Annotated in this window: 90 protein-coding genes (2 of these 90 running past the window's edge); 55 read left to right on the top strand and 35 right to left on the bottom strand. The window is 52.2% G+C overall.

The annotated features are described in order from the left end of the window. A protein-coding gene (locus J3P34_RS21955; protein WP_210490766.1) for a D-glycero-alpha-D-manno-heptose-1,7-bisphosphate 7-phosphatase crosses the window boundary here: on the top strand, positions 1-308 show its 3' portion. It extends 229 nt beyond the left edge of the window; 308 of the gene's 537 nt are visible here — the last part of the coding sequence; its start codon lies off the left edge, out of view; it ends in the stop codon at positions 306-308. A 413-nt stretch (positions 309-721) separates the two neighbouring features. On the opposite strand, the gene J3P34_RS21950 is transcribed toward J3P34_RS21955, so the two are convergent. Further along, the gene (locus tag J3P34_RS21950) at positions 722-2122 is read right to left on the bottom strand and encodes a type III PLP-dependent enzyme domain-containing protein (protein WP_210490765.1); all 1401 of its coding nucleotides are present in this window, start codon (positions 2120-2122) and stop codon (positions 722-724) included. Between the two features lie 85 nt (positions 2123-2207). Between J3P34_RS21950 and J3P34_RS21945 the strand changes: the two genes are divergently transcribed. From J3P34_RS21945 to J3P34_RS21930, 4 genes are all read left to right on the top strand, one after another. After that, entirely contained in the window at positions 2208-3188 is a 981-nt protein-coding gene (locus J3P34_RS21945; RefSeq protein ID WP_210490764.1) for an arginase, read from the top strand. Positions 3189-3194: 6 nt separating this feature from the next. Beyond that, the gene (gene argS / locus J3P34_RS21940; protein ID WP_210490763.1) at positions 3195-4991 is read left to right on the top strand and encodes an arginine--tRNA ligase; all 1797 of its coding nucleotides are present in this window, start codon (positions 3195-3197) and stop codon (positions 4989-4991) included. 190 nt (positions 4992-5181) lie between these two features. Then, the gene (locus tag J3P34_RS21935; protein WP_210490762.1) at positions 5182-5769 is read left to right on the top strand and encodes a glutathione peroxidase; all 588 of its coding nucleotides are present in this window, start codon (positions 5182-5184) and stop codon (positions 5767-5769) included. A 9-nt stretch (positions 5770-5778) separates the two neighbouring features. Continuing rightward, complete coding sequence (locus J3P34_RS21930) at positions 5779-6717, top strand: 1,4-dihydroxy-2-naphthoate polyprenyltransferase (protein WP_345890394.1); 939 nt, start codon at positions 5779-5781, stop codon at positions 6715-6717. Positions 6718-6814: 97 nt separating this feature from the next. Here the strand turns inward: J3P34_RS21930 and J3P34_RS21925 are convergent, their stop codons facing one another. After that, the gene (locus J3P34_RS21925) at positions 6815-8314 is read right to left on the bottom strand and encodes a DEAD/DEAH box helicase (protein WP_246853852.1); all 1500 of its coding nucleotides are present in this window, start codon (positions 8312-8314) and stop codon (positions 6815-6817) included. A gap of 631 nt (positions 8315-8945) precedes the next feature. Here J3P34_RS21925 and J3P34_RS21920 point away from each other — a divergent pair. The 4 genes from J3P34_RS21920 to J3P34_RS21905 all read left to right on the top strand — a co-directional run bounded on the left by J3P34_RS21920 (position 8946) and on the right by J3P34_RS21905 (position 16753). After that, complete coding sequence (locus J3P34_RS21920) at positions 8946-11582, top strand: T9SS type A sorting domain-containing protein (protein WP_210490760.1); 2637 nt, start codon at positions 8946-8948, stop codon at positions 11580-11582. Positions 11583-12293: 711 nt separating this feature from the next. Further along, the gene (locus J3P34_RS21915; RefSeq protein WP_210490759.1) at positions 12294-14636 is read left to right on the top strand and encodes a T9SS type A sorting domain-containing protein; all 2343 of its coding nucleotides are present in this window, start codon (positions 12294-12296) and stop codon (positions 14634-14636) included. Positions 14637-14771: 135 nt separating this feature from the next. Beyond that, a complete protein-coding gene (locus tag J3P34_RS21910) occupies positions 14772-15992 on the top strand; it encodes a CaiB/BaiF CoA transferase family protein (protein WP_210490758.1) in 1221 nt (406 codons plus the stop codon). A gap of 80 nt (positions 15993-16072) precedes the next feature. Beyond that, complete coding sequence (locus J3P34_RS21905) at positions 16073-16753, top strand: hypothetical protein (RefSeq protein ID WP_210465531.1); 681 nt, start codon at positions 16073-16075, stop codon at positions 16751-16753. 276 nt (positions 16754-17029) lie between these two features. On the opposite strand, the gene J3P34_RS21900 is transcribed toward J3P34_RS21905, so the two are convergent. Then, positions 17030-18931, bottom strand: a complete 1902-nt coding sequence (locus tag J3P34_RS21900; RefSeq protein ID WP_210490757.1) for an ABC-F family ATP-binding cassette domain-containing protein — start codon at positions 18929-18931, stop codon at positions 17030-17032. A gap of 136 nt (positions 18932-19067) precedes the next feature. Next, entirely contained in the window at positions 19068-19460 is a 393-nt protein-coding gene (locus tag J3P34_RS21895; protein ID WP_210465529.1) for an SPW repeat domain-containing protein, read from the bottom strand. A gap of 155 nt (positions 19461-19615) precedes the next feature. On the opposite strand from J3P34_RS21895, the gene murI reads away from it, so the two are divergent. The 5 genes from murI (at position 19616) to J3P34_RS21870 (ending at position 23704) form a co-directional block, all read left to right on the top strand. Then, positions 19616-20434, top strand: coding sequence for a glutamate racemase (murI, locus tag J3P34_RS21890; RefSeq protein ID WP_210490756.1), 819 nt, complete (start codon positions 19616-19618; stop codon positions 20432-20434). A gap of 91 nt (positions 20435-20525) precedes the next feature. Then, positions 20526-21176, top strand: a complete 651-nt coding sequence (locus J3P34_RS21885; RefSeq protein WP_210490755.1) for a Cj0371 family chemotaxis-regulating polar lipoprotein — start codon at positions 20526-20528, stop codon at positions 21174-21176. A 131-nt stretch (positions 21177-21307) separates the two neighbouring features. After that, positions 21308-22489 (top strand): glutathionylspermidine synthase family protein, encoded by a 1182-nt coding sequence (locus J3P34_RS21880; protein WP_210490754.1) that lies wholly within the window; start codon positions 21308-21310, stop codon positions 22487-22489. A gap of 180 nt (positions 22490-22669) precedes the next feature. Then, positions 22670-23152 carry a hypothetical protein gene (locus tag J3P34_RS21875; RefSeq protein WP_210490753.1) on the top strand — a complete coding sequence of 161 codons (483 nt, stop codon included), beginning with the start codon at positions 22670-22672 and terminating at the stop codon, positions 23150-23152. Between the two features lie 21 nt (positions 23153-23173). Further along, on the top strand, positions 23174-23704 hold the full coding sequence (locus J3P34_RS21870) for a flavodoxin family protein (protein WP_210465524.1): 531 nt from the start codon (positions 23174-23176) through the stop codon (positions 23702-23704). Here J3P34_RS21870 and J3P34_RS21865 read toward each other — a convergent pair. Together J3P34_RS21865 and J3P34_RS21860 are read right to left on the bottom strand one after the other, a co-directional pair. Next, positions 23697-24299 (bottom strand): DUF1801 domain-containing protein, encoded by a 603-nt coding sequence (locus tag J3P34_RS21865; RefSeq protein WP_210490752.1) that lies wholly within the window; start codon positions 24297-24299, stop codon positions 23697-23699. The two genes, J3P34_RS21870 and J3P34_RS21865, sit on opposite strands and share 8 nt — an antisense overlap. An 86-nt stretch (positions 24300-24385) precedes the next feature. Continuing rightward, positions 24386-25123, bottom strand: a complete 738-nt coding sequence (locus J3P34_RS21860) for a hypothetical protein (protein ID WP_210490751.1) — start codon at positions 25121-25123, stop codon at positions 24386-24388. 118 nt (positions 25124-25241) lie between these two features. On the opposite strand from J3P34_RS21860, the gene J3P34_RS21855 reads away from it, so the two are divergent. The 5 genes from J3P34_RS21855 (at position 25242) to J3P34_RS21835 (ending at position 29694) form a co-directional block, all read left to right on the top strand. After that, a complete protein-coding gene (locus J3P34_RS21855) occupies positions 25242-25880 on the top strand; it encodes a Crp/Fnr family transcriptional regulator (RefSeq protein ID WP_210490750.1) in 639 nt (212 codons plus the stop codon). Positions 25881-26051: 171 nt separating this feature from the next. Then, positions 26052-26846 carry a sulfite exporter TauE/SafE family protein gene (locus tag J3P34_RS21850; RefSeq protein WP_210490748.1) on the top strand — a complete coding sequence of 265 codons (795 nt, stop codon included), beginning with the start codon at positions 26052-26054 and terminating at the stop codon, positions 26844-26846. 84 nt (positions 26847-26930) lie between these two features. Next, the gene (locus J3P34_RS21845; protein ID WP_210490747.1) at positions 26931-28340 is read left to right on the top strand and encodes an MBL fold metallo-hydrolase; all 1410 of its coding nucleotides are present in this window, start codon (positions 26931-26933) and stop codon (positions 28338-28340) included. A gap of 367 nt (positions 28341-28707) precedes the next feature. Next, entirely contained in the window at positions 28708-29268 is a 561-nt protein-coding gene (locus tag J3P34_RS21840; RefSeq protein WP_210490746.1) for a YeeE/YedE family protein, read from the top strand. A gap of 12 nt (positions 29269-29280) precedes the next feature. After that, on the top strand, positions 29281-29694 hold the full coding sequence (locus J3P34_RS21835) for a DUF6691 family protein (protein ID WP_210490745.1): 414 nt from the start codon (positions 29281-29283) through the stop codon (positions 29692-29694). A gap of 71 nt (positions 29695-29765) precedes the next feature. Here the strand turns inward: J3P34_RS21835 and J3P34_RS21830 are convergent, their stop codons facing one another. Further along, complete coding sequence (locus J3P34_RS21830; protein ID WP_210490744.1) at positions 29766-30191, bottom strand: DUF6640 family protein; 426 nt, start codon at positions 30189-30191, stop codon at positions 29766-29768. A 271-nt stretch (positions 30192-30462) separates the two neighbouring features. Beyond that, complete coding sequence (locus tag J3P34_RS21825; protein WP_210490743.1) at positions 30463-31590, bottom strand: acyltransferase family protein; 1128 nt, start codon at positions 31588-31590, stop codon at positions 30463-30465. Positions 31591-32456: 866 nt separating this feature from the next. On the opposite strand from J3P34_RS21825, the gene J3P34_RS21820 reads away from it, so the two are divergent. Further along, complete coding sequence (locus tag J3P34_RS21820; protein ID WP_210490742.1) at positions 32457-33731, top strand: replication-associated recombination protein A; 1275 nt, start codon at positions 32457-32459, stop codon at positions 33729-33731. Positions 33732-33874: 143 nt separating this feature from the next. Here J3P34_RS21820 and J3P34_RS21815 read toward each other — a convergent pair whose 3' ends face one another. The 4 genes from J3P34_RS21815 to J3P34_RS21800 form a co-directional block, all read right to left on the bottom strand. Then, a complete protein-coding gene (locus J3P34_RS21815; RefSeq protein ID WP_210490741.1) occupies positions 33875-34267 on the bottom strand; it encodes a response regulator in 393 nt (130 codons plus the stop codon). Between the two features lie 87 nt (positions 34268-34354). After that, complete coding sequence (locus J3P34_RS21810; RefSeq protein WP_210490740.1) at positions 34355-36670, bottom strand: PAS domain-containing sensor histidine kinase; 2316 nt, start codon at positions 36668-36670, stop codon at positions 34355-34357. A 169-nt stretch (positions 36671-36839) separates the two neighbouring features. Beyond that, positions 36840-37211, bottom strand: coding sequence for a response regulator (locus J3P34_RS21805; RefSeq protein WP_246853855.1), 372 nt, complete (start codon positions 37209-37211; stop codon positions 36840-36842). A gap of 106 nt (positions 37212-37317) precedes the next feature. Further along, entirely contained in the window at positions 37318-38454 is a 1137-nt protein-coding gene (locus tag J3P34_RS21800; protein WP_210490738.1) for a sensor histidine kinase, read from the bottom strand. 202 nt (positions 38455-38656) lie between these two features. Between J3P34_RS21800 and J3P34_RS21795 the strand changes: the two genes are divergently transcribed. Then, the gene (locus J3P34_RS21795; RefSeq protein ID WP_210490737.1) at positions 38657-39736 is read left to right on the top strand and encodes a PAS domain-containing sensor histidine kinase; all 1080 of its coding nucleotides are present in this window, start codon (positions 38657-38659) and stop codon (positions 39734-39736) included. Between the two features lie 650 nt (positions 39737-40386). Further along, positions 40387-42735 (top strand): family 1 glycosylhydrolase, encoded by a 2349-nt coding sequence (locus tag J3P34_RS21790; protein ID WP_210490736.1) that lies wholly within the window; start codon positions 40387-40389, stop codon positions 42733-42735. 200 nt (positions 42736-42935) lie between these two features. Here the strand turns inward: J3P34_RS21790 and J3P34_RS21785 are convergent, their stop codons facing one another. Then, on the bottom strand, positions 42936-43535 hold the full coding sequence (locus J3P34_RS21785; RefSeq protein WP_210490735.1) for a hypothetical protein: 600 nt from the start codon (positions 43533-43535) through the stop codon (positions 42936-42938). A 425-nt stretch (positions 43536-43960) separates the two neighbouring features. Here J3P34_RS21785 and sppA point away from each other — a divergent pair, with 425 nt between their 5' ends. Both sppA and J3P34_RS21775 read left to right on the top strand, forming a co-directional pair. Further along, complete coding sequence (gene sppA, locus J3P34_RS21780) at positions 43961-45730, top strand: signal peptide peptidase SppA (protein ID WP_210490734.1); 1770 nt, start codon at positions 43961-43963, stop codon at positions 45728-45730. 177 nt (positions 45731-45907) lie between these two features. Beyond that, positions 45908-46723 (top strand): purine-nucleoside phosphorylase, encoded by an 816-nt coding sequence (locus J3P34_RS21775; protein ID WP_210490733.1) that lies wholly within the window; start codon positions 45908-45910, stop codon positions 46721-46723. A 437-nt stretch (positions 46724-47160) separates the two neighbouring features. Here the strand turns inward: J3P34_RS21775 and J3P34_RS21770 are convergent, their stop codons facing one another. The 10 genes from J3P34_RS21770 to J3P34_RS21725 all read right to left on the bottom strand — a co-directional run bounded on the left by J3P34_RS21770 (position 47161) and on the right by J3P34_RS21725 (position 62242). Further along, a complete protein-coding gene (locus tag J3P34_RS21770; RefSeq protein ID WP_210490732.1) occupies positions 47161-47940 on the bottom strand; it encodes a DUF4249 domain-containing protein in 780 nt (259 codons plus the stop codon). Between the two features lie 56 nt (positions 47941-47996). Then, entirely contained in the window at positions 47997-50276 is a 2280-nt protein-coding gene (locus J3P34_RS21765) for a TonB-dependent receptor (RefSeq protein WP_246853851.1), read from the bottom strand. A gap of 225 nt (positions 50277-50501) precedes the next feature. Continuing rightward, positions 50502-50774 carry a Txe/YoeB family addiction module toxin gene (locus tag J3P34_RS21760; protein WP_210490731.1) on the bottom strand — a complete coding sequence of 91 codons (273 nt, stop codon included), beginning with the start codon at positions 50772-50774 and terminating at the stop codon, positions 50502-50504. Continuing rightward, the gene (locus tag J3P34_RS21755) at positions 50764-51051 is read right to left on the bottom strand and encodes a type II toxin-antitoxin system Phd/YefM family antitoxin (protein ID WP_149090584.1); all 288 of its coding nucleotides are present in this window, start codon (positions 51049-51051) and stop codon (positions 50764-50766) included. Before J3P34_RS21755 ends, J3P34_RS21760 begins: the two co-directional genes overlap by 11 nt. 166 nt (positions 51052-51217) lie before the next feature. Beyond that, positions 51218-53083: a M61 family metallopeptidase gene (locus J3P34_RS21750; protein WP_210490730.1), complete on the bottom strand. Its 1866-nt coding sequence runs from the start codon at positions 53081-53083 to the stop codon at positions 51218-51220. 186 nt (positions 53084-53269) lie between these two features. After that, positions 53270-55690, bottom strand: a complete 2421-nt coding sequence (locus J3P34_RS21745; protein ID WP_210490728.1) for an ABC transporter permease — start codon at positions 55688-55690, stop codon at positions 53270-53272. A 94-nt stretch (positions 55691-55784) separates the two neighbouring features. Then, positions 55785-58184 carry an ABC transporter permease gene (locus J3P34_RS21740; RefSeq protein WP_210490727.1) on the bottom strand — a complete coding sequence of 800 codons (2400 nt, stop codon included), beginning with the start codon at positions 58182-58184 and terminating at the stop codon, positions 55785-55787. Between the two features lie 33 nt (positions 58185-58217). Then, positions 58218-58685 (bottom strand): DoxX family protein, encoded by a 468-nt coding sequence (locus J3P34_RS21735; protein WP_210490726.1) that lies wholly within the window; start codon positions 58683-58685, stop codon positions 58218-58220. Positions 58686-58774: 89 nt separating this feature from the next. Further along, a complete protein-coding gene (locus tag J3P34_RS21730; RefSeq protein WP_210490725.1) occupies positions 58775-61204 on the bottom strand; it encodes an ABC transporter permease in 2430 nt (809 codons plus the stop codon). A gap of 327 nt (positions 61205-61531) precedes the next feature. Further along, on the bottom strand, positions 61532-62242 hold the full coding sequence (locus J3P34_RS21725; protein WP_210465496.1) for an ABC transporter ATP-binding protein: 711 nt from the start codon (positions 62240-62242) through the stop codon (positions 61532-61534). Between the two features lie 365 nt (positions 62243-62607). Between J3P34_RS21725 and J3P34_RS21720 the strand changes: the two genes are divergently transcribed. After that, positions 62608-63984 (top strand): sigma-54-dependent transcriptional regulator, encoded by a 1377-nt coding sequence (locus J3P34_RS21720; RefSeq protein ID WP_210490724.1) that lies wholly within the window; start codon positions 62608-62610, stop codon positions 63982-63984. Continuing rightward, complete coding sequence (locus tag J3P34_RS21715; protein ID WP_210490723.1) at positions 63974-65365, top strand: sensor histidine kinase; 1392 nt, start codon at positions 63974-63976, stop codon at positions 65363-65365. The genes J3P34_RS21720 and J3P34_RS21715 overlap by 11 nt, the downstream gene beginning before the upstream one ends. A 393-nt stretch (positions 65366-65758) precedes the next feature. Here J3P34_RS21715 and trxA read toward each other — a convergent pair whose 3' ends face one another. Further along, a complete protein-coding gene (gene trxA, locus J3P34_RS21710) occupies positions 65759-66067 on the bottom strand; it encodes a thioredoxin (RefSeq protein WP_149090592.1) in 309 nt (102 codons plus the stop codon). Positions 66068-66254: 187 nt separating this feature from the next. On the opposite strand from trxA, the gene J3P34_RS21705 reads away from it, so the two are divergent. The 10 genes from J3P34_RS21705 (at position 66255) to J3P34_RS21660 (ending at position 76487) form a co-directional block, all read left to right on the top strand. After that, positions 66255-67463, top strand: coding sequence for an alpha/beta hydrolase family protein (locus J3P34_RS21705; protein WP_246853850.1), 1209 nt, complete (start codon positions 66255-66257; stop codon positions 67461-67463). Between the two features lie 302 nt (positions 67464-67765). Continuing rightward, positions 67766-68578 (top strand): enoyl-CoA hydratase/isomerase family protein, encoded by an 813-nt coding sequence (locus J3P34_RS21700; RefSeq protein WP_210490722.1) that lies wholly within the window; start codon positions 67766-67768, stop codon positions 68576-68578. A gap of 116 nt (positions 68579-68694) precedes the next feature. Further along, a complete protein-coding gene (locus J3P34_RS21695) occupies positions 68695-69144 on the top strand; it encodes a sterol desaturase family protein (protein WP_210490721.1) in 450 nt (149 codons plus the stop codon). Positions 69145-69173: 29 nt separating this feature from the next. Continuing rightward, positions 69174-70070 carry a MerR family transcriptional regulator gene (locus J3P34_RS21690; protein ID WP_210490720.1) on the top strand — a complete coding sequence of 299 codons (897 nt, stop codon included), beginning with the start codon at positions 69174-69176 and terminating at the stop codon, positions 70068-70070. A 549-nt stretch (positions 70071-70619) separates the two neighbouring features. Beyond that, positions 70620-71135 (top strand): RNA polymerase sigma factor, encoded by a 516-nt coding sequence (locus J3P34_RS21685; RefSeq protein ID WP_210465490.1) that lies wholly within the window; start codon positions 70620-70622, stop codon positions 71133-71135. 155 nt (positions 71136-71290) lie between these two features. Beyond that, positions 71291-72799, top strand: a complete 1509-nt coding sequence (locus J3P34_RS21680) for a phytoene desaturase family protein (protein ID WP_210490719.1) — start codon at positions 71291-71293, stop codon at positions 72797-72799. Then, entirely contained in the window at positions 72796-73650 is an 855-nt protein-coding gene (locus J3P34_RS21675; RefSeq protein ID WP_428480486.1) for a phytoene/squalene synthase family protein, read from the top strand. The genes J3P34_RS21680 and J3P34_RS21675 overlap by 4 nt, the downstream gene beginning before the upstream one ends. Continuing rightward, complete coding sequence (locus J3P34_RS21670; protein ID WP_210490717.1) at positions 73650-74180, top strand: hypothetical protein; 531 nt, start codon at positions 73650-73652, stop codon at positions 74178-74180. Before J3P34_RS21675 ends, J3P34_RS21670 begins: the two co-directional genes overlap by 1 nt. 404 nt (positions 74181-74584) lie before the next feature. Continuing rightward, entirely contained in the window at positions 74585-75430 is an 846-nt protein-coding gene (locus J3P34_RS21665; protein ID WP_210490716.1) for a 4-hydroxy-3-methylbut-2-enyl diphosphate reductase, read from the top strand. 364 nt (positions 75431-75794) lie between these two features. Further along, complete coding sequence (locus J3P34_RS21660; protein ID WP_246853849.1) at positions 75795-76487, top strand: fatty acid desaturase; 693 nt, start codon at positions 75795-75797, stop codon at positions 76485-76487. A 282-nt stretch (positions 76488-76769) separates the two neighbouring features. Here the strand turns inward: J3P34_RS21660 and J3P34_RS21655 are convergent, their stop codons facing one another. The 4 genes from J3P34_RS21655 to J3P34_RS21640 form a co-directional block, all read right to left on the bottom strand. After that, positions 76770-78641, bottom strand: coding sequence for a M1 family metallopeptidase (locus tag J3P34_RS21655; RefSeq protein ID WP_210490714.1), 1872 nt, complete (start codon positions 78639-78641; stop codon positions 76770-76772). A 345-nt stretch (positions 78642-78986) separates the two neighbouring features. After that, entirely contained in the window at positions 78987-79337 is a 351-nt protein-coding gene (locus J3P34_RS21650) for a heavy-metal-associated domain-containing protein (RefSeq protein WP_210490713.1), read from the bottom strand. A gap of 155 nt (positions 79338-79492) precedes the next feature. After that, a complete protein-coding gene (locus tag J3P34_RS21645; RefSeq protein ID WP_210490712.1) occupies positions 79493-81715 on the bottom strand; it encodes a TonB-dependent receptor in 2223 nt (740 codons plus the stop codon). An 89-nt stretch (positions 81716-81804) separates the two neighbouring features. Beyond that, positions 81805-82239, bottom strand: a complete 435-nt coding sequence (locus tag J3P34_RS21640; protein WP_210490711.1) for a hypothetical protein — start codon at positions 82237-82239, stop codon at positions 81805-81807. Positions 82240-82569: 330 nt separating this feature from the next. Between J3P34_RS21640 and mraZ the strand changes: the two genes are divergently transcribed. The 13 genes from mraZ (at position 82570) to ftsZ (ending at position 97994) form a co-directional block, all read left to right on the top strand. Then, the gene (mraZ, locus tag J3P34_RS21635) at positions 82570-83037 is read left to right on the top strand and encodes a division/cell wall cluster transcriptional repressor MraZ (RefSeq protein ID WP_210465481.1); all 468 of its coding nucleotides are present in this window, start codon (positions 82570-82572) and stop codon (positions 83035-83037) included. A 6-nt stretch (positions 83038-83043) separates the two neighbouring features. Continuing rightward, on the top strand, positions 83044-83970 hold the full coding sequence (gene rsmH / locus J3P34_RS21630) for a 16S rRNA (cytosine(1402)-N(4))-methyltransferase RsmH (protein ID WP_210465480.1): 927 nt from the start codon (positions 83044-83046) through the stop codon (positions 83968-83970). Between the two features lie 39 nt (positions 83971-84009). Beyond that, positions 84010-84450, top strand: coding sequence for an FtsL-like putative cell division protein (locus J3P34_RS21625; protein WP_210490709.1), 441 nt, complete (start codon positions 84010-84012; stop codon positions 84448-84450). Further along, on the top strand, positions 84440-86593 hold the full coding sequence (locus J3P34_RS21620; RefSeq protein WP_210490708.1) for a penicillin-binding protein: 2154 nt from the start codon (positions 84440-84442) through the stop codon (positions 86591-86593). The genes J3P34_RS21625 and J3P34_RS21620 overlap by 11 nt, the downstream gene beginning before the upstream one ends. Beyond that, on the top strand, positions 86532-87995 hold the full coding sequence (locus J3P34_RS21615; RefSeq protein WP_210490707.1) for a UDP-N-acetylmuramoyl-L-alanyl-D-glutamate--2,6-diaminopimelate ligase: 1464 nt from the start codon (positions 86532-86534) through the stop codon (positions 87993-87995). Before J3P34_RS21620 ends, J3P34_RS21615 begins: the two co-directional genes overlap by 62 nt. A 79-nt stretch (positions 87996-88074) precedes the next feature. Then, entirely contained in the window at positions 88075-89292 is a 1218-nt protein-coding gene (gene mraY, locus J3P34_RS21610) for a phospho-N-acetylmuramoyl-pentapeptide-transferase (protein ID WP_210490706.1), read from the top strand. A gap of 61 nt (positions 89293-89353) precedes the next feature. Then, a complete protein-coding gene (gene murD / locus J3P34_RS21605; RefSeq protein ID WP_210490705.1) occupies positions 89354-90703 on the top strand; it encodes a UDP-N-acetylmuramoyl-L-alanine--D-glutamate ligase in 1350 nt (449 codons plus the stop codon). Then, positions 90700-91866, top strand: a complete 1167-nt coding sequence (locus tag J3P34_RS21600; RefSeq protein WP_210490704.1) for an FtsW/RodA/SpoVE family cell cycle protein — start codon at positions 90700-90702, stop codon at positions 91864-91866. Before murD ends, J3P34_RS21600 begins: the two co-directional genes overlap by 4 nt. Next, positions 91859-92962 (top strand): undecaprenyldiphospho-muramoylpentapeptide beta-N-acetylglucosaminyltransferase, encoded by a 1104-nt coding sequence (gene murG / locus J3P34_RS21595; protein WP_210490702.1) that lies wholly within the window; start codon positions 91859-91861, stop codon positions 92960-92962. Before J3P34_RS21600 ends, murG begins: the two co-directional genes overlap by 8 nt. Then, positions 92962-94368, top strand: a complete 1407-nt coding sequence (gene murC / locus J3P34_RS21590) for a UDP-N-acetylmuramate--L-alanine ligase (RefSeq protein WP_210490701.1) — start codon at positions 92962-92964, stop codon at positions 94366-94368. The genes murG and murC overlap by 1 nt, the downstream gene beginning before the upstream one ends. Positions 94369-94525: 157 nt before the next feature. Further along, positions 94526-95116: a cell division protein FtsQ/DivIB gene (locus tag J3P34_RS21585; protein ID WP_246850250.1), complete on the top strand. Its 591-nt coding sequence runs from the start codon at positions 94526-94528 to the stop codon at positions 95114-95116. A gap of 8 nt (positions 95117-95124) precedes the next feature. Beyond that, positions 95125-96462: a cell division protein FtsA gene (ftsA, locus tag J3P34_RS21580; RefSeq protein ID WP_210465470.1), complete on the top strand. Its 1338-nt coding sequence runs from the start codon at positions 95125-95127 to the stop codon at positions 96460-96462. Between the two features lie 23 nt (positions 96463-96485). Beyond that, complete coding sequence (ftsZ, locus tag J3P34_RS21575) at positions 96486-97994, top strand: cell division protein FtsZ (RefSeq protein WP_210490700.1); 1509 nt, start codon at positions 96486-96488, stop codon at positions 97992-97994. 304 nt (positions 97995-98298) lie between these two features. On the opposite strand, the gene J3P34_RS21570 is transcribed toward ftsZ, so the two are convergent. The 4 genes from J3P34_RS21570 to J3P34_RS21555 form a co-directional block, all read right to left on the bottom strand. Then, positions 98299-98823, bottom strand: coding sequence for an NADPH-dependent FMN reductase (locus tag J3P34_RS21570; RefSeq protein WP_210490699.1), 525 nt, complete (start codon positions 98821-98823; stop codon positions 98299-98301). Between the two features lie 183 nt (positions 98824-99006). After that, the gene (locus J3P34_RS21565; protein WP_210465467.1) at positions 99007-99759 is read right to left on the bottom strand and encodes a succinate dehydrogenase/fumarate reductase iron-sulfur subunit; all 753 of its coding nucleotides are present in this window, start codon (positions 99757-99759) and stop codon (positions 99007-99009) included. A 144-nt stretch (positions 99760-99903) separates the two neighbouring features. Further along, a complete protein-coding gene (locus tag J3P34_RS21560; RefSeq protein WP_210490698.1) occupies positions 99904-101817 on the bottom strand; it encodes a fumarate reductase/succinate dehydrogenase flavoprotein subunit in 1914 nt (637 codons plus the stop codon). A 10-nt stretch (positions 101818-101827) separates the two neighbouring features. Continuing rightward, entirely contained in the window at positions 101828-102520 is a 693-nt protein-coding gene (locus J3P34_RS21555) for a succinate dehydrogenase cytochrome b subunit (RefSeq protein WP_210465465.1), read from the bottom strand. A 358-nt stretch (positions 102521-102878) separates the two neighbouring features. Here J3P34_RS21555 and J3P34_RS21550 point away from each other — a divergent pair, with 358 nt between their 5' ends. From J3P34_RS21550 to J3P34_RS21540, 3 genes are all read left to right on the top strand, one after another. Further along, complete coding sequence (locus J3P34_RS21550; RefSeq protein ID WP_210490696.1) at positions 102879-105644, top strand: T9SS type B sorting domain-containing protein; 2766 nt, start codon at positions 102879-102881, stop codon at positions 105642-105644. A 148-nt stretch (positions 105645-105792) separates the two neighbouring features. After that, a complete protein-coding gene (gene fabD, locus J3P34_RS21545; protein WP_210490695.1) occupies positions 105793-106668 on the top strand; it encodes an ACP S-malonyltransferase in 876 nt (291 codons plus the stop codon). A gap of 51 nt (positions 106669-106719) precedes the next feature. Further along, complete coding sequence (locus tag J3P34_RS21540; protein ID WP_210490694.1) at positions 106720-108651, top strand: polysaccharide biosynthesis protein; 1932 nt, start codon at positions 106720-106722, stop codon at positions 108649-108651. A gap of 143 nt (positions 108652-108794) precedes the next feature. Here the strand turns inward: J3P34_RS21540 and folK are convergent, their stop codons facing one another. Beyond that, positions 108795-109364, bottom strand: a complete 570-nt coding sequence (folK, locus tag J3P34_RS21535; protein ID WP_210490693.1) for a 2-amino-4-hydroxy-6-hydroxymethyldihydropteridine diphosphokinase — start codon at positions 109362-109364, stop codon at positions 108795-108797. After that, positions 109364-110221, bottom strand: coding sequence for an alpha/beta hydrolase family protein (locus J3P34_RS21530; RefSeq protein WP_246853848.1), 858 nt, complete (start codon positions 110219-110221; stop codon positions 109364-109366). Before J3P34_RS21530 ends, folK begins: the two co-directional genes overlap by 1 nt. Before the next feature lie 106 nt (positions 110222-110327). On the opposite strand from J3P34_RS21530, the gene J3P34_RS21525 reads away from it, so the two are divergent. Together J3P34_RS21525 and J3P34_RS21520 are read left to right on the top strand one after the other, a co-directional pair. Further along, positions 110328-111305, top strand: a complete 978-nt coding sequence (locus J3P34_RS21525; protein WP_210490692.1) for a polyprenyl synthetase family protein — start codon at positions 110328-110330, stop codon at positions 111303-111305. A gap of 201 nt (positions 111306-111506) precedes the next feature. After that, a complete protein-coding gene (locus tag J3P34_RS21520; protein WP_210490691.1) occupies positions 111507-112055 on the top strand; it encodes a hypothetical protein in 549 nt (182 codons plus the stop codon). Between the two features lie 159 nt (positions 112056-112214). Here the strand turns inward: J3P34_RS21520 and J3P34_RS21515 are convergent, their stop codons facing one another. Then, positions 112215-113462 carry a peroxiredoxin family protein gene (locus J3P34_RS21515; protein ID WP_210490690.1) on the bottom strand — a complete coding sequence of 416 codons (1248 nt, stop codon included), beginning with the start codon at positions 113460-113462 and terminating at the stop codon, positions 112215-112217. 153 nt (positions 113463-113615) lie between these two features. Here J3P34_RS21515 and J3P34_RS21510 point away from each other — a divergent pair, with 153 nt between their 5' ends. Continuing rightward, positions 113616-115343: the 5' portion of an aconitate hydratase gene (locus J3P34_RS21510; RefSeq protein ID WP_210490689.1), read on the top strand. It continues 549 nt past the right edge of the window; the window shows 1728 of its 2277 coding nt (coding positions 1-1728); it begins with the start codon at positions 113616-113618; the stop codon falls past the right edge of the window.

Raw genomic sequence — 115343 nt, 5'->3', positions numbered from 1 at the left:
GCCATCAGAAACTGCAGGACGCCTGCGGACAGCTTCTGGATGATCTTTATATGGCACCCGGTCACCCATCCGTTTCTGAGTCCCTTTCCCGCAAGCCAGACAGCCTCATGCTGGAGCGGGCCATCGCTAAGTACAATTTAGATCCAATGGCTTGCTGGCTCGTGGGAGACCAGCCCCGGGATATTCAGGCCGCCGCGAAATGCGGGATCTCTGGGATACTGGTGGGGCCACATCCGGCAGGCACGCACGTGCAGCAGGAAAGAGATTTGCTGGCCGCTGCCCAGTGGATTGCAAGCCAGGCCAAATAGGAGAATAAGGGAATTCTGTTTACGAGTCATTTTCCTGAAAACAGGGCTAAAACGCCATGGGTAAACTGGCTGTTTATTTCCCATTTTCAGAAAGCACCATAAAAAGAAAGGCCCGGAAGCTGACTTCCGGGCCTTCAATAAGATTATATTAAATCAGAAGAACGTTATCCGTTCACTTTGTTCGTTTGCGGAGTCTTGGCAACAGCTTTCGCCATTACTTTTTGCTCCACCGAGCGATCAGATTTTTGTGAATAGGCGGGGCAAGTAGACGATTTGCAGGATGCAAAGCCCAACATACAGATTGAAGCGAATAAAAAGAGGTTCTTCATATTATTAATTATACAACATATAGGTATTCTACTTCAAATCTACAGTTTTTGTTTAGGATTATTATTCTTTTGAAGAAATATTTCTTAATCCTTATATCCAAGTATTTGAAGCATGGAATCCACGTCCTGCTCCTCGGCAAAAACCCATGACTTCAACTCGCCGTTTGCCTCGCGGTCAATGATGATATGCTTGGGCGAGGGAATCAAACAATGCTTGATTCCGCCGTACCCGCTCAGGCTTTCCTGGTAGGCGCCCGTGTGGAAGAATCCAATATACTGCGGCTCTGGTTGCTCCTTCTGGATCTTAGGCAAGAACACCTGGAAAGAGTGCATCTCTGAGTTGTAGTAGTCCTGGCTGTCGCAGGTAAGGCCACCAATGTTCAGGCGCTGGTAGTTTTTATCCCAGTTGTTCAAGGCCAGCAGAATGTAGCGTTGGTTCAGAGCCCAGGTATCCGGCAGGTTGGTGATGAACGAACCGTCAATCATGTACCACAACTCTTTGTCATTCTGTAGTTTGGTATCCAGGATGGAGTACACGTGCGCGCCGCTTTCCCCCACGGTGTAGATCCCGAACTCGGTGAAGATATTCGGTTCCTGCACCCCTTCTGCTTTGCAGATGTTCTGGATGGTGCGCAGAATCTCCTCAATCATGTACCGGTAGTTGTAATCAAACTGGATAGAGGTTTTAATTGGGAAACCGCCACCAATATCAATGGTGTCCAGCTCTGGGCACAGCTTCTTCATCTCGCAGTACTTGTGCACAAAACGGCTCAGTTCTGACCAGTAGTAAGAAGTATCCTTAATGCCTGTATTGATAAAATAGTGAAGCATCTTCAGTTTGAACTTAGGATTATTCGCTATCTTGGTTTTATACAGGTCTACTACGTCATTGTAGTTGATACCCAGGCGCGAGGTGTAGAACTGGAACTTAGGCTCTTCGTCAGAGGCCAGCCTGATGCCCACCTGGCACTCGCCGGTTACGTGTTGCTCATAGTGGTCAATCTCGCCCAGGTGGTCCAGCACCGGGGTTACGTTCTTGAAGCCGTCATTGAGCATAGAGGTGATGTGGTCACGGTAGAGCTCGCGCTTGAAGCCGTTGCACACCACAAATACGTCTTTGTTCACCTTGCCTTTTTCGTACAGGGCCCGGATGATGGGCATGTCAAAGGAAGACGAGGTCTCAATATGGATGTCATTCTTCAGGGCCTCTTCCAGTACAAAAGAGAAGTGCGATGACTTGGTGCAGTAGCAATAGGTGTAGGTACCCTGATAATTCAGCTTCTCCATGGACTCCCGGAAAAGGATTTTCGCCTTCTGTATCTGGGAGCTGATTTTAGGCAAATAGGTGAGGCGCAACGGGGTGCCGTATTGCTTCACCAGTTCCATCATAGGGATGCCGTTGAAATATAGTTCGTTATCGTGAACGGTGAATTCCTCAGTGGGGAAATCAAAGGTTTGGTGTATTAGGTCTGTGTATTTATCCATTATAATCTAAAGGGCTATCCCCAACGGATAGCGTGCGAAATTGCTTGTATTTTACCATCTTTGCAAAAACTAGTTTCCGTTTTGCATGAAAAAAATCAGACTGATAGAAGTGAAATCTGAGCTTGGGGCGGGCACTCGCGGAGCTAGTTTGGGCGTAGATGCCCTCAAGATCGCATGCCTGAACAAACAGTCAGATTATTTCAAACGGTTCACCGCCGTGGAGGTGCCCAACCTCAATGACGTGCTGTTTGAAAAAAACCTGTTCCCGTACGCCAAATACATTGACAGTGTGCTGCAGACGTACAAACGCATCAGTAACACTGTTGAACAAACATTGGAGCTGGGAATGTTCCCGCTGGTGCTAGCCGGAGACCATTCCAATGCGGGGGGCACTATTGCCGGCATCAAGGCCGCTTACCCAGATAAAACGCTGGGGGTGATCTGGGTAGACGCCCACGCCGATATACACTCGCCGTACACCACGCCCTCCGGTAACATGCACGGCATGCCGTTGGCGGTTTCCCTCTCTGAAGACAACCTGGAGCGCAAGGTGAACGACCCAGACCCTGAGACCATCTTCTTCTGGGAGGCCCTCAAGAAGGTAGGCACAGACCAGCCAAAGATCAAACACCAGCATATTGTCTATATTGTGACCCGCAGCTATGAGAAGCCCGAGGTCTACCTGTTTGACAAGCATAACATCAAAAACTTCACCTACCCCGAGGTGATGGCCAAAGGCATTGAGCAGGTGGCCGAGGAAGCCCTTGCTCGCCTGCGGGATTGTGATATCATCTACGTTTCTTTTGACGTGGACAGCCTGGACTCTAAGTTCTCCAAAGGTACCGGTACTCCGGTAGAGGTGGGCTTGAACGTGGCCCAGGCCAAAGAACTGTGTTACCTTTTGGTGAGCGACCCCAAGGTGGTTTGCTTTGAGATGGTGGAGATCAACCCAACCCTGGACGCAGAGAATACCATGGCGCAGAACGCCTTTGAAATTTTAGAACACACTACAGAAGCTATTCAGGACCGGTTGGCCAAAGAGGCGCAGTCAGTACCTATGGCTTAAAGACAGATGAAACAACTTGAAACCCAGATTGCCCAGGCGCTGAGCCAGGCTTTACAAGATACTTTCCAGCATACGCTGCCCGCAGAGCAGATTAATCTACAACCCACGCGCAAAGAGTTTGCCGGCACGTTCACGTTTGTGACCTTCCCGCTAACCAAAGCCCTGGGCAAAGGCCCTGAGCAGATTGGCCAGGCCTTGGGCGAGGCGCTGACGCAGGTTTCAGAGCAGGTGGCCGGCTACAACGTGGTCAAAGGCTTCCTGAACATTGAAATCAAAGACAGCGTGTGGCTACAGCAGTTCGCGGAGCAGGTTTCCGGTTTAGGGGCTAATTTGGCAGAAACAGGCCCTAAACAGAAAGTGATAGTAGAGTACTCCTCGCCTAACACAAACAAGCCGCTGCACCTGGGCCATTTGCGCAATAACTTCCTGGGGTACTCCGTAGCCGAGATCCTTAAGGCCGCTGGCCGCGAGGTAATTAAAGCCAATTTGGTGAATGACCGCGGCATCCACATCTGCAAGTCAATGATCGCCTACGAGAAATTCGGGCAGGGCGAGACGCCGCAGAGCGCCGGCATCAAAGGCGACCACCTGGTGGGCAAATACTACGTGGAGTTTGACAAAGCCTACAAGCAGGAGATTGACCAGTTGGTAGCCCAAGGCGTAGACAAGGAGCAGGCCAAAAAGCAAGCGCCGCTCATGCTGGAAACCCAGGAAATGCTACAGAAATGGGAACAGCATGACCCCGCCACTATCGCGCTATGGGAGAAGATGAACGGCTGGGTGTACGAGGGCTTCCATGAAACCTACCAGAACATCGGGGTTGATTTCGATAAGTTCTACTATGAGTCCGGCACTTACTTGCTGGGCAAAGACCGTGTGGAGGAAGGCCTGGAAAAAGGCGTTTTCTTCAAGAAACCCGATGGCTCTGTTTGGATTGACCTCACTGAGGAAGGCCTGGACGAGAAACTGGTGCTCCGCGCCGACGGAACCTCGGTGTACATCACGCAGGACCTCGGTACCGCCGAACTCAAATACCAGGATTTCCACTACGACCAGTCTGTGTACGTGGTGGCCGATGAGCAGAATTACCATTTCCAGGTTTTAAAGGCGATTCTGAAGAAATTGCAGAAACCCTACGCCGACGGCATTTATCATTTGTCTTACGGCATGGTGGACCTGCCCAGCGGCAAGATGAAGTCCCGCGAGGGAACCGTGGTAGACGCCGATGAGCTGGTGGAGGAGATGATTGACACCGCCCGCCAGAAAACCGATGAACTAGGCAAGATTGAGGGCTTCACCCCGGAGGAGGCGCAGAAACTCTACCACACCCTGGCCATGGGCGCGCTCAAGTACTTCCTGCTGAAGGTAGACCCCAAGAAGCGGATGCTGTTCAACCCCGAAGAGTCCATCGACTTCAAGGGCAATACCGGTCCGTTCATCCAGTACACCCACGCGCGTATTGCCGCCATCCAGCGAAAGGCGAACGAACTGGGCATCTCGGCCACGGCTGATGCTTTTGCCGGGGTGGAACAATTGCACGAGACCGAGCGCGAAGTCTTGGTGCTGCTGAACTACGCAGATTCTATCATTGACGAGGCGGCCCGCAATTACGCGCCGTCTATCATTGCCCAGTACGCTTTTGACGTGGCCAAGGCTTATAACCGCTTCTATACCGAGGTGCCTATCTTCCAGGAGGCCAATGCCCGGGTGCTGAGTTTCCGGATCGCCTTGTCTGCGCAGGTGGCCAAAACCCTGAAACTGGTGATGGGCTTGCTGGGGATTTCGGTACCGGAGCGTATGTAATTTGTCTAAGAGGCAAAGATCAGAGAATCGGAAGGGAAGCAGGAAACGTTAAAGGAGGAAGGCCGGGATTGCTTTAGGCCGGTTTTGGTGAAAACAGCTCTAAAACGGAGAAGCCTTCTTCCTTGGCTTGACAGAGAAGTAACAGAACATATTTTATACATAACGGTTAAGGAAATAAACCATTTGCATTATGCTACAGCTTGTAACCCTATTCTCGCTTTCTCTCATGATGGCCTGCTCTTCGCCGGCTGCCAAGACCCCGGAGACACCAACCGCAACCAACATGAATACAGCCACGGCCTCTTCCTCTATCTATGACATTCCGTTGAAGACCATTGACGGAAAAGACACCAGCCTGAAGAAATACAAAGGCAAGAAGGTACTCATTGTGAATGTCGCCTCTGAGTGTGGTTTCACGCCGCAGTACGCAGACCTGGAGAAACTCCACAAACTGCATGGCGACAAAGTGGTGGTGCTGGGTTTCCCGGCCAATGACTTTGGTGGTCAGGAGAAAGGCTCCAACGAGGAAATTGCCCAGTTCTGCCAGAAGAACTTCGGGGTGACCTTCCCCATGTTCCAGAAAGCCTCTGTGATAGGCGCCGAGCAGCAGCCGCTCTACAAGTGGCTCACCAGCAAAGAAGCCAACGGTAGCAACACCAGCGCCCCTTCCTGGAACTTCTGCAAGTACCTCATCAGCGAAGAAGGCCAAATCATTAAATTCTATCCTTCCAAAGTTTCTCCTCTGAGCGAGGAGTTGCTGCGTGACATCAATAGCTAACAGTTTTAAGTGGATTTAGAGATAACGGCCCCAAAACGGCCAACAGCGGGCACGTGGGTATCGGCTTTCCGGTTACGCACGCTGCCCCTTTCTTTGTCTTGTATTGGCATGGGTGGTTTCCTGGCTGCCGCCGACCATCTTTCCCGTTGGCCGGTATTGCTGCTTTGCGTCCTGACCACGCTTTTCCTGCAAATCCTGTCTAACCTGGCAAACGACTACGGAGACACCAAACACGGCGCCGATAGCCTACACCGCGAAGGGCCGAAACGGGCCGTGCAGGCCGGGCAGATCTCACCCGGGCAGATGCGAACCGCCATCATAGTATTCAGTCTTTTGTCCTTGGTTTCTGGTATAGGATTGCTGTGGGTAGCTTTGGGAACTTCGGGATTATACCTGTTCCTGTTCTTCCTGCTCTTGGGTATTGGCGCTATTTGGGCGGCCATTGGCTACACCAACGGCGGCAAACCTTACGGGTATGCCGGATTGGGCGATATCTCGGTTTTCTTCTTCTTCGGTTGGGTAGGGGTGCTGGGGACTTACTTTCTGCAGACTGAACGCATCTTCTCAGAACTGCTGCTGCCGGCCTCCAGCCTGGGTTTCTTCTCAGCAGCCGTACTGAACGTGAACAACATCCGCGATATTAAATCAGATGAGTTGGCGGGCAAACGGTCGGTGCCTGTACGTTTGGGCGCGTTGCGGGCCCGGAGGTACCATATGGTGTTGCTGCTGGCGGGCATCCTGTGCACGGTGGTGTTTGTCTGGGTGCGGGAGAACGCGACGTACTGGCCCTGGCTCTTTCTGGGTTCCCTGCCGCTGCTGATCTTCAACGGTCGCGAGGTGAAACGCCGGCAAACCCCCGCCCAACTGGATCCGCTCCTGAAACAAATGGCCCTTTCTACCCTTTGCTTTGTTTTGCTGCTGGGCATCGGGCTGCTGCTGGATAGATAATTACAGCTGATAGCTTAAAGAAACGCCCCTGTTCTAAGGCCGATTTCACAAAATCGGCCTTAGAACAGGGGCGTTAAACGTTATGGTGGGTTCTGATTTACTCTGCTGAAGCAGCGGGCGGAGCTTGGGTTACATGGCCTACTTCCGTAGCTCTTGAGCCGGCTGGCTTTTTACGGCGCTTTTTCTTACGCTTTATTGCTTCTCCTTCACCTCTGGGTTCCTGTGGTTGCCCTTCTGCCCGGGGCGGTCGGGGCGTAGTACCTTCAGCGGGAGCAGCACCGGCTGGTTTCTCGCCGCGGGGTTTGCCGTCTCTTCTCCGATTGTTGTCGCGGCTTCCGCCGCCCTCGCGACGTCTGCCTTCCGGACGACCGCCTTCTGGTTTGGCGCCTCTTCCTTCCGGTCTGCCTCCCCGGCCGCGGCTACCACCTCTTTTGCTGTTGCCTACCGGGTCAAAAGCCGGGCCTTCGCCTAGGCCTTCGGGTAAAGGCAGTTTAGGCAGCTCGCGCTCAATCAGTTTCTCTATCTTTACCAGACGCTCCTGGTCTTGCTCGTTTACAAACGTGATAGCAGTACCAGAAGTCTCGGCGCGGGCCGTCCGCCCGATGCGGTGCACATAATCCTCCGCGTCCTGGGGCACGTCAAAGTTCACCACGTGGCTAATGCCTTCCACGTCAATCCCGCGGGACATCACGTCAGTGGCCACCAACACCTGAAGTTGCTTGTTCCGGAAACGCTGGAGGGTGGCTTCGCGCTCATCCTGGGTACGGTCAGAACTGATACCTTCGGCCTCGAAGCCCATTTTCTGCAGAGAGCGCACAATGTCGTTTACGGCGTTCTTACGGGAAGTGAACAGGATCATGGTCTGGATCTGCTCGTCTTTGAGGATGTGCTGCAGCACCCGAAGTTTCTGGTTGTCATACACCAGGTAAATGCGCTGGTCTATGTTGGCCGCCGGCTTAGAAATGGAAAGGCTGATCTCCTCAGGGGTCTGCAGGATCTGCTTCGCGAAATTCCGGATTTTAGGCGGCATGGTAGCCGAGAACATCAACGTCTGGCGGTCTTTGGGCAGTTGGGAGATGATCTTCATAAGATCATCCATAAAGCCCATGTCCAGCATTTTATCGGCCTCGTCCAGGATCAGGTACTTCAGTTGGTCCAGTTTCACGTAGCCCATCTGCATGTGCGCGATCAGGCGCCCTGGCGTGGCCACTATGATGTCTGCGCCACTGGTGAGGGCCTTCTTCTGCTGGTCCCAGTTCTGGGCGTTGTTGCCCCCGTAAATGGCAATAGAGGTGGCACCTGTGAAATAGCTCAAGCCCTCTACCTGGTCATCTATCTGCTTGGCCAGCTCGCGGGTGGGTACCAACACCAGGGTGCTGGTGAAATCATATTTGGCCTCGGTGATCTTGCTGAGCGTAGGCACCAGAAAGGCGGCCGTTTTACCAGTACCTGTCTGGGCGCAGGCAATCAGATCCTTTGATTCTAATATGTGCGGGATGGCCTGAGCCTGGATAGGAGTTGCCTGTTTATAACCCATGGACCGAATACCTTCCAGTAAGTCGGGCTGTAGGTTGAAATCATCAAATGTAACACTCATTGTTCTGTATCTTCTTGTAAGCCAGCGGTGCAATTATGCTGGCCCTTGTATTAAGGTCTGTAAAGATAGTCTTTTCTGCCAATTGGTTTGGAGTTGTTTATGAACAAAGAGCCTCAAAACGGAAGTAATTTATCATTTATATATACTTGTTGAATTGTATACAAATTGCACTATATAGAATTTGTAGATAAGATTTTTAAAGGAAGGTTGTTGTAAATATACAATATGAAAAACCCACTGTTTTGGCTGAAAACCCCGTGAATATAAGTTTTTTGGCTTGAAAAAGGGTATTTAATATGATATTTTAAAGAACCTGTTTGTAACATTTTTTTAAAATGCAATTGCGTGAAACCGCAAGTTTAAGCCTCCGTTAAAGCGTGTATAGAAAGAAATTGAAAATAACTAAGTTAGCAAACCTTACATACACTATGAAACAAGCTTTACTTCCCTCCCTTTGCAAATCAGATTAAGTTTAGGTAGTAAATAGATTTATTACCAAGCAAGCTTAAAAATTTAATACCCGCCTAAACCGGAATTTAGGTTCACGGGACAACTACGTCTAATCTACATCCAATTTACCTTAAATACTCCTATCATGAAAAGAACTGTACTTTCATGGGCAAGCACCCTTATGCTTATACTTTTCGGGTTTATAAGTCAGGCGCAAGCCCAATGCTCTGGCTCCAATGAGTGCTTTGACTTTAAACTGGTGAGCGCCACCGCGGTAAATGCCACTACCACCCGCCTCACTTTCTCCGTTAAAACCAACTGCGACAAAGACCTGAGCAACGTGGCCTTTGAGCTGCCAGTTGGCATGAAAGCCGCTAACCCTAAGGGAACCAAATACAACTACACTGTTGAGAACCCTACTAACAATCCTTTCTACTCAGTGAAGTTTGAAGGCAAGGGCATTAGCGGGTACAAGAATGGGGTAGAGGATGTGTTCTCTTATGAGGTAAACACTGCAGCCTACAACCTGATGCCTTCTCTCCGCATCCAGGCCAAAGCCGGTCAGAACGTGGGTGCCGTAACTTTCAACCCTAAGAATTGCGGCTCTTCCAACAACGGGGGCGGTAACAATAACGGTGGTAACAACGGCGGAAATACCGGAGGTAACAACGGCGGTGGAAACTGTAGTGATTCTCAGCCAAGACCAATCATGGGCGACCAGCATCCTTGCCCTGGTGATGTGATCACTTATTGCATTGAGAATGACCGTAATTATACTTCTTTTGAGTGGGATGTGCCAAGAGCGCACGCCGGTGAGCCGCCAGTAGGCTGGGTGATCTTATCTGGACAGGGTACTAAATGCGTGACTGTAAGAGTAGGTCAGAAAAGCGGTACCATGAAAGTGAAAGTGAATGATCCTGTTTGCGGTATTAAAGTAGCCACCCTGCCTGTTAAACCAGGTAAAAGCTTTGAAGTAATTATTTCAGGCCCTGTTTCTATCTGCGTAAAACAACCACAAACTTATACAGCTTCTATCAAGAAAGCGCAAGGAAACGGCAACATCAAAAATAATGAGTTCATCTACAACTGGACTGTCCCTGCAGATTGGAAAATCCAAAGCGGACAAGGCACAGATAAAATCGTGGTAATCCCTGGATCTACTGACGGTGAAGTGAACCTGTATGTGAGTGACAACGCTAAAGTAAGCGGAAACGGCAACAACGGAAACGGAGTTGGGGGATACAAGAAAGGCTACTGCGGTACAGCTTCTGATGGAATCTACGTTGAAACGAAAGAGAATTGCGGTGTAACACCAACTTGCCCAACTATCAAAGTAGATATTACCGGTAAATCGCAGTTCTGCAAAGGAGATGTGCTTACTTTTGATGCAGTAGTTGATGGAGTCGCAAATGCAAAAACCAATGGCGGGGTAGGTACTTCTACCTGGAGTAAACAAAACAAGAAAAACTCTGAAGTTGAGTATGCCTATAACTGGACAGTGCCAACTGGCTGGGAAGTTGTGTCAGGTCAGGGTACTAGCCAGTTGGTTGTAAGAGCCGGAACAAATGCAGGAAACGTAGCAGTGTCAGTAGCTGCCAAGAAGAAGAAAGACCCTTCATATTGCGGAAATGGATCAGATAACCACCCGGTAACTGTAAGCCCAGTATGCGGTTCTTGCCCTAAACCAGAGCTTGAGGTAGACGGTCCTTCAGAAGTATGCCATGCCACTGATGACAGATATACATTCAGAGTAAAGAATCCTAAGCTTGGGGTGAAATATCACTTCTACCTGCCAGAAGAATTTACAGTAGTGGAAAGCGGCAATGGATTTGTAACGATAGATGTTAACTCAGCTAACAATGATACTACCTTGTATGTGACAGTTGTCGCTATCAACGCAAACAACTGTGGTGCCGAGGCAGTTTGCCTGAAAGTTGATGTGAAAGACTGCGGAACAACTCCTCCATGTGTGATGCCTAAAGTTGCCCTGGTTGCTCCAGACACTATCTGTAACTTAGCCGATGAGCCAACAACCATTAGAGTAGCTGAAATGCAGGAAGGCGTTACCTACACCTTCACCGTACCAGAAGGGTTCATCGTGCTGGATGAAGGCGCAGGATACGTAACCGTGGTAGCAGTGTTTGAAGAAGCCCAATTAGGTCAGGCACAAACCATCTCGGTAACCGCCACCAACGAGTGCGGCACCCAGACAGCCAACGCTTCAATTGTAGTAGCAGACTGCGGACTTGGTAACCCACTTCCTGTAGCACTTACCAGATTTGAAGGATCTTCTCGCAGCGGCGCCGTAGTATTGGCCTGGAGCACAGCTTCTGAGAAAAACAACGACCGCTTTGAGATTGAGCGTAGCATCAACGGCAAAGACTTCAAGAAAGTGGGTGAAGTGAAAGGAAACGGAAACTCAACTGCCACCGTGGACTATTCTTACACAGACCGCAGCGCAGCCTCCGGAACCGTATACTACCGCCTGAGACAAGTTGACTTTGACAATGCCTTTGAATACTCCAAAGTGATTGCAGTAAGTCACGCCGCCACTGCCAGCAGCAATGCCGCAGTAAGTGTATACCCTAACCCGGTAACCGATGGCAGAGTGAGCATCCGCTTCCAGGATCAAGTGAAAGGCAGTGCCACAGTTCGTCTGGTAGACTTGAGCGGCAGAGTGCTTCACGCCCAGGAGGTAGCCAGCGTGGAAGGCGAGATAGCCCTGAACCTGACCAACCTTAACCTGAAAGCCGGTATCTACCTGATCTCAGTAAACGCCAACGGCCAGAACACTACCCAGCGCGTGATGGTGAGATAAAAGAAAAGAGTGATAGGATGTTAAACAGGCAGCGACCAAAAGTCGCTGCCTGTTTCCGTTTTAGGGCTGTTTTTGCCAAACAATCGGTTTTGTAGAAAGGAAGCTGTTAAAGGGAAGGCGAGGGGTTGTGGCAGTGATGGGAGTAACCAATGAAGGCAGGGTGAAGAATATCTCCGGTGTTGGAATGAGAAGGGCAAATGCTGGATAACTCATTCATAATAAAAACAGCCTAGGTGCTCTGTTGTCTCTATTATAATTGTATTGAAATCATTCTGGGGTAGGAGGTTGTAGGTCTGCATTTGGGTGTTACATCTATTAGAAGCGTCATATATTGAATATTTAAGATTTAGGGGATTTTAGCCCAAAATCTTCTATAAATACAGTTAAGGCAGGGTGTGTGCTGTATTTTGTAAAGAAAATATTTGTGCTATAGACTGAAAGTGCAATTCTGGTGCAACCACAGTTTTTAGGTGTCGTTAAAGAAAATAGATTGTATTTAACCAAAATAGACTGAGTTTCAAACCAATAACGATTGAGGCGATGGCAAAAACTGTACTTTCCCCCTGATAACTTCTGATTAAGCCCAGTGCTATAGACAATTTATAGTTGATCTGGCTTTGCCCCTTTTTTCCTTCCCCTCCTCCCTGGCCGAGGATATTGAATACGTGTGTCTTAATCACATCCTTTTTACTATCCAATTATTCTCCTATCATGAAAAGAACTTTACTTTCATGGGCTGGTACCTTATTGTTTTTACTTTTTGGTCTAATTACCCAGGTGCAGGCCCAGTGCTCCGGATCCAAATCTGACGAATGCTTTGATTTCAATTTCAAAGGTGTTACCAAAAACACCAATGGAACGGTTACACTTTCCTTCGGGGTGAGAGTGAACTGCAACCGTGACCTTAGCCATGCCTCCTTTGAATTGCCCAGTGGCGCGAAGGCCATCTCTGCTACCGGTCCTTCCAATGGGTATGAGAACGGCACCAAAAATCCTTTCTATTCCATTAAGTTCAACACCGGTTCTGGTTACAAAAACGGCAGAACCGCTGATTTTTCTTACACCATCTCCGGGGCGGATTTCAGCCGGATGACTTCACTAAGAGCCGAGGCCAAAGCTTCTACCACTGTAGGGATGGTTTCCTTTGATCTGAAAGGTTGCACTAACAATAACGGAGGAAACAATGATGGTGGCAATGGCAACGGTGGAGGAAACGGCAACGGAAACGGCGGCAACAATGGCGGTGGAAACAACGGTGGTGGTAATGGAGGCGGCAATGGTGGCGGTAATAATGGAGGAGGTAACGGCGGCAACAACTGTAATGAGTCTCAGCCGAGACCAATAGAAGGTCCTGCCAGTCCTTGCCCAGGTGAAACCGTAGAGTACTCCATTGCAAATGAATATACTTCCTATGCATGGGATGTGCCCAGAGCGCAAGATAACACGCCTGTCAAGGGCTGGGAAATTGTAAGCGGCCAGGGTACCAATAAGGTGAAAGTGAAAGTGGGAATGAAAAACGGTACCATGAAGGTGACCGTGAACCATGCGGCCTGCGGTACTAAAGTGGCAACCCTGCCTGTGAAACCTGGCAAAGCAGTAGCAGTGTCCATTCAAGGTGATGCTAATTTCTGCCCCGGAGATGTGCTGGTCTACAAGGCATCTGCCGGTAAGGTGAATGGCAATGGTAACGGAAATGGAAACAACAAATCATATGACTTCTCCTGGTCTGTGCCAACCGGATGGACCATTGTGTCAGGCCAGAACACCAACACCCTGATTGTGAAAGCGGGGGCAGCGGCCGGCGATGTATCTGTGTCCATTGCCAGTAACCCTAAAAAGAACAAAGCAATCTGTGAGGCCGGTGATGCAACGGTGGCCGTTAAACTCAAGTCAAATTGTGGCTCCTGCGCCAAACCAGACCTTACCGTGACTTCTCCTTCTGTGGTGTGCTCTTCCGGTGAAAAAATCTATAAGATTGCGGTTGAAGATAGAGATCCGCTAGGCAAAGTAAAATACCAATTCTTCCTGCCAGAAGAATTCCAGATTGTGTCTCAGGGTTACGGCTACGTGAACATCATGGTGAACAACGCCAAGCCAGATTCAACCCTCTTTGTGACCGTGGTAGCCGTAAATGGAAATAACTGTGGCGCCGAGGCGGTCTGCAAGCCAGTGAACGTAGAAGATTGCGGCTCAACCGGTGGGTGCACCAAACCAACCGTGGCCCTGGTAGCCCCAGATTCTGTCTGCAACCTAGCCGATGAGCCAACTACCATCAGGGTAGCGCAGATGCAGAGCGGGGTAACCTACACCTTTGATGTACCGGAAGGCTTCATTGTCCTGGAAGAAGGACCTGGATACGTGACCGTGGTGGCCGTGTTTGAAGAATCGCAGTTAGGTCAGCCGTACACCTTTAGGGTAACCGCTACTAACGAATGTGCTAGCAGCGTGGCAGAAGAGTCTGTAGTGGTGAAAGACTGCGGTAACGGTAACCCGCTGCCAGTAACGCTCACCAGATTTGAAGGTGCCTCCCGTAACGGGGCGGTGGAACTGGCCTGGAGCACAGCCTCTGAGATCAACAACGACCGCTTTGAGATTGAGCGCAGCGCCAACGGCAAGGACTTCAGGAAAGTGGGCGAAGTGAAAGGTAACGGTAACTCCTCCGCGCTGGTTGACTATGCTTACACAGACCGTAGCGCAGCCTCCGGAACCATGTACTACCGCTTGAGACAAGTTGACTTTGACGGTGCCTTTGAGTTCTCCAAAGTGATTGCGGTGAGCCACAACGCCGGAGCGGCCAGTCAGGCAGCGGTGAGCGTGTTCCCTAACCCGGTAACAGACGGTAGAGTAGGTATCCGGTTCCAGGAAGTAGTGAATGGCGGCGCCATCATCAGGCTAGCCGATCTGAGCGGACGGGTGCTGCACAGTCAGCAACTTAGCAACGTGGCCTCAGACGTAGACTTGAACTTAACCGGATTGAACCTGAGGGCTGGTATCTACACCCTCTCCATCACCGCCAATGGAAGAAGCACCACCCAACGGATCGTGATCCGGTAAAAATAGAATTGGATTGATAGGATGCTAAGTAGGCAGCGATCTTTGGTCGCTGCCTACTTTTTTTATGGGCCTCAGGGGCAGGGTGGTTGCGTTTGTTCTTTTTTGCCCATTTTTGGAAAAACAGCATTAAAACGCATGGATTCAGACAAAGGGCTTTTTCAAGATCTGGTGGTAGTGGAGTTTGCGAGTGTATTGGCCGGGCCCAGCGTAGGCCAGTTCTTCGCGGAGTTGGGCGCCGAGGTGATAAAGATTGAAAGTCCCAAAACCCAGGGAGACGTGACCCGCCGCTGGAAACTGCCTTCAGAAAGTCCTTCCAGTTCCGTGTCGGCGTACTTTGCCTCCGCTAACTGGGGAAAGAAATCCGTGGTGCTGGACTTGTCCAGTGAAGAAGGGAAAGAATTGGTCTATAAGATCATTGCCCAGGCAGATGTGGCGCTGGTCAGTTTCAAACCCGGCGATGCCGAAAAGCTGCAGATGGATTATGCCACGCTGTCTCAGCTCAACTCCAGGCTACTGTATGGCCACATCACAGGGTACGGGAGCGAGGTGTCCCGGGCGGGATATGACGCCGTATTGCAGGCCGAGGCAGGTTTTATGTTCCTCAACGGTGAACCAGATGGTCCGCCCGTGAAAATGCCCGTGGCTTTGATTGACCTTTTGGCTGCCCATCAGCTAAAAGAAGGACTCTTAGCGGGGCTTTACCGAAGAGAGAAAACGGGACAAGGTCAATATATAGAGGTTTCTCTTCTCAAGGCGGCCATCTCCTCCCTGGCCAACCAAGCCACCAATTACCTGGTAGGAGGGGTAGATCCTGAGAGAATGGGCTCAGAACATCCTAACATCGTGCCCTACGGAACTGTTTATCGCACGGGAGACGGCAAAGAGGTGGTTTTGGCGGTTGGAGATGACCGGCAATTCCAGGCACTCTGCCGGGTTTTGGGCGAGCCTGAGTTGGCCCAGAATGGCCAATACCAGACCAACCGGCAGCGGGTCCTTCACCGGGATTCTCTCAACCATAAGCTTCGGGAGTTGGTCTCCAGGGTTCCGCAGAAAGAACTTCTGGAGGCTTTGGTAGCACAGCATGTTCCGGCCGGGGCGGTGCATTCCGTATCAGAGGCACTGGCTCAGCCATTGGTGCATTCTCAGTTGCTGGCAAACGGGGAAGGGAAGCCCCAAGGGGTGCGGCAGATTGCTTTTACAGGGCCAGCATCTACGCATTTTGCTATTTCTGAGCCGCCCCGCCTTGGGCAGCATACCTGGCAGGTGCTACAGGAAAAAACAGGTGTTTCTGGCTCAGAAATGCAGGAACTAGCCCAAAAGAAACTTATCTTCCCGGCTGAATCAGGAAATTTATAACCTAAAGTCCTTGCGGAAAGTACTATTAAAGATGCATTGCCTTTGCGGGCACAGCAATATGTCTTACGAAACGGTGTACCATGGAAGATAGAATTGAGACCATTTTTGAGGGATTGCGGCAGAAGTCAACAACCAAGCAAGCTATTTTCAGAAATACCCGCACCATTTTTGAGCAACTAAGAGCCTGTTCTATTGAGTTGGTGGATAATCTTAGGAAAAGAATAAACGAGGTAGATTCCAACGTGGTCATTGAATACCGCAGCATCAATGACTTTGAGTTCCATATTAAATTTTCCGGCGACCTGCTCATGTTTGTGATGCACTCCAACGTGATCACCCTGCCCGAGGACCATGAACTAATGAAGAGCCGCTACGTGGATGAAGACTTCCGCCGCCGATTCTTCGGGCACATCATGGCCTACAACTTTATGGCAGATTCCATCAAATACAACCGCCTGAACGATCCTGGCTATCTGCTGGGTCGGGTGCTCATCAACATAGAAAACCACTTCTACCTGGAAGGCGTGAAGCAGCTTGACCTCACCTACAATGACATGGCCAGAAACGTGATTACCGAGGAAACGCTTCGGCTCTTCATTGAAAGCGCCATGGTGGCCTCCGTGAACAATGACCTCATTGCCCCGGATGTAGAGGAAATCAGGAAAATCACTGTGAAGCAGAAACTGGAGGAACAGCAGGTGAGTACCCCGCAGAAAGTAGGTTTCTCCTTCAGTTACCAACGTAAACCCAATGTGTATTAGTAACAAGTAGCAAGACGAACGATAATAAAGCAGCCCGGCCCGGAGGGAATACAATCCTTCCGGGCCGGGCTGCTTTTGGCCCTATCAATTAAAGAATGATGTTTGTCTCTTGCTAAGTCAAGTTTCCCTGTTTAAAGGCCGATTTTAGAAAATTAGCCTGGAAATGGAAATGCCCAGAAAAGCCGAAGGTTTCAGTTTCAGGCTCGTTTTTTAGGAAACGAGCCTGAAACTGAAACCTTCATCGTGATACTTGATACGTGCTTCCTGATACTTATATCAAACAATCTCCGCCAGTTCCAGCCAGCGCTCGGTTTTGGTTTCTACCGCAGTGTTGATGTCTTTGATGCGTTGGGCCAGTTCTGCCAGGCGCTTATGATCGGCAGCGCCGGAGTTCATTTCTTCCGCTAAAGTGTCCTTTTCGGCTTCCAGGTTTTCAATCTCCTTTTCCAGGCGCTCATATTCCTGCTTCTCCTTAAAAGAAGCTTTCCGTTTAGGCGTGGCATCTGCTACGGGGGCAGCGGCTGGAGCTGGGGTTGAGGCTGGGGCAGTGGTTTCTTTTACAATTGGTTTCACCTCGTCCAGCTTCATGTTCTCGCGCTCCTTGGCCCACTCGCGGTAGTCTGTGTAGTTGCCGGGGAAGTCGCGGAGCTGGCCGTTTTCCTCAAACACAAACAAGTGCTCCACCAGGCGGTCCATGAAATAACGGTCGTGGGACACGATGAGCAGGGAACCCCCGAAGTTCAAGAGGAAGTCCTCCAGGATGTTCAGCGTCTGGATGTCCAGGTCGTTGGTGGGCTCATCCAGGATGAGGAAGTTCGGGTTCTTGATAAGCACGCGCAGCAACTGCAGGCGCCGCTTCTCGCCGCCGCTCAGTTTGCTCACAAAGGTGTATTGCTGGGCCGGCGGAAACTGGAAGTGCTGCAGGAACTGGCTGGCGGTGATCACCTCGCCGTTGCCGGTTTCCACTACCTCGGCTACTTCCTTCACTACGTCAATTACGCGCTGGTTCTCGTTGAAAGTTAGCTCAGATTGGGTGTAGTAACCGAAAACGGTGGTCTGTCCGGCAATGATTTCGCCGCTGTCCGGGGCCAGGCGGCCGGTGAGCATATTCAGGAAGGTGGTTTTGCCGGCGCCGTTGGGGCCCACAATGCCCACGCGGTCCTTCTTCCGGAAGATGTAGCTGAAGTCATCCAGTACCACTTTCTCCCCGAAGCTTTTGCTCAGGTGGTCAATTTCCAGGATCTGGTTTCCCTGCCGGGTGCTCTTCACAGACAGTTCCAGGGAAGTGCGCGTGTCTTTCTGCGAGGTCTTGTCTTTGAGGTCATAGAAAGCATCTACCCTTGATTTAGACTTGGTGCCCCGGGCTCGGGGCTGCTTGCGCATCCACTCCAGTTCTTTCTTCAGGAGCTGCTTGGCTTTGCCCATCTCGGCAGCGTTGGCTTCTTCTTGCTCGGCCTTTTTCTCTACGTAATAGCTGTAGTTGCCTTTGTAAGTATAGACCTGGCCACGGTCCAGTTCCGCGATCTCGTTGGCCACCTGGTCCAGGAAATAACGGTCGTGGGTCACCATCAGGAGGGTGGTCTGCTCAGTGGTCAAAAGGTTTTCAAACCACTCAATGGTTTCCAGGTCCAGGTGGTTCGTAGGCTCATCCAGGATGAGCAGGTCTGGTTCTTCAATCAGGACCCGGGCCATAGCCACGCGCTTCTTCTGTCCGCCGGATAGGTGCTCTACCTGTACGTCCAGGTTCTGGATGCCCAGTTTGCCCAGGATCTGCTTGGTGCGCACCTCGTATTCCCAGGCGTGGAGGGTTTCCATGCGCTCCATCACCTGCTGCATGCGTTTGTCAGAGGTATTAGGGTCTTCCAGGCAAGCCTCGTAGTCTCTGATGGCATCCAATACCTCGGTCTGACCCGAGAAAATGGCATCCTGCACGGTGGCGCCTGCCGGGAACTCAGGCTGTTGCCAGAGATAGCCCACTTTGATGCCTTTACGCACGCTTACGCTACCGCCGTCTGGCGGAATGGTGCCCGCCAGAATCTGGAGAAGGGTGGTTTTGCCGGCCCCGTTGGCGCCGATCAATGCAATGCGCTGCCCGCGGTTAAGGCCAAAAGTAAGGTTCTGGAAAAGCCAGCGGTCGCCGAAGCTTTTAGAGATAGAGTCTGCTGAAAGGTAATTCATGGCGCAAAGGTACGCAAACAGAAAAGCGTAAACCAGAGACAGTTCAGGGAAAAATGGAGGGCACAAAAAAGGCCGGGAAAATCCCGGCCCTTTCTGCTTTGTCTTTAACTCAATTAACTCAATCTAATCACTACCCTTAGTGGGTGTGGCCGTGGTGCATTCTAGCGTTGGTAACGGCCCCGTGGGCTGGCACTACACGAGTCATCATGGCTTGCAATAAAATCACGATACCTACAATCAGGTGTGGCAGGTATACATACTCGTCAAAATTGAAGATCCAGGGAGAGGCGGCTAAGAAAATACCAATCAGGTAGTCCATGTTCAAGTGCATGTTAGCAGACAAAGCTCTGAACACGCCTACTTCCCAGTTAGTCATGAGGTTCTGTAAAATAATCACGGCACCCACAATCACAGGCACCCAAGTCTCTGCTCCGCCACGGTCAAAATCAAGGACAAATGGAGCAGCAATTAATAATAGACCCACCAGATAATCCATGATCCCGTGGGCACGGGTTGACATTACTTTCATTTTTATTCCTCCTTTTTTAGTTTCAACTTGTATGGTCTTTTACGCCCATTGATTTAGGGTTGTTGCAGTAAAATGCATTTTAGATTTGCATTTTATAAATATGAGTGTTTTTACGGATGGTCTGTTTTTACCCCATCCCGCGTAATTTCTTACAGATGATAAAAGCTGAAAACTGGGCGCGCCCCTTAGGTGTTTTTGATAGCGGAATAGGCGGCTTAACCGTTGCTAAAGCGATTAAAGCGCATTTACCCGAGGAGCAACTGGTCTACTTCGGGGATACCGCCCACCTGCCTTACGGCGATAAATCAACGGCCGCCATCCAGGCGTACTCCGTCAAAATCTGCGACCTGCTTATAAGGCAGAATTGTAAAATAATTCTCATTGCGTGCAATTCTGCATCAGCGGCGGCCTATGAACTGGTGCGGGAATACGTTGGCAGTAAGGCCCATGTCCTGAATGTCATTGACCCTGTGGTGCAGTATGTGGGAGAAAGGTTCGCGGGCAAAACCGTGGGTCTCATAGGCACCAAACAGACCGTGAACTCCAACGTCTATAAAAAGAAGATTGATGACCTCAACGCCGGGGTACAACTCAAGTCTGTGGCCACGCCGCTGCTGGCGCCCATGATTGAGGAAGGCTTCTTCAACAACACCATCTCAGAGAGCGTGATCCAGACCTACCTGTCAGACCCGGCGCTGGCGAACATTGAGGCTTTGATTCTGGGCTGTACGCACTATCCGCTCATTAAAGAGCAGATCACTGAATTTTACCAGGGCCGGGTAGAGGTGCTGGACGCCTCAGAACTGGTGGCCAGGCACCTGGGCAAAGTGCTGGCAGAAACCGGTATCGCTTCTGAGCGGTTGCCTGGCGAGCCGCACTTCTATGTATCAGATTACACGGTTTCCTTTGAGGCCTCTACCCAGATCTTTTTTCAGCAGAAAGTACATTTGGAACATTATCCGCTGTGGGAGTAAGAAAACCGTTGAATCTGCGACTAATCCTTTGGTTTGCGTTTAAAGCTTACTTTTACAAAAACCAGCCCTAAACGGCTGCGTATCCTTAACCATGAAAAAGCGCTATTTCCTCATTGGTGATTTCTCACGCAACGTACTGTTGGTGAGTGCCGCCGCCTGCCTGGGGCTATCTTCCTGCTCAGATAACCGCTCGGCCCAGAACGAAGCCTCCACGGAGTGGAATGCCGGTGAGGCCGCCCCGCAGTACAGCCAGGGCGTGATCACCGAGATGACGGAGATCAGCCCGGACAACTGGCGCATCACCGACGAGCGCCCCGCCGGCCCCGGCCAGGTGATGGCTATTCTCAAGCATAACAACGGGCAGGTAGATACCTTAAAAGGTCTGGAGCTGGAGCGGCAGATGCAGCAATACACCCAGGCCAATCCGGTGAACGGTTCTGGCTTCGGACTGATGAACGTGTTGATGTGGAGCAGCATCGGGTACATGGCCGGCCGAATGATGAATCCTAACCCGGCGTATTATTCCAACCCGGCTACCATGCGCCGTAACGATGCCTGGCGCCAGCAAACCTACGCCGAGCGGAGCAGGGGAGCCCAGGCTTTCAGGGGAACTACCGGCGCGTATAGCCGTCCGTCTACCTCCTCCGGTACCGTGCGGTCCACCCGCCCCAGCAGCAGCCGGTCCGGCACCTTCGGGAGAAGCTCAGGAGGCTTCGGCGGAAGATCGGGTTTTGGTGGTTAATCAGCTGGCGCTGGTCTTTTCTCTTTCTTGATTTTAGTTTCGTTTCAGGGCTGTTTTTCGCAAAACGGCCTTGAATCGCCTTGTTGTAATTAACTTTTTGTATCCTTCATCCACTTAAGATATTTCCTGCTATGCCAGATACCGCGCTCCCTGTAAAACTGATGCCGCACCACGGCGATGTGACTAGAATGGTCCGCCAGATGGGGTGGGAGTGGGTAGTGGAGGAAGAATGCCAGACTTATCTGTCTGGCGAGGCAGTGGTCCTGACCCAGGCGGCCGCCGATGAGCTTCTGGAGGCCGCCTCCTCGGTTTACCAGATGATGGTGGAAGCCGTGCCCGAAGAGGTGCCCGATGATTTCTTGCGCAAGATCGGGATTCCGGAGAAACTGTGGCGGGCCGTGCGGCACTCCTGGAACGATGACCGGCATTGGCACATCTATGGCCGCTTTGACTTCGCGCAGACCCCAGAGGGTGTGAAGCTGCTGGAGTTCAACGCCGATACCGCCACCGCCATCCCCGAGACGGCAGTGGTGCAATGGGCCAGCCTGGCCGCCGCCGGCAAAAATGAAAGTCAGCAGGCCAACGGGCTGTATGAAGGTCTGGTAGAGCAGTTCCGCACCTGGCAGGGCCTGAATCCTGAGTTGGAGCCCGCCCTGCTGTTTATTTACATGCCTGATAGCAAGGAAGACTACACCAACTGCGAGGTGCTGGCGCAAGCCGCCCACGAGGCTGGTTATGATACCCACATCTGCGCCGCCCACGAGATGCAAGTCTCCACGTTAGGCGCCGAGCGCGGCATCTGGGCCCAGGTGGGCGCCGAGCAGTGGCGTAAGTTCCCGTTCCTGTTCAAACTGGTGCCCTGGGAATTGTTCCTGGAGCTGGAGCCAGGCCTCTGCTCAGACCTCATAGACCTGCAATATTCCCGCAGCGTGATGATCGCCAATCCGGCATACTCGCTCATTTTCCAAAGCAAAGGCATGCTGGCCTGGCTTTGGCAACAGTTTCCGTATCATCCGCTGTTACTGAGAACCGAGTTTACGTCCTTCTCTGGCAAAGCCGTGGAGAAACCTTTCTTCGGCCGCGAGGGTCAGAACATCCAGGTCCACGAGAACACCGATGTCTCCTCCACCACGGGTGATTATGGCTACCAACCGCACGTCTACCAGGCCTGGGCCGAACTGCCCCAGGATACCCAGGGTTACCGTTACCAGGCAGGCGTTTTCTGGGCCGGTGAAGGCAGCGCTATCGGGTTCCGCCGCGAGCGCGGTATCATTACGAACCTCTCTCAGTTCGTGGCCCACGTGGTGGAGTAAATCAAGGGTTCTTAGGACAACTTATTTCAAAAAGCAAGCATGACCGTGAGGCAATTATCTGGACTGCTACTAGTGCTGGTTTTAAGCGGGTGCGGGCATGCCGCTCAAGAGCCAAAAGAACAAACATCAGAACCACCTGTAGCATTGGTGAGTGCGGCTGCCCCGGCAAGACCAGATTCTGTGGCTGCAACTCCTGTAAAGAAAAAGGCTCTTCCCGCACAGTGGGCGCCTCAGTTTGCCGGTATGCAGTTAGACACCCTTTACCAATTGGCAGATTTTACCTCGCCCTCTTTCCTGGAAGGTGATTTCAACGGAGATAATCTGCAGGACATTGCCTTTCTGGTAAGTAATAAAAGAACCGCTGAAAAGGGGATTCTCATTCTTCATGGCCAGAAACCGAAAGAGTACTTTGTTTTTGGGGCTGGACGGGAAGTGAACGAAATGACCGATCTTAATTGGATTGAGGTTTTCAAGAAAATACCCAAAGGTGAAAGCGTCGCCCCAACCCTGGTAGATGAGGAAACAGGTGACATCATTGGGCCGGACTCTTTACATGCAGTTACCTTAAAAGGAGAAGGAATTTTTACCCACCTTCTGGAGGAATGCGGAGGCGGCATTATCTATTGGAAGAAGAACAAATATGCCTGGCTGCACCAGGAATAAAGCCACTGACCGGAAAAGGATATGAACCAGCTCCCGCTCATTCTCCTGGCCAGCGCCCGCAAGGAAAGCGACACGAGATTGTTCCTGGAGAAAGTCTTCCAGGATACGCCGCACCAGTTAGTGGACCTGCTGGATTACACCGTGGGTTACTACCGCTATGAGCATGACTATCCGGCCGAGGACGAGTTCAATCACCTCATCAACCTGATGTTGCCGCACCAGGTAATTGTGCTGGCCACCCCGGTGTATTGGTACGCCATGAGTGCGCAGCTCAAGACCTTCTTTGACCGCCTCACCGATCTGGTCACCGTACAGAAACCTTTGGGCCGCAAACTAAAAGGCAAGACCATTTTCCTGATGGCCGTAGGCGCCGATGATGCCCTCCCCGATGGTTTTGAGGTGCCGTTCAAACTCACCGCCAAGTACCTGGATATGAAGTACGGCGGCAGTCTCTACGCCTCTACCGAGGAGGTGGAAACGGACATTAACCACCTGGGGGACCAACGCGAGTTCCTGCGCGATATTGAGGAAGCCCAGAAGGAGACTAGCTGAATTTCTTCCCCTCCGTGATGCGTTCCACGGTTTTCTGGATGCGGGAGTCGCGGGTCTCAGTGCGTTTGGCTTCGTTTACCCAGCGCACGTATTCCTTGCGGTGCGTATAGGCCAATCCTTCAAATTTTTCAAGTTGCTGAGCCTCAGTTAAAGCCTGTTTCAGGTCCTCGGGGATTTCAACCACACTGCGCTCTGTTGATTTGGCGGCCGTGCCGGCTTTCAGTTGAGTGGCGGCCCGCACATAATCCACCAGTTGGTCTTCGTTTACCTGGGCGTCAGGGGTAAACCTGATGGTGCGCATGGCCTTGGCATCCTCGCTGCTGGAGAACAACCCATGCGGATCTGGCAGTAAAGCCCCCTGGAAGAACGAAAGGTTCACATGCTGTTTATGCGCGCTCACGGCACACACCATTCCCGGGCCGGATTTCTCGTACACCGGCGTATTCCATTTCCAGGTTGGAACCAAGGCCGGATCTGCGGTGGCAATGGCATTCCTTATTTTTTCAAAGATGGGTTGGGCAAACGCCGGAACCGTAACGAAGAAGGTTTCTATTTTCTGCTCAATCTGTTCCGGGGTCATTTTGGAAGTGGCCATGTGGTTGCGGGTGAAGGGTGTTTGTTTCTAGGAGTATTAATCTGATTTGTTTTAAGCTGATTTCTGAAAAGCAGGGCAAAAATGCCTTACCAGCGGGCTGCCTTGAAGCCGGCCACGGTAAACAGGTCAGCGGGTAAGGTTTTGGGGAATTTCATGTTGTAGTAGACCTCGTGCATGGTGGTTTTGCCGTTGAGCGAGAAGGTGAGGTCGGTGGCTACCCAGTTGCCTTTCACGCTTTGGTAGCCTTTCAGGTCCACCACGTTGCGGCGGTCGCCGGTTTGCCGCACGGTCTGCAGTACCCAAAGCTTTTCCTGGTCAATGATGAAATGGCTGGCTTTCTCGTCCAGGGAGCTGACGCCCACCACGTACACTTTGCGGCCCTGCCAGGCAGTGGAAAAAGCCTTGGAAAGATCTATACCGGCCTCCTGTAATTGCGCCGCGCTGCGTTCCACCGGCTGGTGGTACACATCAAAGCCCAGCACCAGAACCTCGTGCACCCGCCGGGCGCGGGTCTGCAGGGCGTTGTCCTTGAACACAAACTGGCTGTCTTGGGCGTAGATAGCGCCATTGCCTTTCTCAAAATCCTCGAACTTGATCACCAGCCTTCCCGGTAATGCCAGAGCCTCGTGCCAAACCTGCTCAGAAGAATCCTGAGTGCTTTTGTAGATAATGGCTTTCTGGTCGAAGGTGAAATAGGGGTTGAACTTGCCCTGGTACTTGCTATGCATCTTTCTAAGAACCTCCTGGCCGGTGAGCGCCGGCGCGCTGGGCGCGAAGAGGCCGGCAAAAGAAAGAAGGAAAGGCAGAAGCAAGTGCAACAGCATGGATCGTGGGCTTTAGTGGAACCCGAAAATAGAAAGATTATTCGGTTTCCGGAAAAGCGGTTCAGGGCCTGTTTCCGGGAAAATGTATCTAAGGCGGGGTGGGCTTCGTTCGTAGACCATGGATAACTTAGAAACCCTGATCCAGCAGCATTTCGCCAACCTGGAACCTGACCTGCGGGCAGAACTCCTGCAAGAAGCTACCGTGAAAGATCTGCCGGAAGGGGAGATGGTCATCAGGACGGGGCAGTACCTGAAATCATCGGTTTTGCTTTTGGAGGGGCTGCTAAAGGTTTCTCGCCAGGACGAGGAAGACCACGAGTTCCTGATGTATTTCTTGGAGCCGGGCCAGGCCTGTGCGCTTTCCATGCTGTGCGCCGCCCGGCAGGAGCAAAGCGAAATCTCAGCCCAGGCGGTCTCCGCGGCCAGGGTGCTGCTGGTGCCCATGCACGTGGCCGAGCGCTGGCTCACCAAGTACCCCAGCTGGCATATGTTTGTGATAGGCACCTACCGCGAGCGCTTTGAGGAACTGCTCCAGACCCTGGATGCCGTGGCCTTCAGAAGCCTGGACGAGCGGCTGCTGTTCTACCTGAGAAAAAACCAGCAGGTGAAAGGAAACCAACTCAGGATATCGCACCAACAGATTGCGGGGGAACTGAACAGCTCCCGCGAGGTCATTTCGCGGCTGCTGAAGAAGTTGGAACAGCGGGGCGTACTCACCCTGCACCGCAATTTCATAGAGTTGCATCAGACAGGTTAGCCTGAACCCATTTCCCTCACCTTAAATACCCCGCCGCCTCTTTTAACCTCTAAAATTCCTTCTGGTGTTTAGGGGATATTTTCCAAAAATCGGCTCTAAAACGGTTCTGTGACTTTTGTCACTGTGATGGCTCAAAGTATCTTCTACCTTTGCTCCCGCAAATATAGAGGCATGGAAATACTTGGGTACATTTCGGCGGTATTGATTGGGCTCTCCCTGGGGCTGACCGGGAGCGGGGGTTCTATCTTAACGGTGCCTATTCTGGTGTACCTCATCGGGCTGAACCCTGTCATGGCCACTTCTTACTCCTTGTTTGTGGTAGGCGCTACCAGCAGCGTAGGCGGCATCAGGTTTTATCGGCAGGGGCTGGTGCACCTGAAATCCCTGCTCACCTTTGGCTTACCCTCGCTTCTGACTATCTACCTGACGCGCCTGTACCTGGTGCCCGCGCTGCCAGACCAACTGTTGCAGGTAGGTAACCACGTAGTGACCAAAGGCGTGTTTGTGATGGTGCTGTTTGCGCTGCTCATGATACTGGCCGCGTACCGTATGATCCGGCACAAAGAAAACATCTGCCAGGATTCATATGGGGAAGAACGCGGTCAATACCCCAAGATTTTGACGCAGGCTGTGCTGGTGGGGCTGGTCTCGGGATTGGTGGGCGCAGGCGGCGGCTTCCTGATTATCCCAGCGCTGGTGCTGTTGCTGCGCCTGGACATGAAAACTGCCGTGGGCACCTCGCTGGTGCTCATCGCGGGGAACTCGCTCGTGGGCTTTCTGGGCGATATGTTTCACTACGCCATTGACTGGGTTTTCCTGCTCACGTTTTCGGCTTTGTCGGTGGTGGGCATCTATCTGGGCTCCGCCTTCGCGCATAAAGTCAACAGCCGGTCCCTGAAGAAAGGCTTCGGGTGGTTTGTGCTGGCCATGGGAGTATTAATATTGGGCAAAGAGATTTTCCTTTGATAGCCGTTGGTGACTAAAGTCACTGACCCGGGTCTGTTTTGGACCTAATTTTGTGAAAAGAAGTAAAAACAAGTTCATCTTGATATGAAAGTAGAACAGATTTATACAGGTTGCCTGGCGCAGGGAGCATATTATATTGAAAGCAACGGCGAGGCCGCCATTATTGACCCGCTGCGCGAGATTAAACCTTACCTGCTCAAAGCCGAGAAGGACGGAGCCCGGATCAGGTACGTGCTGGAAACCCATTTCCACGCCGATTTCGTCTCGGGGCACGTGGACCTGGCGCAGGCTACCGGGGCCAAAATTGTGTACGGAGCCGCTGCACAACCCACCTTTGAAGCCTACCTGGCCAAGGATGGCGAGGAACTGACCGTAGGCAAAGTCACTATCAAAGTACTGCACACGCCCGGCCATACGCTGGAGTCTGTTACTTACCTGCTCCGCGATGAAGCCGGAAAAGACTACGCCCTGTTCACCGGCGATACCCTGTTCATTGGCGATGTGGGCCGCCCGGACCTGGCCGCCAAATCAGATCTGAGCCAGGAAGAACTGGCCGGTATCCTGTTCCATTCCCTCCGCACCAAGATTATGCCTTTGGCGGATGACATTCTGGTGTACCCGGCCCACGGTGCCGGATCGGCCTGCGGCAAGAACATGAGCAAGGAGACCTTTGACACCCTGGGCAACCAGAAGAAAACGAACTACGCCCTGCGGCCGGATATGACCGAAGCGGAATTCATCAAAGAAGTCACCGATGGCCTGCTGGCGCCGCCCAGCTATTTCCCGTTGAACGTGCAGCTGAACAAGCAGGGCTACGCCAACATTGAAACCGTCCTTAACCAAGGCCTGCAGCCGCTTTCCCCGGAAGCGTTTGAAGCCGTGGTGAACGAGACCGGCGCCCTTGTGCTGGATACCCGCAAAGCCGCTGACTTTTCTCTTGGGCACATCCCCAACGCCATCAACATCGGGCTGGACGGCAGTTTCGCGCCTTGGGTTGGCGAGCTCATCCCTGATATCCAGCAGCCTATTGTGTTTCTCTCAGATGCCGGTCGTGAGGAAGAAGTAGTGACTCGCCTGGCCCGCGTAGGCTATGACAACACGTTGGGTTACCTGCAAGGGGGGATGTCAGCCTGGCAAGCCTCCGGAAAAGAAACGGAGACTCTGCCGTCTATCTCTGCAGCAGAGTTTGCCCAATGCCTTAAAGCCGGTGAAGCTGTGGTCATTGACGTGCGCAAACCCAGCGAGTACAGCGCCGAGCACGTGGAGGGCGCCCGCAATATTCCGTTAAGCTCCCTAAACGAGCATTTGTCTCAAATCCCCAAAGAGGAAACCGTATACGTGCACTGCGCAGGAGGTTACCGCTCCATGGTAGCCGCTTCCATTCTCAAAGCCCGCGGCTTCCACAACCTGGTAGACGTAGCCGGCGGTTTCAAAGCCATCGCCGAGACAGACGTTTCCAAAACTGCCTTCGTGTGTCCTTCTACTTTGGGGTAAGGAAAGAAGCAGCCTATTAGGTAAAGTGTCTGAATGTCCCCCTTAGAAGGCCCGGGATGACTACTGTTGCAGATCACACGCATTCACGAAGTGTAGGTGCAATCCCTTGTGGTTGCCCTTGCATGAGGAGCGCAAATGCAATATTGTAAAAGCTAATGGTGCTTGACGCGGCCTTGTCGTCCCGGGCCTTCAATGGGGGACGGAATGCGTATGACTTGTCGTGTGTGATCGGCAGCCATCCAAACTACAAGCGTAAGGGCAACCACAAGGGATTGCCCCTACATTTACCTGCAGGAGTAGTTATCGCCTATCCGGATTGTGACGCTTTGCTGGCGTTTTTACAAAATCGATCTAAAAACATAATTCAATGATAGAGTTTATTTCGCAGCCATGGCCTTGGTATGTGTCTGGGATGGTGATTGCCATGATCATGGTGCTGCTGCTGTTCTTCGGGAAGTCGTTTGGGTTCTCATCTAATTTCAGGGTGCTGTGTGCAGCGTGCGGGGCCGGCAGGCACGTGCCCTTTTTCCGGTTTAACTGGAAAGACCAAGTCTGGAACCTGCTGTTTCTGGTAGGCGCCGTGTTGGGCGGATGGCTCTCGCAGGAGTTTCTCCAGAATGGGGAAGCCGTACAGGTCTCGCAAGCCACTATCCAGGACCTGAAAGCACTGGGTTTCTCGGCCCCAAAGGGATTGCAGCCGCAGGAATTATTTAGCCTGGAAGTTCTAGGGAGTGTGAAGGGTTTCCTTATTCTGCTGGGGGGCGGACTGCTCATCGGGTTTGGGACACGCTATGCCGGGGGCTGTACCTCGGGGCACGCCATCAGCGGACTTTCCAATTTGCAGTGGCCTTCTTTGGTGGCGGTCATTGGGTTTTTCATTGGCGGTTTGGTGACCACGCACCTGCTGCTGCCACTACTGTTTTCCTAAGCCTAAGAAAAAATGAAAGGGTTGAAATTTATTATTACCGGCCTGCTGTTCGGGATTGTCATGAGCAAGTCTGAGGCTGTTTCCTGGTACCGCATCCAAGAGATGTTCCGGTTTCAGGCTTTCCACATGTTCGGCATCATGGGTACCGCGGTCACACTGGGCGTACTGGCAGTGTTCCTGATCAAGCGGTTCCAACTCCGCGATGTGCAGGGCGAGCGGATCACGTTCCAGCCGAAGGAAAAAGGCATCGTCCGTTACCTGGTGGGCGGCACTATCTTTGGGTTAGGCTGGGCCCTGGTGGGTTCCTGCCCGGGGCCGCTGTTCGTGAACCTGGGTCAGGGGTATTGGCCCATTCTTGTTGCCATTGCGGGCGGGGTGCTGGGGACATATTTCTATGGCGTTCTCCGGGATCGGTTGCCGCATTAAAATAAACACGCTCGTTTTATACCCTATTTCCCTAAAACAGCTTCAAAACAGATGGCTTGCGTTGGAAGGGTTTATTTAGCTTCTCCTTTAGCAAGAAGATATCCGGCGCCTAGAGCTGCCAGCATCACCAGGGAGAACGGTCCCTCGTTCAGTTTGATTTCTCCTACCATCGGGATTTTCTCCGGGAACTCCGCGTCCAGGCCTTTAGCACCCGGAAAGGTAAAGCTGCCGGCCTGCGCCAGGTAAAATACAGCCGGTAGAAAAGCCCCTATTTTCAGATTATTGGCTGGGTCGCCGTCCTTTTTATTCAGCAGATAAAGGCTACTGGCGCCCAGAAAAGTCCCCGATAGAATGGTCATGGCATCGTGGAACTTGGCGTGTGGGGTCCACCGGGGGTTGAAAAGGTGGGTTTTGTTCCAGTCCATCAGGAAGCCGCCAACGGTGGTGAAGGCCGCCACTGATTGAAGGATGGTGCGTCCGGCTACAGCAGTTTTCATCTTTGTCTGGTTTTGGTGGCAGGAACCTTGCTGTAGGAGATACGCAGGCCCGGCCTGGTAGTTCAAGGCAATGTTCCAAAGAGGGTTCGGGGCCTGTACCTCATACTCTGGAGAATGCCGAGGCAAGCGCCTAAACGTTCCCGGCGCACAAAGCCAACGGTAGCTTGCACAACAAGCCTTCTTACAATCTACCTAAAAGGGATTATGGAGAATAGCCACTTTCCTGAAGGTAAACTTCAAGGGATGTTTGTGGCAGCTTTCCGCCGATAGCTTATCTTGAGAGTACGGGCTCCTTTGCTGCTTCCTCTTTTTTGCTTCCCTTAGTGACCAGGCTGTAGAGCTGATTACCTATTTTAATGAATCTCAGCTCGACCACGCGGTAGCAGACGTAGCTCAGTGCAAAGAACATCAAAAACGATAGGGCGGACCCAACGAAGAGATAAGACTTGCTGCCAGATGGGGAGAAAAAATGGATGAACGCCTTCAGGAAAGGTTGGTGAAAGAGGTATATGCTGTAGGAGCAAAGTCCTATAAGGTTCACTACCTTCCCTATTTTTTCCCAGAAAGGACGCACCTTAAAATTGGTATGTAGACACCAGTCAATTAAATAGACAAAGTAAAGAGAGTAAAAGATCTTGCTGAACGCGTCAAACACAACGGTCAACCTTAAGGGTAATAAAACCAATAGAGCAACTGCAAACCAGATCGGATGAGCGGTGTACAACCTTTCTCCTTGTGAATAGCGCTCAGCTAGGTAGGCTCCCAGCACCCATACGATCCACTGCGAAAACACTAACTTGTGGTACACATAAGATTTGTTCCACCCTAAAGCAGATCCAAGGGCCAAGAGGGTTATCGAGACGACCGCAACCGCCAGAACCGACTTGTTGAGGCCAAGCTTTTGGCGCAGAACTAAATAGAGAGGATAGAGAAGGTAGAGTTGCATCTCCAGCGCCAATGACCAGAACGACGGGTTGATGGAATAGACACTTGACTCTATCAGGGTGTGGAATAGCCCCAAGTGGCTGAAGAGGTCCAAGGGGCCGTTGTGACCGACTGTGATTGCGAAAAGAACCAGCGCCAGTAGATAGGCCGGGTAGATGCGCCAGACCCGCTTGTTGTAAAACCTGAGGTACTCTATCCTTTGACCAGCCTTAAGGTATCCCAGGTGAATGAGGAAGCCTGAAAGGATCAAAAACAACTGCACGCCAAGGAACCCCATCCCAACCGGAGTCAGGTTTAGAAGTATCTGGCCAAGGGTGTACTCATCACTGAGCAGGAAGGATCCATAATGCTTAATTTCAAACCCTTCGAAAATAACCAGTAGGGAGTGATACCCGAATACGAGCAGGATCGCAATCCCTCTCAAAAAGTCTAATTTATCTATGTTCCCCTTCATATTTATACATGGTCTCTATGGACATGGTCAATCCCCGGCACTCGGCTAAGGCACGGCTAGTTGCTGCCAGACGGCCAGGAAAGCGTATTCAATTCCAGAACCGCCTCAACTTCTCTTGACTTAAGAGATATTGGAGTAGATTAAGGTAAAAATTACTTTATAAATTTATATTATTCTTTATAAAAATCTAGTCTTAGGCAGAAAAATAAATTTATTGGTACTCCTTATAGATCTTTCAGCTGTGGAGGGGGACTTTGTTATAATTTCCTAATAGCAAGGATATTTGAATTGCGTTGCAGAAAAGAGAGGGAAGAACCTCTTCTGCACTCGTGTTAGGGCTGATTTCGTCAGGTTCTTTAATGTAGAGTAGCTTCCGGAGCATGATACACCTCCTGTTTCATCCTGATTACTTCTTGGCTACCCAAGAGTATTTTCTCTGGTCCATCTTACAATATTCCATAATCAGGATTCTTTTGATAATTTGTCAGAAATCTAAGGTTCAACGGTTTATCAATCCAATACAGCCGTTAAGAGGTAATTCTCGGCCCCTTAGGTAGCATTGTCGCTGTACTTGATCACCACGAATAGGTATGTAGTGCAGTTCATAAGACCAGATACTTCCACCTATTGGCCAGCTCCGCAATAGATAGCCAAATTGCTGGTTCACATCTTTTGCCTTTCCCGAAGGTAGCGGCAATTGTGTAGGTGGTCGCATTCATGGGAGCCGCTTTCCAATAGGCAACCAACGTGCAATGCGCTTTTGAGCTGGTTTCTGAAAAACAGCCGGGGAACAGTGGCAGAAAGAAAGTAAATTGCCATTCGGTTTCCTGCGTATACAGCCAGGCCTAAAACCCAAACTGCTTTCCATGTTCCAAACCACCAAAGCCCCCCTGCCGGAGCGCATGCGCCCGCTCAACCTGGACCAATACGCCGGTCAGAAACACCTGGTAGGACCCAAAGGTGTGCTGCGCCGCTACATTGAGGCCGGTATGGTGCCATCCATGATTTTCTGGGGACCTCCGGGCGTAGGCAAAACCACCCTGGCCGGGATCATTGCCGGACAACTGAAAGTGCCGTTTGTGGCCATGAGCGCCATCAATGCGGGTGTGAAAGACATCAGGGACGTGATTGACCAGGCCCGAAGACGGCAAGGCACGGTTCTGTTCATTGACGAGATCCACCGGTTCAACAAATCACAGCAGGATGCCTTGCTGGGCGCCGTGGAAAAGGGTACGGTAACTTTAATTGGCGCCACCACGGAGAACCCATCGTTTGAGGTGATTCCCGCCTTGCTTTCCCGGTGTCAGGTGTACATTCTGAAGTCCTTGGAGAAGGATGAACTGGTGGATCTGGTGCAGAAAGCCCTTACTGAGGACGAAATCCTGAAGAAGCAGAACATAGAAGTGCAGGAATACGAGGCGCTGCTCACTATCTCGGGCGGCGATGCCCGCAAGCTGCTCAACCTGCTGGAGATTGTGATTGACGGCAGCGGGCAGTTGGAGAAACTGGAGATCACCAACGAGCTGGTAAAGCAGATTGCCCAGCAGAACCTGGCCTTGTATGACAAAGGCGGCGAGGCGCACTATGATATCATTTCGGCGTTCATCAAATCCATGCGCGGCTCTGATCCCAATGCCACGGTGTACTGGCTCGCGCGCATGATTGAAGGCGGTGAGGACCCCAAGTTTATTGCCCGGCGCATGCTCATTATGGCCAGCGAAGACATCGGGAACGCCAACCCCACGGCCATGATCATGGCCAACGAGTGTTTCCAGGCGGTGAACGTGATCGGCTACCCCGAGTGCGACATTATTCTGTCACAGTGCGCCATTTACCTGGCCACTTCGCCTAAGAGCAACGCTGCCTACAAAGCCATCAGGAGTGCGCGGGCCATGGTGCGGGAGCAGGGGAGTCCGCCGGTGCCGCTGCATCTGCGCAACGCGCCCACCAAACTCATGAAAGAGATAGGCTACGGAGACGAGTACAAATACGCCCATGACTACGAAGGCAACTTCGTGCCCCAGGATTTCCTGCCGGCCGACCTCAAAGGCACCATTTTCTTCAACCCCGGCAACAATGCCCGCGAGAACGAAATGCGCAAAAACCTGCGCAACCAGTGGGGCGAGTGGTATAGATATTAGTAAAGGCAATCTCTGGTGGTTGCCCTTTGCTGCAAAACCGGAAAGGGCAACCACCAGAGATTGCCCCTACATTGGCGTTCTTAAACAGAAGCGGGCAACCCTGAGGGGTGCCCGCTTCTGTTTTCAAGGTGTTTCTAAAAAAACTAGGCCAAAAGATTCAGTAGAACTTCTTTGGTGACAGGTTTAGTCAGGAAACCCGCAATGGGATACTGGGCTGAGCGCTCTTTGTCAGCGGGGTTAAGGGAGCTGCTGCACATGTACACCTTGCTTTGACCCAGGTCAAGTTTACTCTTTTGGGTTATCTGCTCCAGAAACTCAAAGCCGTCCATGACGGGCATTCTAATGTCTACAAAGATCAAGGCGGGGAGATTTTTCTCACCGCTGGCAGCGAGTTCCTCTAGTTTGTCTATGGCTTCGCGGCCGTTGCGGGCGGTGATGATCTCTTTTGCTAAGCCGGCTTTCTTCAGGTTTATCTTGGAGATAAAGATCCAGTTGTCGTCATCATCCACCACCATGACAGATTCAATTTGCTGCATAATTTCCGGGTTTACGTCCGTTGCTTTCTGTTCCTCCATCTTTTAGGGGGTAATGGTAGATTACTTTTTAAACAAAGATAGCAGGTTTTAGTCAGCTACCGGCAGGTACACCCTGAACTCGGTGCCTTGTCCTTCTTCGCTTTCCACCTCAATCTTGCCGTTGCTGTTCTCTACAATCCGCTTCACCATGAACAAACCTACGCCGGTGCCTTCTACGTGGTCATGGAAACGCCGGAACATGGTGAACAGCTGTTCCTGCTGCTGCTCGGTTAAGCCCAGTCCATTGTCTTTGACTTGTAAAACAACGTGTTGCTCTTCTAACCGGGTCTGGACCTGGATGCTGCATTCCCGGTCTGGCGCCTGGTATTTGAGGGCATTGCTGAGCAGGTTATAGAAGATGCTTCTAAAGTTCTTTTTAGAAAACCGGAGCTGCGGCACCTGAAAATTGGTGTGGATGTGGCAGGGCTGGATGTTGTAGGAAGAATCCAGGTCTGCCTTGATGTCTTCGTACACCTCCTGCACGTCTATGGATTCTTCCAGCAGGTTCTCAGGGTTGGTGTTCTGGAGTCTGCTGATGTTGGTGAGGTCCTGGATGGTGCGTTGCAGGCGGCTCACCGAGGTGATGATTCGGTTCATGATGTCCTCGGTTTCAGCATTCAAGCACGCGGATTCGGTGAGTTCTTCCTTCAGAAAGCTTATCAGGGCTTCAATGGTGGTGATAGGAGAGCGCAGGTCATGCGAGGCGGTGTAGATAAAGTTATCCAGGTCGGTATTGGTTCTGACCAGTTGGGTGTTTTTCTGGGCCAGGGCTTCTTCGGCTTGTTTCAGGTCAGTGATGTCAATGGAAGAACCAATGAAGCTGTAGATGTCACCATTGGGCAGATAGCTGGGAGCGCCTTGTGAAAGCAGCCACCGGTACACGCCGTCATGGCGCCGCATGCGGTGTTCAATGGTGAAAATGCTCCGATGCTTGATAGCCTCACCCAAGTTTTGGATGGCTTTGTTTACGTCATCTGGGTGCACATAAGGAATCCAGTTGTCCCGCAGGGCGGTCTCATACGCAATGCCCAGGAAAGACAGGAAGTAGGAATTGACGTACGTGAGTTCGGCCTCAGGGCTAATGGTCCACACCATGTTAGGCGCAGCGTCTGCCATGATCCGGAACCGTTCTTCGCTTTCTTTTACCGCCGCTTCCATTTCTTTGCGGGCCGTAATATCTCTGGTGATGGCCAATAAATGAGGCTCATCATCCAGCATCAGACCCACTACCCTGGTCTCTACTGGAAAAATGTGCCCGTCTTTTCTTCTGTGCAGGGTTTCAAACTGCGGAATGGTTTCATTCTGCGCTTTGGCAAAAAGCTGCCTGAACATCTCTTCCTGGTACAAAGGTTCTACCTCTTGCACCCGTAAACGGGGAGCTTCTTCTTCTGAGTAGCCCCAGGTTTCCAGCGCTTTTTTGTTCAGGTAGGCAAATGAACCGTCTTCCCGCATCAATGCAAAGGAATCCTGCGCTTGGTCGGCCATGAACTTGAACCGTTTTAGTTCTTCCTGGCTGGCTTCTACTTTCTGGCGGGCCAATACCTGCTCGGTTACATCCTGGGCTACATGGATTACCCCGGTTATTTTCCCGCCTTCTATGAGGGGAGTGTAAGAGACATTGATGTGATGCTTTTTCAGGTTTTCCCCGTCCAATAAATCTACCGGCACTTCATTGCCTTTGAAAGATTCGCCGGTTTGTACCACCTTTTTGACAATGGCCAGAACGGGTTGCTCTTCTAACTCTGGTAAGACTTCTATCATCTTCTTGCCGAGCACCTCTCCTGTTTTTTCTTTGTACATGAGGCGCACCATAGGAGCATTGACACTTTCAATGACCACATCGATGCCCCGGGTTAACGCGATGCCCACCGGTGCCTGTTCCACCATGTGCCGGAAACGCGATTCAGTTTCTTCTATTTTGTTTGCGGTGATTACCTGTTCGGTGACGTCTGAGGTGGAGTGTATAACGTAGCGTACTTCCCCTTGTTCATTTAGAACAGGCTTGTTGCTGGCAGCCCAGTACCGCTCTTCAAATTGGCCATCTGCATTGGGTACGTCATAGCGTATAATAGGCAACTGGTCTGCCTGTTTTGAAGCCAGGACTTTATGGAAAGATTCTCTTAGCGCAGAAGGTCCGGTGGCCGTAAGTGCCTGGGGATTCTCAGGAAAAGCCTCAAAAACACTTCTGCCTACCAGTTTATGCCTGGTAGTGCCAGCTATTTTGAGAAAATCATCACTCACTTCCAGAATGGTGAAATGGGGTGGATTTGGCTGCGCCACCAGGAAGCTACCCGGCAGGGCTTCAAACACCGCCTTAAAGTCCAGTGCATTTTCTGGCTGGGCATTTACATCATAATGGGGCATATATCTTTGTGAGCTGCAGTAAAATACGTGGTATTTAGGTTGCTTTCCTATTCTACGGGAGAGATAGAGACAAGGAATAGCCTACCCTCTACTGAAGAGCCCGCTTATGAACGGTACGGGCAAATAGAAAGCAATGATGCAGCAACGGGCAGGTAGCTGGATTCTGGGCTTAGCCCAGAATCCCTTGTAAGACTTCTTTGGTAAGGGGTTTGGTAAGGAAACCAGCAATAGGGTAAAGGGCGGCTTTCTCTTTGTCTCCGGGGTTAAGGGAGCTGCTGCAGATGTACACCTTGGTCTGGCTCAGGTCTATTGGGTCTGTTTTGGTAGTCTTTTCTAAAAAACCAAAGCCATCCATCACGGGCATGCGGATGTCCAGCAAGATAAGGTCAGGTAGCTTTTTATCTCCGGCAGAAGCTAAATCCTGTAGTTTGGTGAAAGCCTCCAGCCCGTTTTTAGCGGTGATGATCCCGTTTTGTAATCCGACTCTTTTCAGGAGAAGTTTAGACACGAAAATCCAGTTTTCGTCATCGTCTACTATCATCACAGAAGGTATGTTTTGTACGTTTTCCGGCTTCGTGTCTCCTGCGTGCTGCTCCTGCATTTTGGTTGGGTACTAAAAAATAAGTAAGTCTGTTATGTAGGAGGGGTTACATAGCTTCATGAAGGTACACTTTAAATTCGGTACCTTCTCCTTCTTTGCTTTCCACCTCAATTTTTCCGTCTGCGTTGTCTACTATCCGTTTCACCATGTAAAGCCCTACGCCAGTGCCTTCTACGTGGTCATGGAAGCGCCGGAACATGCCGTATAACTGCTCCTGCTGTTGAGGGCTCATGCCCAGGCCATTGTCTTTTACCCGTAAAACCACATAAGGCTCTTCTAACCGGGTAGTTACATGAATAATGCATTCCCGGTCTGGCGCCTGGTATTTGATGGCGTTGCTGAGCAGGTTGTACAAGATGCTCCGGAAGTTCTTCTTGGAGAAGTTAAGCTGATGCACCTTAAAATCAGTCTGGATGAAGCAGGCTTTCTGTTTGGAGGGGTAGTCCAGGTCTGCCATGATGTCTTCATACACGTCTTTTATGTTGGTGACTATGTCTGTAGCGTCCTGGGTGGTGTCTTTCTGCAGCCGGCTTATTTCAGCTAAATCTTCAATAGTATGCTTAAAACGGTCTACTGAATCCAGTACCCGCTGCAAAACCTCTTTAGTCTCCGGGGTGAGGGCGTTTTCTTCCGTGAGCTTTTCTTCCAGGTACATCATCAATGCCTCTATGTTGGTGATAGGGGAGCGCAGGTCATGTGAGGCCGTGTAAATGAAATTGTCCAGGTCATTGTTCGTTCTCTGGAGTTCATCGTTTTTGCGCTCCAGGGCATTTTGCTGCCGCTCGGCTAGTTTGTCCTGCAGTTCTTTCTGTTTGGTAAGGTCTCCGGTGATTTTGGTAAAGCCAATGTGCTGCCCTTCATCATCATAGATAGGAGTAAGGGTCACGGTAGCCCAGAACAGGGTGCCGTCTTTCTTTTTGCGCCAGTCTTCGTTTTCATAAGAGCCGTTTTCCAGGGCTTTCTGCATTTCCTTTTCGGGGTACCCGGCATGCTGGTACTCATCTGGGTGCAGGATGCCGTAATACTGGCCTACAATTTCCTCTTCGGTGTAGCCTTTCAGTCGCTCCGCCCCTTTGTTCCAGGCAGTGATGATGCCGTTGGTGTCTGTGGCGAAGATAGCATAGTCCTTTACCTGGTTTACAAAAAAGGAATTAATGCTGTCTGCGGAATAAATAGGAGCCATAAGGTAGGTAGTACAGGTAAAAACGCAGTATCATACACTTTTACTAAAACTCGTTTTATAGGTTTAATTGGCTTAATAAGATAGTAGAAACAGCAGGCTTTACAGAATAAATGCGGGCTTTTGAACGCTTGCCACTCTTTTATTGTACCTTTAGGTAAGCGAAACGGCCATTTTAGGATAACAGCGTTTCTAAGACGTTGTTATGATTAACTCCCACGAGTTCTGCAAAGCCCTATTGGAGCAGACCGGATTAAGTTTGTTCGCCTTTGACACTGACTCAGACCAATTTGTATACCTGAGCCCCGCCTTCAAAGAAATTTTCAAAATACAAGAAGACCAGTCAGACATTGCTGCCCTTCTGCAGCAGGTTCACCCAGATGACCAGGAGCATGTCCTATCAAAGCTGACCGAAGCCAACGAGCCAGGCATTTGCCCGGAAATTGAGTTCCGGATTAAGTTAACCGGGCAAGAAGAGCAGTGGGTCTGTCTACGCCCTACCGTGCTGGAGCAAAGCACCGGCGAGCGCCTGATTATTGGACAAGCAGAAGACATCTCGTTCCAACGCCAGTACAACGACAACCTCAAGAAATTCTCTAACAAGAAAAACTCCATCCTGAACATTCTTTCCCATGACCTGGCCGGGCCTATGGGCATGATTCATGGTTTATCAGAAATACTGTTAGAGCGATTGGGAGATAAAGCCGATGAAGATGCTTTGGAAATCATTCACCTGATTGACAAGAGCAGCCAGAACGGGACCCGCCTCATACAAGAGTTCATTAAAAAGGAGTTTCTGGAGGCTGCCAATACTGGGGTCATCACCCGGCGGGTAAATTTGGTAGAGAAGTTCAGAGAAGCCCTGGTGGAGTACAATCACTTTGAAGGAAAGATGTTGTCAGTGCATTTTGAGTTTACGCCTGCTCAGGAGGAAATCTACGCCCAGGTAGATGATAATAAATTCATGCAGGCCATCAATAACCTGATTTCTAACGCCCTTAAGTTCACACCAGACGGAGGACGCATCACGGTTGGCCTGGAGGAGAAAGAAAGCCAGGTTCTGATCACCGTAGCCGATACCGGAGTGGGTATTCCCGAGCAGTACCACGCCACGCTGTTTGAAGAGTTTACCAAGGCCCGCCGTCCGGGTCTTAAAGGAGAGCCCTCGGTGGGGTTGGGCATGTCCATTATCAAAACCATTGTAGAATGGCACCACGGTCATATCATGTTTGAAAGCGAAGAGGGCGAAGGCACCACCTTCTACATTACCCTTCCCAAAGCCTGATTCCTGCTTTTAAGGTACTTTCTGAAAATCAGGCTCAAAGCTGGTCTATCCTTTAGGTAAAGATTTGCGTTGGGTTTGATTTAGGCTACCTCTTGATTAAAATCCTGTAGTGGGTTTATACATTTTAAAGGCTATTATTTCCTTCTATTTATTTCTTTTCATTTGTTTTTGCTACTTAAGCATTGAGTATAATATTCTCTTATTTTGCCTAATATATAAGGTGAAAGAATGAATTTAGGGCTATTTAAAGTCTAGTTCAGAGTTTTTCCTTTCTTTTACTATTTTAATAATTATTTCTTGAATTTAGTCTTTTGATTTTGAAGTGTTTTTCAAAATAAAGGCAAGAAATACCACTGGGATAGCGTAATTACTTAGCTGATTTGCTGCAAATACGGTATTTTAAGTGCATACCCCTATATTTCAGCTGTTCTTCAACTCCCTCTTTCGCCCTCGCGTATTTTCTCCAAACCGGTAAATAAAGTATAACAATTACCGGAGCGTACTTTCTTGCAAATCACTGGACTTTATTGAGCAATGGTCATCCAATCTTTGGTAATCTACTAAAATATTGGTGCCAATTGGTAAATGCAAACTTGCCTAAATTAATGACAGACAAGACGTTGCCTGGCTCTGGTTCCAAATTTAAAAATATGGAGAAAAGCGAAAATCTGAACCCTTGTTTCCCGGAAGTTTGGGCAGGTTTGGAGTGTACCGTAAACCGGGTAGGAGATGAATACCTGGACCAGATGCAATTGAACGGCCATGCCCTGCGCGAAGAAGACATTGCCCTGTTTGGCTCCATCGGGGTGAAAAAGATGCGCTATCCGCTGCTGTGGGAACTTACCGCCCCCAACGGACCCGCCACCGCTGACTGGACCTGGGGCGACCGCCGCATGCAGTTACTGCAGGAACACAACATTACCCCCATTCTAGGACTTGTGCACCACGGCAGCGGCCCCATTCACACCAACCTGGCAGACCCGTCCTTCCCCGAGGGAGTAGCCGAATACGCCCGCGCCGTGGCAGAACGCTACCCCTGGGTAGAATACTTCACCCCAGTAAATGAACCACTCACCACCGCGCGCTTTAGCGGTTTGTACGGTCACTGGTACCCGCACGGCAGGGACGGCAAAACCTTCGGGTTAACCTTGCTGCACCAATGCAAAGCCACCGTGCTGGCCATGCGCGCCATCAGGGAAGTGAACCCCAACGCCAAACTGGTGCAAACCGAAGATTTAGGCAAAACCTACAGCACTCCGCTGCTGGCCTACCAGGCAAAGCTGGATAATGACCGCCGTTGGGTTAGCCTGGACCTGCTCACCGGTACCCTTACCCCAGAGCACTCCATGTGGCAGTACTTCGTGAACAACGGTATTCCTGAGGAAGACCTGCAATGGTTCCGTGACAATACCTGCCCACCAGACATCATCGGCATCAACCATTATCCGCCCAGCGAACGCTACCTGGACGAGAACCTGGCGGCCTTCCCGGAGTGGACCCACGGCGGCAACGGCATCCACCAATATGTAGACGTGGAAGCCCTGCGGGTGAGAACCGAGGACCCTGCTGGTTTCTACTCTGGCCATAAAGTTTTGCTGCGTGAGACCTGGGAGCGCTACGGCTTACCTATCTCGGTGACCGAGGTACACATCTGCGGTGCCCGCGAGGAGCAGGTACAGTGGTTCAAGCACGTGTGGGATTCCTGCACGGATTTGAAAAAACAGGGCGTAAACATAGTGGGCGTGGCCGCCTGGTCCTTGCTGGGCACCTTTGACTGGGTGAACCTGGTCACCCGCGCCGAGGGGTACTATGAGCCGGGGGTGTTTGATGTGCGCGGTCCGAAGCCTCGGCCCACAGCCCTGGCCAAGATGCTGACCAAATTGGCGAAGGGCGAAGAATACGAACACCCATTGTTTCACCTGCCTGGTTGGTGGCAGCGCCCGGATAGGTTTTTCTATCCGTTCACGGAAGAGGACAAACACGCCGAGCTTTTCCTGAACCGAGAGGAAAGCCGTTTCGGCCGCGGCACCAAATCGGTGTGGCGCAACAACTGGAACCCCATCTGCGAAACCGAAACCATCCCCGAGGGAGATGGCCTGACCGAGCAGGAAGTTCTGCACCTGGAAAACACGACCCGGCCCATTCTCATTACCGGGGCCACCGGAACCCTGGGCAGCGCTTTTGCCCGCCTCTGCGCAGACCGGCACATCCCTTACCGCCTGGTAGGTCGCAAACAGATGAACATCACCGATCCGTTTTCCATTGAGCGGGCCATGAACTACTACAACCCTTGGGCGGTGATCAACGCGGCCGGATACGTGAAGATTGACGAGGCCGAGGAAGACTGTGAGTCTTGCCACCTGGTCAATGCCCACGGGGCTATGCTGCTGGCGGCCACCTGTCAGAAGCGCGGCGTGCAGTACCTGACCTTCTCCTCAGACCTGGTGTTTGATGGTTTAAAACAGGCGCCTTACACTGAGAGCGATGCCGTGAACCCCCTCAACGTGTATGGACAAAGCAAAGCCCAGGCTGAGAAATATGTGCTGGACATGCACCCCGGCGCTTTGATCGTGCGCACCAGCTCGTTTTTCGGGCCCTGGGATGACGCCAATTTCCTCACGCTCATGGTGAAGCAACTGGCCCAGGGGAACACTTTCATGGCGCCGGAGGATATTGTGGTGTCGCCCACCTACGTGCCCGATCTGGTGAACGCCTGCCTGGATATGCTGGTAGACGAGGAATCGGGGATATGGCACCTGACCAATGAAGGCGAGATCACCTGGGCGGACCTGGCCCGCAAAGCCGCCGAGATCGCTGGCCTGGACCCTAACCTGGTTCAGGGATTCTCCGCGAATGAGTTGCAAGGTCATCAGGCCCCGAGGCCAAGGTATAGCGCCTTAAGCAGCGAGCGCGGCCAGATCCTGCCGCAACTGGAAGATGCTTTGGTGCGCTACGCCAACCGTATGAGATGGGCCAACCGCATAACCGTTTCCGCCTGATTTTGTAAAAAATAGGCAGAATACCAGAATGATGGATGTTTAGGTTTGTTGGTGTGTAGAGCAGAACACCCTTCTGTAGCAGGAGGGTGTTCTTGTGTTTTATCCAGGGCACCGCAGCTGACTCCAAGACAGGAAGGCCAACCCATTTTCTGTTTTTGGTCTGATTTAAAGAAAACGGATCTTAAACAGAGTAGGCTTTCTTAGGGAGCTACAGACTTGTCTTTCTCTTTAAGCCAGTAGCGCACGCCAAAAGAGAGGCTCATGATATTGGGGTAGCCGGGCACAAACGAGGTGGAGAAGTCCGTGCGCTCAGAGAGGCGGTAGTTGTACTCAAATTCGCCGGCGTACCAGACCATCTTGTACTGCCACTTGTCATCGGGGTCACCGCCAAAGAAAGAGGTGGAGAAATTGTACCCGGGTAGGTCAGACCAGTTGCGGCGGTAAACCAGGGTTGGTCCCAGGCCCCCGTTAAGCGAATGACGACCAATCTGGAACACCACCGCCCGCAGACCTAAGTGGGTAAAGCCCGCGAACTGCATCGCGCAATCGGCGTACAGGGCCTGAATGGCTTTGACGGACAATTTATCAGGAATAATGAATTGCTCATAGGCCACGCTGGCGCCCAGGTTTAGCACCAGATAGCCTTTGCCATCGGGGTTCAGGGGCATCAACTCGGCATTATCATCGCCTTTGGGGTGCACCGTGAGCCCGAAGTACTTGAAATTAAGGTTCCGCTTGTATTGCGCCTGGGCCAGGAAAGTGCCTAAGACCAGGAACGCAAGTAGTGTCCATCTTTTCATTGTAAGGCTATATACGGCAATTGGGGCAATTTGCTAAAATCAAGTGGAAAACACCGCCCGGTGGAAACAAAGGAAAGCCTTGCCGGTAGAAGAGAATAGCGCTGTACGAGACGCTAAGCCCTTGGGAAATCTGTTCAAGTGTGCTTATGAAGGCTAAGGTTCCCAAGGTTTTTTGCCTGGAACCCGCTAAGAGAAAAAAGAACCGGAAGCTGAAAAGAGGAAGGAATAGAATCAAGGAAGTGTTTGTTGATGAATGAATTATAGCGCAGTTGGGCTGGTGGCGTTCGCTTTGCCGGGTACTTACCGGTTCATCAGATTTTGTAAGATAAAGAAGACCATATCGTTTTTGTAAGTATTCTGCCTATTTTACGACTAATGTGGAGACATTGCAGGCCTGCCTTGGGTCCTGAATTGATAGATTTAATATGCGACAGTTTTTAAAGTTTGTGCTGGCCACCATGGTTGGCTTGTTTTTGTTTAGCGTGGTGAGTTTCCTCATCCTGTTGGGCATTGCTGCGGCGGCGTCCTCGGGGGATGAGGTGAGCATTGCTGAAGGCTCTGTGCTGGAGCTCAAGTTGGGCCAGCCGGTAGTGGAGCGGGCACCCCGCAGCCCCTTCGCTGACCTGGGCATGGAAGAGATGTTCGGGCAGGAGGGCATTGGGTTGGATGAGATCAAAGCCTCCATCAAGAAGGCCAAAGCTGATGACCACATCAAAGGTATTTTCCTGAACCTGGATCTGCTGCAGGCCGGCATGGCCTCGGTAGAGGAGATCCGCAACTCGCTGCTGGACTTCAAGAAATCCAAGAAGTTTGTGGTGGCCTACAGCGAGTTCTCCACCGAGAAAGCCTATTACCTGGCCTCCGTAGCCGATAGATTTTACCTGAACCCGCAGGGCACCATGGAACTGAACGGCCTCAGCTCTGAGGTGATGTTCTTTAAAGGCACCTTGGAGAAGCTGGACCTGCAGCCTTACATTTTCAAAGTAGGAGAGTACAAGAGCGCCGTGGAGCCTTTCATCCTGGACAAGATGAGTGATCCCAGCCGTGAGCAGACACAGTCTTTCCTGAACTCTCTGAATGACTTCATGCTGCAGAACATTGCCACCTCGCGCAAAAAATCCTTGGCAGAAATGAAGAACCTCTCAGATTCCATGCTGGTGCACAACGCCAAAGACGCCCTGCGCTACGGCCTGGTGACCCACTTGGGCTATTATGACGAGGCCACCGATTACATGAAATCCAGAACCGGCGTGAAGAAGGAAAAAGAGCTGAAGCTGGTAAATCTGGGCACCTACAAGAAAGCCGCTGATCCGGAGAAGAAATCGGGCTCATCTTCGAATAAGATTGCGGTGATCTACGCTTCCGGCGATATCGTGGGCGGCAAAGGTGATGATGAATCTATTGGCGGACAAGGCATGTCAGAAGCCATTCGGAAAGCGCGGCTGGATAAGAACGTAAAGGCGGTGGTGCTGCGCATCAACTCGCCGGGCGGTAGTTCCCTGGCCTCAGACGTGATCTGGCGCGAGGTGATGCTTACCAAAAAAGTAAAGCCTATCATTGCCTCCATGTCTGACGTGGCCGCCTCGGGCGGATATTACATTGCCATGGCCTGCGATACCATTGTGGCGCACCCCACCACCATTACCGGCAGCATCGGGGTGTTTGGCATGATGGTCAACTCAGAGAACTTCCTTAAAAACAAACTGGGCATTACCACAGACCGTGTGAAAACCGGTAAGTTCTCAGACGTTCCATCTGTGACCCGCGCCATGACGCCGTACGAGAAAATGCACATCCAGCGCGAGGTAGAGCGCATCTACGATGACTTCACCACCAAAGCCGCCCAATCAAGACACATGCCCGTTGCCGATCTGCGGAAAGTGGCCTCGGGCCGCGTGTGGTCGGGGATTGAAGCCAAGCAGCGAGGTCTGGTGGACGTGATGGGCGGTCTGGACCAGGCCATTGCCATTGCCGCCAGAAAAGCCAAACTGAAAGAAGGCGACTACCGTCTGCGCACTTTGCCAGCGCAGAAGTCTTTCATGGACAACCTGTTCTCAGACACCGAGTCACAGATGAAGGCCTACTTCCTGCGCAATGAACTGGGCGATATGCTGCCTTACTACCAACAGTACCAGCGCGTGATTCAGATGCAGGGCATCCAGGCGCGACTGCCGTTTGAGATTGAGATCAACTAAAAGACTACACTTTGTTTCTTGGAAAAGGCTGCCCATAGGGTGGCCTTTTTCGTTTTAAGAGAAAGTGAGCCCCTGCTTTTCCTGATTTTTTACGACCTTGCGCCACCCCTGAACGAACCCGTTTTATAGCCCATTTCTTTAAATAGGGCGTAAAACAGCTTACCAAAACCTAAGACAATGATTAAAACCCTGCAAGAAGCCGCTGATTACATCCGCCAGGAAACCTCCCAGTTCCAGCCCGATTTCGGGATTGTGCTGGGCACCGGCCTGGGCGCCCTGGTGCAAGACATTGACATGACCTTTAGCCTTGACTACGCAGACATCCCGCATTTTCCGGTTTCCACCGTAGAGAGCCACTCCGGTAAACTGATCTTCGGGGTGCTGGGCGGCCGCAACGTGGTGGTGATGCAAGGCCGGTTCCATTACTATGAGGGCTATACCATGGAGCAGGTGGTGTTCCCCATCAGGGTGATGAAGTTGCTGGGCATCCAGAAGCTGTTCGTGAGCAACGCCGCCGGCGGCCTGCACCCGGATTTCAACACCTCAGACCTGATGGTGATCACCGACCACATTAACCTGCTGCCTTCCAACCCGCTTATCGGCAAAAACCTGGATGACCTGGGCCCGCGCTTCCCCGATATGAGTGAGCCTTACAGTGAACACCTGATCCAGCAGGCGCTGGAGATCTCAGCAGTGCACGGTCTTGACGTGAGAACCGGTGTCTACGCCAGCGCTCCGGGCCCCATGCTGGAAACCAAAGCCGAGTACCACTTCATCAGAACCATCGGGGCCGATGCCGTGGGCATGAGTACCGTCCCCGAGGTGATTGCCGCCGTGCACATGGACCTCCCGGTTTTCGCCGTCTCCGTCATCACCGACCTCGGCGTGGGCAAAATCAAGAAAGTAGTCCTGCTGGACATCCTGGAAGCCGCCGCCAAAGCCGAGCCCAACATGACACTGCTTATCACCGAATTGATCAAGCGGCAGGAGTAAAAATAGTCCTGAGTTCTGAGTCTTGAGTCCTGAGTTAGTAAATCTATCCTCGGTTATAACTCAGAGCCTAGACTATGGGCATGTCCTCACCCTTTTGTCATCCTGAAAGGATCTTGTGGGCGGACTAGATGGGTTGTAGCAACACTCCAATTCTCGGTGTTCCTCTTAACAAGTAACCTTGTGTTGAGGCCTTTTTCAGGTAAATAGCCTCAAATCAGGATCGATCACAAAAGCAGAACCCGCCGGTTCTGCTTTTATTTTTAATGTGAGTTATGATGTAGTAGAACAGTCTCAGAAAAAAGATTCTCCCCTCAAGGGGAGAATCTTGGTAAGGAGCCGCTTTAGGTTTTAAGGAGAAGTGTTTGGCAACTCTACAGGTTCTTTTCCCAGCTCTATTTCTAACCCGATTTCCCAAAATCAGGCCCAAAACAACCTGCCTATTTGATGATAATTTCCTTGCTGTTATAATTCAAGTGGGTGAAGATACCGAAGCCGCCGGCTACAGTTGATTTGATGGTAACAGGTTGGGCAAATGGGTTGCCGTTGGCGCGGCGGGCGTCTTCCACGCTGCTGATGAAGTCATAGTAAGCTTCGTCCACGTGGAAGAGTTTGACGGTTAAGGTGTCATCGCGGTCAAAGCGATAGGTGGTGGTATAGGTTATCTTCTGGCCATTGCGCAGGCGGTCGTCCACTTCCGCGTCCAGTTGACTGTCTATGCCGGTAGAATCCTTTTTGTGGGCCAGCAGGCGGTAGAAGTTCTTGTGATTTGCGGGGTCCTGCCAGCGCGCCATGAGGTAGGCTTCCTGGCTTTGCTCTGGTTTGCTGTTGAATTTAAAGCCTACGCTGTCAAGGGGAACAGGATCCAACACCGTGGTGGTACCAGTGATACGGCGTCCTTTGGGATCGGTGATGAGGAGCTTGAACACATCGCCGGGCACGGCGGTAATCTTTCTGGGGTTGTAGTGGGTGTAGACTTTTTCGTTTTCTTCGTCAACGATCAGGGTGTCTTTCAGGACGATGGGCGCCTCGTTGTTCTTGGTGATGGTCACGCTGGCTCCGGTCACAATCAAGGCTTCAGGGGCATCAAAATACCCTGAGGACTCCGACAAAGCCAGCTTAATGGGCTCACCGTTCTCCAGGTAACATTCCACTACCATCTGGGGCGGCAGTTTAGGCAATTCCACCACAATCTCCTGCTCCATGTCACAGGAAGTCATAACTCCCGCAAGCAAAAGCAAGGACAACAAAGGGCGTATATAAAAGGGAGTACCCATTAGAATTTAAAGTTATAGGTCACAGACGGGATAACAGGGAACAAGGAAACCTGTTTGGCCACAAAGCCCGTGATTTGGTTGTTCTCCTCGTCTTTGATGGTCTCAAAATACACGAAGTACGGGTTGCGGCGGTTGTAGGCGTTGTACACACTGAAGGTAAGGTCAGAGCTTCCGCGCTTAGGCCGCAGTCTCCAGACTAACCCCAAATCCAGGCGGTGGTAAGCGGCCAGCCGGAACGAGTTGCGCTCTGGGTACACCGGAATCACGGTGTAGTCTTCGCCGTTCACATCCTGGAAAACGAAGCGTTGCACGGGCAGCGAATAAGCATTACCGGTTCCGTACACAAAGGTGGCCGTGGCGCTGAGGCGTTTGTTCAATTCATGGATAGCCACTACCGAGAGATCGTGCCGGCGGTCAAAGCGGGTAGGGAAGGTCTTGCCGTTGTTCAGATCGGGGAAGGTACGGTTGCTCCAGGAAAGGGTGTAGCCGATCCAGCCCGTGGTTTTACCTTCCTTTTTCTCCACGTAGAACTCCTGTCCGTAGCTGTCACCGGTCCCGAAGACAAACTCCTGCTCCAGTTCCGTGTTCCCGAAGATCTGCGCCCCGTCGCGGAGGTCCAGCTGGCGGTTCATCTTCTTGTAATAGGCCTCGGTGCTGAACAGGTATTTGTCTTTGTAGAGCTTGGTAAGACCTATGGTGAACTGGTCTGAACGCTGCGGCTTCACGCCCGGGCTGGACGGGTACCAGATATCGGTGGGGAGCGAGGCGCCGGTATTGGAGATAAGGTGCACGTATTGGAACATGCGCGTGTAGTTGGCCTTTAGGGTGAGCGTTTCTGAGAAGCGGTAACTGGCCGCGGCCCGTGGCTCCAGCCCCAGGAAGTTCTTGCCGTTGTTCAGGAAACCAGACAAACGCAGGCCGTAGCTCAGGGTAAACACCGGGCTCAAAGCCCAGTCATCTGAGGCGTACACGCCGTATTCCTGCCCGCGATAATTGTTGCCCGCGCCCACATTCACCGTGCCGTCTTGGCTGTTGGCCTCCAGCCGGCCCACAGTAAAGCGATGGTCAATCGCTGAGCCCCCGAACCGCAGGTGGTGATGCTCCGAGGAAATGTACTCAAAGTCAGACTTCAGGGTGAGGTCTGTGATGTGAGAGGTGAGGCTGAAGGAGTAGATGTCCAGCTGGTTTTTGATCTGGTACTGGTAGTTGGAGGCTGAAAAAGTGGTGTTTACGAAAAAACGGGGCGAAAACTGGTGCGCCCATCGGGCGGAGCCCACGCGGTTTCCCCAGTTGAAATTGAAATCGAAATCCTCATCGTTGAACTTGAAGAAATCGCGGCCGTAGTAGCCGCTCAGGAAAAGGCGGTCATTGGGACCCAGCTCAAACGTGGCCTTGGCGTTGAAATCATAGAAATAATAATCTGGGATGGGGCTCCACTCTGGGTCGCTCTCTTTGGCTTTATTGATCATGCGGGTAAAGACATCCACGTAGGTGCGCCGCCCCGAGACCAGGAACGAGGACTTGTCTTTCTGGATGGGGCCTTCCACCGTGAGCCTGGAGGCAATCAAGCCAATTCCGCCGGAAACGTCATTCTCTTTGCGGTTGCCCTCGCGTAGTTTCACGTCCAGCACGCTGGAAAGCCTTCCCCCGAACTGTGCCGGGAACCCGCCTTTGTACAGTTCCACACCACGCACCGCATCTGGGTTGAACACACTGAAGAATCCGAACAAGTGGCTGGGGTTGTACACCAGGGCATCATCCAGGAGCACCAGGTTCTGGTCAGAGCTGCCGCCCCGCACAAACAGACCGCTGCTGCCCTCGCCGCCGCTCTGGATGCCCGGTTTCAGCTGCAGGGTTTTGATGATGTCCACCTCGCCAAACAGGGCTGGCAAGAGCTTCGCCTCACGGGACGAAAGTGTTTCCATGCTCATTTGCGGCGTGGTCAGGCGCTCCTGGAAAGTATTGCGCTCAGATTCCACCACCACTTCGCCCAGTTGGTTTGAGTTCTCCAGCAACTCCACGTTCAGGCGGGTGTTTTTGGTCAGGACCACCTCTTCGGTCAAGGTCTGGAACCCAATGTAAGAGAACTGGATCTGGTACGTTCCCGGGTTCAGCGGCAAAGCATAAGTGCCGTTGGTGTTGGTTTCCACGCCCGTGGTGGTGCCTGCCACCGAAACGCTGGCCCCAATCAATACCTCGCCGGTAGCCGCCGAGCGGAGCGTGCCATTCAGCGTGACCCGGTCCTGCGCCTTTACGACAGAAAAGGGCAGAAAAAGCAAAAGGAATAGGAAAATACCAAAGAGCCCTTGAGCGGACCTCGGGAACGGAATATGTCTGGAGGGTGGAAACACGCTTGCGGTGGTCAGATTTAAAACATAACGCCTAAACCCCTGATATGTTTTCAGGAGGTGGTGGCTACGCTTCCTTAAAGATAGTATTTAATTCAACTTTAGGAATAGACAAGGTTGATGAAGAAGGCCACCAGTAGGGTGCCCTATGGGTGTTTAATAGTGTAGGCGGCATTGGACGATGAGGCAGGTCTGATCCAAGCCTTTGGTACCTATTATCTTGTAGACCAACCTGTGCTCATGGGTGATGCGCCTTGACCAATAGCCCTTTAGGTCATACTTTAGCGGCTCCGGCTTTCCCAGCCCTCCAAAGGGTTCTTTCCGGATCGCTTCCAGTAACTCATAGATGCGCTTAACGGTGTTGAAGTCGCCTTTCTGTATAAAGTAAAAGATGTCCTCGTGCGCATGTTGGGTGTAGTTAAATTGCATTTTCGCCTTTCGCTATCTCCTTTTGCAGATCCTCCAGGGAGAAAGAAATGGTTTGGCCTTTTTCCGCCTGCGTGATGGACTCATCAAGGCGTTGGCGGTTGGCAGGAGTAGAGAGAAGGTGGGCCGTTTCCATAATGGAGTTATACTCGCTCAAGGGCATAAGGACGACTGCCTCTTCATTTTCCCTTGGAATCACTAACGTGTCCAGGGATTTGGTAACCATGTCAAGGTATTTTTTGATGTTGCCTCTGAAAGCGCTAACGGTCAATGATAACATAACAGTAGAGTTTATTCCTTGACGAATGTACATAATTATGTACAACATAGTTGCATGAAGTGTAAAAATGCTACTTACCCTATGTTAGGAACGAAAAGTGGCGCCCGTTTTGGGGTTGTTTCAAAGAAAACAACCCCAAAACGGGCGCCACAGAAATCAGAATAGCTTACAGGCTGGAATACAACCAGGCTTCCCTTAAGGCTAGCTGTGCCGGGGTGGCATTGGGGTCTGGGGTAAGCAGGTGCGATACGTTTTCCTCAGCGGCTACTAGTTTGCCTTTCAGTTCCACCGGCTTCACCGTACCGGAGGCGTCTTTGCGGCCCACAGTGATGGAGATAGGCGTGCCTTCCTTCGCATTGATCACGTGCTTGTTGATAAGATCCGTGGCGTTGCGCAGGTTCAGGTCCTCACCGTTGATCTGCCACAACTGGTCGCCGGCTTTGTAGCCCATCTGCTTCCCGAAGGAAGTCAGGTTCTCGGTACTGGCTACCATCAGATGCCCGGAGGCCTGGTCATAGCCAATGGTGGGTCTACCCAACGAGATGCGTTTCTGCGTGCCGGTAGGCTGGTAGGTAATGCCTACTTTCCTGAAAAGCTCAGAATAGGGCAAAGGCTCGTTGCCTTCCACATAGCGCTTGAAGAAGTCCCGGATCTCGGGGTAAGTCAAAGCCGTGATCTTGTCAAACAACTCCTCGTCTTTGAACGACTGGTTTTTGCCGTAAGTCTGGCTCAGGTCTTTCATCAGGTTCCGGATGCCGTATTTGCCGCCCGAAAGCTCGCGCAGCCTGATGTCTAGGGCCATGCCAATGAGGGCGCCTTTCTGGTACACGTTGCCGTACTCTTTCTCGTGCTTGTCCAGGGCGCCCAGGCTCAGCTCGGTGAAGGCCAGTGCGTCATTGTACTCCTGCTGAGAGGCAATGATCTTGTTGCGCATCTCCGTGAGGAAATCAGGCAGCTCTTCCAGGCGCTGGTTTATCTGCACGTGGTGGGCGAAATACTCCGTCACACCTTCGTACATCCAGAGGTGCTTAGACATCTTGGGATTGCTGAAATCAAAGTTCCCGATCTCCTCTGAGTGGATATTCAGTGGGGTCACGATGTGGAAGAACTCGTGCGCCGCGATATTCCGGACCTGTTCAGCCAGCATGGTAGGCGGCATCTCTGGGAAATAGTACACCGAGGAGTAGGAGTGCTCCAGCGCCCCGTACGCGCCCGTGCGGTTAGGCTTGTCGTCTATGTACACCAGGAAAGCGTATTTGTCTACCGGCAGCGTGCCGCCCAGGTAATTTTTCTGCGCTTCCAGAATGGTTCTGATGTTCTCGGCCAGGTTTTTAGAGCGGGCCCCACCACCAGCGGCGAAAGTAGAGATCAGAACCTCGGCGTTGCCTACTTTGAGCATAGCCGTGTCTGGGCGGCTGTACAGCATAGGCGAGTCTACCAGGTCATTGTAGTTCTGCAGCAGGTAGGTGTCTGAGGTGGGCGTGGAACTGGTGGTGCGCAGCGGGGTAGCGCCGTAGAAGTCCTGCGGCTTGTTTACCGTAATCTGGTAAGGCACCTTGGTCATGTTGGCGAAGTACCCAAAGAACCCGTGCGTGTTGAGCAGGAAAACCTTGCCTGCCTCAATATCAGTGGCGGCGGGTTCAAACACGATGTCTTCTTTCTTGGGCGTGTCCCAGGTGTCATCCACCAGGTAGGTGAGGCGGGCCAGTTTCTTGGCTTTCTTTATTTTCCAGGTGTTCTGGTCCAGGCGCTCCACGCTCAGTTTTTTGCCTTTTTTGTCAAAGGCGTTGAAGTCAGAGACAAACTTCCCGAAATTATACACTGCGTAGGTGCCGGGCACCATTTTAGGCATGTGGTAGAGGACTTCGTCTTCTTTGATTTCTGGGGTGATCAGGGTCACCTGCAGTTTATCGTCTTTGGCCTGGGCCAGGTCCACAGAAAACTTGTAGGCAGGGGTGGCGTTGTTTTGCGCCAGCAGGGGGGAGTGCAGGAGAGCGGCAAACGCCAGCGCCGCCAATGATTTTTTCAACATAGAATTTTAGATGTCTTGGAATGCTAAGAAAACGAAAGTTATCGGGTTTAGGTGTCTGTACCGGAAGAATCCTGTGCCGTCTTCTCAGGAGGAGACCGTTTCTCCTCTACGTTTTAGTCGCTGGGAGAGCCTAAAACTTACAGAAGGCGTTCCTGGGCCGTTTTCAGGAAAGAAGCCCAAAGCAGATTACTCACTCCTGAGCGATTTCACCGGGTCCAGCAAAGCCGCCTTGGCCGCCTGGATACCCACGGTGGCCACCGCAATGAGCAGCGAAGCCAACCCTGCAGTGAAGAATAACCAAGGACTCAGGTTCACCTGATAGGCGAAATCCTGGAGCCAGTTCTTCATCCCGTACCAGGCCACCGGCGAGGCGATAAGAATGGCCAGCAGCACCAGCAGCGCGAAATCTTTAGACAGCAACAGTACAATCTCCACCACCGTAGACCCCAGCACCTTCCGGATGCCAATTTCTTTCGTGCGCTGCTCGGCGGTAAAAGAAGCCAGCCCGAACAAACCCAGACAGGCAATGAGAATGGTGAGCGCCGCGAAGTACCCAAACACGGTAAGCATCTTTTCTTCGGCCTGATACTGCCGGTTGAAATGGTCATCCATAAAGAAGTAATCCATGGGGTGCCGGGGTGCGAAGGCTTTCCATTTCTGCTCTAGGAAAGTGAGGGAGGCTTCCAGGTCCTGGGGCCGTACTTTGGCCAGCAGATAGCCCGTGTTTTCTTTGATGGGGATGATCATGAGCGGCTCAATGGGATTGTGCAGTGAGGCGTAATTGAAGTTGCGGGCCACCCCAATGACTTTGGCATCATAGTCGGTGACCTGCACGCGCTTGCCCATGGGGTTCTTCCAGCCCAGCCATTTCACGCCTGCCTCGTTGATGATGACCGCGCCTTTTTCATCTGTGGGAATATCCTTCTGAAAGGTGCGGCCTTCTTTCAACTCAATGCCCATCAGTTCCAGGAAATTGTAACTCACAAACATCACGTTCATGGTCTGGTCTTTCTCCGTGCCGTCTTCTTCCTCCACCAACATCAGCAGGCGGGCCAGCCTTTCGCCCGGAATATTGCCCGTGGTAGCCGTCTGCAGAAAGTTGGGGTTCTGAGTGAGCTCCTGCTGGAAAACCATCAGCCTTTTCTGGAAAAGAGAGTCGCCCTTGGGCAGGTTAAGGGCCAGAACCTGTTCTTTGTTGAACCCCAAGTTCTTGTTTTTGAGAAACTGCAACTGGCTGTATACCACGGCCGTGCCGATGATCAAAACCAGCGAAATGGTGAACTGTACCACCACCAGACTCCGCCGCAGCCACGCATTGCTGCCCCTGGGGTTTTTATCCGATTTTAGAACTTCCACCGGTTTAAACCCCGACAGGAAGAAGGCCGGGTAACTACCCGCCACCAAACCCACAAACAGCAGAATAGCCAGGATGAGCAAAACAAAATTCGTGTTCAGCAGAGAAGAAAGGGCGAATTGTTTTTCGGTGAGTTCGTTGAAAACGGGCAGGGAAAGCTCCACCATGGCCAATGCCAGCACCAGCGCCAGCAGCGTGATCAGGATGGATTCACCCAGGAACTGCCCGATGATCTGGCTCCGGTGCGCGCCCACCACCTTCCGCAAGCCCACCTCCCGTGACCGCTTGGCCGAGCGGGCCGTGGCCAGGTTCATGTAATTTATGCAGGCAATAAGCAAGATAAACACCGCCACCACCGAGAAAATGTACACGTAAGACCGGCTCCCCGAGGGGCTGATATCGGTCTGGAAGTCATTGCTGAGGTGGATTTCGGGGATAGGCTGTACCATGAGTTCCATAGACGCGGAAATCTCGTTTTCCTTGAGCCAGGGAACGGCCCGCCGTTGTACCAGGTCCGCCAGTTTTTGCTTGAAGGCAGGCAGCGAAGCGGGGTGGTGGAGGGTGAAATAGGTGTAATACCCAAACAGAATCCATTCGTTTTCTTGTGCCGCTATCGTCTCGGCGTCTTTCCCGGCCCGTTCTGCTTCGTCTTTGGTCACCATGGAGAAAAAAGCGCTGGCCTGAAGATGCGAGTGTTTTTCGGCTTTGAACACCCCGGTGACCAGGTGCTGATTTCTGCTGAACTGTAGCGGCTGGCCCAGGGCTTTCTCCACGCTGCCAAAGTATTTGCGGGCCAACTCGTCAGAGATGACAATGGTTCTGGGCGCCCGAAGGGCCGTCACCGGATCACCGGCCAAAAAGGTGTAAGGCACCACCTGGAAGAAAGTGCTGTCGGCGAAGAAAAGGTTGTCCTCCAGAAAGGGTTGCTGGTCTTTCCAGACGGTCTGTTTTTTGGAGGCGGCCAGGCGGGCCACTTTCTTCACCTCGGGGATCTCGCGCCGCATGTGGTCGGCCAGGGGCTTAGGGGAAAGGGAAAACCGGTCATCCTCTCCGTGGAAGTTCACCCGGCTCACCACCCGGTAAATGTGCTGGGCATCGGCGAAGCCACTTTCATAGGTCAGCTCGTGGCCCACGTACAAAAAGATGAGCAGGCACGCCGAGATCCCGGTCGCCAGCCCGATGATGTTGATGGCCGAGTACGCCTTGTGCCGCAGCAGATTCCGCCACGCTATCTTGAGGTAATTCCTGAGCATCGGGTTGTAAAATGTTGCCCCGCCATGGGCCGTACTAAGTTCCGAAATAGTTTTTGTTTAGGGACCGTTTTCCTCAAACCGGCCCCTAAACGGCTTATTCGCTTCTGAGGGCTTTGATGGGGTCCAGCAACGCCGCCTTGGCCGCCTGCACGCTCACGGTAGCCACTGCAATAATCAAAGCCACCATGCCCGCGCTCACAAACAACCAGGGGCTCAGGGGCACCCGGTAGGCGAATTCCTGCAGCCATTGTTGCATGCCGTACCAGGCCAGCGGCGAGGCCAGCACAATGGCAATGACCACCAGCACCGCAAAGTCTTTGGTCAAGAGCATCACAATGCCCAGCACCGAAGAGCCCAGCACCTTCCGGATACCGATCTCGCGGGTGCGCTGCTCGGCCATGAACGAGGTGAGCCCGAACAAACCCATGCAGGCAATGATAATAGTCAAGATGGAGAAGTACCCGAAAACCTTCAGCATTTTCTCTTCGCTTTGGTATTGCGCGTTGAAACTCTCGTCCAGGAAGGTGAGGTCAATGGGGCGGTTAGGGTCAAAGCGGGCCCAGGTGGTTTTCACGTGCGCCAGGGCTTCCTCAAAGTTGTCGCCGGAGAGCCGTGCCAGCAAATAACCCGAGGTTCTGGGCCGCACGCGCAGCACCACGGGCGCAATCTTGTCGTGCAAAGAGGTGTAGTTGAAGTCCTTGACCACGCCAATGACCTTGCCGCTGGTGGTGTCACTGAACCCGATGCGCTTGCCCACGGCCTCCTTCCAGCCCAGCAGGTTGGCGGCCGCCTCGTTGATGATGAAGCCAGAGCTTTGGTCGGTGCCCATGTCCCGAGAGAAGTTGCGGCCGGCTTTGAGTTTGATGCCCATCAGGTCCAGGAAGTCATAGTCCACGGTCATCATGTTCATGGTTTTCTCCACCATGGCGTTGTTGCGCTCCACCATGAAAATGAGCACCCCAGAACCTTGACCCGGAATCTGGGCCGAGGCCGAGACCTGCGTCACGTTGGGGTTGGCCAGCATCTCACTCTTGATCAAAGGCAGTTTGGCGGTGAGCGTGGTGTCTCCGCTGGGGATGTCAATCACGGCCACCTGTTCTTTGTTGAAACCCAGATCGGCTTTCTTCAGGAAATCCATCTGGCTGTACACCACCACCGTCCCGATGATGAGCACCAGCGAAATAGTGAACTGCAGAATCACCAGCCCTTTGCGCAGGGTAGCGCCGCTGCCCCGGGGCGCCTTGTCTGATTTAAGCACATCCACCGGCTTAAAGCCCGAGAGGAAAAACGCCGGGTAACTGCCCGCTACCAACCCAATCAACAGGATAATGCCCAGCAACGTGAGCCCGAAAACCGGGTTGAGCAGGTAAGCAGACCCTATATTTTTATTCGTGAGGCCGTTGAAGGTAGGCAACAGCAGCTCCACCAAAGCCAGCGCCAGCAAAACCGCCAGCAGGGTAATCACCAAAGATTCGCCCAAGAACTGACTTACCAGCTGCGAGCGGTGCGCGCCCACCACTTTGCGCAAGCCCACTTCCTTAGCGCGTTTCGCCGAGCGGGCCGTGGCCAGGTTCATGTAGTTGATGGAGGCAATGAGCAGCACAAAAATGGCCACCGCCGAGAAAATGAAGATGTAGGACCGGTTGCCCGAAGGAGACAGTTCATACAGCCAGTCATTAGTAAGGTGAATGTCTGTCAACGGCTGAATTTTGTAGTCAACCCGGCCGGTGGACTGCATCTGGTCATAGGCTGGTTTTACCCGTTTCAGGAAAAAATCGCCCATTTTCGCCTGAAGGGAAGCTGCCTGCGAGGGGTTGCGCAGCACCACGTAGGTGTAGGTGTTGGTATTGCCCCATTCCCCTTCCATCATCTGCATGAACTCGGTGCCCATGGAACTCATAGAGGCAAAGAAATCTGGGGTGAGGTGCGAGGGGCCGGACGGCGCCAGCACGCCCGTCACCTTGAACGACTCGCCCTGGATCTTCACCAACTGCCCCTGCGCCGCAGCCGCGCTCCCGAAGAGTTTCTCGGCGGTAGCCTGGGTGAGTACCATGGATAAGGGAGCCGCCAACGCCGTGGCCGGATCGCCGCTTTGGAACTGGTAATCAAAAACGGAGAAGAAATTGCTGTCTACAAAGTAGGAGTTGGTGAGGTAGAAAACCTTGTCATCAGAAACACTCACGGCCTGCTTGTCGCCGTTAACTAGGCGCACGGCGGTTTCCACCTCGGGGTAATCGGCTTTAAGGGCCGGGGCCAGGCCGCCGGTAGTAAGGGAGGCTTTCTCAATCTCGTCGTCCACAATCAGGTCGTTCACCACCCGGTAGGTGCGGTCGGCTTTGGCGAAATGATTCTCGTAACTCAGTTCGTGCTGAACAAACAGGAAAATGAGCAGACACGCCGAGATACCCGTGGCCAGACCGATGATGTTGATGGCCGAGTATGCTTTCTGCCGCAGCAGATTCCGCCAGGCTATTTTGAGGTAGTTTTTGATCATGGAGGAAAGGTCTGTTTTGAGGAAGGAGGTTTGTTAGAATGTTGTTTGCCGGTGGGGTGTCGCAGGTGTTCGTTCTGTTCGCCGCTCGTGCAGGTAGCGGTCCAACGACAGGGCACCGGCGCCGTGCAGCAGGAAAAACAAACCCACCGCCATCAGCTGCACCGGCTGGAAAAACTGCTCATAGCTTTGTCCGCGGTGGGCGATGATGTAAGCCAGGATAAAATTCATCAGGATAAAGAAGCCCGCCACCCGCACCTGCCAGCCCACGATCAGGAAAATCCCGCACAGGAACTGCACCGCCACTGAGACAATGGCGCCCAACAACGGAAACGGCACGTGCCGCACCTCCAGAAAATCCCGGAACTCCAACATCCGCTCATAGCTGAACACATTGTCTTGGGTGAAATAAATGAGGTGAAACCCGAACGCCAGGCGCAGGAACACCGCCGCGTACGGTTTGTACCGGTCCAGAAAAGCGGAAAGTGCCAGTTGGTCTGCCATACAGATGCGAGAGAACGGGTTGGTTTGGGCAAAGCCTTTCCGTTTGAGGGCCGTTTTTAGAAAACCAGCCTCAAACGGAAAGGCAAAGGTTATTCGGTTCTAAGCGCTTTCACCGGGTTGAGGAAAGCGGCTTTAGCGGCGTGGAAACTGACGGTGAGCATGGCAATGGTCATGGCAATGAGTCCGGTCAGAATGAAGGTGCTCCAGTTCAGCGGCACGCGGTAGGCGAAATCCTCCAGCCAGCGGTCCATGCTGTACCAGGCAATCGGCGAAGCCAGCGCAATGGCGATAATCACCAGCAGGGCGAAGTCTTTGGACAACAGCATGATGATCTCCCGCACCGAGGAACCCAGCACTTTCCGGATGCCGATCTCTTTGGTGCGCTGCTCGGCGGTGTAAGACGCCAACCCGAACAGCCCCAGACAGGCGATGAAAATAGCGATGGCCGCGAAAATGGTGAAAATCTGCTGTTTCAGGACCTCGGCCTCGTAGAGTTTGCCAAACATGTCATCCATGAACTGGTACTCAAAAGGGGTGCTGGGCAGGAACTTCTTCCAGGTGGCCTGGATGTGGGCCAGCGCCTCCTGCGGGTCTCCCTTGAACTTCACCGTGATGTTGCTGTAGTTTCTATTGTTGGGCGGCAAAAGGTACACCATGGGCGAAATAGCCTCGTGCATGGACTCAAAGTGGAAGTCGCGCACCACGCCAATGACGTGGCCTTTGGTATCACCGTACTTGAAAACCTGGCCAATAGCTTCCTGCGGACTCTTCCACCCAATCATCCGCACCGAGGATTCATTCAGGATAAAGGAGGCGGTATCGGTGGGGTGGTCTTTGAGGAAGTTGCGGCCAGCCACCAGTTTCACGCCGTAGGTCTGGAACAGGTCATGGTCCACGTTCACGAACCTGATGGCCAGATTGGTGCCCTGCAAAGAATCGCCGCGCAGCACCGAGGCGCCCATGGAGTTGAGCAACCGGTTGGAGGGTACCAAGAGCGAGCGGCCCACGTTCTGGATATTGGCCGAGGCCACCAGATCGTTCCGGAACGCGTCGTATTTGTCGGTGAGCCCGTTGTCAAAGTTGAACACCACCAGCCGCTCTTTGTCAAAGCCCAGCGCCTTGTTCTGCATGTAGTTGAGTTGCTGGGAAATAACGCCCGTGGCAATAATGAGCACAATAGAGATAGAGAATTGCGCCACCACCAGTGTCTTGCGCAGGAAGGGGTTGCGGGCACCGCTGCTCAAAGAGCCTTTCAACACCAGCACCGGCCTGAACTTGGAGAGGTAAACCGCCGGGTACAAGCCCGCCATGCCCCCAATCACCAACGGAAGCAGCACGATGATGCCCAGCAGGTAAGGCCTAGAGAATAAATCCAGTTCCAGCGTTTTACCCGTGAAATTGTTCAACCAGGGCAAAAGCGCCTCGGCCAGGCCCAGGGCCAGAATAGTTGACAAAATGGCCACCAAAATAGACTCCATCAGGAACTGTCCCACCAGGGTCTGCTGGTGCGCACCCACCACTTTTCTAATGCCGATTTCCTTCGCCCGGCTGGTAGAGCGGGCGGTACAAAGGTTGATGTAGTTGATGCAGGCGATGAGCAGAATGAACAACGCTACCGCGCTCAGGATCATGACCGTTTTGATGTCGCCGTTGGGTTCTTCCTCAGAGTCCAGGTGCGAGCGCAGGTGCACATCGGTGACTTTCTGCAGGTGCAGGGTGGTGAACTCAGAAGGTTTGCGAGCGCGGGCGTGGTCTGAGCCGCCCAGGTGTTTGTCCAGGAAAGCCGGGAAAGCAGCCTGCAGGTTCTGGGCCGGATAGTTCTTAGGCAGCAAAAGGTACGTCCCGAAGGAGTTGTTCCCGAAGTTGGTAGCCAGCTGTTTGGCGCCGTAAATGGCAGTATCCGCTAAGGTGTTGAAAGAAACCAGGAAATCTGGGTGCATGTGCGAGTTGGCCGGAAACGCTTTGTACACGCCGCCTACCTTCACCGAGTATTTACTGAAGACCTGCAAAACCTTCCCCACCGGATCAGCGCCGGGGTAGTATTTCTCGGCCATGGCATCGCTCATGAGCAGGGTGTAGGGCTCCGTGAGGGCCTTCTTGCCATCACCCTTGAGCATGGGAATGGTGAAGATGTCCAGCAAGTTAGGCTCCGCGAAGTAAACGCGCTTCTCATTGAACGCTTTCTGCTGCTCTTTGTCCTCCACCAAAACCTGGGTGTTCAGCACGCGCGCGACCTTCTCAATATCGGGGAAATCCTGCTCGATCAAGGGCCCGAACGGCGGCGCCACGTGCCCCAGCGCCAGACTCACGCTTCCGTCATCGCTCTTGAAGTCGCGGGTAACGCGGTAGATGCGGTCAGCGTTGACATGGTAGCGGTCATAGCTGAACTCGTCCAGCACGTACAGCGAGATCAAAATACAAGCCGTGATCCCGATGGTGAGCCCGGCGATGTTGATGGTGGAGTAGATCTTCTGGCGCACCAAATTGCGCCAGGCTACTTTCAGATAGTTTTTGAACATTGCGGTAGTAGTTCTGAGTCTATAGTTCTGAGTCTTGAGTCAAGGAAAACGCGGGAAAAAGGAAGTCCTGAGTTCTGAGTCTTGAGTTCTGAGTCAAAGAAAGCAGGTGGTGGTTATAAGCCTGTTTTTCTAAAAAGAAGCCCTAAACGGAAGGCTTCCATCGTTGCAATCGCTGGCGCGAGCGTCCCTGTCCGCACGCATTGTTGAATGTTTTATTTTCCGAATCATCAATCAATCAATCAATATGTGTGAGATCAGGAATGCTTGAGGACACGAGCGGGACGCTCGGGCCAGCAGTACAGCAATCTTTGTTTTTCAACTCATGACTCAGAACTCCGGACTCAGAACTCTCGCCGCATGCCGCTCGGTGATGCTTTCGGTTACAATCTGGCCGTCCAGCAGGCGGATGATGCGGTGGGCGTAGTCGGCGTCGGAAGGGGAGTGGGTGACCATCACCACGGTGGTGCCGGCCTCGTTCAGGGCGCTGAGCAGTTCCATGACCTCGCGGCCGTGGGCTGAGTCCAGGTTCCCGGTGGGCTCATCGGCGAGGAGCAGGGCGGGTTTGCTGACCACCGCCCGCGCGATGGCCACCCGTTGCTGCTGTCCGCCCGAGAGCTGTTGCGGGAAGTGGTTGCGACGGTGCGCGATCTGCATCTGTTCCATGGCCTCGTTCACGCGCTCTTTGATCTCCTGGCCGGAAAGCTTCTGGTAGATGAGCGGTAATTCAATGTTTTCCTGCACGGTGAGCTCGTCAATGAGGTTGAAGCTCTGGAACACAAACCCGATGTGGTGCTTCCGCAGATCGGCGCGCTGGCGCTCAGAACTCCGGGAAACCTCCTTGTCCAAAAACCAGAACTCGCCGCTGTTGGGATTGTCCAGCAACCCGATGATGTTGAGCAACGTGGATTTTCCGCAGCCCGAGGGGCCCATCATGGCCACAAACTCGCCCGGTTTTATTTCAAAGGAAATGCCGTTGAGGGCCGTGGTCTCCACTTCATCGGTGGTGTACTTTTTCTGGAGATTGACAATTTTTAGCATAGGTCTGGTATAGGCGAGTTTTAGGTGGCGGCTGTTTTAGCCCTGATTTCCGGAAAACAGCCCCTAAACAGAAGCGGCTAGACCGGAGGCAGGTGCCAACACAGGCATCCCAAATGCAATGCCAAATTAGCTAAGTTGCAGACAGTGAGTTGATTTGCCGGATTTGGCTTTTAGCGCTTGCCTCAAAGTGCACGGTTTCGTACATTTATTCGTCTGTAAGCGTACACCCCTTCCGCCGCAGGCTCCCCAGAGGCAGGAGAAAGCCCTTGAGGACCAGCGTTTAAGCCCCTGGTGACCGTAGGTTGGCTCTTGTGGCACCCTACTTGTATTGGCCCGGCATTCACCCTAGAACTTTCCTTTGCCCTATGAGCAAAATGACCTGCCGCATCTTGATTGTGGATGACCAGGAAGATATCCTCACCGCCGGACGCATCTTCCTGAAACAACACTTCTCCCTAGTGCGCACCGAGATAAACCCCCAGCGCCTCCCCGATTTGCTCCAGAAAGAGCCCTATGACGTGATTTTGCTGGACATGAACTACACCGCCGGAGCCACCTCCAGCCGCGAGGGGCTTGATTTGCTGCAGAGAATCCTGGAAGTAGACCCACAGGCTGTGGTAGTCATGATGACCGCCTACGGCGACATTGACCTTGCCGTGCAGGCCCTAAAGCTGGGCGCCACTGATTTTGTGGTGAAACCCTGGCATAACGAGAAACTGCTGGCCACCATGATCTCAGCGTGCAAACTGCGCCAGTCCACCTCAGAAGTACAGCATCTCCGCACCAAGCAACAACACCTGAACCAGACCCTTAACGAGCTGGGCGTAGAACTGGTAGGCTCGTCGCCGGCCATGCAGCGCGTGTACCAGACCCTGGAGAAAGTAGCCACCACCGATGCCAACGTGCTCATCCTGGGCGAAAACGGCACCGGAAAGGAAGTAGCGGCCCGGCTGCTGCACCGCCTCTCGCACCGCGCCAAAGAGGTTTTCATCCCTGTTGATTTAGGAGCCGTCACGGAGAGTTTGTTTGAAAGCGAGCTGTTCGGGCACGTGAAAGGCTCCTTCACCGATGCCAAGGAAGACCGCGCCGGCCGCTTCGAGGTCGCCTCCGGCGGAACCCTGTTCCTGGACGAGATCGGGAATTTGAATCTGCCGCTGCAGGCCAAGCTGTTGACGGCGCTGCAAAGCCGGGTGATCACGCCAGTGGGCTCCAATAGGCCGCGGCCGGTGAACATCCGGTTGGTGAGCGCTACCAACATGCCGCTGTACGAGATGGTGAAGCAGGGCCGCTTCCGGCAGGATTTACTTTACCGCATCAATACCGTGGAGATCCATCTGCCGCCGTTGCGCGAGCGCAAAGAAGACATCCAGCCGCTGGCTGAGCATTTCTTGGCCTCTTTTTCCAAAAAGTACCAAAAACCAAACCTTCGGCTGGAGAAGGCGGTGCTGCAGAAACTGCTGGGTTACTCCTGGCCGGGCAACATCCGGGAACTGGAGCACACCATGGAGCGCGCCGTGATCATGAGCGAACCCGGGCATCTTCATCCATCGGATGTGTACCTGGCGGAGCCTTCCACCCATACCGCGGTGACGCTTGATACCGAGGCAACTTTGGGGAACGTGGAGAAAACGCTGGTGCAGCAGGCGCTTCTCAAGCACAACGGCAACATCACGCATGCCTCCAAAGAGTTGGGGATTACGCGCACCGCTTTGTACCGTCGCATAGAGAAGCATGGTCTATAACTACAACTATTTCACGGTGCGGGTGCTGGCGCGGGTGGTGTTTCTGGCGCTCACGCTGCTGGTGGCAGTGTACGTAGGTTCCGTGCACGGCTGGTACATCTCACTGTTCTGTTTGCTGGTCTTGGCGGCGGGACAGGTGCTGGAACTCACCGAGTACGTGCAGCGCACGAACCGCGACCTCATCCGCTTCCTGCTGGCCATCCGGCACTCAGATTTCACCCAACGTTTTGCGGTGGAGGGCGCCCCGCCGCAGTACCGCGAGCTGCACACCATGTTCAATGACATCACCGGGGCTTTCGCCCGCATCAAGGCCGAGAAAGAAGTGCATCACCAGTACCTGCAGGGCGTGGTGGAGCATTTGCGCATCGGGCTCATCACGTTTGACGCCGAGGGGCACGTGCAGCTCATGAACAAAGCCGCGCACCGCCTCCTGGATTTGCCTTTCCTGCAGAACATCCATTCCATTGACCGCATGTATCCGGCCCTGGCCGAGGTGGCCTTTGCCGAGCCCCGGAACGATGCGCGCCTCATCAGGCTACGCCAGCTCACCGAGGAAGTCCTGCTTACGGTGCATATAACCTCCATCAGGCTCCAGAACGAGGAAGTCAGGATCATGTCTTTCCAGAACATCCGCTCAGAGATGGAGGCGCAGGAACTGGAATCCTGGAAGAAACTCATCAGTGTGCTCACCCACGAGATCATGAACTCGGTGACGCCCATTATCTCGCTTACCTCGTCCATCAGCGACCTGGTGCAGTCTGAGCTTTCGCCCCTCATGGAGGCGGGCCACATGGAGGAAGATACCATGGAAGATCTGCAACTGGGTTTGCGCACCATTGAGAAACGGACCCGCGGCATGCAGCACTTCGTGGAGAATTACCGCCGCCTCACGCGCGTGCCGCCGCCGCACCTGGAGGAACTGTCTTTGCAGGCGCTCTGCGGCCACGTGAGCCGCCTGGTGGAGCCGCAGATGAAGAGTCGCAACATCGCTTTCGTGCTGCAACTACCCGAGGAGCAACTTTGGCTTTCGGCGGATGCCGAGCAATTAGAACAGGTTTTGCTGAATTTATTGAAAAACGCCATGGAAGCTTGCAGTGTGGTGGCACATCCGGCTGTGATCCTGCGGGCGGTGCTGGACCACAAGCAACCCCACATGGTGCGTATTGAGGTGATTGACAACGGCCCCGGCATTGAGGCAGATTCGCAGGAGCAGATCTTCATTCCGTTCTACACCACCAAACCCGAAGGCTCCGGCATTGGCTTGAGTCTGTCGCGCCAGATCGTGCGCCAGCACGGCGGCGTATTGCACGCCACCTCGGCCCCGCATGTGCAAACCACTTTCCACCTGACCTTGCCACTGAAGGAAAAACTGGACCACTAAATCCTAAATCAGGATGGGAATTTCCGCATGCCTCGGCTATAGCGCTTGCTCAAAAGACCTCGTAGCGTCCGGAGGTCCTGCGAGCGTCTGTGTCAACTGCTTCTCCCAGCCAAATCCTGATAATCTTACCTATTCCGAGAATCCTGCTTCTGACAGGGAAGGCCAATCAGGAGATTGGCTGTCCGGGAGGTGCGAAGAGCGCTGTCGCTAACTCTACGCACAACGGTGTGGTGTTTTAGCCTTGATTTTCTGAAAACAAGCCGGAAACGTTTACCCACCCCTAAACCCCTCGAGGAGGGGAAGTCCCGGTTTTGCCGTTGATCCTGCGGCTGACGGCAGAGTTCGCCCGTTTTTAGCCTGATTTACGGAAAACAAGCCCAAACCAGTTCCTGTCTACTTCAGGTGCTGCTGCACTACCTGGCTTAACTGGTGGGCGGGCACCACGCCGGACTGGCGCCAGAGTTGTTTGCCCTGGTGGAAGAGCAGGAGCGTGGGGATGCCCTGCACGCGGTACTGCTGGGCGACGGCTGGGTTCTTGTCTACGTCAATTTTAATCACCTTCAGTTTCCCTTCGTACTGGCGGGCTACCTGCTGCAGAATAGGCGCCATGGTCTTGCAGGGTCCGCACCAATCGGCGTAAAAGTCTACCAGCACCGGCATGCCCGGGCTACTGATGATTTCCTGGAATGATTTTTTAGGCATGGTTTTTACTGTAAGGTTCTAGGTTGTTTATACGGAAAAGGACAATTTCGGATGAATCCTGTCGTTGGGTAAACAAAAGCATTTTCTGCCTGTTTTACTAAAATTAGGCCCAAAGCAGACCGTTAAAAAGGAACTTTAGGTAAGCCCTAATCCTTTATAAATCATACAAACTTAAAAGGGAAATACTTTGAAAACGATAATATTATCAGCCTTGTTGGCTATTACCTCCTGGTTCTCCTCCTGCAAGGAAACCGAGGTGATGGAGCAGCCGCCAGTGGTACAAGCCGAGAAGGACCTTCTGGTCTCGGCGGAGAAACTGACCACTATTCCGGCCGCCGGCTTGAAGGAGATTGCCGTCTCTAATGGACGGTCAGAGTTGGCTACCCTCATCAAATACGACGTGGATGTGTACCGCCTCACTTACCTCACCCAATACAACGGGCAGGAAATACAGGCCTCAGGCTTGATGGTGGTTCCGTTGAACATGACGGCGCCGGCTCCCATCTTGAGTGCGCACCATGGTACTACCTTTGACCAGAAATATGCCCCAAGCAATTTCCAGGTGACTTCTTTAACGGGCTTTGAGCCCTTTGGCGCCGCTGGTTACCTCACCCTGGTTCCAGACTTTATTGGCTATGGTGCCTCTAAGCAGATTCTGCACCCGTACTATGATTTGAAACACTCCGGCACCGCCGTGGTGGACATGATCAAAGCAGGTAAGTCCTTCTTCAAGAAGAACAATGTGAAAACTTCTGACCAGCTGTTTCTGGCGGGTTACTCAGAAGGGGGTTACGTGACTTTGGCGGCCCAGAAAGAGATTGAAGAGCATCCGGACCATGGGTTAACGGTAACTGCCTCTGGCGCTGGTGCCGGCGGATATGACTTGGAGCACATGCTGGCGATGGTGTTAAGCGGGAAGCCCTATGAGTACCCTGCGAACCTAGCCTTTATCCTGCAGGCCTACAACAAGACCTACGACTGGAACCGGCCTCTGACCGATTTCTTCCAGGAACCTTACGCCACCCGTATCCAGGAGTTGATAGACGGTACCCGCACCAGTTCCTCCATTAACAGTGCTTTGGCCAAAGATCCGGCGAAACTATTCAACCCTACCTTTATGGCGGCGTTGCGCGGCAACGGGGAACAAGCCTTGAAAGATGCCCTGAAGCGGAACAGCTTGACCAACTGGGTGCCTAAGAGCCCTACCCGGTTATATCACGGTACGGCAGATATAATGGTGCCTTACAGCAATACGGTATCCACCTACAATGCCATGAAAGCGGCCAACGTGCCTGACCTCAAGTTTGTCTCCATACCCGGCGGTGGGCACGGCAGCAGCCTGGAACCCATGATCAAAGACCTCATTCCCTGGATGGAAGGCATGCGCAACATGTAATCAGGATTGATATTTAAAAAGCCCGGTATCTCTTGAGACCGGGCTTTTTTTATGCACCTAAGCAGCCTTTTCCCGGGAAAAGGCGTCTTGAATATGAAGATCCGACCTAGGAGAGAGCCACCAACTCAAGTGTGAGTGCCAGGCGAATTGCTTTCAAGTTAAGTGCATTTCTATCCAGGATAGGAAGGTTTTACGGCGGCCGGAGGCAGAATCAAGTGGTCAGGGTGCTTGCCCCCGCAGGTTTCATGACAGTCAGGGTGCAATTTTCTTACCTTTCAAACCAATGCTTCGTAAAGAGAGATATGGAACAATCGCATAACCCCGCTACGGAAACCTTTGCGCTTCAATATGTGAATTACCACTGCACAGACCGGGTGGCTTCTATTACTTTGAACCGTCCTGAGAAACGTAATGCCCTCAATTACCAAATGGTAACCGAGTTGAAGCATGCCTTTGACACCGCAGAGAATGATGACGAATGCAAAGTGGTCATACTCAAAGCATCGGGGCAGGCTTTCTGCGCGGGTGCTGACCTGGAGTACCTGCAGCAACTGAAGAACAACTCCTACGCTGAGAACCTGGAGGATTCTTCACACCTCATGCAGCTTTTCTACCAGATCTATACCTTGAAGAAAGTGGTCATTGCGCAGGTGAGCGGACCAGCCATTGCCAGCGGTTGCGGGCTGGCCACCGTCTGCGATTTCACCTATACCGTACCATCGGCCAGGTTTGGGTACACCGAGGTCAAAATAGGGTTTCTGCCTGCCATTGTCAAAGTGTTCCTGCTCAGGAAAATAGGAGAGGCCCGGGCCAAGGAATTGCTCCTCACCGGTGACCTGATCTCAGCGGAGAAAGCCAAAACCTTTGGCCTGGTGAATGAAGTAGTGCCCGAAGAAGAGCTGGACCAGACCGTGCGGGATCTGGCTAAACGGTTGTGCGTGCAGAACTCAGGGCAGGCCATGGAAGTCACAAAGGAAATGATTGCCCGGGTGCAGGAACTTCCGTTAAGAGACGCTTTGGAATACGCCGCTGAGCGTAACGCTCTGGCCCGTGCCACCGATGATTGCCACCTGGGTATCCAGGCTTTCCTTGACAAGCAATCCATGACCTGGTAAGCCCAAGGGGAGCGGGTTTCCTGTTTCATCAACTGCATTTTTTCCCGGGGTAATCGCGTATTCACTACCTTTAAAACTTATTTTAAACAATTGACCAAACTGCTGGTTGAGAGAGTATGCTGACGAACGCGGCGATAGTTTTAGGAACCTTTGTTACGATGGAATTGGTGGCATGGGCGGTGCACAAATACGTGCTGCACGGCTTTCTGTGGAGCATCCACAAATCGCACCACACCAAACACAACCATCTTTTTGAGCTGAACGATGTCTCGTTTGTGTTCTACGGGGTCATTGCCATGCTGTGCTTTATCTACGGCTCAGAAAAGCATGACTACCGGTTCTGGATTGGGGTAGGCATCTCACTGTACGGTGCGGCCTATTTCCTGGTGCATGATTTGTTTATCCATAGACGGCTCAGGCTGTTTGGCAAAACAAAGAGCACTTACCTCCGGGCCCTGGACATTGCGCACAAAGTGCACCACAAAGCCAAAGACAAAGACAACTCAGAGTCATTTGGTATGCTCTGGGTGCATCCTAAATTCTTTCGTATCGCCCGGAAGCGTTAACTTTACGTTCCGTTTCTAACCTCTCTCCTGTGGCGAATTACTCTATTAAAGAGTTAGAGCATCTGTCGGGCATTAAGGCCCATACCCTTCGTATTTGGGAGCAGCGTTACCAGCTGCTGGCCCCAAAGCGCACGGCTACCAATATCCGGTACTATGATGACGCCGACCTGAAGAACCTGCTAAATGTGGCATTGCTTTACCAGGAAGGATACAAGATCTCCCGCATTGCCAAACTACCGCCAGACCAGGTAGCCAGCGAGGTCTTGAAAGTCACCGAAGCTGAGCTGGGCCAGGACCAGTTCATGAGCCAACTCATCATTGCCATGGTGGAGCTGGACGAGGGTCTGTTTGAACGGGTGCTCAGCCGGGCGGTGCTGCAACTGGGTTTCCCGGCATCTGTCAAGCAAGTCGTTTATCCGTTTCTCAACAAAATTGGCTTACTGTGGCAAACGGGCAACATCACCCCCGCCCATGAGCACTTCATCAGCCAACTCATCAGGCAGAAAATGCTGGTGGCCATTGACGGGCAGCGGCTCAGCAGAAGCGCCGAGGCCCCCAAAGTGCTCCTGTACCTCCCCGAGGGCGAGCTGCACGAGCTTTCTTTGCTTTATAGCCACTTCCAGTTCAGGGCCATGGGATTCAGGACATTGTACCTGGGCCAGCACTTACCGCTAACTGATCTGGTGGTGGCCGCCCAGCAGTTTGGGGCGCAGTACATCTGTTCTTCCTTCATTACGGCGCCCATCAGAGATGAGGTAGAAACATACCTGCAGCAGTTGCTGGCACAACTGCCAGATGTTCACCTATTGCTGAGCGGTTACATTTTGCAGCCGTTTAAGGAAAATCTGCCTCAAAACGTGACGTACTTTGAGACGCTGGAAAGTTTTGAAAAGTGGCTTTCCCAGTACAACATGGTGTCTGCCTGATTTGCTGGCGGAAGTTCATTTTATGCTTTTCTTCATGGCCTTAGGTTTTCCTTTTCTAGAAAGTTTGGTTTAAGCAGAGAGACGCTCCATGTCTTCCGCTTTATGACTTAGTCTGTGTTTGCAGAGTAAAAGGGATTGGCTTTTTACTTTGTCTTAAATTTATTTCCTGATACTTTCTGTTGGCGTTTGCCTTTAGAGCACGTCTATTTCCTGTTTTTGGCAAAACAGGCAGAAAGAACGCACCTTATTTCCAACCACCTCCCGCAGATTTTTTCAAGTTTTTTCTCCCAGGTGAAATCCGGTGGGCTATCCTTTCTAGTATGTATTGCCATTGTGCAATACAAGAGCCTTTTAACTGAACAATAACACCTGGGTGAAGTGCCCCCAATCTTCCGCTAAACCAGAGCTATTTCCTTCCTGAACCATCAGCTTTCGGCTGGGTTAATTCTCGTTGGTTTAAAATAATTAAAAAATTCTTCCACAAAGGCTGGCTTTATTCCTTCATCTCTCGTATTATTGTTTAACGTTTGATTTTAAACATTAAACAAAATGACTGCACTAGAATTTACTTCCGTCGTAGAGCGCATGGCGCCAACCCTCCGTCCCGCCGCGTACAACCTGACCCGTGATAGTGATGATGCGAAAGATTTAGTGCAGGAAACGCTTTTAAAAGCCTTCGTGAACCGCGATAGGTTTAAGGCGGGCACCAACCTGAAGGCTTGGTTGTACACCATCATGCGCAACACCTTCATCAACCATTACAACAAGGTCACCAAACGGTCCAGCAACGTGGACACTAACGACTACATCCAGACCCATCCCGCTGATGACCGCATGATTGCCGTGAACCGGGCCACCGGCGATTTTGCCCTCAATGACATCTATGCCGCCATTGATCATCTGCCCGAGGAGCTGCGTACCCCCTTCATGATGTACTATGTGGGATATAAGTACCTGGAGATAGCCGATAAGCTGAAGCTGCCCATTGGGACCGTTAAAAACCGGATTCACCTGGCCCGCAAAGAACTGAAGCAAGAACTGAAAGGGTACGCCTACGCAGACTGATCTTTCTAGTCATTTGAGTACCAATCCAGTTTCTGCCTGAAAGCGGCAAAACTGGATTATGCCCGAAAAAGAATGTAACTTGTTTCAGCAAAAAATCTGGTATTTCAGTATAAGTACCAGATTTTGGGTTGTCCTTTCACATTGATGCTTCACACATGCACGATCTCTCCAGGAAAAAAGTAATTGTCATTGGGGCCGGCTTTGCCGGTTTGGCGGCGGCCGCCAGTATGGCGCAGGCCGGTTATAAGGTTACTTTGCTGGAGAAGAACGAGGTGGCCGGTGGTCGCGCCCGCGTGTTTTCCGCCGATGGCTTCACCTTTGACATGGGACCCAGCTGGTACTGGATGCCCGACGTTTTTGAGCAGTTTTTTCAAAAGTTCGGGAAAACCACCGCTGACTACTACCGCCTGGAGCGCCTGGACCCATCTTACCAGGTTTTGTACGGGCCCCAGGATACCATGGAACTGCCCGCTAGCATGCCCCAATTAGAGGCGCTGTTCGAGTCTTTAGAGCCCGGATCTGCTGGCAGGCTGCGTACTTTCCTGAAACAGGCCGCTTACAAATACGAGGTGGGCATCAACAACCTGGTCTACAAACCCAGCCGATCCCTGACTGAGTTTCTTGACGTGAAGCTGCTAGTGGATGTGCTGCGCCTGGATGTTTTCCAGTCCATGCACAAACACGTGCACAAGTACTTCAAGCACCCGCGGCTCATCCAGCTGATGGAGTTTCCCATCCTGTTCCTCGGGGCTTTGCCCCAGAACACCCCCGCCCTGTATAGCCTCATGAACTACGCCGATATGGCGCTGGGTACCTGGTACCCCATGGGTGGCATGCACAAGATTGTGAAAGGCATGGTAGCACTGGCGCAGGAGCAGGGCGTGGAGATCAGGCTAGGGGAGGAAGTGAAAAGGCTAGAACTGGATAACGGCACTATCACCAAAGTCATCACCGCGCAGGGCGAGTACGAGGCAGACGTGGTGATTGGTGGTTCTGATTACCACCACCTGGAAACCAAACTGCTGCCCCCCGAAGCCCGCAGCTATACCCAGAAATACTGGGACACCCGCGTTATGGCACCTTCCTCGCTCATCTTCTACCTGGGCGTGGATAGGAAATTGGAAGGCCTCAGACACCACAACCTGTTCTTCGATGAGGATTTCGGGCCGCACGCGCATGAGATTTACACAGAACCGGCCTGGCCTAAGAAGCCACTCTTTTATGTGTCTGTGCCCTCCAAAACCGATGCCTCTGTAGCACCTGAAGGTAAGGAGAACCTGTTCATCCTGATCCCCGTGGCCCCCGATCTGCAGGATACGGAGGAAACCCGGGAGCATTACTACCAGTTGGTGATGAACCGCCTGGAGCAGATTACGGGCCAGGAGGTAAAGCGCCACGTCATCTATAAGCGAAGTTACGCGCACAAAGATTTCATAAAGGATTACCACGCCTTCAAAGGCAATGCTTACGGGCTGGCCAACACGCTGCTGCAGACAGCGGTGCTCAAGCCCAGCCTTAAAAGCAAGAAAGTTCGAAACCTGTTTTACACCGGGCAATTGACCGTTCCTGGCCCCGGCGTACCGCCGTCCCTTATCTCGGGACAAGTAGTGGCCTCCGAGGTTATGAAGGATTTTGCCCCACAGGAAACCACCTTAACCCTATGAAGATGATCCCGGCGCCCATGACCCTTTTTGACAACACCACGCTGGAATGTAGCAAGCTCATCACCCAGCGCTACAGCACGTCCTTCACCTTGGGCATTAAAACACTGCATCCAAGGTTCCATGATCCCATCTATGCCATCTATGGTTTCGTGCGTTTCGCTGATGAGATCGTGGACACGTTCCATTCCCATGACCGCGCTGGTTTGCTGGAGCGGTTCAAACAGGAAACCTACCAGGCCCTTGAAGAGAAAATCAGCCTGAACCCCGTGCTCCACGCCTTCCAGATGGTGGTGAACAAGTACAAAATTGACCAGGAGTTCATTGACGCCTTTCTGCGCAGCATGGAAATGGACCTGTCTGATCAGAAGTATGACTGTGACCTTTACGATGAATACATCTACGGCTCTGCCGAAGTGGTGGGCCTGATGTGCCTGCGCGTGTTCTGCGAAGGAGACAGCGAGATGTTTGACCGACTGAAGGCCTCGGCCTGTGCCCTGGGAGCGGCTTTCCAGAAAGTGAATTTCCTGCGCGACATCCGCAGCGATTACCAGGACCGCGGCCGGGTGTACTTCCCCAAAGTGGATTTCCGGTCGTTCTGCAACAAAGACAAAGAGGAGATAGAGCAGGACATTCAGCAGGACTTTGACGATGCCTACGAGGGTATTCTGGCCTTGCCAAGAGGTGCCCAACTAGGTGTTTACCTGGCCTATATTTATTATTTAAAGCTTTTCAAGAAAATTAAGCAGCTTCCTGCCGCCCAAATTTTGGCAGAACGCGTAAGAGTGCCTGATAATACGAAGTTCGCTTTATTGTTAAGTTCGTATATTAGGTTCCAGCTCAATACTATCTGATGCAATTACTCAGTACGCTTCTTTTCCTTTGCTTTGTTCTGGTGTTTCCTCAGCAGAAACCAGATCCGTATGCACACGCCTCCCTGTTGAATTATTACCAGACAGCCGCCAAGGACGAAGAGATTGCCCAGAAGTTTGTGAACCTCATGAACAAGTATCAGGGCAAAGACCCGCTTAAACTGGGTTACAAAGCTGTATCGCACGCCATTATGGCCAAACACGTCTGGAGCCCGTACGCCAAGATTAAATACCTGCGGCAGTCTTCCCAGTTTTTTGAAGACGCCGTGGCCATTGACAATCAAGACCCCGAGGTGCGTTTTCTGCGTTTCTCCATTGAGAACTCCATTCCACGGTACCTGAACATGAGTAGCCACCTGGAAGACGATAAAAAGGTATTCATGTCGGCCATTCTCAAGCATCCAAAGTCAGGCATTTCCAGCGAGACCGTCAAGATCATGCGTGATTACCTTTTGCGCAAAGATTTACTTACAGAACAGGAACAGCAGCAAGTAGCTAAACTCAACCTTTAAACAGTTTATTGGCGTTTTCACCAATGGCGATTATTTGTAAGGTATTTTTCTAGGTCTACTTCTAAATAAGCACTACAATATTTCTTACCATTTAGCGGCTCTTTGCTGAAACATGTCACAGGAATAGTACAGACGTTAACTTTTTAATTTGCAGGTTTTTGCCTGTAAAGAGCCATAAACAATCAGCTGAATTTACGTTTAAACAGTGATCTTCCGGCGCACGTTTGTTGCGTAACCCGTGCCTTGAAAAGTAAACACCATTTTGCCAGTTTTCTCTGAGAAATTTAGAGTGCAGCATTTTGGAGGATCCAGCTTGATAAGCTTGGCCAGGGAATCTGCCTGAAATTTTGGGTGAAAACCTGGAAACCGAGCAAACAATCCTGAAAAGAATCTGTTAAGGGTATATGCGTCAGCTACAGGTACATATTGATTCAAATTCTGGCTTTTGCTTTGGGGTAATCTATGCCATTCAGATGGCCGAGGACCTGCTGGAGGAACAGGGCTACCTATATTGTTTGGGTGACATCGTGCACAATGATGTGGAGGTGGAGCGTTTGCAGCAAAAAGGCCTGCGGATCATCAACTATGATATTCTGCAAACCCTGCGGGACGAATGCGTGCTCATCAGGGCCCACGGCGAGCCGCCCTCTACTTACCAATTGGCGCTCCAGAATAACCTCACGCTGGTAGATGCCTCCTGCCCGGTAGTGCTTAAGCTGCAGAACCGCATCAAGAGCTCTTTCGACAAAAAAGACCAGATTTTCATCTACGGTAAGCACGGCCACGCCGAGGTACTTGGCTTGCTTGGCCAGACAAACAACGAAGCCGTAGTTTTTGAAAATTTGGACGAACTGCTCCGGCACGAGCTGCCCCAGAACATCACGCTCTACAGCCAAACCACCAAAAGCACCGATAACTTCTACCGCATCAAGAGTGAGCTGGAAACCCGCGGCTACTCTGTAGATGCCAATGACACCATCTGTCGCCAGGTCTCTAACCGCGACAAAGAATTGCGCCGATTTGCCCAGCAGTACGCCAAGGTAATCTTCGTATCCGGTACCAAATCATCCAACGGCCGGGTGCTCTACCAGGTCTGTAAAGACACCAATCCCAACACGTACTTCGTCTCAAAGGTAGAAGAACTGAACCCGGATTGGTTTGAGCCCGGCGATACCATTGGCGTGTGCGGAGCCACGTCCACGCCTATGTGGCTAATGGAGGAAGTGCGCAATGCCCTGGTGACTTTCTAGGTTAGTAGTAGGTATCTTGTATCAAGTAGCACGACGAAAAAGGAGGGAAGGTTAGTTTGTTTACGGCTTCTTTTTAGGAAAATAAGCTTAAAGCAAACCGAAGACATTCCGCCATGCCGCAGCTACTTACCCCATTCCTTGTTAACTCCTGATTTATAGAAGTAAATCTGAAACATTGGAATTTTAGCTATCATAATTCCTCTGCTTCAAGTTTTCAACTTAGAGCCATCATGTTGCAAGTTTGTAACTTGCATCAGAGTTAAAGGGTAAACAAGTGAGATGTAAACTCTCTTTAGGAAAGACACAGGGTTTAATTAGGCGCCAGCAAAATCAATTAAAGTGTAAATCTGTTTTGAGGCTATTCTTGCAGAAACATACCGGAATCATCATCGCGGCGGCTATTTTGCTGGCGTGGGGGAGCGTGCTGTGGTTTCTGCTGCACTGGCAGGTAAATTTCTGGTCGCCTTTGACTTACCTGGCCGTGCTGGTGATGACGCATTTGTACACCGGTCTGTTCATCACGGCCCATGACGCCATGCACGGCGTGGTAGCTCCCGGTAATAAGAAGCTGAATACGGTTGTGGGCACCATAACCGCCGGGCTGTTCGCCTTCAATTACTACGGCCGTCTGTACCCCAAACACCACCTGCACCACCGCCACGTAGCCACTGACCAGGACCCCGATTACCACGGTGGAAACTTCTTTCTGTGGTTTTTCAGCTTTGCCCTGCAGTACATCACCATTGTGCAGATGGTCCTGATGGGTGTGGCCTACAACCTGTTGCAGCTATGGTTCCCAAAAGAGAATATCATCCTGTTCTGGATGGTGCCTGCGGTACTGGCCACGTTCCAGCTTTTTTACTTCGGGACGTACCTGCCGCACCGCGGCGAGCACGAGCCTGATAATCGGCACAAATCATCTACCCAGCGCCGGAACCACCTGTGGGCCTTCATCAGCTGCTATTTCTTTGGGTACCACTATGAGCACCATGACAAACCTTACCTGCCTTGGTGGAAACTGTACCAGGAGAAAGACCGGTTGGTAAAAGGGAGATAGCAAGTCTTAGCCCTGTTTCTTAAAAAGGAGACTCAAAATGAAAAGCCTCGGAAGGAGAATAGAACTTCTCCTTCCGAGGCTTTTCATTTTGACCGGATGGCCATTGGCTCTTCTTTTTCTCCTTCTCCTTTTTTGTCAACTTGGAAGAATCTTGTGTGCGAACTAGTTGGACTTTGAATGAGAGCTACTACCGTTTGCTCACAAGATCCTTTCAGGAGACAATGTGGTGTGTAGGTAATATGAAGTATATAGGTGTGAGAAAAAGGCAAGGAAATAAAAACCTTACTTCACCTCATACACATTATCCCGGGGGTAAGAATCCGGAACGTAGGTGCCTTTCAGTTCCAGTTTCTTCACGGCTTTGGCGGGTTTGAAGTCTACCTGCACAGTGGTGTTGCCGCTTTCCCACACAGACACGTTTCTACTGAATTTTGCAGTGCTATTATCTGCGTAGGTGACCACCAGTTCCACCGGTACGGGTTTGGTGCCTTTGGATTGTACCGTTACCTGATACTGACCGGCCTGTTGTTGCACATTGGCGATGGCCAGGTCTGGGTAGCCTTCGTCAAAGAACCAGCGTTTCCAGAACCAGTTGAGGTTGCGGCCGGCGCCGGCGTTCATGGCATTGAAGAAATCCCAGGGCAGGGGGTGCTTGCCGTTCCATTGCGAGATGTAGTGGTGCAATGCTTTGGTGAAGAGTTCATCGCCCAGCATCTGTTTCACATACAGGTAGCCCAGGGCCGGTTTGGGGTAGGAGTTCAGGAAGAAGGGAGCTCCGTTCTGTTGATTGGTCAGGGTCATGATGGGCATGTCTGCCTCAGTGGCGGCCATCTGGGCGTAGGGCATCACCCCATAATCGTCTTCAAGTTTGGGCTCGATGATGGAGGAAATAATCCATTCGCCAATGGTGGCCCAGCCTTCGTCCATCCACCCGTACTTGGTTTCGTTCGTGCCCATGTAGAACGGGAACATGGTGTGAAAGATCTCGTGATCGGTGAGGGTAATGGCGTCTTCGCGGGTTTTCACGGGGTTGTCATTCACCATCATGGGGTATTCCATCTGGTCCAGACCATCAAAGACGGTTTCGTGGGAGTAAGGGAAAGGCCACTTGGGGAAGGTGTAGCTCATCGCCTCCACGGTTTTGCGGGAGAAATGGATGACTTCCTCAAAATCATGGTGCTCTGGATTGTAAGCCACATCCACGCGGGTGCGGCGTTTGGTTTTGGGGTCCACCACCAAGCTGGTAGAATTCCAGAGGTAATGGTCTGAGGTCGCGAACACAAAATCCACTACGTTATCGGCGGTGAACTTCCAGGTATTACGGGCATTGGGGGCAGTGATGTCGCGGCGCTGCAGGTCACTTTTGTCAATCACGGCCGTGATGGCGTCCTTCTTTTCGGCGTCCTGAAGGCGCTTGGCGTACTTTTTCGTGAACACGGCATCGGCGTTCTTCAGGTCGCCGGTGGCCCACACCACAAAGTCCTTGGGCACGGTAATCTCAGCGTTGAACGAGCAGAAGTCGTTGTAGAACTCGGCCGGGCCTAGGTACGGGATGCGGTTCCAGCCGTCCACATCATCGTACACCGCGATACGCGGGAAGAAGTATGCCACGAAGGCCGCGCCCTGCGGGTCTACCTGTCCGGTGCGCATGTGCGAGCCCGCGTTTAGGGTGTAGTGGTAGGCAATGGAAAAACTGGCCTTCTGTTTGGGTGCCAACGGCTTGATGGGCAAAGTTAGGTTGGTGCCGTCAATGCGCAGTTTCTGCACGTTCTGCGGTTCCTGGTTTACCTGCAGGCGCTCAATCTGCACGCCCTCGTGGATGTCTTCGGGGTCTATGGTGTTGGCCCGGGGCGCTCCTTTCTGGTAATAGTTAGGGTACAGCTTGAAGACGATCACCTTGAGGGTATCGGGGCTGTTATTCGTGTAGGCAATGTCTACGGTTCCGGCCAGTTTCCGGGAAGACGGGTCAAAATCAACCTTGATGGTATAATCGGCGGTGTTCTGCCAGTAGCTTTTACCCGGCGTGCCGTCCAGGCTGCGAGTACCTTTCTGGTACGCTGCCGCGATGTTTCGGGGCATGGGCAGTTGTTGGGCAAAGGCGCTGGTGCTCAACGTGAGCAAAGCACAGAAGAGAAGTTGTTTAGGCGTTCGCATTCAATAAGGCCAGGTTTAGATGATGGCACACTAAAGGTAAGCGCTTTCTCTTTCCGGTCAGTAACCTTCGTCCAAATTTCCTGGGTGAAAAGCCTAAGCGCTGGATTAGGACTGTTTTTGTGAAATCAGGCCTGAATCACTTGTTAAAAGACTTAGCTGTGTGCCAGTGGTTAAATGGATAGTTTTGGAGCCAGCGGTGGATGTAAGAGGCGATCTCTTTCCAGCCGGGTTTTCCGCAGATAAAGTGCCTCCGCCCAGGGATTCCTGGTGCTCCGAAATGAGGCTGTAAAACAAGAAAGCCTGCTCTTAGGGAACAGGCTTTCTTGTTAGTGAATTTGGTTGCGCTTAGTGAACGGCGTCTTTCTTGCAGCAGCCATCCAGGCGGTCATAGGCGCGGGGAGTGGCCTTGGTATCATCGGCGTCATAGCCTAAGTCATTCACCGCTTTTCTTATTTTCTCTAATGATGTTTTCTGGCCGTTGTAAGATACGGTAAGTACTTTGGAGTCAACATCCAGGATGGCTTTGTTTACGCCTTTCTCGTAGGCCAGGCCTTTTTCAATGGTGGCTTTGCACATATCGCACACCGCCGAGGTCTTGATTTTTACCTCTTCGGCTTTGCCGCCGCCCTGGGCAAAAGAGAAAGAAGCCAGACCAGTGAGCATTAGGGAAAGCATCCAGATTTTAAGGGTTTTCATTTGTTTTAGGTTATGGTTGATTTATTCGTTTATGTTCTGTCTTCTGTTTTAAGCCTGTTTTGCCATAGTTAGGCCAAAACGGTTAATTGTTGATTGCTCATTGCTGATTGTTGTCTGGTTATTTGAAAAAACAATGAACAATCAACAATAAGCAATTATTTTAAAGTAAAGCGCATGCCGGCGTAGATTACCCGACCAACAATTGGGGCCCACACCATGCTGGCATCAAACTCCTGCCCGAAGGGATTGTCAGCGCCCACAATCGGTTTTCGCTGTTTGTAGTCCAGCAGGTTTTCGCCGCCCAGGTACACTTCCCAACGCTTGAACGCCCGCGTGATCTGACTATTAAACACCGCGTACGGGCTAACAGTTCTGGTCATGATGGAGGTTTCGTGGTGGTTCATGTCATGGTCCATGGATGGAACCAGCCTCTTCCCGAACCACTGGGCCGTTACATCGGCGCGCCATTTGTCAAAGGGGGTCGCGAAGCCCAGGTTCAGGAACGCCCGGTGGTTGGGGATGAAAGGCCGCCGCAACAACTCGCCGTTGTAGGTGGTGCGTACGTCAAAATACTTGTAAGCCGCTTTCACGTCCAGCATGGAAGTGAGTTCATACTGCACCTCCGCCTGGAAGCTTTTGGAGAATGACCTTCCGTTCAGGTTCGTGAACGCCACCTGGAACGGACTGCTGTACATATCAGGCACAATCTGGTTCTGGAAGGTGGTATAGTAGTAGTCGGTGATGAAGGCGCCTTTGCGCTCACCCACCTCAAAGTACTGCGTGAAGCTTCCGCCCAGGTTCCAGGCTTTCTCGGGCTGCAGATCGTTCTGGAAATAGAAAGCGCGGTTGCTGATGAGCGAGGCCACGTTCTCGGCAATGGGGTTGGCTACCCTGAAGCCTTTCCCGGCCGCCAGGCGCAGGATGGAATTGGGGGTGAAATCGTACTTCACGTTGAAGCGGGGCGTATACACCCAACCGTACAGGTTGTGGTGATCGGCGCGCACACCGCCCACCAAAGTCAGATTGGTGCTGTTTTGGTAAATATACTCGAAAAACGCCCCTGGTACCCGCTCCCGGCGCTTCAGACGCCTACCGGCCAGATTCTCCTGATAGTCCTCGTACTGGTAGCTCAGACCGGTTTTGTACGTGTGCGCTGTGTTCCCAAACGCAGACTGGAAAATCAGGTTGGCCAAACCGCTGTTCTGGAAGCCTTTGTAAGGCCTGGTGCCGTAATGCGAGTCAAAGTCGTGCCGGGCTCCGGACAGAATCAATCCGATGCTCTGATAGGGCTTGTCTTTGAAGGTGTAAGAAGTCTTAGAGAAGCCACTCACGCGGGCAGTCTCTGACTGGGTGCCGTAGAAACTGCCTTCCTCCTGTGGCATGCCGGGGCGGTAGCCCACCTGGCCTCCAGTTCTGGTTTCACGCAACGCCTGCACACCTATCTCAGCTACCCATTGCTTGCCTGTGTTGTACTTCCACTTGTTGAACACGTTGTAGTGCTTGCCCAGAGGCAGGTCCAGGAAACCGTCGTGGTTGTTGTCCACGCGGTTGCTGAGTTGGTCGGTGTGGAGCATGAGCACGGTGCTCAGTTTGGGCGTAAGCGTAAACGAGGTGTTCACGTTGGCGTCCCACTTGGCCAGGCTGTTGCCATAGAGGTTCACAAACACCCGGTCAGACTTCTCCGGATCTTTCAACCGCACGTTCACCTGCCCTGAAATAGACTCATAGCCATTCAACACCGAGCCGGTGCCTTTGATGATGTCAATGGCCTCTATATAAGTCCCAGACAGGTAGTTCAGACGGTAGGGGGTTGCCAGGCCGCGCAGGGCAGGCACGTTATCGGTGGTCATGAGGGTGTAGGCCCCGTCCAGGCCTAGCATCTGGATCTGTTTGGCCCCGGACACCGCGTCTGAGGTGGAAACCTCCACCGAGGCGTTTGTCTCAAAGCTCTCGGCCAGGTTACAGCACGCCGATTTGGTCAGGTCTTTTGCCGTGATCACTTGGGAGTTGGTAGGCGTAAGCGCTGAGTAGCGGTCCTGTTTGCCTGTAATGGTCACTTCCTTGATGGAGGTAACAGATTTCAGTTGCACCACAATATGGGCGCGGCCCTGCACCTGCACGGTGTCTGGTTTGTAGCCGATGTAGCTGACCAAAATGGCTGTTTGCGCTGCAGGGGCAGGAGCCAGCGTAAAGTGGCCGTTGGAATCGGTGCTGGTGGCCTGGTTTGTGCCCAGCCAGATCACCGAGGCCCCAATTAGCGGGGTGGCGTTGGCGGCATCTACCACGCGGCCCGCCAGGTTCTGGGCTTGCCCAGCCAACGGCAGCAGTAGCCCGATAAGTGTCATTCCCTGAAAAGCACGACGTATATTAGATAACATGGATTGGATTTCATTTAGATTCAACATCTTTTCTGAAGGGCAGAAGCACCGGTTAAGATGTATTCTGCCTTAAAAGCGAAAAGTAGGACCTAAACGATGAGGGTGTGCAGCCGGTGCAGGAGTTCTCTGCCCGCCAGCGGTGGGGAGCTGTCTGAATAAAAAGCCCAGGAACCAATGGCCGGCGCGGTGCTTACCGGCGGCATCAAAAAAGAGGTGGTAAGCACCGGCATGAGCGCCAGTAATTCCACCTTGCTGAATTTCAAGGTGGAAGGAATGTCCAGTTTGTGGTAGGTCACGGAGGAGCTGCAGCAAGACTGCTGTTCCACCTTGGTGACCTCGTCCTGGCAAGAAGACTTTTTCTCCGCCGCGCAGCATTCCATACCCCCAGATTGAAGGCCTATTTCCTCTATCGGCGACATGCCCAGCATGGCACAAAACCTATGGGTTGCCGCCACGCCAATAGAGCCCGTCAGGAGGCAAAAAGCCACCGCCAGAAGCACAATATGTCGGAGTTTCCCACGCATACCACAAAGATATGGAATTTTGCTCCACTTTCCTCCACCTTCCTTCCACCGGCGCTTTTCAGCGGTTCCCAAAGCTTGTTAAATGAACTAAACTCCTGATTGTTAATTGTTTGAGTAAGTATTCACGTGTTATTTAGCAAATAATTCAGAAACGTTTTCCAAAACTTATCCCGAAGTGCTAGAGGAAAAATGTGGATAATGTGCATAAGTGGGGTGGATAACCATGATTTATCCACAAAGTGGGAAAAAGTGGGAGACCGTGGTTGACTTTGCTTCGCCCTTTAGTACTTTTGCTTTGTACCAAAGACTGTCGTCACTGCCTAAGCTACCATGAACTTCCTCTCCGGCGAATACGAATGTAAGCTAGACCCGAAGGGAAGATTGGTGCTGCCTGCCAAAATCAAATCCAACCTGCCCGAGGAGTGCGGAAACCAGGTGGTTTTAACCCGTGGGTTTGAGCCTTGCCTGGTGTTGTACCCCAGAACAGAGTGGAAAACGATCTATGACCGGGTAGCGGGGCTGAACGAGTTCAATGAGGAGTACCGGCATTTCCAGCGGAATTTCTTCCGGGGGAATACTGAGATTGAGCTTGACAATGCCGGACGTTTCATCTTGCCGCGCACCATGGTGCGATACGCCGAGATTGAGAAGGAGGCCATTGTGGTAGGGCTGGGGAACCGGGTGGAAATCTGGAACCCAGACAAATACGACGCATTTTTAATTAAAGACCAACAGAACTTCTCGCAGTTAGCGCAGAAGTTCCTCGGGGAGCACCCGAGCGTACCACCAACTGAATAAACGCCTATGCAGTACCACCAGCCCGTTTTGTTGCAGGAATCGGTAGATGCGTTGGCTATTAAACCCGGCGGCATTTACGTAGACGTCACCTTTGGCGGGGGCGGACACTCTGCGCACATCTTAGAGCAGATGCAGGGTGGGCAACTCTACTCCTTTGACCAGGATACCGATGCCGAGAAGCAGGCCGAACGGCTGATCTCAGACAAATTCACGTTTGTCAAAGCCAACTTCCGCTACCTCAAGAAATACCTGCGTCTCTACGGCGTGCGTCAGGTAGACGGTATTCTAGCTGACCTGGGGGTTTCCTCCCATCAGTTCAACACCGCTGAGCGCGGTTTCTCCACCCGGTTTGACGGTCCCCTGGACATGCGCATGGACAATGAAAGTCCGCTCACGGCGCGTGAGGTGGTGAATACCTACGAAGAAGAACAACTGCACAAAATATTCGGGTTGTACGGCGAGGTGAAGAATGCCAAAACCCTAGCCCGTGAACTGGTCTCGGCCAGAAACGTGCAGCCCATTGAAACCATCGCAGATTTTAAGAAGGCCATTGCCGGCATTACGCCCCGCGGGAAAGAAAATAAATACTTGGCCCAGGTTTTCCAGGCGCTTCGCATAGAGGTGAACGATGAACTCAAAGCCCTGGAGGAAATGCTGGAACAGGCCGTGGAGGTCTTGAAGCCCGGTGGGAGGTTATCGGTGATTTCCTACCATTCCCTGGAAGACCGGCTGGTGAAGAACTACATCGCCAAGGGTAAGTTCTTCGGGGAGGTGGAGAAGGATTTCTTCGGGAATGAGATCAAACCCCTGGATTCAGTGACCCGCAAGCCCATTGTGCCGGGTGATTTGGAATTACAGGAAAACAACCGCTCCCGCAGCGCCAAGTTGCGGGTAGCGCAGAAAAGAGAGACACCTGAATCGTTGAAGAAGTAGGGAGAAAGAAGGGAAAGCAAAACATTTTACGATTTGATTATGGCAGTCAACACCGTACGTCCACAAGTGAATCGGCCTAAGGCAAACACCGTAAGGGAAGTGCCCAAGGTAGAGAAGCCGCGTTCTGCGCGCCCAAAGCGCCAGAAGGGGACCAGTTTGTTTGAACTGTTGGACCGCTACACCAAGGTAGACTGGTTTTTTGCCGAGGGCCTGCCCGTGCGGTATCTGCCCAAGGTGCTGTTCCTGATGGGCGTGACCTTGTTCTACATTGGCAACACCCACTACGCTGACCGTACCCTTCGCCGCATTGACAAAACCAAAGCCGAAACCGAGGATTTGCGCGCGGATTACACCACTTTGAAATCTGAGTACATGGAGGCGAGTAAGCAGTCTGAGGTGGCCCGAAACGTGGCACCCCTTGGTCTTATGGAAAGCTCCACTCCACCCATCCAAGTAGTTCTGAAGAAAGATGAATATTAAGAGGTCCATCGTTACGCGCGTGCGGGTGGCCTTTTTGGCTATCTGCCTTTTCGCGTTCGCGATTATCTACAAAGTTGGTTACATCCAGATCAAGGACGGCGACCGCTGGCGCGAGATCGCCAACGAGAAGCGTTTCCATTACCAGCCGGTGTTTGCCACCCGCGGGAACATCTACTCCAACGATGACCGCATCATGGCCACCTCGCTGCCTTTCTACCGCGTGGCGTTTGACCCTACCATCTCGCCCAGCGACATCTTCTCCAAAGGCATTGACTCTTTGGCTATTCAACTGTCGCGCTTCTACGGGGACCGTTCTCCGTCTTATTACAAGCAGAAAATCAAAAACGCCCGCAGCGCCGGCCGCAAATACGTGCGCCTCAACGGCCGCCTCATCAATTACCAGGACAAGAAGATGATGGCCAAATGGCCTATTTTTAGGGCCGGCAAGAACAAAGGAGGGGTGATCTTCGAGAAACTGGACCGCCGGTTCCTGCCGTTCGGGTCCCTGGCCAAGCGTACCATCGGTTTCATCAACGAAGACCGCAAAGGCGCGGGTCTGGAGTTCTCCTTTAACCGCCACCTGGCCGGAAAAGACGGCGAGGCCCTGTACGAGCGCATGGCCGGCGGGAACAAGCCCATCAACGACGGTACCGAGGTAAAGCCCATGCCCGGCTTCGATATCCAGACCACTATTGACATTAACCTGCAGGACGTGGCTGAAAACGCCCTGAACCGTGCCCTTACCCTCAATGACGCCGCCCACGGCTGTGTGATCTTGATGGAAGTGAAGACTGGTCACATCAAAGCCATTGCCAACTTGGGTCGCCAAGCCGAGGGTGTGTACGCCGAGGACTATAACTACGCGGTGGGTAACCAGGGCCGTACCGAGCCGGGCTCTACCTTCAAGCTGGCTTCCATGATGGCCCTGCTGGAGGAAACCGACATGAAACTGACCGATACCGTTGATACCGGCAACGGTTCTGAGCGCATTGGGGGAGCGGTGAAGACTGATACCCACGGCAACGGCAGAATCAGTTTACAGCAGGTTTTTGAAAAATCGTCCAATATCGGGGTAGCCAAACTCATCCAGCAGACCTTTGAGAAGGACCCGCAGAAGTACGTTGATTACCTGCACAAATTCGGGTTGCACCAGCCGCTGGGCTTCCAGATGAACGGCGAGGCCATTCCTTACATCAAATCGCCCAAAGACCGCAGCTGGAGCCGTCCGTCGCTGTCTACCATGGCCATTGGGTATGAGCTGAAGATCTCTCCGTTGCAGACCCTGGCGTTTTACAATGCGGTGGCTAACAACGGCGTGAAAGTGCAGCCCATGATTGTGAAGAGCATCAAGCGCGCCGATCAGATCCTAGAGTCTTACGAAGCCAAGGTCCTGAACCCTAAAATCTGTTCTGACGAGACCCTGGCGCAGCTGCGGCAGATGATGGAAGGCGTGGTGGAGAACGGAACGGCCAAAAACCTGAAGAGCAAAGACTACAAGGTGGCCGGTAAAACCGGTACCGCCCGAAAGGTGATCAACGGCCAGTACACCAGAAAATACTCCACTTCTTTTGTAGGCTACTTCCCGGCAGACCGCCCGAAGTATAGCTGTATTGTGATTATTGACTCTCCGCAGAAAAACGCCCAGTACGGCGGAGACGTGGCCGCCCCGGTTTTCCGGGAATTGGCTGACAAAGCCTACGCCCAGGACCTCGCCATCCATGCTCCTATGGTGCGCCGCCCGGTAGGGGTACAGCCCAAATTGCCCGTGCTGCACGCCGGAAACCAGGAAGAACTGACCATCCTTTGCAACAAACTAGGCGTAAGTGCCCACCCGCTGAGCCCCGAGGAAGATTGGGTACGGGTAGACACCCAGAAACAGTCGGTGTCGCTTAAACCGGTGCCGGTGAAAATGGGCCAGGTGCCCGATGTCACCGACATGACCTTAAAAGATGCGCTTTACCTGCTGGGGAACCACGGCATCAAAGTACGGGCCATCGGGCTGGGGCGGGTAGAGAGCCAAAGCATTCCGCCGGGGCAACCCGTGGCGAAAGGTACAATTATCACCATTACACTAACTACACATGGCGCAACTAGAAAACCTGCTTCAGGTACTCCAGTCAACGCAATTGCTCGGGCCTTCTAACCCCGAGCTTTCTGCGTTAACAATGGATTCTCGCCAGGCTGGGCCGGGCGTGGCTTTCTTTGCTATCAAAGGGACGCTCCGCGATGGCCATGATTTTATAGAGACGGCGGTGGCGAAGGGCGTTTCTGTGGTGTTTTGCGAAAAACTGCCCCAAAACGCTCCGGACAATGTCACCTTCGTACAGGTACCCAGCGTGGCCGAGGCCATGGGGCTGGTAGCCGCCGAGTTCTACGGCAATCCTTCCCGCAAACTGAAACTGGTGGGCGTGACCGGCACCAACGGCAAAACCACCTGCGTGACTTTGCTGCACAAACTCTACCGTGACCTGGGCTACAACGCCGGCTTGCTGTCAACGGTGCAGAACCAGATCAACGAGACCGTGATCCCCGCTTCGCATACTACCCCTGATGCCATCACGCTGCAGGGTTTGCTGGCCCAGATGGTGAAAGCCGGCTGTACGCACGCCTTCATGGAAGTGAGCTCGCACGCCTTGGTGCAGCACCGCGTTACCGGCGTGCAGTTCACCGGGGCGGTTTTCACCAACATCACCCACGACCACCTGGACTACCACGGCACCTTTGACGAGTATATCCGGGCTAAAAAGCTGTTTTTCGACAACCTGAGCCGTAAAGCTTTCGCGCTGGTAAACGCTGACGACAAGCGCAGCATGGTCATGCTGCAGAACACCAAAGCCGCCAAATACACCTACGCCCTCCGCAAAGAAGCCGACTTCAAAGCCCGCCTGCTGGACAACTCCATCCAGGGATTGCAGCTGGAGCTAGAAGGGCAGGAAGTGTGGTTCAGATTGATAGGCACCTTCAACGCCTATAACCTGCTGGCAGTGTATGGCGCCGCCACCCTGCTGGGCGAAGATCCGAAGGAAGTGCTGGCCAGTCTTTCTAATCTTACCTCTGCCGCGGGCCGATTCGATTATGTGGTGTCACCGGGTCAGATCACCGGCATTGTGGATTATGCCCACACGCCCGATGCGCTGGAGAATGTGCTGCAGACCATTCAGCAGATCAGGAAACCAGAGCAGAAAGTCATCACCATTGTGGGCTGCGGTGGTAACCGCGATGCCGCCAAGCGTCCGGTCATGGCCGATATCGCCGCCAAGATGAGTGACCGCGTGATTCTAACCTCAGACAACCCGCGGGACGAGGATCCGCAGGAAATCCTGAACCAGATGCAGGCTGGCGTGAAAAGCACCGATCTGAAGAAAGCAATATCGGTGGTGGACCGCCGCGAGGCGATTAAAACCGCCGTGCTGCTGGCCGAGGCCGATGACATTATCCTGGTGGCGGGCAAGGGCCACGAGACCTATCAGGAAGTGAAAGGCGTGCGGTCGCCGTTTGATGACAAGCAGGTGCTGCAGGAGTCATTTGCCTTGCTCCAGAAGTAAGGCAGATACTGAAAAACTAAAATGACTTAGGTGAGAAGAGTCCCCAACCAGACGCTTCTCTCACGATAAAAAGAAACGGATGCTTTATTACCTTTTTGATTTTCTGGATAGGCAGTTTGACTTCTACGGGGCGGGCGTAATGCGCTACATCTCGTTCAGGGCCGGACTGGCTGCCCTTTTCTCGCTTCTGATTGCCATGATTTTCGGTGGACGCCTTATCAGGGTCCTGCACCGCCGACAGGTAGGAGAGTCTATCCGGGATTTGGGTCTGGAAGGGCAGTTGGAGAAAAGAGGCACCCCCACCATGGGCGGGCTTATCATCCTGCTGGCCATTGTGCTGCCCACCCTGCTGTTGGCGCGCCTGGATAATGTTTATATTCTGCTCATGCTTGTGTCTACCGTGTGGTTGGGCGCCATCGGCTTCCTGGATGACTACATCAAGGTTTTCCGCAAAAACAAGGAAGGTCTGGCCGGTCGCTTTAAGGTGATGGGCCAGGTGGGCCTTGGCCTGATTGTGGGCCTGACGCTGTTTTTCTCCGAGGACGTGGTAGTGCGCCAGTACCTTACCACCAAAGGCCTCTCCGCCATTGACGTCTCCAGCACTTTCACCGATGTCCGGAAGATGATCACCACGGTGCCTTTCACCAAGAACAATGAGCTGGACTATTACCAGTTTTTCAGCTTCGCGAGTCCGTTGCTGGGTTCCTATGCCCGTTTCCTCTACATCCCGCTGGTGATCATCATCATCACAGCCGTATCAAACGGCGCCAACATCACCGACGGAATCGACGGTCTGGCGGCCGGGACTTCGGCCATCATCGGGACCACGCTGGCGGTTTTCGCCTGGGTATCGGGTAACTCCATCTTCGCCGATTACTTTGACATTATGTACATCCCTAACACCGGGGAGCTGGTGATTTTCTGTACCGCTTTTGTGGGTGCCTGCGTGGGTTTCCTGTGGTACAACTCCTATCCGGCCCAAGTGTTCATGGGCGATACCGGTTCCTTGTCTATTGGCGGGATCATCGCCGTTTTAGCCCTGATTTTGAGAAAAGAGCTCTTAATTCCCATCCTGTGCGGGATTTTCCTGGTGGAGAATCTCTCGGTGATGCTGCAGGTGAGCTACTTCAAATACACCAAGAAGAAATACGGCGAGGGTCGGCGCATCTTCAAGATGTCTCCGTTGCACCACCACTACCAGAAGCTGGGCTACCATGAATCCAAGATCGTTTCCCGTTTCTGGACAGTGGGCATCATGCTAGCGATTTTGACCTTGGTGACCCTGAAATTAAGATAATCTGTTTGGAGCCTCTTTTAAGGAAAACAGGCCCTAAACGAAGAACATAAAAGCAAAAGCAATGCAGAAAATAGCCATACTAGGAGCAGGGGAGAGCGGCGTGGGAGCAGCCTTGTTGGCGCAGGCCAAAGGCTTTGACGTGTTCGTCTCAGACCGTGGGTCCATTTCTGAAAAGTACCGGCAGCAATTGGCCCAGGCGCAGATTCCATTTGAGGAGGGTACCCACTCGCTAGAGCAAATCTATGCCGCCACTGAAATCATCAAAAGCCCGGGTGTTCCGGATACTGCGCCGGTGATCCAAGGTGCGGTGGAGCGCAACATTCCGGTGATCTCGGAGATTGAGTTTGCGGGGCGCTACGCCTCCGGTAAGTGCATCTGCATCACGGGCACCAACGGCAAAACCACAACTACGCTGCTGACTTACCATCTCCTGAAAAGCGCTGGTCTGAAAGTGGCCCTGGCCGGGAACGTGGGCGAGAGCCTGGCCGGAAAGGTGCTGGAAGGCGGCTACGACTTCTACGTGGTGGAACTGAGCAGTTTCCAGCTGGACAACATGTACAGCTTCAAAGCGCATATCAGCATCCTGCTCAACATCACCCCAGACCACTTGGACCGCTACGGGTACCAGATGGAAAACTACGCGGCCGCCAAATTCCGGATTGCCCAAAACATGACTTCTTCAGATTTCTTCCTGTTCAACCAGGATGATGCCGAGATCCAGAAATACATGGCATCGCACGAAGTGCCGGGCACGCAGGTGCCGTTTGGCCTGAAAGCATCGGAAGGCTTGGCGATCCAGTTCCAGGGTCAGGAGATTTCAGCCTCTTTTTCGCAAATCAGCGCCAAAGTAGATACCTCCAAGTCGCCTTTGATTGGGCAGCACAACCAATACAACACCATGGCCGCAGTAGGCGCCGCGCTGCTGGTGGGCATCGAGCCAACCCAGATTGAAGAAGCCCTGGGTACTTTCCAGAATGCCGAGCACCGTTTGCAGCCGGTAGGGGAGATAGAGGGTGTGCGCTTCATCAATGATTCCAAAGCCACGAACGTGGAAGCCGTTTGGTACGCACTGGACGGTATTCAGCAACCAATAGTGTGGGTGGTGGGCGGCACTGATAAGGGCAATGACTACACGCCGCTGTTGCCGCTGGTGCAGGAGAAGGTGAAAGCCATAGTGTGCCTGGGCCTGGATAACAGCAAGATTCTGGCTGCTTTTTCCCAAATAGGCCTGAAAATGGTGGAGACCCGCGACGTGAATGAGGCAGTGCAGCTGGCCAAGGATTTTGCTGAGGCCGATGATGTGGTCCTGCTTTCCCCGGCCTGCGCCAGCTTTGACCTTTTCAACAATTACGAACACCGGGGCCGCGCTTTTGCCCAGGCAGTTGCCACCCTTAAAAGTACCGTAGCATGACTCCTGTAAAAAACTGGCTTCGTGACAATCTCAAAGGCGACCCCATTTTGTGGGGCATCGTCTTGACGTTTGGGCTCATCAGTATTGCCGTGGTGTACTCGGCTACCGGTACGCTGGCCTACAAAAAGATGGGCGGTAACACCGAGTATTACCTGTTCAAACACTCCAGCTTGATCTTCATCGGGTTGGCTTTCGTGTGGCTCGCGCACAAGATCAATTATCGCTACTATGCCAAACTGAGTTTGCTGGCCCTCATTTTCTCGGTGCCCCTGCTCATCTATACCTACCTCAAAGGCTCCAACATCAACGAGGCCTCGCGCTGGCTCACCATCCCGGTGATCAATCAGACGTTCCAGCCTTCGGATTTGGCCAAACTGGCCTTGATCTCTTACCTGGCCAGCATCCTGAGCAAGCGCCAGATGAACATTGAATCCAAGCAGACCCTGATTCCGCTGTTTCTCTGGAGCGGTTTGATCTGCGGATTGATTGCCATGAGTAACATCTCTACCGGCTTGCTGCTGTTTTTGACCTGCCTGCTTCTGATGTTCATTGGCCGGATTCCTATGAAATCCATCATGATCATGATTGCGGTAGGGGCATTGTTCGGAACCATTGCGCTGGCGCTGGGGCAACGGGCGCAGACGGCCATCTCCCGGATTGAGAACTTCATGGATAAAGACCAGACGGTTTTCCAGTTGGAGCAGTCGTACATCGCCATTGCAACGGGCGGGGTTTTAGGAAAAGGCCCCGGAAACTCAGATCAGCGCAACGTGCTGCCGCACCCGTACTCAGACTTTATCTACGCCATCATCATTGAAGAATATGGCATGTTGGGAGGCGCTGTGATCCTGTTCCTGTACCTGGCTTTCCTGTACCGCGGCATGATGGCGGTGACCAACAGTTTAGGGGCCTTCGGCGGATTACTGTCCGCGGGCATCAGTTTCAGTCTGGTCATTCAGGCCATGGTGAACATGGGCGTGGCCGTGGGCTTGGGTCCGATCACGGGTCTGCCGCTGCCGCTGCTGAGTATGGGGGGGACCTCGCTCATCTTCACCGGTATCTCCATCGGGATTATCCTGAGTGTGAGCCGGAGTGAGCATGAGGCCAAACTAGCCGCCGCGCCCACGGCTAACAAACCCGCAAACGTGTTAACGCATGCCTGAGAAACAATATAGATTCATTATCAGCGGCGGGGGTACCGGTGGGCACATTTACCCGGCGGTGGCCATCGCCAACGAGATCAAACGACTGCACCCGTCGGCGGAGATCCTTTTCGTGGGGGCCCAGGGCCGGATGGAGATGACGCGCGTGCCTGAGGCCGGTTATAAAATCATCGGGCTCTGGATCAGCGGGCTGCAGCGTCGCCTTACGGTAGACAACCTTTCCTTTCCGCTGAAAGTGATATCCAGCATCCGGAAAGCCTACAAGATTATCAAAGATTTCAAACCCGATGCGGTAGTAGGGGTGGGTGGTTACGCCAGCGGCCCTTTGCTGTATGCGGCCGCTAAAATGGAGATCCCGTCCTTGATCCAGGAGCAGAACTCGCACGCGGGCATCACCAATAAGCTGCTGGCCAACAAAGTGGACAAAGTCTGCGTGGCCTATGACAGCATGTACAAGTATTTCCCCAGCGCTAAGATCGTGCTCACCGGCAACCCGGTGCGGCGTGATATAGCAGAACTTGAAGGCAAGCGGACCGAGGCCATGCAGTTTTTCGGCCTGAACCCGGATCGGCTTACGTTTCTGGTGATTGGTGGAAGTCTGGGCGCCCGTACCTTGAACCAAAGCACCCAACTGGCGCTGCAGAAAATCCAGGAGGCGGGCTACAACCTTATCTGGCAAACCGGGAAAGCTTTTTTTCTAACCGCCGAGGAATCAGCCAGGAACTATCCAGCCGACCAGGTCAGGGCCTATGACTTCATCAAACGGATGGATTTGGCCTACGCCGCCGCCGATGTGGTGATTTCAAGGGCCGGGGCGCTTTCCATCTCTGAGCTGTGCCTGGCCAAGAAACCATCCATCCTGGTGCCTTCGCCCAACGTGGCCGAAGACCATCAGACCAAAAACGCAATGGCCCTGGTGCAGAAAGACGCCGCCGTGCTGGTGAAAGATTTTGAGGCCTCGCAGAAATTGTGGGATGCCGCTTTTGCTTTAGGCAAAGACCCCGCTAGGCAGCAAACGCTGCGTGAGAATATTGCCCAATTGGCCAAGCCGCACGCCACCGAAGCCATTGTCCAAGAACTTCTGAAGCTAACCTGATGAATCTGCACCAATACCGCCATATCTATTTCCTGGGCATCGGGGGCATTGGCATGAGTGCCATCGCCCGGTGGTTTCTGGCCAAAGGATTCGCCGTGGCCGGCTATGACAAAACACCCACCCCCTTGACCCAGAAGCTGACAGAGGAAGGCGCCACCATCCATTTTGAAGATGACGTAGCGCTGATTCCGGCCTCATTTAGGGAAAACAAGGCAGAAACGCTGGTGGTCTTAACCCCGGCCGTTCCTGCCACCCACGCAGAGCGGCAGTACCTGGAGCGGGAAGGCTTTACCATCATGAAACGCTCCCAGGTGCTGGGTCTGCTGACCAAAGACCAATACCTTGTGGCGGTGGCCGGCACGCATGGCAAAACCACCACTTCGTCTATGGTGGCGCACCTGCTGCACCACGCCAATGTTTCCACTTCCGCATTTTTAGGGGGTATTTCCACCGATTTAGGCTCAAACCTGCTGCTGCCGCACCAGGAAGAGGAGCGCGCCCTGGCCGTGGTGGAGGCCGATGAGTACGACCGCTCGTTCCTCACGCTGTACCCAGACATCGCCATTGTCACCTCTACTGATCCTGATCACTTGGACATCTACGGCCAGAAAGAAGCTTTGGTGGACTCGTTCCGGCAGTTTGTGCGGCAGATCAAACCTAACGGTTATTTGTTGCTCAACCACACCGCCGATCAGTCCCTGGCCCAAGCGGTTGACCCAACGGTGACCGTGATCAGGTACGGGCTTGAGAATGAGGAACTAAGCGCCACGGACGTGAAGATTGCAGATGGCGCCATGAAATTTTCGGCGCAGGGACGGAACTTACTTCTGCCCGAGACTGCTTTGCAGGTCCCGGGATTCCATAACGTGGAGAACGCTTTGGCGGCTGCCCAGGCGGTTTCTTTGCTTGGTGTTCCGGTGGAAAAAATAAGGTCGGGAATTTCAGAATATACGGGTGTAAAAAGACGGTTCGAAAAGGTATTTGCATCTGAAAAAAGAGTATATTTAGATGATTATGCTCACCACCCCAGAGAGATAGAGGCGTTCCTTCAATCGGTAAGGGCGTTGTATCCGGGGCAGAAGCTGAGGGTAATCTTTCAACCGCACCTATTCACTCGCACCCGCGACTTTTTAGATGGATTTGTCCGAAGCCTGAGCCTCGCGGATGAGGTATGGCTCTTGGAGATATATCCGGCCCGGGAACTGCCAATTCCCGGGGTAAACTCGGCACTATTGTTTGAGCAATTAAAGACCGATAAGCGTCTTTTGCGCAAAAATGAAGTGTTGGAATTATTGGCAAATGATTTGGACTATAATGTGTTAGCTACCGTTGGAGCCGGGGATATAGACACCCTGGTGCCAGAGATTAAATGCTTACTGGAGGAGAAGGACCATGTTATGGAATAGAAAGGTAAAAGCGCTTCTATTTGCCGTTTTTTGCATGGGGGGCTTTGTGTTTTTAGCGGGATTTTCAAAAGCTAGACAGGAGGGAAAAATATGTAAAAAAGTTAATATTAAAATTGATAATGAGTATAACAATTACTTTCTTAGTGAATCGGAAGTGATGGCGCTGCTGACCCGTAACGGGAGTCAGCCACTCACGGGAATGAAAAAAGAGGAGATTGACCTCAAGCGGCTGGAAATGCGGATTAAATCGCATAAATTTGTGCGCGAAGCGGAGGTCTCTCGTGATCTGGAGGGAAACATCAATGTCACGATTCAGCAAAACCGGCCAATAGCCAGGTTGCTAAGCACTGAGAAGGACGTGTACTTAGACGAAGAAGGAAACCAGCTGCCTTTGTCTACCCTATACACGGCCCATGTCATACCTGTGACAGCATCAGTGGTGACATCTGCCAAAGGAGGCTCCTTTTTTCAGGACTCAGTGGGAATTGCGTATCTGTCCCTGCTACGGTACATTGAAAAAGACCCGTTCTGGAACGCACAGCTTGCCCACATGGACATTGACCAGCAAGGCAAGGTGAGCTTTTTGACCCAGGTGGGTGACCAGCGCATTGAGTTCGGGAAACCGGTGAATGTGCAGGAGAAATTCAGAAGGCTTTTCATCTTCTACAAAGAAGTGATGCCAGTAGTGGGTTGGGATAAGTACAGCCGATTGAATGTGGAATACAAGGATCAGATTATTTGTGAATAATTAAGAACATGACGCAGAACGACAAAATAGTTGTAGGCTTAGACATTGGAACAACCAAAATTTGCGCGCTGGTAGGTAGGAAGAATGAATACGGCAAGCTAGAGATCCTTGGCTTGGGGAAAGCGGTTTCTGAAGGGGTAGTGCGGGGCATGGTAAGCAACATTGACAAAACCGTTGAAGCCATCCGTAAAGCGATAAAACAGGCCGAAGAGCAATCTGGCATTGACATAAAGGTAGTGAACGTGGGTATTGCCGGGCAGCACATCAAAAGTCTGCAGCACAACGGCTCCATCACACGCACCTCCCTTGACAGCGAGATCACCGTGGAAGACGTGAACCGTCTTACCAATGATATGTACCGTCTGGTGACACCACCGGGCAGTGAAATCATCCACGTAATGCCACAAGACTACAAAGTGGATTACGAAGATGGTATCATGGATCCGGTAGGCATGTCTGGTGTGCGTCTGGAAGGCAACTTCCACATCATCACGGCCCAGTCTAACGCGGTGAACAACATCACCAAGTGTATCAGCCGCGCCGGTCTGGAGATTGACCAACTCATTCTTGAACCGTTGGCTTCCTGCATGTCTGTGCTGAGCGAAGAAGAGCGCGAGGCAGGCGTTGCCCTGATTGACATTGGGGGCGGAACCACAGACCTGGCTATCTTCAAAGACAATATTATCCGGCACACCGCAGTTCTTCCTTTCGGGGGGAACATCATAACCTCAGACATCAAGCAGGGTTGCATGGTTATGCAGAACCAGGCTGAGCAACTGAAGGTGCGTTTTGGGAAGGCCATTGCAGACGAAGCCTCTGATAATGAGATCGTTTCCATCCCTGGCCTGCGTGACCGGACCCCTAAAGAAATATCCTTAAAAAACCTTGCTTTCATTATAGAAGCAAGAATGGAGGAAATTGTTGAACTCGTTTACTCAGAAATTGTTAGAAGCGGGTATGCCAACCAATTGGCGGCAGGCGTTGTGATCACCGGAGGCGGTGCGCAACTGCAGAACCTGGTGCAATTAGTAGAGTACTTGACAGGCCTTGATGCCCGTATCGGATATCCGAATGAGCATTTGGGTAAGAGCAAGATAGACTCTGTGAAAAGCCCCATGTTTGCAACTACCGTAGGTTTGGTTCTGGCGGGTTACCAGGCACTGGATGAGCGGGTGAACCGCTATACAGAAATGGCTAACACGCCGGTTGTCCGGAGCACCAATGAGGTGAAACCTGTTCAGAAGGCTAGCAACAGTGGAGGTGGGGTAGGTTTCTTCAGTAAGATAATGGAGCGTACCAAAAGCATGCTGATCGATGATTTTGACGATAAGCAACAGAACTATTAACGCGTAATTTCAGGAGAGATAACATGAGTTTTTCATCGTATAAGTTTGATGTGCCATCGCACTCCAAATCTATCATCAAGGTAATTGGTGTTGGCGGAGGAGGAAGCAATGCCGTGAACCACATGTTCAACCAAGGCATTAAGGACGTGGAGTTTGTGGTGTGCAATACCGATGAACAGGCGTTGAAAAGCAGCAGTGTGCCTAACAAACTCCAGATCGGGACCACCCTTACCGAAGGACTTGGTGCTGGGGCTAACCCGGAGCGTGGCAAACAGGCTGCCTTAGAAAGTAAGGAAGAGATAAGAGAACTGTTAGGTGCCCACACCAAGATGGTATTCATCACGGCAGGTATGGGAGGTGGAACCGGAACCGGTGCCGCTCCGGTAATTGCCAAGGTGGCCAAAGAGATGGACATCCTTACGGTGGGTATTGTTACTGCTCCTTTCGCATTTGAAGGCCGTAAGAAGCGCACCGCCGCTGACAACGGTATCAAAGAACTGAGCGACAACTGCGATACCGTTCTTGTTATCCTCAATGACAAACTGCGCGAGATGTTTGGGAACCTGCCTATCAGGGCGGCGTTTGCCAAAGCCGATAACGTTCTGACCACTGCCGCCAAAAGTATTGCCGAGATCATTACGGTGACTTCTGAGGTGAACGTGGACTTTGAAGACGTGAAGACGGTAATGAAAGACTCCGGCGCTGCCGTAATGGGTTCTGCCATCACCGAAGGTGAGAACAGAGCACTGCGGGCTGCTGAGGAATCTTTGTCTTCTCCGTTGCTCAACAACACTGATATCCACGGAGCCCAGAAAATCCTTCTTTCCATCATGTCTGGTGACCAGGCAGAACTGGAAATGGATGAACTGACCGAGATCACTGATTATATCCAGGAGAAAGCCGGCGATGATTCAGAGGTGATCTTTGGCCACGGGATTGATTCTTCTTTGGGAGCCAGCATACGGGTGACCGTGATTGCTACTGGTTTTGCACGCGAAATTGAAAGCCTGCCAGCCCCAAAAAAGTCTTTTGAGGCAGCAGCACCAGTTGGAGCAACTGCGCCTCAGGCCATAACTGAGGAAGTTGTAGAGCCAGTCGCTCCGGTAGTATCCGCCACTTACACGGTAACCCCGCCTGCGTCCGCTAACCAGTTGGTTGCGAATGAGCCAGTGCGCAAGCCCGCTCCGGTAGCTGAGAATACCAATCGTATCGTTTTTGACCTGGATTCTGATAATGGTGTGGTAACTCCTGCCTATGAGGAAGAGGTTTTCGTGCCAGAGCCGGTGCAGGAAGTAAGAGATCCGCAGCAGAGCCGCATGGATGAGCGCCGTGAGCGTCTCCGCAGACTGAGCGCAGATGCCTACTCAGATGCCTCTATCAAAGAGAAACTGGAAGTTCCTGCTTACCTGCGCAGAAATGTGCAACTGGAGAATGTAGTGCCTTCAGCGGAGCAGAAGATCTCCCGCTTCAACCTGAACGATGACAACGAACTTTTAGGAGACAACCGTTTCCTGCATGATAATGTAGACTAGGCGTTTTAGCCCTGTTTTCAAAAAAGAAGCCCTGAAACGGATTGCGTTTCAGGGCTTCTTTTTTTATTTTAGGGGAAATGTGAATCAGCGCCTTTTTAAGGAATGTATCTGGACCGTAGGGCAACCCTTGTGATTGCCCCTACACATTGTTTTCTGTTGCGCCTTCAGTCATTTGTTGGTGGCTGTCCACCTATAGGAGGACTATAATCCTCAAGTGCAACTTGGTGAGGCGTTCTCTAAAATAACCTGTTTAGCTGCTATAGCCGTTAAGGGTAACCACTAGGGTTGCCCCTACATCTGCGTCTCAAAAAGAGAGGAACTCCTCGATCTGCTCTTCCAGAAGCTGGCGGTACAGCGGATTGGTGAACTGTCCTTCCTGCATGTGCTTGTGGATGTATGGGAAGCGGGGTTTCTGGGCCAGCACGTGCAGCCCGCAATAGTGGAGCACATCGGTGAGGTGGCTTAGCGCAATGTTCCCGCCTTGGCTGCCGGTAGACAGGCCCACCAGGGCACCTTTCTTTCTGCGCAGGGCATCTGGGTACTCCAAACCATCAATAAAGGCCTTGAGCACGCCTGGGTAAGAGCAGTTATATTCCGGCACCACGAATACCATTTTCTGCACATCAGCCACACGTTTCCTAAGGTTAATGAATTCCTGGGAGTACAGTTCGCTCTTGTAGAGGTTGGGAGAGGCGAAATCAAGGGGAAGGTCCTGTAGGTCCAAAATGTCTGATTCCTGTCCTTTATCAGCTAACAGTTGCTGGTACAGTTTGGCTACCTTCAGGGTGATGGAATTAGGTCGGTTAGTACCCGAAATAATGAGTATCATTAAGTAATAGGTTTGGCTAGTTTAACAGCGTAAGCGGCTCTAAAGTTACTGCTTTTGGCCGCTTCGCCACCTAGCCATTACTTCTTCGGCTTCTATTTTAAGCCCCTTTTTCATAAATCAGACTAAAAATAAAAGGCGGAGCCTCCCAGGGAAGCTCCGCCTTTTCATTAGAATCAGTTACGCTTAAACGTTCTCAGACGTGAAAGCAGCTCCAATGTACTCGCGGTTCAGTTTTGCAATGTTCTCCAGAGAGATCCCTACCGGGCACTCCGCAGCACAAGAACCAATATTGGTGCAAGAACCAAAGCCTTCTTTGTCCATCTGGGCTACCATGTTCTCCACGCGGGTTTTGCGCTCTACTTTACCCTGTGGCAACAAGGCCAGCTGAGAAACCTTCGCGCTCACGAACAACATGGCAGAACCATTCTTACAGGCCGCCACACAGGCACCGCACTGGATACAGGTTGCCGCGTCAAAAGCTTTGTCTGCAATGTCCTTAGGAATTGGAATCTCGTTCGCGTCTGGTACCCCACCGGTGTTCACCGAGATGTAACCACCTGCCTGCTGGATACGGTCCATGGCAGAACGGTCTACGATAAGGTCTTTCAGGATAGGGAAAGGACCCGCTCTCCAAGGCTCAATGGTGATGGTGTCGCCGTCAGAGAACTTGCGCATGTGCAGCTGGCAGGTAGTAGTGCCGCGCTCCGGACCATGGGCACGTCCATTAATGTACAGGCTGCACGTTCCGCAGATACCTTCTCTACAGTCGTGGTCAAAGGCAACAGGATCAATGCCCTTACGGAGAAGGTCTTCGTTCAGCACGTCCATCATTTCCAGGAAAGACATTTCCGGGGATATATCTTTTACTTGGTAGGTCTCCATTTTACCTGCTGATTGGAAGTTCTTCTGTCTCCAAACTTTCAGCGTCAGGTTCATTGGTTTGCTGTTAGGATTATTACCAGCCATTTTCTTTTCAATTAAGAATTAAGAATTTAGAATTAGGAATTGAAGAAAGAGGCTGTCTGCAGTGGTTAACTTAGGTTGCCTCATTATTCTTAATTCCTAATTCTTAATTATTCATTATTTATAGCTACGCTGCGTCAATTTCACGTTCTCAAACTTCAGCTCCTCTTTGTGCAGCACGGCTTGTTGGTTGTCACCGGTATATTGCCAGGCGGCTACATAGGTGTAGTTATCGTCGTCACGGAGTGCTTCGTTTTCCGGAGTCTGGAATTCCTCACGGAAGTGGCCACCACAAGATTCATTACGGTTCAAGGCGTCATCTACCATCAGCTCACCTAACTCCAGGAAGTCAGCCACGCGGCCTGCTTTCTCCAGGGTGATGTTCAGTTCTTCGTTCACGCCTACAATCTTCACGTCTCTCCAGAACTCATCACGCAGTTTTCTGATCTCCTGCTTGGCAAACTGTAAGCCTTCGGCGTTACGGGCCATGCCGCAGTAATCCCACATGATCTGGCCCAAAGCCTTGTGGAACTCATCCACAGTACGGGTACCGTTGATGCTAAGGAGCCGGTCAACGCTGGCTTTCAAAGCGGTCTCGGCTTCTTTGAATGCTGGGTGAGAGGTCTCCACGCGGGTAGATGGCATCTGGGCTAAGTAATCTCCAATGGTGTAAGGAATTACGAAGTAGCCGTCAGCCAGACCTTGCATAAGGGCAGAAGCACCCAGACGGTTGGCACCGTGGTCAGAGAAGTTACACTCACCGGTAGCATACAGACCTGGTACAGTAGTCATCAGGTTGTAATCAACCCACAGTCCACCCATGGTATAGTGTACCGCCGGGTAGATACGCATTGGGGTAGTGTATGGGTCCTCACCCGTAATCTTGGCGTACATGTCAAACAAGTTACCGTACTTCTGGGCAACTTTGTCAGCACCATCACGCTTGATTACATCGGCGAAATCAAGGTATACGGCCAGTTTGGTGGTTCCTACGCCGCGTCCCTCGTCGCAGGCTTGTTTGGCATTACGGGAAGCCACGTCACGTGGTACCAGGTTACCGAAGGATGGATATTTGCGCTCCAGGAAGTAGTCGCGCTCGTCTTCCGGGATGTCCTGCGGGGCACGGTTGTCACCAACTGCCTTAGGTACCCAAACCCGTCCGTCGTTACGGAGTGACTCAGACATCAAAGTCAGTTTAGACTGGTAACCACCGGAAACCGGAATACAGGTTGGGTGAATCTGGGTAAAGCAAGGGTTCGCGAAGAAAGCTCCTTTTTTGTATGCTCTCCAGGCAGCCGTAGCATTGGAACCCATGGCGTTAGTGGAAAGGAAGAACACGTTTCCGTATCCACCGGTGGCCAGAATCACCGCATGCGCGCTGTGTGATTCAATCTTACCGGTTACCAGGTGACGCGTCACGATACCGCGGGCTTTGCCATCTACCATCACCAGGTCCAGCATCTCGGTACGTGGGTATAATTTCACCTTGCCGTACGCGATCTGGCGGTTCAGGGCAGAGTAGGCACCCAACAAAAGCTGCTGACCGGTTTGGCCCCGGGCGTAGAACGTCCGGCTTACCTGAGCACCCCCGAAGGAGCGGTTGGCCAGCAATCCGCCGTACTCACGCGCGAAAGGAACTCCTTGCGCCACGCACTGGTCAATGATGTTCACGCTCACCTGGGCCAAACGGTACACGTTGGCTTCGCGGGCGCGGTAGTCACCACCTTTGATGGTGTCATAGAACAGACGGTACACGCTGTCACCATCGTTCTGGTAGTTTTTGGCGGCGTTGATACCACCCTGGGCAGCGATGGAGTGCGCACGACGCGGGCTATCCTGATAGCAGAAAGCCTTTACGTTGTACCCAAGCTCAGCAAGGGTTGCAGCGGCAGAAGCTCCGGCCAGACCGGTTCCTACCACAATGATATCGTATTTACGTTTGTTAGCCGGGTTTACCAGCTTTACATTGAATTTATGCTTGTCCCATTTCTCGGCTAATGGGCCTTCGGGAATCTTTGAATCTAAAATCATATCGATCTGCTTAGCTCAAAACAACGTCTTTGATGAAAAAGTAAAGTGGCATGGCCGCAAAACCGGCTGGTACCACAATGGAAAAGAAGGCTCCAAATTTCTGAATGCCCGGGGTATATTTCTTATGGTTTAGGCCCAAAGTGTGGAAAGCACTGGAGAAACCGTGGTATAAGTGATATCCCAAGGCAATCTGGCCCAGTACATAGATCAACACATACCACCACAGGTGGAAAGACTGCACTACTACAGAGTACAAATCATCATAGCCGGTGCCTTCAATGTCAATCATGTTAGGCTCACCGAAACGCGCCCGCCAGAAGAAGTTGTACAGGTGAATGATCAGGAACACCAGGATAACAGTACCCAACAAACCCATGTTGCGGGAAGACCAGTTGCTGTTGTCCTGGGGTCTGTTGTACGCATACGCTGTTTTACGCACGTTCTTGTTGCGGCGCGTAAGCACCAGTGCCTCGTAGATGTGGAAAACAAATCCTAGTACCAGCACTATTTCCATGGTGCGGATTAAAGGGTTGGTGGCCATAAAATGGGAGTAGATGTTGAAGGAAGCTCCTCCATCACCCTTGAACAGCTGCAGGTTGCCCACCAGGTGCACCACCAAAAAAGAGCAGAGAAACAAACCAGTGACAGCCACTAGAAGTTTGCGGCCTATAGTACTGGAAAACGTTTTAGAAAACCAACTCATTTTGTTGTGTTAAGGTTGATAAATAAGGTGTGTAAAGGATTGGTTAAATCTGTCCAAAGGTACATGCCAAGGCTTTCTCAAGCAATTGAAGTGTTTATTTTGATTAATTCTAAATTAAATTCTAATAAAGACGAGATTTGTTAATGGGGCTTGCTGTTTTTGAACAGTTTTTGGGAAAATGACTTAAAAACGGGATTAGGCCCTTGGAATTACAACAGTAGAAAGGAGAATTCGTTATAGCCATAAACTCGTACATATCTTGTACATATATAACCATGGTACAATACATTTGTTGTAATCATCCATGGTCAATCTAGAGATTCTTCTATCTTTGTTTTTGTATGCAAACCGCTACTATATGCCTCTAATTCTACAAAAAGTAAGGGCCTTCCTGTTTTTGTTGTGTGGGCTGTTTCTTTTCTCTTTGGTTTCTTCCCAAACCGCGCAGGCAACCCACTTACGCGCCGGGAACATATACGTGAAAAGTGATACCACCGCCGGCAAAAATCCCCTCCGTTTTTTCTTTACATTGATTACCTACAGTGTGGCACCGCCGCCTTTTGAAGATTTGGAGGCCACCCTGTACTTTGGCGACTGTACAAGCCAGCGCGTGCCCCGCGAATCCAGAACCTTGATTGCGCCAGGTGGCATTTGTCAGCAGAACAACACATTCGTGAACATCTATCGGTTTGAGCACATTTACTCTGGCCCGGGTACCTTTACGGTGACGTTTGTGGGGGAGAACCGCAACGGTGGTGTAGTCAATATCTCTTCTTCGGTACAGCAGACGTTCTTTTTGCAGAGCACCCTCACCGTTGACCCTTTTCTGGGTATTAACCGTTCCCCCATCTTACAGTCCATCCCGGTAGATGTGGCCGCCCGAAACAAGATCTTCGTGCACAATCCGGCGGCCTATGACCCTGATGGAGACAGCCTTTCTTTTAGATTCCTGGAGCCAAGAATCTCAAACGGCAGTGATGCCTGCGGAAATCCGGTGGGCAGAACCGCTCCCGGGTACCGGGGACTGGAAAACTTTCTGGGGCCAGCGCTTCCCGGAGGGCCGGCAGGGTTCAGTTTTGATGCGAGGACGGGGCAATTGACCTGGAATACACCTAATGTCCTTGGGGAGTTTAACATTGCCTTTGCGGTGGAGGAGTGGCGAGACGGGCGCCTGATAGGCCAGGTAATCAGGGATATGCAGATCCTTGTTAAGGAAGACCCAAACCAGCCTCCCGTCCTGATTATTCCCAAGGATACTTGTGTGGTGGCCGGGACCTTCCTGCAAGCCACCATCAAAGCCAGAGATCCTGATAAAGACCCCGTGGTTATCTCAGCCATTGGGAGTATTCTTCCTCCGGCCTCCAATAAGGCGTCTTTTCCCAGGGTGAATGATTCTACCCATACTTTCAATTGGCAGACTTCCTGTCTGGATGTGCGCCGGGAGCCTTACCAGGTAGTGTTCAGGGCGGAAGATAAGCCAGCGGACTGTAGGCTGGTGTTAGTTGACCTCCAACCCTGGCGAGTCACTGTGGTGGGACCGCCTCCCGTGGTGGTAAGCGCAGTGCCGCAAACCAGCAGTAGCATCAGGGTGAATTGGAACGCCTATACTTGCCCCAATGCCACCATCATGTACATCTACCGCAAAGAGGGACCTTCTGACTTTGTGCCCGATGCCTGTGAAACCGGCATTCCAGCATCTGCCGGCTATACAAGAATTGGGCAGGTCAGCGCGGGAGTTACCACCTTTCTGGATAACAACAACGGACAAGGGCTGGAGCGGAATAAAACCTACTGCTACCGGATCTATGCCGAATTCCCGCAGCCAAGCGGGGGCGAAAGTATTGCTTCTAACGAGGTTTGCGCCACGCTTGAATCCATTTCACTCACCAAAGTTAGCGTCACCGAAACCAGCACCACCACCGGGAAGATCCGGGTGGAGTGGAGCAAGCCAAGACCAGCCAACGTGGCCCAACTTACCGCGCCGTTCCTTTACCGTCTGTTGCGTGTGCCGGGCCAGAATCGCAGTGCTAATGCGGCTTTCGTGCCAGTGACCGGCTATAACTTCACCAGTTTGAATGACACGGTATTCACAGATAATAACCTGAACACCCAGGACACATCCTACACCTACAAAGTGGAGTTCTATCACTCTGGTACAGTGGGTAGCCCAACGGTTTTGGTAGACTCTTCCACGGCCTCCAGCGTTTATTTAAGAGGCCAGGCCAACGGCCCCACCATGGAACTGACCTGGACCTATAATGTGCCCTGGAACAACGCCAGTACCGCTAACGACCCAAGGTGGCACGTGATCTTCATGGATCCGAACGGGGGCAGAAACTTTGTGCGGTATGACAGTGTGCAGGCTACGGCTACCTCCGGGACATTCTCCAGAAGTGTGCCCCTGGAGCCAGGCAGGCAGTATAGAGTGTATGTGCGGACCGAGGGATCCTTTGACAACCCGTTCCTGCCAGACCCTATCCTGAACAATAGCCAGGAAGTGTTCATCAATCGTTTGTGCGTGCCTATTCTGGCCATAGATCCGCTGGTCTGCGATGAGAACTTTGTGCCCAATGGGCCACCGTTCTCAAATACCCTCACGTGGTCTTTACCGCCCGGGTGTGATGCCGCCGCCATTGATTTCTACACGCTGTATTACCGGGAAACCGAAGAAGGCGATTTCGTGAAGTTAGCCACCATAGACAACACCAACCTGGCGGTGTACCAATACATCCACCAGAACCTGCTTTCTTACGCTGGATGCTATGTGGTCACGGCTACAGATGTGAATGGGGTAGAGGGTGAGCAGAGCAACATCGTCTGCAAAGACAACTGTATCATCTTCTCGCTGCCTAACATCTTCACGCCTAACGCTGATGGTAAGAACGATGTCTTCACGCCAAAGCAGGGTGCAACCTTTATCAGAAGGGCTACCCTAAAAGTTTTCAACCGTTGGGGTAACAAGGTGTATGAAAGCACCGGAGACCCAGGCCTGAACTGGCGCGGTGTGGACAACGGTGGAAAAGCCCTGTCTGAGGGCACCTACTTCTACCAGGTGGAAGTGGAGTTCTTCGGCCTCAAACCCGATGTCAGAAACTACAAAGGCTGGGTGGAGATCGTCCGGTAATATCCGTATTCCGTATTTGGTTTTAAGAATGGTGCCTGTTCTCACAATGGGCACCATTTTTATATCTTTGCGTTTATCCTTAACCTAAACCACCGGTTTTAGACCTGTTTTCCAGAAAACGGACCTAAAACAAAATAACACGCAACGCATGAAAACATATGTATTCCCGGGCCAGGGTGCTCAGTTTGTGGGCATGGGCAAAGACCTGTATGAGCAACACCAAACCGCCAAAGACCTTTTTGAGCGCGCCAACGAGATCCTGGGCTTCCGCATTACAGATATCATGTTCTCCGGCACTGACGAGGAACTGAAGCAAACCAAGGTAACGCAGCCGGCCATATTCCTGCATTCCGTGATCCAGGCCTCCGTTGCCCAGGATTTTGCCCCCGAAATGGTAGCCGGACACTCCCTGGGAGAGTTCTCGGCACTTGTGGCTAACAAGGTACTGGCGTTTGAAGATGCCCTTCGTTTGGTTTCCAAAAGAGCGCTGGCTATGCAAGCTGCCTGTGAGGAGCAGCCTTCTACCATGGCCGCTATTTTGGGCCTGGAAGATGAGAAAGTAGAGCAAATCTGCGCCGAGGTGAATGATGTGGTAGTGGCGGCCAATTATAACTGCCCGGGCCAGCTGGTGATCTCAGGAACCATTGCGGGGGTAGAGGAAGCCTGTGAGCGCCTGAAAGCCGCCGGTGCCAAACGTGCCCTGGTGCTGCCAGTAGGGGGAGCTTTCCACTCGCCGTTGATGAAATCAGCCGAGGCTGAACTGGAAAAAGCTATTTTGAACACCGAGTTCAAGCAAGGTATTTGCCCGGTGTACCAAAACGTGGACGCCAAACCGCACACAGATCCTCAGGAAATTCAGCAGAACCTTATCAAGCAGCTCACGGCGCCCGTACGCTGGACCCAGTCTGTGCAGCAAATGATCGCCGATGGCGCTACTATCTTTATTGAGTGCGGTCCCGGCAAGGTGCTGCAAGGCTTGGTGAAAAAGATTGACAAAACCGCAGAGGTAGGCCAGGTTAGCTAAGACTGTTTTCTTCCTTTTTCCCGAAAAGCACGCTTAAAACAGATGGGGCACATGCAGCAGATCTTCAAACAGAAAATGCCCAGGCAACTGGTCTTCGGGGTGGATATCTGCTTGTGTGCCCTTTCTGTTTTTATGGCGTACCTGCTGCGCTTCAACTTTGATCTCCGGAAGTACACTGAGCTGTCTGTGACGCAGATGCTGCCCATTGTGCTGGCCGTGCGGGCCATTGCTTTCTATTACGGCAGAACCTATGCCGGCATCATCCGCTACACCAGCCTGGATGACCTCCGGAAGCTTTTCCTGTCCCTTACCAGCAGTTCCTTTGTGCTGGTGATGGCCCAGTTGGTCTACAATAAAATCCTGGGCTACCAGAATTTCATTCCTATCTCGGTGCTGCTCATTGACTATCTTGGCTGTATCCTGGCGCTGTCCTTGTTCCGGGGTTGGGCTAAGATTGTGCATTACGAGTGGAATCACGCCAATACCCATAAGGTGAACGTGGCCATTTTCGGGGCCGGCGAGGTGGGGAGCATCACGCTGCAAACGCTGCAGCAGGACATGGGCACTTACTACCATTTCGCCTCTTTCCTGGACGATGACCCTAAAAAGCAGAACCTGGTAATTAATGGAGTGACCATCCAACGCCCTGCCGAGGATCTGGTGGGGCAGCTGAGGGCTCTGCAGATTGACTTGCTCATTGTGGCGGTGCAGCAGCTATCAATGACCCGTAGAAGGCAGTTGGTAGAGGCTTGCCTTAACGCTGGGGTGCAGGTACTAGTGGTTCCACCGGTCTACAAATGGATCAATGGTGAACTCAGTTTCAAGCAGATAAGGGAGGTGCGCATTGAGGATGTCCTGGACCGACCCACGGCCGAGATTGATTCTCCTATGCTGCACAATGAACTACAGAACCGAACCATTCTGGTCACCGGCGCGGCGGGCTCTATCGGGAGCGAGCTGGTGCGGCAACTCATCAAATTCAAACCCAAACAGCTTATTCTCCTGGACCAGGCCGAGTCGGCGCTCTATGACTTGGAACTGGAACTGACCGAGCTGTACGTGAAGCTGAACTTTGAGGTGGTTCTGGGTGACATCACGAACAAAGCCCGGGTAGAGGCGATGTTCCGCCACTTCCGGCCGGAGTTGGTCTTCCATTGCGCCGCCTACAAACACGTGCCTGTTATAGAAGAGAACCCCACAGAGTCGCTAAATACCAATATCCTAGGTACCAAAATCCTGGCCGATTTGGCCGTGAAATACCAGGTGCAGAAGTTTGTGCTGCTCTCTACCGACAAAGCGGTGAACCCTACCAGCGTAATGGGTGCATCCAAACGTCTCTGCGAGATGTACGTGCAGGCCATGGACCATTACCTTCGCGATTCCGGGAACAAACAGACCCGCTTTATCACCACCCGCTTCGGGAACGTTTTGGGCAGCACCGGTTCGGTGATTCCGCGTTTCCGGAAACAAATAGAAGAGGGTGGTCCCGTCACCGTCACCCACCCCGATATCTCTCGCTATTTCATGTCTATCAGGGAAGCCTGTCAATTGGTATTAGAGGCAGCATCCATGGGCTCCGGCGGTGAGATCTACATCTTTGACATGGGAGACTCCATCAAGATCGTGGATTTGGCCAAGAAGATGATCAAGCTATCTGGTTTGACTTTAGGCAAGGACATCCAGCTGGTGTATACCGGTTTACGCCCCGGCGAAAAACTGGAGGAAGAGCTCTTCCATAAGAATGAATCGGTGCAAAGCACGGCACACCCTAAAATCAGCCTGGCCAACGTGCAAACGCCCCACAGCGAGAAAGTGCTTCAGGAAATTGAGTTACTTATTGAGTTATTCAACTCCCAGAACAACGTGGCAGTCATTAAGAAAATGAAGCAACTGGTGCCGGAGTACGTGAGCCAGAACTCCATCTATCAGAAGTTTGACCAGAAGCAGAGTATTCGGAATCAGAAGCAGGATTTTCAAGATTAGGTAGTTTCTCAGGATTTTAAAGGCGGTTTTAAGAATATCCTTGATTGCTTAGCTCTGCTACAATTTACTTTCTCTTGTTTGAGATAAAAGAAACTTTTAGTGCATTTTAGGCCTGATTTGATAGGAATAAGGTTAAAAAGTATCTACTCAAAATTGATTTTGCTCCCCTTATCCAATCCTGAAAATTTACCCAATCCTGAAAATCCTGCTTCTTTATCCTGACAATCCTGCTTCAGGAATTCCTTCACTTCCAGCTCATCAGGGCATTCTGCCAATAAATCTTTGATGGTCTTTTGAAAGACTGGATGCACAAAATCAGGGGCTACTTCAGCGAGGGGCGCTAAGGTGAACCGCCGGAGGTGGAGTTGCGGGTGGGGGAGGTGCAGTTCGGGGGTGTTGACCACATTTTGGCCGTAAAACAGGATATCAATATCAATGACGCGGGCTCCCCAGCGTTCCTTTCTGATCCGGCCCAGTTCCTGTTCTATGCGTTGGGTTAAGGCCAGCACTACCTTAGGGGAAAAGCCTGTGTGAAAGACCAGCACCTGGTTCAGGAAGGAGGGTTGGTTTTCCAGGCCCCAGGCAGCCGTTTCGTAAAGCTTTGATTTTTGAACTGTTTTCCCGAAAAGGGCCGATAAACGGTTCGTGGCTTCGGATAGATAGAAAACCCGGTCTCCCAGGTTGCTGCCCAATAGCAGAAACAATGGCGTCATTACAACCGGTCTAGCGTGGTCTGGAAAAATTGGATGGTTTTATCGGCGGCGGCTTTGGCCAGCGCCGGCAGCTCAGGCTGTTCATATGGGTGACGTCCCCCGAAGGAATGGTCCCCGTCTGGCAGCAGGTAAAGCTCGGCGAAGGGGTTTAAGGCGTGCAGGTCGTGCGCCATCTGTACTGGCAGGGTCTCATCCTGCTCTCCGTGTAGGATCAACAACGGAATCTGCAGGTTTTCCACCGCCTTAGGAATGTTGAGGCGGTGGCGGTTGGCCTGGTAATTCTCTACCAACTGGTAATACAAAGGCATCTGCTGGCCTGTGCGCACGTTAGGGATGTATTGCACACCGTCGCGCTTCCAGCGTTCCATGACCTCCGGCGACCAGCGCTGGTCAATGTCACTGATCGCCGACCACGTAGCCACGCCGGTTACCTCAGCGGCTTCCGCGGCCTTCAGCAGCACCAATCCGCCCCCCCGGCTGTGGCCAATCAGGAAGATATAATCAGCGTTCATTTCCTGGGCGGGGATTTCGGCGGGGTTGTTTTTCAGATACGCCAGCAGCGTGCCTACATCGTCCAGTTCAATGCAGAAGTTGTTGTTCCCGAAAGCCTCCATGTTGGTAAGATCGGTGCCGTAAGGCTCCACGCCGTTATGCGAGAGGTTGAGTTTCACAAACACGAAACCATGGTGGGCAAAGTAGTCGGCCAGCAGGTTGAAGTGGCCCCAGTCCTTGAAGCCTTTGAAGCCGTGCACAAACACCACCACGGGTTTGGCATTTCCGTCTGGGAGCCAGCGGGCATCCACAGCGAAGTCGCGGCCGTGGGGCGAGGTGAGCAAAAAGTCCTTGCGAAGTATCATGGGCAGGAATATCTGAAAAAGGCGACGAAGTAACACCTGAATAACGGCAAATCCAAACCCAGCGTTTGCTTCTGAGGGCGCCGCCTCGTAATATTGCGCCCGAGAGATGAGCAGCCCCTTAGACCAGATACAGGCCCCGATTGCAGTTGAGATGCAGGAGTTCGAGAAGAAATTCCGCCAGTCCATGCAATCAAACGTTTTGCTCCTGGATAAGATCATGGGCTACATTGTGAAGCGCAAGGGGAAGCAGATGCGCCCCATGTTTGTATTCTTCATGGCCAAGCTCCTGCAGGAGCAGATCCCCGATGCCACTTACCGCGGAGCCGCCCTCATTGAACTGCTGCACACCGCCACCCTGGTGCACGATGACGTGGTGGACGACTCTAACTACCGCCGCGGTTTCTTTTCTGTGAACGCCCTCTGGAAAAACAAAATTGCCGTGCTGGTGGGCGATTACCTGCTCTCCAAAGGTTTGCTCCTTTCTTTGAACAATGATGATTTCGGGCTGCTGAAGATTGTGAGCAACGCCGTGCGCGAGATGAGCGAGGGCGAGTTGCTGCAGATGGAGAAAGCCCGGCGCCTGGACATCACCGAGGAAGTCTACTTTGATATTATCCGCCAAAAAACCGCATCGCTGATTGCTTCCTGCTGCGCCGTGGGTGTGGCCTCCATCGGGGCTGATGTGGAAACCGTGGAGCGCGCCCGCCTGTTTGGGGAGAAAGTGGGCCTAGCTTTCCAGATCAAAGACGATTTATTTGACTACGGCACCGCCGAGATTGGCAAGCCCGTGGGCATTGACATCAAGGAGAAGAAGATGACGCTGCCCCTCATCTACGCCCTGCAGCAAGCCGATTGGCTCACCAAGCGCCGGGTCATCTACAACGTGAAAAACAACAACGGCAAAGCCGATAAGATCAACGCGGTCATTGACTTCGTGAAAAAGTCCGGCGGATTGGAATACTCCATCAACTGCATGAACAACCTCCATGCCGAGGCCCTCAATCTCCTGCACACTTTCCCCGTTTCCCCTTCCCGAGACTCCCTTGAGCAACTCATCCGCTATACCATAGAGCGCGAGAAATAGGTTCTCCCTGGTTTTGGCTTATTTTAGTGAAAATAGATGAAAAATTGCTTGAATTATTGAATTAATGCCTGCCTAATTAGGAAGGTGTCTGAGAGGTGTTATTATTATCCATTAGTTATAATGAGGTTACGTTATAAGCCGTTCAATTTACTCGATATATATTCTTAAATGAACAATAAGGTAATAACCCTATTTCTGATCATGTTATTATCTACCCTGATAGCTGGCATATATGGTATAATCCATAATCAGATCACGTATTCTATTTCTTCAGAGTTCTTTACTAAGGTTCTGTTTTATCGGTTCGGGGTTGATGAATATTTCATGGAGTCTCCTCGCCTAGGAGCTGCCATTATTGGGGTTTGGTCTAGTTGGTGGATGGGGTTACTAATTGGAATAATGTTTGGAATTGTTGGTTGTTTGCATGAGAATACTAAGATTATGCTTCGCCAAACACTTAAAGCAATTGTCATAGCAATTATAATTGCCTTTTTTACTCCATTTATGGTAACGTCCTATTTATTTCTACCAGAATATCTGAACTCTGCATCATACATGCAATACGAGGTAATGCAATCAAGTGAAGTACCTCATAATATGATTATTCAAAATGATTTTTTATTTTACTTAGCTGCTCAAATTCATAATTATAGCTATGTAGGTGGATTGCTGGGGTTAATTGTTGGAGTGTCTTTCTTGATTTTGAATTACAAGAAAAGTGAGGCCACCGTAATAATGTCGAATAATTAGTTGGGGTATTGTCTTAGACTTAGTCCTATTTTCCTTCGAAGTTCTAACATGTCAATACTGTTCTTAGATTTAAGCCTGTTTTCAATAAAACACCCCTAAAATATAAGCGGCGCTGATTTCAATATCAGCGCCTCTTCTTTTTCATAAACTAATTGTAGGCTACTTCTCAGCTACCAGTTCATCAATGGTCTTGTTGAATTCCTGCACAAACTCGTCATAGTACTTGCCGGTGCCGGGGCCGGAGAAGCCCGTGTGGATCTTGCGTACTTTGCCTTGCTTGTCAATAAAGATGGTGGTAGGGAAGGAGAGCACGTGGTTGAGTGCCGGAAGTGATTTGGCTACCAGTTCCTTGTCTTTGGTACCGCCAATCAAGAGGGTATATGGCACTTGCAGGCGGTCACGCATTTTCTCCACGCGTACTTTGGCATTGTCAAACTCGGGGCTCACCTCATAGCCCAGGCCCACCACCTCTACACCGCGGCTTTTGTTTTTCTCGTACCAGGGTGCCAGGAATTTGGTCTCATCCATGCAGTTGGGGCACCAGGACCCGAAGATCTGTGCCACCACTACTTTGCCTTTGAATTGCGGATCTGTAAGGGATACCTTCTTGCCGTTCAGGTCCGGGAAGGAGAAATCCAGGCGGTCATAGCCGGGTTTCAAATAGGTCAGGGTATCAGCGGAGGCCAGTTTGAAGTTCTCGTTGCGTTTGGCGGTCCAAGTCTCGTGGCCCGATTTGCCCGCGTAGAAATCTCCCGTTAGAGTGCCGTTCTCCTGGCCGGTGGCTTGGAAGAGGAAAGCGTGGGCGCCGTCAAAGGCCGAGAGTTTCAGTTTGTTTCCGTCTACCTCGCCCTGCAGATATCGGTAATCGCCGGTAGTGGTCAGGAAGGTGCCGGTGAGGGCGTTGCCTTTCTGCACAAACTCCCCAATGGCCGGGTAGGTTTTGCCGCCGTCCTCGGTGAAAGTCACTTCCCATTTACCGGTTACGTTTAAGGTTGGTTTGGCCGGGTTTTGGGAAAAACGGCTTGTGTTCCCTAACTCCGCGGTGAACGGCAGGCTGTAGGGCTCTGCCTGGTCTTTCCGTTCCCAGCGACCAGATAGCTTACCGTCTTTTACTTTGGCAATCAGCGCAGCGTCAAAGATGTGCATCTGCAGGCGCACGCTGTCCTGGGCATTTGAAATTTCATTAATCAAAATTCTCTCATCTCCGTTAATGAGATGGGCAACCTGCTTTCCGCCTTCTTCAGAAACCGTGAAGTTGAAGGGCATTTCCTGGCCGCTTACCTCAATGATACCGCGGTAGGAGCCCGTGCTTAGTTCATCCGTAGAAGAAGAGGAGCAGGCCGAAAGGCCCAGAGAAGCTGAAAAAAGGGCAAAAAACGAATATCTGGAAAAGGAAATCTTATTCATGCCGTAAAAGTACGGTGCCCGCTTGAATTTGCATACAGGTACGTGAAAACCTTTGCAAAGGGTGATATTTTAAAGCTTGTGTAAAAGTGTTCTGTTTGCGACATTTGTGCGCGACGTTAGTAGCACTGAACTTAAATAATACAAAGCAGATCTATGGCATTTGATGTAGACATGATCAAGGCAGTGTATGCGCAGCTGGGCGACCGGATTGCGGCAGCACGTACGGCAGTTGGCCGGCCTTTAACTCAAACTGAGAAAATTCTTTACGCTCACTTATATAATGGTGCTGCTACGCAGGCATATGAGCGGGGTAAGTCTTACGTTGACTTCGCGCCAGACCGCGTAGCCATGCAGGATGCCACGGCTCAGATGGCTTTGCTTCAGTTCATGCAGGCAGGCCGCCCTACGGTAGCCGTTCCTTCTTCGGTGCACTGCGACCACTTGATCCAGGCCCGTGTGGGTGCCGACCAGGATTTGGCCGAGGCTTATGCCGAAAACAAAGAGGTGTATGACTTCCTGGCTTCTGTATCTAATAAATATGGTATCGGGTTCTGGAAGCCGGGTGCGGGTATCATCCACACTGTGGTGTTTGAGAACTACGCCTTCCCGGGCGGAATGATGATCGGGACCGACTCTCACACGCCTAACGCGGGTGGTTTGGGTATGATCGCGATTGGTGTGGGCGGTGCCGATGCCGTGGACGTAATGGCCGGTATGGCTTGGGAGCTGAAGTTCCCACGCGTGATTGGGGTGAAACTGACTGGCCGTTTAAGCGGTTGGGCTGCGCCTAAAGACATAATCCTGAAAGTGGCAGGTATCTTGACCGTAAAAGGAGGTACCGGTGCCATTGTGGAATACTTCGGTGAGGGAGCCGCTAACATCTCCTGCTCCGGTAAATCAACTATCTGTAACATGGGTGCCGAGATTGGGGCTACTACCTCCGTTTTCGCTTATGACGAGACCATGGCCGATTACCTGAGAGGTACTGAGCGCGGTGAGATCGCTGAGCTGGCTAGTCAGGTTGCCGAGCATCTGCGTGCCGATGAGGAGGTATACGCTAACCCTGAGGCTTTCTACGACCAACTGATTGAGATCAACCTGAGCGAGCTGGAGCCGCACGTGAACGGTCCGTTCACACCGGATGCCGCCTGGCCAATCTCTCAGTTCGCGGCTGCCGTGCGTGAGCACAACTGGCCAGCCAAACTGGAAGTAGGTTTGATCGGGTCTTGCACCAACTCTTCTTATGAAGACCTTACCCGTGCTGCCTCAATAGCGAGACAAGCCGTAGAAAAAGGCCTGGTAGCTAATGCAGAGTACACCATTACCCCAGGTTCTGAGGTGGTGCGTTACACCGCTGAGCGCGATGGTATCCTGGAGACTTTCTCTGAGATCGGAGGCGTGGTATTGGCTAACGCTTGCGGTCCGTGCATCGGGCAGTGGGCGCGTCACACCGACGATCCTAAGCGCAAGAACTCTATCATCACTTCCTTCAACCGTAACTTCGCCAAGCGTAACGACGGTAACCCGAACACGCACGCTTTCGTGGCTTCGCCAGAGATCGTGACCGCTTTCGCTATTGCCGGTGACCTTACTTTCAACCCGTTGACTGATACCCTCACGAACAAAAACGGTGAGCAGGTGAAACTGGATGAGCCGCAGGGTATCCAGTTCCCGGTAAATGGTTTCGCAGTGGAAGACGCTGGTTACGTGGCTCCGGCCGCTGATCCAAGCGGAGTAGAAGTGGTGGTGAACCCAGCTTCAGACCGTCTGCAATTGCTGGAAGGCTTCCAACCTTGGAACGGACAAGACCTGACTGGTCTGCGCCTGTTAATTAAAGCCCAGGGTAAATGTACCACTGACCACATCTCTATGGCCGGTCCT

Origin of the sequence: Rufibacter aurantiacus, assembly GCF_017916345.1 — a bacterium.
GTDB classification, from domain to species: Bacteria; Bacteroidota; Bacteroidia; order Cytophagales; family Hymenobacteraceae; genus Nibribacter; species Nibribacter roseolus.
This window is presented reverse-complemented; position numbering and strand designations above follow the sequence as displayed.

Excerpts from the sequence above, each read along its gene's own strand:
- J3P34_RS21830 (WP_210490744.1), bottom strand. The coding sequence starts at position 30,191 with ATGAAAACTGCTGTAGCCGGACGCACCATCCTTCAATCAGTGGCGGCC.
- J3P34_RS21860 (WP_210490751.1), bottom strand. The coding sequence starts at position 25,123 with ATGCTGTTGCACTTGCTTCTGCCTTTCCTTCTTTCTTTTGCCGGCCTC.
- J3P34_RS21865 (WP_210490752.1), bottom strand. The coding sequence starts at position 24,299 with ATGGCCACTTCCAAAATGACCCCGGAACAGATTGAGCAGAAAATAGAA.
- J3P34_RS21840 (WP_210490746.1), top strand. The coding sequence starts at position 28,708 with ATGATAGAGTTTATTTCGCAGCCATGGCCTTGGTATGTGTCTGGGATG.
- J3P34_RS21775 (WP_210490733.1), top strand. The coding sequence starts at position 45,908 with ATGATTAAAACCCTGCAAGAAGCCGCTGATTACATCCGCCAGGAAACC.
- J3P34_RS21835 (WP_210490745.1), top strand. The coding sequence starts at position 29,281 with ATGAAAGGGTTGAAATTTATTATTACCGGCCTGCTGTTCGGGATTGTC.
- J3P34_RS21770 (WP_210490732.1), bottom strand. The coding sequence starts at position 47,940 with ATGACTTCCTGTGACATGGAGCAGGAGATTGTGGTGGAATTGCCTAAA.
- J3P34_RS21555 (WP_210465465.1), bottom strand. The coding sequence starts at position 102,520 with ATGAGTTGGTTTTCTAAAACGTTTTCCAGTACTATAGGCCGCAAACTT.
- J3P34_RS21515 (WP_210490690.1), bottom strand. The coding sequence starts at position 113,462 with ATGAATAAGATTTCCTTTTCCAGATATTCGTTTTTTGCCCTTTTTTCA.
- J3P34_RS21530 (WP_246853848.1), bottom strand. The coding sequence starts at position 110,221 with ATGATACTTCGCAAGGACTTTTTGCTCACCTCGCCCCACGGCCGCGAC.
- fabD (WP_210490695.1), top strand. The coding sequence starts at position 105,793 with ATGAAAACATATGTATTCCCGGGCCAGGGTGCTCAGTTTGTGGGCATG.
- J3P34_RS21870 (WP_210465524.1), top strand. The coding sequence starts at position 23,174 with ATGAACCAGCTCCCGCTCATTCTCCTGGCCAGCGCCCGCAAGGAAAGC.
- J3P34_RS21600 (WP_210490704.1), top strand. The coding sequence starts at position 90,700 with ATGACTCCTGTAAAAAACTGGCTTCGTGACAATCTCAAAGGCGACCCC.
- J3P34_RS21815 (WP_210490741.1), bottom strand. The coding sequence starts at position 34,267 with ATGCAGCAAATTGAATCTGTCATGGTGGTGGATGATGACGACAACTGG.
- J3P34_RS21945 (WP_210490764.1), top strand. The coding sequence starts at position 2,208 with ATGAAAAAAATCAGACTGATAGAAGTGAAATCTGAGCTTGGGGCGGGC.
- J3P34_RS21725 (WP_210465496.1), bottom strand. The coding sequence starts at position 62,242 with ATGCTAAAAATTGTCAATCTCCAGAAAAAGTACACCACCGATGAAGTG.
- J3P34_RS21680 (WP_210490719.1), top strand. The coding sequence starts at position 71,291 with ATGCACGATCTCTCCAGGAAAAAAGTAATTGTCATTGGGGCCGGCTTT.
- J3P34_RS21650 (WP_210490713.1), bottom strand. The coding sequence starts at position 79,337 with ATGAAAACCCTTAAAATCTGGATGCTTTCCCTAATGCTCACTGGTCTG.
- argS (WP_210490763.1), top strand. The coding sequence starts at position 3,195 with ATGAAACAACTTGAAACCCAGATTGCCCAGGCGCTGAGCCAGGCTTTA.
- J3P34_RS21745 (WP_210490728.1), bottom strand. The coding sequence starts at position 55,690 with ATGCTCAGGAATTACCTCAAGATAGCGTGGCGGAATCTGCTGCGGCAC.
- J3P34_RS21730 (WP_210490725.1), bottom strand. The coding sequence starts at position 61,204 with ATGTTCAAAAACTATCTGAAAGTAGCCTGGCGCAATTTGGTGCGCCAG.
- J3P34_RS21795 (WP_210490737.1), top strand. The coding sequence starts at position 38,657 with ATGATTAACTCCCACGAGTTCTGCAAAGCCCTATTGGAGCAGACCGGA.
- J3P34_RS21825 (WP_210490743.1), bottom strand. The coding sequence starts at position 31,590 with ATGAAGGGGAACATAGATAAATTAGACTTTTTGAGAGGGATTGCGATC.
- J3P34_RS21675 (WP_428480486.1), top strand. The coding sequence starts at position 72,796 with ATGAAGATGATCCCGGCGCCCATGACCCTTTTTGACAACACCACGCTG.
- J3P34_RS21805 (WP_246853855.1), bottom strand. The coding sequence starts at position 37,211 with ATGATAGTAGACGATGACGAAAACTGGATTTTCGTGTCTAAACTTCTC.
- J3P34_RS21700 (WP_210490722.1), top strand. The coding sequence starts at position 67,766 with ATGGAACAATCGCATAACCCCGCTACGGAAACCTTTGCGCTTCAATAT.
- J3P34_RS21565 (WP_210465467.1), bottom strand. The coding sequence starts at position 99,759 with ATGAACCTGACGCTGAAAGTTTGGAGACAGAAGAACTTCCAATCAGCA.
- J3P34_RS21715 (WP_210490723.1), top strand. The coding sequence starts at position 63,974 with ATGGTCTATAACTACAACTATTTCACGGTGCGGGTGCTGGCGCGGGTG.
- J3P34_RS21900 (WP_210490757.1), bottom strand. The coding sequence starts at position 18,931 with ATGAATTACCTTTCAGCAGACTCTATCTCTAAAAGCTTCGGCGACCGC.
- murI (WP_210490756.1), top strand. The coding sequence starts at position 19,616 with ATGATAAAAGCTGAAAACTGGGCGCGCCCCTTAGGTGTTTTTGATAGC.
- J3P34_RS21625 (WP_210490709.1), top strand. The coding sequence starts at position 84,010 with ATGGCAGTCAACACCGTACGTCCACAAGTGAATCGGCCTAAGGCAAAC.
- J3P34_RS21910 (WP_210490758.1), top strand. The coding sequence starts at position 14,772 with ATGGATTCAGACAAAGGGCTTTTTCAAGATCTGGTGGTAGTGGAGTTT.
- J3P34_RS21735 (WP_210490726.1), bottom strand. The coding sequence starts at position 58,685 with ATGGCAGACCAACTGGCACTTTCCGCTTTTCTGGACCGGTACAAACCG.
- J3P34_RS21645 (WP_210490712.1), bottom strand. The coding sequence starts at position 81,715 with ATGTTATCTAATATACGTCGTGCTTTTCAGGGAATGACACTTATCGGG.
- mraZ (WP_210465481.1), top strand. The coding sequence starts at position 82,570 with ATGAACTTCCTCTCCGGCGAATACGAATGTAAGCTAGACCCGAAGGGA.
- J3P34_RS21520 (WP_210490691.1), top strand. The coding sequence starts at position 111,507 with ATGTTATTATCTACCCTGATAGCTGGCATATATGGTATAATCCATAAT.
- J3P34_RS21685 (WP_210465490.1), top strand. The coding sequence starts at position 70,620 with ATGACTGCACTAGAATTTACTTCCGTCGTAGAGCGCATGGCGCCAACC.
- J3P34_RS21640 (WP_210490711.1), bottom strand. The coding sequence starts at position 82,239 with ATGCGTGGGAAACTCCGACATATTGTGCTTCTGGCGGTGGCTTTTTGC.
- ftsZ (WP_210490700.1), top strand. The coding sequence starts at position 96,486 with ATGAGTTTTTCATCGTATAAGTTTGATGTGCCATCGCACTCCAAATCT.
- J3P34_RS21740 (WP_210490727.1), bottom strand. The coding sequence starts at position 58,184 with ATGATCAAAAACTACCTCAAAATAGCCTGGCGGAATCTGCTGCGGCAG.
- ftsA (WP_210465470.1), top strand. The coding sequence starts at position 95,125 with ATGACGCAGAACGACAAAATAGTTGTAGGCTTAGACATTGGAACAACC.
- J3P34_RS21585 (WP_246850250.1), top strand. The coding sequence starts at position 94,526 with ATGGCGCTGCTGACCCGTAACGGGAGTCAGCCACTCACGGGAATGAAA.
- murC (WP_210490701.1), top strand. The coding sequence starts at position 92,962 with ATGAATCTGCACCAATACCGCCATATCTATTTCCTGGGCATCGGGGGC.
- J3P34_RS21810 (WP_210490740.1), bottom strand. The coding sequence starts at position 36,670 with ATGCCCCATTATGATGTAAATGCCCAGCCAGAAAATGCACTGGACTTT.
- murD (WP_210490705.1), top strand. The coding sequence starts at position 89,354 with ATGCAGAAAATAGCCATACTAGGAGCAGGGGAGAGCGGCGTGGGAGCA.
- J3P34_RS21855 (WP_210490750.1), top strand. The coding sequence starts at position 25,242 with ATGGATAACTTAGAAACCCTGATCCAGCAGCATTTCGCCAACCTGGAA.
- J3P34_RS21720 (WP_210490724.1), top strand. The coding sequence starts at position 62,608 with ATGAGCAAAATGACCTGCCGCATCTTGATTGTGGATGACCAGGAAGAT.
- J3P34_RS21885 (WP_210490755.1), top strand. The coding sequence starts at position 20,526 with ATGAAAAAGCGCTATTTCCTCATTGGTGATTTCTCACGCAACGTACTG.
- J3P34_RS21820 (WP_210490742.1), top strand. The coding sequence starts at position 32,457 with ATGTTCCAAACCACCAAAGCCCCCCTGCCGGAGCGCATGCGCCCGCTC.
- J3P34_RS21620 (WP_210490708.1), top strand. The coding sequence starts at position 84,440 with ATGAATATTAAGAGGTCCATCGTTACGCGCGTGCGGGTGGCCTTTTTG.
- J3P34_RS21915 (WP_210490759.1), top strand. The coding sequence starts at position 12,294 with ATGAAAAGAACTTTACTTTCATGGGCTGGTACCTTATTGTTTTTACTT.
- J3P34_RS21880 (WP_210490754.1), top strand. The coding sequence starts at position 21,308 with ATGCCAGATACCGCGCTCCCTGTAAAACTGATGCCGCACCACGGCGAT.
- J3P34_RS21615 (WP_210490707.1), top strand. The coding sequence starts at position 86,532 with ATGGCGCAACTAGAAAACCTGCTTCAGGTACTCCAGTCAACGCAATTG.
- J3P34_RS21850 (WP_210490748.1), top strand. The coding sequence starts at position 26,052 with ATGGAAATACTTGGGTACATTTCGGCGGTATTGATTGGGCTCTCCCTG.
- J3P34_RS21540 (WP_210490694.1), top strand. The coding sequence starts at position 106,720 with ATGCAGCAGATCTTCAAACAGAAAATGCCCAGGCAACTGGTCTTCGGG.
- J3P34_RS21905 (WP_210465531.1), top strand. The coding sequence starts at position 16,073 with ATGGAAGATAGAATTGAGACCATTTTTGAGGGATTGCGGCAGAAGTCA.
- J3P34_RS21790 (WP_210490736.1), top strand. The coding sequence starts at position 40,387 with ATGGAGAAAAGCGAAAATCTGAACCCTTGTTTCCCGGAAGTTTGGGCA.
- trxA (WP_149090592.1), bottom strand. The coding sequence starts at position 66,067 with ATGCCTAAAAAATCATTCCAGGAAATCATCAGTAGCCCGGGCATGCCG.
- J3P34_RS21525 (WP_210490692.1), top strand. The coding sequence starts at position 110,328 with ATGAGCAGCCCCTTAGACCAGATACAGGCCCCGATTGCAGTTGAGATG.
- J3P34_RS21755 (WP_149090584.1), bottom strand. The coding sequence starts at position 51,051 with ATGTTATCATTGACCGTTAGCGCTTTCAGAGGCAACATCAAAAAATAC.
- J3P34_RS21560 (WP_210490698.1), bottom strand. The coding sequence starts at position 101,817 with ATGATTTTAGATTCAAAGATTCCCGAAGGCCCATTAGCCGAGAAATGG.
- J3P34_RS21895 (WP_210465529.1), bottom strand. The coding sequence starts at position 19,460 with ATGAAAGTAATGTCAACCCGTGCCCACGGGATCATGGATTATCTGGTG.
- J3P34_RS21655 (WP_210490714.1), bottom strand. The coding sequence starts at position 78,641 with ATGCGAACGCCTAAACAACTTCTCTTCTGTGCTTTGCTCACGTTGAGC.
- J3P34_RS21695 (WP_210490721.1), top strand. The coding sequence starts at position 68,695 with ATGCTGACGAACGCGGCGATAGTTTTAGGAACCTTTGTTACGATGGAA.
- rsmH (WP_210465480.1), top strand. The coding sequence starts at position 83,044 with ATGCAGTACCACCAGCCCGTTTTGTTGCAGGAATCGGTAGATGCGTTG.
- J3P34_RS21670 (WP_210490717.1), top strand. The coding sequence starts at position 73,650 with ATGCAATTACTCAGTACGCTTCTTTTCCTTTGCTTTGTTCTGGTGTTT.
- J3P34_RS21935 (WP_210490762.1), top strand. The coding sequence starts at position 5,182 with ATGCTACAGCTTGTAACCCTATTCTCGCTTTCTCTCATGATGGCCTGC.
- J3P34_RS21760 (WP_210490731.1), bottom strand. The coding sequence starts at position 50,774 with ATGCAATTTAACTACACCCAACATGCGCACGAGGACATCTTTTACTTT.
- J3P34_RS21800 (WP_210490738.1), bottom strand. The coding sequence starts at position 38,454 with ATGGCTCCTATTTATTCCGCAGACAGCATTAATTCCTTTTTTGTAAAC.
- J3P34_RS21950 (WP_210490765.1), bottom strand. The coding sequence starts at position 2,122 with ATGGATAAATACACAGACCTAATACACCAAACCTTTGATTTCCCCACT.
- J3P34_RS21920 (WP_210490760.1), top strand. The coding sequence starts at position 8,946 with ATGCTTATACTTTTCGGGTTTATAAGTCAGGCGCAAGCCCAATGCTCT.
- J3P34_RS21550 (WP_210490696.1), top strand. The coding sequence starts at position 102,879 with ATGCCTCTAATTCTACAAAAAGTAAGGGCCTTCCTGTTTTTGTTGTGT.
- J3P34_RS21785 (WP_210490735.1), bottom strand. The coding sequence starts at position 43,535 with ATGAAAAGATGGACACTACTTGCGTTCCTGGTCTTAGGCACTTTCCTG.
- folK (WP_210490693.1), bottom strand. The coding sequence starts at position 109,364 with ATGACGCCATTGTTTCTGCTATTGGGCAGCAACCTGGGAGACCGGGTT.
- murG (WP_210490702.1), top strand. The coding sequence starts at position 91,859 with ATGCCTGAGAAACAATATAGATTCATTATCAGCGGCGGGGGTACCGGT.
- J3P34_RS21570 (WP_210490699.1), bottom strand. The coding sequence starts at position 98,823 with ATGATACTCATTATTTCGGGTACTAACCGACCTAATTCCATCACCCTG.
- mraY (WP_210490706.1), top strand. The coding sequence starts at position 88,075 with ATGCTTTATTACCTTTTTGATTTTCTGGATAGGCAGTTTGACTTCTAC.
- sppA (WP_210490734.1), top strand. The coding sequence starts at position 43,961 with ATGCGACAGTTTTTAAAGTTTGTGCTGGCCACCATGGTTGGCTTGTTT.
- J3P34_RS21665 (WP_210490716.1), top strand. The coding sequence starts at position 74,585 with ATGCGTCAGCTACAGGTACATATTGATTCAAATTCTGGCTTTTGCTTT.
- J3P34_RS21925 (WP_246853852.1), bottom strand. The coding sequence starts at position 8,314 with ATGAGTGTTACATTTGATGATTTCAACCTACAGCCCGACTTACTGGAA.
- J3P34_RS21750 (WP_210490730.1), bottom strand. The coding sequence starts at position 53,083 with ATGTTGAAAAAATCATTGGCGGCGCTGGCGTTTGCCGCTCTCCTGCAC.
- J3P34_RS21845 (WP_210490747.1), top strand. The coding sequence starts at position 26,931 with ATGAAAGTAGAACAGATTTATACAGGTTGCCTGGCGCAGGGAGCATAT.